The sequence below is a fragment of the Xanthomonas arboricola genome (genome assembly GCF_003353015.1).
In the GTDB taxonomy this organism is placed as follows: Bacteria; Pseudomonadota; Gammaproteobacteria; order Xanthomonadales; family Xanthomonadaceae; genus Xanthomonas; species Xanthomonas arboricola_E.
Map to the genome: position 1 here is coordinate 1,474,988 of NZ_QREM01000009.1, position 115,343 is coordinate 1,590,330.

The window sequence follows — 115,343 nt, forward strand, 5'->3', positions numbered from 1 at the left end:
GTGGGATCGTCAAGCCCGAGTTCCAGATACGCAGTGCCTTTCTGACGCATGGCCGCGCGGACCGGGATGCCGGCGGCAGCGATCAGGGACTGCAGCGTTTCGCGTGTGGGCGGGTGCTGCAGGTAGTGGACGATCTGCGGTTCGATACCGGTGTGACGGATCAGCGCAAGCGTGTTGCGGGAAGTCCCGCAGTCCGGGTTGTGATAGATGACGGCGTGCATGGGGACCTGGTGCGCGGAGTGGTCAAGACTGTAACGCGCTGCGTGCGTAGACCGGGCCCCTGGCCGGGCTGGACTACAGCCCCTCTCCCCTCGGGAGAGGGGTTGGGGTGAGGGTACGGAGCGAAGCCCATGCGTACCCGATCCCTGCTCTCAACCTCCACCAGGCTGCGCTCGTACCCTCATCCGCCCCTTCGGGGCACCTTCTCCCGAAGGGAGAAGGGATGCTTCCGGCCCGGTTGGTTCGTGTCAAAAATCTGGCCAATCCGGGTGCCGGCTGCCGCTGCAGCTCCCATGAATTCCCCCAACGCAAGTGCGGCGATGACTGTTTCAGGCTAGCGCTTCGCATTCAGCGGCTCGCATGTCAAAAGATTGACACACATCACGGATTCATGATTCAGTCATGAACAGACTGAAACGGAAGGATCCCCCGACGCTGGTGTCTGCACGGCGTCCCTTTTCCCTGTTGGACCCAAGGAAACCCCAACGATGATGAGCTTTCGCAAGCCCGGATGGATGCTGTCCGGCGTGTTGTGTGTGGTCTGCCTGCCGGCCCTGGCCGTCGCGCAGGAGGCCGCAACCAGCAGTTCCAAGGTCGGCATCGACCCCACCACCGGCAAGCTGCGCCCGCTGACCGACGCCGAGAGCGCGGCGCTGGATCAGCAGGCCACCTCGGCCGCCCGCAGCAGCGCCGCACGCACGAGCGTTCCGCAGACCGAAGCCGCTGCCCGTGCCACCGAGCGCCGCCTGCCCAACGGCACCGTGGCGCGCAAGTTGCCCGCCTCGCAAATGAGTTCGCTGACAGCGACCCGTCAGGCCGACGGTCGCGTCGTGATCGAGCACAGCGACGACGCCGACACCCAACCCGCCCACGCCGAGCACGGAGCGCTGCCGCATGAATAAGCCCTTGTTGCTGTTGTCCCTGGCCGTGGCCGCCGCCATCGCGCCGCTGCACGCGGGCGCCGCCAACGTCACGTTGATCAATGGCGATGCCGGCACCAACGTCGGCTTGAACGACCCCACCAGCGTGGCGCCACTGGGCGGCAACCCGGGGCGCTCGGTCGGCGAGCAGCGTCGCATCGCCTACCAGTACGCGATGGACCTGTGGGGCGCGGTGCTGCAGAGCGACGTCGAGATCAAGGTGTATGCCTCGTTCGCGCGGCTGACCTGTACCGCCACCGGCGGCACGCTGGGCCAGGCCGGGCCGAACTGGATCGTCAACAACTTCCCCGGCGCCAAGCCCAATACGCTGTATCCGTCGGCGCTGGGCGATGCGATTGCCGGCCAGGACCTGGTCCCGGATCCGGCCGATCCGGCCGACGTGTTCTCGCAATTCAACGGCGACCTGGGCAAGGACGACTGCCTGGCCGGTTCGGGCTGGTACCTGGGCCTGGACGGCAAGACCCCGGAAGGCCAGATCAACTTCCTCAACGTGGTGATGCACGAGATCGGCCACGGCCTGGGTGCGGCGGGCTTCCTCAACAAGACCACCGGCGTGCTCGGTTCGGGCAGCGGGCTGACCGACGTGTACACCTCGCAGGCCTTCGACAACGTGCAGAACAAGCGTTTCGACGACCCGGCCATGACCAACGCCTTGCGTGCCGAAGCGATGCGCACGCCCGGCCGTACGGTGTGGGCCGGCACGCGGGTCAACCGCGAGGCGGCCTTGATCCTGGATCCGCGCACCTTGCTGCGGGTGACCGCACCGGCCAGCGCAGCGGGCAAGTACGAGGTCGGCTTTGCCAGCTTCGGGCCGTTGGCCAGCGCTGCCAATTTCCCGGCCAAGGCGGTGGTGACGGTCGACGACGGCGTTGCCGCCGCGTCCGTCAGCGATGGCTGCGAAACACCGTTCGCCAACGCAGCGGCGGTGGCCGGCAAGGTGGCGCTGATCGACCGCGGCACCTGCGCGTTCGCGATCAAGGTCAAGAACGCCCAGCTCAACGGTGCGGTGGGCGTGATCGTGGCCAACAACGCCGCCGGCGTGCAGACCATGGGCAATGCCGCGCCGCCGATCACCGACATCACCATCCCCGCCATCATGGTGTCGCAGGCCGATGGCGCGCGGTTGAAGGGCAGCACCGCGGTGGTGGCAGCGTTGTACGAAGATCCCGAGCTGCTGCAGGGCACCGACAGCGCAGGCCGCACGCGGCTGTACGCGCCCAGCGTGGTGGCCGGCGGCTCGACGTTCTCGCACTTCGATACCGACCTGCAGCCGAACGCGTTGATGGAACCGTTCGATACGCCGGAAGTGCAGGCGCATCTGAACATCGACCTGACCCCGGCGATGTTTGCCGATATCGGTTGGACCTTGAACCGCGGGCTGGCCAAGCTGGGCAGCTGCAACACGCTGGTGCCGACGCTGGAGACCGGCGGGCTGATTCCCGGCGCGAACATCTCTGCCGAGAGCAGCCTGTGCAAGACCCAGAACGCGGGCAACCGTCTCGGCTACCTGACCTGCATGGACGAGCATGCGCGTGAGTTGCAGAACCAGGGTGCCATCAGCCGCGTGCAGCAGGCGTCGGTGTTCGTCTGCGCCACCAAGGTGCGCCCGTAAGCGACAGCCGCGGTCTGCAGTCAATCGATGGAATGCGAACGGCGCCGGGAGGCGCCGTTCGTCTATCCGCCATCGTGTTGTTTCAATCGGGCGACCAACCGCGCCAAATCAAGGCCACTGCATACGACATCGCAAGCAGCCGTGAGGTGGTGCGGGCGATGTGTCGGAGCCTGGCGGTACGCGCGGCACCGACCGACGCCGCATAGTGGCCAGACAGCGCGGTGGCTACGCAGTCGATTTGCTTACGCTCTCAACGATCGGCAGCATACGGCGAGGTCAGCACCTGCGGTGCGCGCCCCAAGGCGGCGCCCAGCCGATCCATCACGAAACGCAGATAGAGATTGCTGCTGAACTGGTTGTAGTCGCGCGCATTGTTGAAGGTCATGCGCCCGCCCAGGAACAGCTGCGGGGCCACCTGCCACTCGGCCGCACCACTGAGGTTGTAGGACACGCCGGTGCGGCTTTCGCCTGCATACACCGGGTCGGTATAGCGATTGACCAGGCCGAGCAAGGCCGACAGCGAGGCGGCATCGTAGGCGGCCTGCTGCAGGGTCGGGTTGGTCGGGAAATACGGCGAGGCCTCGGTGCTGAAGTGCTGCACGCCGATGCTGGCATCGACCTTCCAGTTGACCGTCTGACCGGCGCTGCGGCCGCTCCAGTGCACCGGGAAACCCAGGTCCACATAGTCCTGCGGGCTGAAGTAACCGCCATGGCCGTAGGTGAAGCCGCTGAGGTTCCTGTCGTACTGCATCGCGGTCAGGTTAACGCCGGCGGTAAGCGACTGGTGCCGGGTTTCCAGCGCATGCACGTAGAAGCCCAGGTCGACCTGGCGCTGGTCGTTGTCGGCGACGTTGTTGCCAAGCAAACGGTGCGCGGCAAGATTGGCATAACCGCCGAGCAGCCCATTGTCGGCCGTGGCCGACAGCGACACGCCCGTGCTGGTGACCCCGCCCCATTCGCGGCCGCTGCGTGCATCCTGCGCGCCGGCGAACGACAGCACGCTGTCGGTGACCGCACGTCGCGAGGCCTCGGCCGACCAGCTCACCGCATCGCCGAGCTCGCCGCGATAGCCGACGCCGCCGATGAGGTTCTGTTCCTGGAAGCCGATCGGGGTAGTGCCGATGTCGGCACTGAACCCGCCATTGCGATAGCGCACGCCGACGCCCACGCCGGTGTCGTCCTGGCTGAGCCGGCGCGCGCCGTTGCCGGTGGCGGCCATGGCGTTGAGGGTGGCGGCCAGCCCGGTCGGCGTCTGCTGTGCGGCGGCCGTGCTGGCGGCCAGCGCGCGCAACGCGGCCGCATCGCCGGCGGCCAGCTGTTCGCTGAGCGCGGCGTTGCCGAGGATGTCGCGGGCCAGCTGGGCGATCGGCGTGCTGGAGGCGTTGATGCCGAGCAGGTAGGCCGGCAACGGTTCGTTGGCCAGCGCCGCCACCGCGGCGGCATTGCTGTTGTTGTTTTCGACCAGCAGTTCGTTGAACAGGCCGGTGTTCAGGGCGTAGCGACGCAGGCGTTCGCGCGTGGCGGCAGTGTCGCCGGCGGTGGCGAGCAACTGGTACATCGACGAGCCGACCAGCGTATCGATCGGGCCGCGATCGGCCGCCAGCGCGTCGTTGACGGCGGTCTGCGGACCGCTGCCGAAGCGGCTGGCGGTGGCATAGTCGGTGGTCAGCGTGCCGGCATCCACGATGGTCGGTGTCAGGGTGACGCCAAGCTTGCCGTCGCCGACGGCGAACTCGGCCTGGACCGGCATTTCGATATCGTCCAGGCGGCCCAGGCCGTCTTCGCCGTCGCGCGCGCGGTACAGCGCGCCGCCGGCGAGGTGGTCGCTGTTTTCCGACTGCACCGCGCGCAGTTCGTCGAGCACGCCGTTGCCGCTGCCGAGCGGCGGCAATGCCTGGGCAGCGGGTTTGGTCAGGCGCGGACCGGCGTCCGCGGCGATCGGCGCGACCGCGCGCGCGGCAAGCAGCCGGTCGCCGCGCGACGACCCGCGCAGGCGGCCGCTGGAGACCGGCAACATGGCAGGCGCGGCGCTGGCAGTGACCGGCGGCGGCAACGCATCGCCGCCGATGTCGTCGTCGGCAGAGGCACCCACCGGCGCGGCAGCGGCGAACCGTGACCAAGCCGGCGGCGGCGCGAGCGGTACAGCCGCGACGGCGCCAAGCGCGCTCCCGCCATCCACGCGCTCGGACAGCACCGCCGGCGAGCGCGGCATGCCGCCGCTCATGCCGGAAAACGGATTGAGCGGGCGACCGGACGAGGCGACCGCGGACGGGCCGCGCGCCGACGGCAGGCCGTTGTCCAGTTGCCCGGCCTGGCGCTGCTGGGCCGCCAGCGAGGCACGGAAGTATTGCTCGGCCTTGCGGTTCTTGCCGGCGCTGCGATACACGCGGCCGGCGGCGGCCAGCACCTCCGGCGACTCCGGCGCCTGCGCCAGCGCGCGCTGCAGATAGCTCTCGGCATTGCGCAGGTCCGACTGCGCGGCCGCGCTGTTGGCAGCGGCAGTGAGCGTGTCCAGATCGTGGGGGTGGCGCTGCAGGATCTGCTGGTAGATCGCCAGTGCCTGCCGCTGATCGCCGGCGGCGGCATACAGGCGCGCCAGGGCGGCCTGGGTGTCGCGGCTGTCCGGTTGCTGGGCCAGGATCGGCGCCAGCGCATCGTAGGCGCCTTCCAGGTTGCCGAGCTCGCGCAGCGCATCCACCTGGCGCAGCGTATAGGCGCTGCGCAGGCGTTGATAACGACGCAGCTGGTCCGGCGTCAGGGTGGTGGCCTGTACCTGGCGCAGCACCGCCGACAGTTCGGCGTCCTGGTGCGCGCGCAGCAGCACGCCGGCGTATTGCAGGCGATCTTCGGTGCGTGGATTGGCGCCGGTGACCAGGCGCTGGGCCAGGGTCAGCGCGCGTGGCGCGTTGCCGGCGTCGGCATGCGCGCCGGCCAGCGCGGCCAGCAGCTGCGGGTCGTCGAGCTGATTGCCCAGCGCGGTTTCGGTACGGGCCAGCAATTGCTGCGCCTCGCCCGGCCTGCCCTGCTCCACCAACCCACGCGCCTGACGCGCCTGCAGTTCGATCCAGGCAGTGGTGCGCAGTTGGGTCATCTCCGGCGTGCGCGCGGCGAGCGGAATGCGGTCCAGGCTGTCGTAGGCGCCCTGCCAGTCGCCGCTTTCCTGCGCCAGCAAGGCGTTGGCCTGCAGCGCGTCGGGCTGGTCGCCATGCACGGCGAGCAGGCCATCCATCACGCTGCGGGCCTGATCGGGGCGGCCGGCCTGTTGGTACAGGCGGGCCAGGTCCAGGCGGATCCAGGCATCGCCCGGCCGCTCGACCATGGCCGCTTCCAGCTCGGCCTGCGCGCTGACCGCGTCACCGGCTTCCAGCGCCTGACGCGCGCGGGCGCGCTGTACGTTGGAGCGCAGCAAGGCTTGTCCGCCGGCCTTGGTCCGTTCTGCGGCAGGCAGGCGATTGAACAGGTCGCTGGCTTCCTGCATGCGGCCCTGGCGGCTGTACAGGCCGACCAGGCCCTGCAGCGCGCCGGCGTTGTCGGCATCGCGCGACAGCGCCTTGCGGTAGCTGGCTTCGGCCGCGACCGGGTCGCTGCCGGCCTGCAATCCGCCCAGCGCCACATGCGCGGCCGGTTCGTTGGGCAGCAGCTGCACCGACTGCTCCACCAGCTGGCGCGCCTGGGCCAGATCGCCGCGCGTGCGCGCAGCCTCGGCCTGCTGCAGGTGCTGCCAGTACCGCGCGCTATCGAGCGCGCCTTTCCACTTGCCGTTGCTGGCCGCGGCCGGACGCAGCAGCTCCTGCGCTTCGGCAAAGCGCTGCTGCCGCAGCCGCACCGAGCCCAGGCCGCCGAGTGCCTCCGGATCGCGCGTACGTGCGCGCAGCACCTGCGTGAAGCGTTGTTCGGCAGCGCCCAGATTGTTGGCGCCCAGCGCGCGGAAGCCTTCGCCCAGCAGCACGCCATTGGGGTCGGCCGGTGCGGCGGCGGCGGCGCTGCGTTGTTCGCGCAGCTGGGCGAGTCTGGCGGTGACTTCGGCATCGGTCGGGGTGCCGGCCAGAAATGCCTGGTACAGCGGCGCGTCGGCCACGCCGGCGTTGAGCCACAGCAGCGCCTGGCGCCAGCTGGTACGCGCCGGGCCGCCGACATCGGCGCGTTGCGCCAGCGTGCGCAGCTGCGCAATGCCGTCGCGGCGGGTGGGTTCGCGGTACGTCAGCACCTGCGCCAGCGCCAGTTGCACGGACGGGTTGCCCGGCTCGCTGGACTGCAGGCGCTGCAGGCCATCGCGCGCGCGCTCCCAACCGGTGGGAGTGCCGGCCAGCGATTGGTAGTACTCCAGCGCCAGCGCCGGCGGCGGTGGCTTGCCGGCGAACACCGCTTCGTAATTGCGCGCGGCCTCCACATAGCGCCCGGCGGATGCGGCACGGCGTGCGTTGCGCAGGTTCGGGTCTTCGCCGGCACTGCTGCCGCGCGCGCCGATCGCCACGCGCAGGCGCTGTGCCTGCGGCGATTGCGGATGGGCCGCTTCCAGCTGCTGCAGGCGCTTGCGCGCATCGGACTGGCGCCCCTGCGCCAGGTCGATCTGGGCCAGGCCGAGCAAGGCGTCGGGCTGATCCGGGTCGATGCCGAGCAGCTTCTTCCAGGTATCGGCGGCCAGATCGTCGCGGCCCTGGTCGTGCCAGTAGTTGCCCTGGCCGACCAGTTGCTGGGTGGCGCCGGTCTGCGCGTGCACCGGCGAGGCGAGCAGGCACAATTCGATCATGCCGGCGAGATAGAGCGGCGTCAGGTTCTTGTGGAGCATGCAGGGGTTCTCCAGGCAGGCAGCAGGCGCCCGTCTGCGGCGAAGCGATAGCGGTTCTCAAGCCAGCCCTGTCCGAACAGGGCCAGCATGCGTTCGTAGTACGGCAATGCGGTGGCCGCAGGCTGCGCGGCGGCGGGAATGCGCTGCGCCTGCGCCTTGAGCAGGGCGGGCTGCCCCAGGGCACTCAAGTACGGCAGCAGTGCGGCGGAAAATCCCACTGGCAGCATGCCGCTGCCGACGCCGCGCGTGGTGTCGATCTTTTCGGCAAACGGATGTTGCGCGGCGAGCAGGTCGGCCGGGCCGGACAGGTCCCGCAGCAAGCCGCTGCGCAGCGGCTCGCCGGCATCGAGCATGCCCGCCCACAAGTACACGCGGATGGCGTCGTAGCTGCCGACATTGCCGCGCTTGGGATCGGGGCTGAAGCGTGTGCCGTCCCACACCGTCCAGTCGGGCGCAAAGCCCACCGGCGCGCTGTCGCGCAACACCCGCGCGGCGTTGCTGGCAATCACCGCCCACGGGCCCTTGGGGTCGGCGTTTGCACAGCGGCGCAATACTTGAATCGGCAGATAGCTGGGATTGAGCGTCCAACGCTGGGTTTCGACAAATCCTGCGCGGCCGGGCAGCAGCATCGCGCCCAGGCCCGGCAGCGTGGCCACTTCCTGCTGGCGCATCAATTGCAGGATCTGCTGGCCGGCCTTGCCGTAACCGGGCCGGTTCCACAGCCGGCCGGCTTCCAGCAGCGCGTAGGCGATCCACAACTCGCCATCGCTGGCGGTGTTGGGATCGAGCACGCGCCAGCTGCCACTGCCATCGCGCCCCCACAGCCAGGCCGGAAGGTTGAGGTCCGGGCGGCCGCCGCACAGGTTGTGGCGGGTCCAGCCGAGCACCTTGTCGAACAGCACCTGGTCGTTGTTGACCAGGGCGAAGAACAGCGCATACGACTGGCCTTCGGAAGTCGAGCGCTGGTCGGCATTGAGGAAATCCACCACCCGCCCGTCGGGCTGGATGTGCTTGCCGACGAAGGCATTCCACAACGGCCAGGGGCCGCAGTGACTGGCCGCGGCCAGCGTGGCGTCCGGCAGCACCGCACCCAGGCCGGCCAGGGCGCCTGCGCACAGCAGCCGACGGCGCGTCATGGCAGCGGCAGGCGCGCGCGCGTTCATGCGCCGCGGCCTTCGTTGAGCCGCTCGGCGGTGTGCCGGCGCAGCACCACGCGCGCGGCCAGCGCCAGCAACAAGGCGAGCAGCACCACGGTGAGGGCCAGCCACACCGGGTGGTGCGAGAAGTACCAGCGCAACCAGGTCGGCAGCGGCAGATGGCCCACGTAATAGGTCTGGTTGCCGACCAGGCTGGTGACCTTCTTCTGCTGCAGCAACACCACGCTGCCCTGGAAGTCCTTGAGCAGGGTCGGGTCGAACCAGGCATCGAACAGCCGGTTCATGCTGGCCGGGTCTTCGGCCTGGAACGCAACCACGCTGCGGCCTGCGCGCAACGGCGATTCGAAGCCCATCAGCAGCACATCGTCCGGCTGCGGTTGCAGGGCGATGTCGGCGATGGTGGGCAAGTCGGTGCGGCGCGCATCGAAGGACAGCAGGCGCGGCAGTTTTTCCAGCACCCAGTCGGTCAGCGCAACGCGGGTCGCCTGCCCGTCCTGGCCAACCGGCAGCTGTGCGCGCCACTGCTTGAACAGCGGCTGCGACTGCGCACTGCCGAGCAGCAACAGGTCGCGGTCGGCGTGTTGCTGCACGGCGCCGGCACCGACGATCTGCGCATGCAACGCCGGATAGCCGGTGGAGGCGCCGAAGCGTCCGAGCAGGGTCAGCACATTGCCCAGGTCCTGGTCGCCGGGATTGTCGGGCAGCACGATGGTGGATTCGGACAGGTCGGCCAGGCGCGTGAACGGATACCCGGCATTGGCGAAGGCGGCCAGGTTCGGCATCGCCATGTAGTGGTGGAAACCGCTCAGGTCGATGCTGGAATCGGCATCGATGGCGCCGGACACGTCCGGAAAGGTGTTCCTGCACTCCTCGCCCTGCGGGCGGTCGAAGAAGAAGTGGAAGCGCAGCTGGCTGTTGGCCGAGAACGCGCCCACCGGCAGCTTTAGATCCTGGTGCACCGGCATGCTGCCGCGCGCGCCCAGGCTGTTCCACCAGCGCATCGGGGTGGATTCGGCGAACGGGCGGCCGGTCAGCGGCAGCGTGGTCACGAACGACGTGTTGATGCTGACATTCAACGCAGACTTGTTGTCCACCTCCGGCACCGTGTAGCGATATTTCAGCGCAACCGGGATACCGTCGCGCTCCCACACGAACAGGTCCGGCGGCAACTGCAGGCCGACCCGGATCAGGTCCGGGTGGTAGCCGCTGACATTGAGCTGGCCGGGCTGGGACACCAGGTCGCCGAAGCGCACCGGAAGGGCGCTGGACACCCAGTTGGGTGCGTCGTACGGCTGGCGCGGCGCCGGCGCGCTGAGCTCGCCGATGCGGGCGACCGCCCCGGTCAACGGCGCGCGCAAGGCCAGCGCGGTGGCCGCGCGTTGCAGGTCTTCGCTGTTGCGGCCGAGCACCAGCAGCAGCTTGCCGTTGGGATCGGTCGGGTTGACCACCACGGCCACGGTCGGGCCGCGGATGTCGGCCACGCCGCTGGCGGCGGTGGCGAACTGCTCCGGCAGCGTGGCGGTGGTGGCGAACACCACCGCGTTGCCGGTGCCCGGCAGTGCGGTGGTCGAGGTCGGGAACACGGCGCCGCGATAACCGGCCAGGCTGCCGAACCACGAGGCGACCACGCCGGCTGCCTGCAGCGTGGCGTGGTCCGGGCGCTGCGGGAAGTAGAACGGCAATTCCAGCCGGCGCGTGTCGCGCACATCGAAGAACGGCACCGGCAACAGCGCCAGGTTGTTGGCCAGCGCCAACGGCGTGGTGGTCAGCGACAGGCTGGTGGCCGCGTCCACATTCGCCCACAGGCTGCTGTGGTCAGGATCTTCGCACTCGCGCGTGTAGTGGCCGATCAACTGCAGGTTGAGCTGGTTGTAGTCGGTGACCAGGCGCGGGTCGATCGGCAACTCGGCCGAGAGCAGCTTGCCGGCATTGGCCTTGTCGGCAGGCAGGCTGCCCACGGTGACGCCGTTGATGGTGACCTTCAGATGCGACAGGTCCGGCAACAGCGCGGGCGAATAGCTGTACTTGAGGTTGAGCGTGGCGGAGGTGACGATCTCGTCGCTGCGCACGCTGAAGGGCACGCCGGCACTGCCCTGCACGCCGCGCAAGGTGATCTCGTAGTCGATACCGAGGTCGCGCAGGCTGGAAGTACGCGTGCTGCCGGCCGGCAGCGGCACCGGTGCCGGCGCAGCGCTCGCGGCGGTGCCGGACGGCTCGGTCGGCGTGCTCGTCGCGGTTGCTGGGCCGGCCTGCTGCGCCTGCGCCAGGCCGGCCAGGAGGGTGAGCGCACAGGTCAACACGGCCGGGAACATTCGCATCGGTTGCTTCTTGGCAGGGAAAGGGGAAACGGCAGGCGTCATGCTCACGATTCCAGATCCAGCGCGCGCGCCGGACGGAAGCCCTGGCGCGCACTGAGCGCGATATGCCCGCCCAGGCGGCCGAAGCCGCGCGCGCTGGCGGCCAACACCTGGCCCATCGAGCGCCAGAACGCATCGCGGTCGTGCCGGCCCCATTGCGACAGCCAGATGTCGGCGCGCGCAAAGGTCGAGGCCACCAGCCAGCGTTCCTGTTCCATCGACATCGCGCCGAACTGCACGCTGACCTGGCCGTCGCGGTCCTGTCGCACCACCGCCGGCAAGGTCTGCTCCACACCGCGGTGACTCAGGCCGATCCGGACCGGCAGGCCCGGCTCGACCGGCTGCGGCTGGGCCAGCCTGATCGCCATGCCGCCGGTGGAAAAATTCAGCGAGCGGCTGGGCAGCACGCTGCCATCGGGCAGATACAGATTGACCGGGACATCCAGCGGCACGCGGTGCGCGCTGCGCACCTGGCGGGTTTCGCTGGCCGTGGCGATCGTGGCACCCAGCAGCACCATGTTGTAGAGCGTCCAGGCCAGGTTGAACCAGATCGTCTGCTGCTCGCCGCTGCCGCCCACATAGATCAGCCGCAACACGCCGGCAGCCACGCCGGCCATGTTGAGCAACAGCAGGAACAGGTAGGGCTTTGCAATCTGCGCATCGAAATAACTGCGCGCCACCAGCCCGCCCTTGGGCGTGACATTGAACTTGCCGAGCCTGGGGTTGAGCAAGGCGACCAGGGTGGGACGGAAGATGTACCAGGCCAGCGTGGTCTCGTAGACCTCGTTCCACAGCAGATGGCGGAAGCGGCTCTGCACCCGCAGGTTGGTCAGGTTGGCCTGCAGCAGATGCGGCAACGCATAGGCCAGGATCATCAACGCCGAGGCCTGGATCACGTGCGCGCCGAAGAACAGGTAGGCCAGCGGCGCAGTGAGATAGATGATGCGCGGCAAGCCGTAGAAGAAGTGCAGCATCGCGTTGAGATAGCACAGCCGCTGCGAGAGCCTGAGCCCGCGCCCCAGCAGCGGATTGTCGATCCGCGCGATCTGCGCCATGCCGCGTGCCCAGCGGATGCGCTGCGCCACGTGGCCGGACAGGCTCTCGGTGGCCAGGCCTGCGGCCTGCGGCACCGCCAGGTAGGCGGTGCGATAGCCGCGGCGCTGCAGCTTGAGCGCGGTGTGCGCATCCTCGGTGACGGTTTCCACCGCCACCCCGCCCACCTCTTCCAGCGCGCTGCGCTTGATCACCGCGCAGGAACCGCAGAAGAAGGTCGCATTCCACTGGTCGTTGCCATCCTGCAACAGGCCGTAGAACAGTTCGCCTTCGTTGGGCACCTTGCCATGCGTGCCCAGGTTGCGTTCGAACGGGTCGGGCGAGAAGAAATAGTGCGGCATCTGCACCAGGGCCAGCCGGGTGTCGCGCAGGAACCAGCCCATCGCCACCTGCAGGAAACTGCGGGTAGGAATGTGGTCGCAATCGAAGATCGCCACGTACTCGCCGCTGCATTTCTTCAGCGCGGCGTTGATGTTGCCGGCCTTGGCGTGCGCGTTGTTGGTGCGGGTGACGTAGTTGATGCCGACCTCGGCACAGAACTCGCGGAATGCGTCGCGGCGGCCGTCATCGAGCAGATGGATGGTGATCTTGCCGGCCGGCCAATCGATCACGCTGGCCGCCAGCACGGTGGTGCGCACCACCGACAACGGCTCGTTGTAGGTGGGGATGAACACGTCCACGCTCGGCCACAAGGCCTGGTCGGCCGGCAACGGCACCGGCTTGCGATCGAGCGGCCACAGCACCTGGAAGTAGCCCAGCACCAGGATCACGAACGCATACAGCTCCGCGCCCAGCAGGCCCAAACCAAGAATGAAATCCACCGCGCTGCCCACGCCCATGGTCTGGGTCATGCGCCACCAGATGTAGCGGCACGACACCGCCAGCGACATGCCCATCATGGCCAGGATCACCACCCGCCCGCCGCGCTTGCGCACCGCCAGCGCAACGGCGAACAGCACCGCGGAGAACACCAGCTGCTGGGTGACATCCATCGGCACGGCAACCACGAACGCCAGCAGCAGGCCGCCCAGCAGCCACAACGCCCAGGTCGCCAGCGTGGGCAGCGGTGATCCGGAACGGAGACTGGCAGCGGTCATCGGAGAATCCTTCAAGTGTGGCGGCATGCGGCAGGACAAGGCGAAACAGGCGAGCGCACCGGCGCCTGCCGAAAACTCACAGGGTGGTTGCGATCAACGCGAGCGCAGTCGCTGCAGCGGGCTTTGCGTCGAGCTGGGCGCATCGGCCTGCAACAGCCGCTGGAACAAGTGCTCCAGCGGCGTCTGCGCCTGGCGCCCGCCCGGCTGCGGTGCAGCAGCTGCGGGCTCGTCGAGCTGGCGCAACTTGCGCAGCGGCGCGAGCGGGGGGCTTGCGGTCTGCTCGACCGGCACCGATGGCTGCGCCACCGGCGCTGCCTGCCCGGCAGGCGACACGCTGGGCGTCGCGGCGGCGGGCGCCGGCACCGCGTCCGCCGCAGCACCGGCCTGCCGGGGCGCTGCGGGGACCGAGGCCTGGGTCACGCCCGGCCTGCGCGGCGGCAGCTGGGTGTGGGCGAAATCCTGGTAACCCTCGCTCGCCTGCGTCCCCAGACGCGCGAACAGGCCGGACACATCGTCATGCCCGGATACAGCCTTGTTGTCCTTCGGTGCCATCACACTCCCCCTTGCCCGAATTCAGCCGTTCATGCCGTCCGCATCAACACGAAGTTGCGCAGATCGACGGTGTCGCCCGGCGCGTTCTGCACCGCCAGGCCTGCCAGCATTCCCAGTTGCTGGAACCACCCCTCGTACACGCCCTGCAGGAACCCATCGCTCCACGCGGCGCCATCCAGTGCCACGCCCAATGGCGCGCCGGCATGCCGAATCCGCACGTGGTCGGCGTGTTCGTGCAGCGCGCAGCGGCCCCAGTCGCAGCGCTCCCACACGGCGTTGGCGGCCTGCTGCATCTCGTCCAGGGTCGTGCAGTGCGCCAGCCGGTGCTCGCGCGCGAAGCGCCGGCCGATGCGCGCCATCAGCATGGCCAGGTCGTCCCCGGGCAACTCGGCGCCGAACTCGGCGGCCATCGCACGCACGAAGCCCAGCCACTGCCGGGAGCAGCTACGCGTGCGGTACAGCGACAACGGATCGGGTGCAGTCATTCGAACGTCGCGAAAGAAAAGGGCGTGCGTCAACATCGCTTGCATCAAAAGTGAAGCAAGCGTGATGCCAATGTTAACGAACCCATGCGGTAATTGAGCGCTGCATCGCATTTTTTCCGGCCATTCCCTGACAGGCCCGCCCTGGCCCCGGCATAACCTGCCGCTACACGTCAGTCACTGCCGCGCGTGGTCACCCGCTTCCGGCACCGGCGGCAGGCCGAACACATCGCGCAGATAGCGCAGGTACCCGGCGTCCTCGCACATGCTCTTGCCCGGCGAGTCGCTGAGCTTGGCCACCGGCTGCCCATTGCAGCGGACCATCTTGATGACGATCTGCAGCGGCGTCGGCCCCAGGTCGTTGGTGAGGCTGGTGCCCACCCCGAACGCCAGCCGGCAGCGGGTGTGGAAGTGCGCGTACAGCCGCATCACCTTGTCGATGTTGAGGCCATCACTGAACACCAGCACCTTGGTCGCAGGGTCGATGCGGTGCGCCTGCAGGTGGGCGATCACGCGCTCGCCCCATTCGAACGGGTCGCCCGAATCATGGCGCATGCCGTCGAACAGCTTGCAGAAATACAGGTCGAAGTCGCGCAGGAAGGCGTCCAGCCCCACCACATCGGACAGGGCGATGCCCAGGTCGCCGCGGTACTCGCGCGCCCACGACTCCAGCGCGGCCACCTGCGAGTCGCGCAGCCGCGGCCCCAGCGCCTGGAACGCCTGCAGGTACTCGTGCGCCATCGTGCCCAGCGGGGTCAGGCCGTACTGCTTGGCGAAATACACATTGCTGGTGCCGACGAACTGCGCGCCCAGGCCATCGCGCAGCAATGGCAGCAACTCGCCATGCCAGTGCCGCGAATAGCGCCGCCGGGTACCGTAATCGGCGATCTTGCAGCCGGCCGGCATGCTGCGCAGGCTGCTCACCTTCGCGCGCAGGCGACGACGGCCTTCCTCGAAATCCGGCGCGGAGGTATTGCGGAACCACACCTCGTTGACGATCGCCAGCAACGGTACTTCGAACAGGATGGTGTGCAGCCACGGGCCGCGGAGGGTCAGCTCGATCTCGCCCGGATGGGTGGTCGATGCCGACAGCTGCAGATACTTGCGGTCCAGATGGAACAGCGCCAGGAAGTCGGCAAAATCCGGCTTGATGAAGCGCAGGCCGCGCAGGTAGGCCACCTCGTCCTCGTGCAGCCGCAGCCGGCACAGCGCATCGATCTCGCGCGAGATCTCGTCGATGAACTGCGCAAGATCCACGCCGGGCGTGCGGCACTTGAAGCGGTACTCGACCTGCGCGGCCGGGTGCTGATGCAGCACCGCCTGCATCATGGTGAATTTGTACAGGTCGGTGTCGAGCAGCGAATGGATGATCATGCCGCCGGATTATGCCCGCAGCGGCGATCGCGCTGCGTGCAAGCCAGGCGATGCACCGGGCAGCGCAGCGGCGGCGTGCCGGGCGGGTTTACGCCGGCGCTTCACCTCGGCAATTCGCGTCGGCAACTCACCTCGGCGCCATACCGTGGCGACATACACCGGCGATGGCACCCGGCACTGCCACGGCAGGCTGCCGAGTCCATCGCTCAGCGCGCCAGCACCTGCTGCGCCGGTTTGCCCTGCACGGTGAAGTCGCTGTCGCCCGGCCCGCCGGCCTTGGGGTCGGTATACCAGCACCACAGCGCGATGCCCTCCACGCCGTGCGCCTGCAGCACCTTGCGCCACTGCTGCAACACCTGCAGCTGCAGGCGGGTGTCGACGGCGGCGGCGCGTTGTTCCGGGCTTTCCCAGGGCGCGGCCAGACTGCCGCGTGCAGAACGCAGGCCCAGCTCCGCCACCCACACCGGCTTGCCGACGCGTTGGCCCAGTTGCTGCAGGCGCTGCGCAGCGGCGTTCATCTCGGCCGTGCGCGTGGCAGCCGCTTCGGACAGGCGCGGATACAGGCTGGTGCCCACCGCATCGAACAACGACCAGTAGCGGAAGCTTTCGGCGTGCTCCATGCCGTCGGCCACGTACAGCAGCCTGCCGTGATAGACCTTGCGCACTTCCGCCACCAGGCCGGGCCACTGCGGCGCGTCCTGCAGCTTGCGCAGTTCGGTACCGATCACCAGTGCTTCGGCATGTTCGTCCTCGGCCAGCCTGGCCAGCGGCAACACCGCGTTCTGATATGCGGCAAACCAGGCTGCCTGGTCGGTGGGCGCGGTGTCGCCGGCCCAATGCCCGGGAATCCACACGTGCACCTTGAGCGTGGCCTGCAGGCCGGCGTGGTGGCTCTGCCGCAACGCGGCGCGCATGTCCTCCACGCTGCTGTCGCTGCCCAGTACAGGGTCGTTGGACTGCGGGTTGGCCTGCCACGCGAACGCCACCAGCAACGCCTTGCTGGCGCCGGTCCTGGCCAGCGCATCCAGCGACTGCGCCGCCGCCTCGCTTTGCCACGGCGCATTGGCCGAGACCTTGACGTTGGCGCCCATCCACGTCGACGCATCCGCGTTGCAGCCATTGATCAGCATGCACGCCCCGACCAGCAACGCCGTGCTCAGAACGCGTTTGAACATGCGGCAGATGCCTCGGTGGCGGATGCTGTCGTGGTACGCGCGCAATCCGTTGCACCGATGCCCGCGGTGGTCTTGCCCGGCTGCACGATGGCGGCAGCACCGGCGGGCGCGCCGGCGCCGGCGCCGGCAGCGACTTGCGTGGACACCGCCACGTCCGCGGCGGCGATGCCGGCAGCGGCCGGCTGCAACGGCATGGCGCCCGCTGCCGGCGTCGCCGGGCCACCGGCCGGCAAGGACACCGGTGCGGTCACGACCACCGCCTCGCCCTGCAGCAGGGACTGCGCGTCGGCAGGCGCCGCACGCATCCAGCTGCCCCAGCCCTGCGGCTGCACCCAGGCCGCACCGATCAGGCCCAGCAGCAGCAGGCCGGCGGCCTGGGTGCGCTGGTCGGCACGCAGTGCGCGCAGCAGCAACGCGGCCGGCACCCACAGCAGCAGCAAGGCGTCGAATCCGGCCCAGCCGAAGGCGAACGACAACGCCGCCGCACAGAGCACGGTGCCGGCACTGGCCACCACGCCACGCGTGAGCGCGCCGCTGCGGCTGCGCGCCAGCAGTGCCAGGACCGGGAAGCAGGCCACCGCCGCCACGCCCCAGCGCACTGCCAACGACCAGTCTTGCGCATGCTCGGCCAGCGGCAACGGCAACGGATGCGCGCCCTGCCCGATATCCGACAGCGTCGGCCACGGCGCGTTGAACACGGTCAGATTGACGTAGGCCCACATGCCGACCAGAAACGCGAACGGCAGGTAGCACACCAGGTAGAACGAGCCCGGCGCCTTGCGCAGCATCTGCGGCGGCATCACCAGCAGCAGCCACGGTGCCACCATCGTCGACAGCGCCAGGGTCTGCAGATCCAGGCACAGCAGGATGCACAACCAGCCGGCGATACGCAGATAGGTGAAGGCCTCCACCGGTGGCTGCAGGCGGCGCAGGGTACGGCACAGGCCGTAGAACGCCAGCAGACCCAGCGCCTGGCTTCCGCCTGCGGCGATCGGCAGCAGGAACAGCGGATTGCAGCCCACCAGCACCGTCAGCCCGCTGGCCCAGCCACGCCCGAACACGCCGGCCAGATCGCGCCACAGCAGCGACAGGAACAGCGCGTTGGCGGCGACCGCCAGGAACGGCCAGACCTGGAACGGCAGGTTCCAGCTGTCCAGCCCCAGATTGATCGCCCACGCCAGCACGCCGGTTGCCGGCAAGCCGGCCGCCGGCGCGATGGCCGGGACGCTGGAGCCGACCGACTGCAGCAGCAGCGGCTGGCTCAGCAGCGACAGCGCCACCACGGCAACCAGGAACGCCGGCAGCCCGCTGTGACGACGCGAAACCGCCGACTCACTCTTCGAGTGCGGCGCGGCGCTCGTTTTCCGAATGCTTGCTGATGCCATGAGTGGTCTTCTCCCAATAGAACGGATTGTGGATCAGCTGCCAGAGGCCCTTGTAGGCGGCGATCGACTGCAGCGCCCAATAGAACGGCACGGTCAGCGCGTAGGGCGCCAGCCGGAAGTAGTCGCGCTTGAAGGCGGCCATCAGCGTGGTGTAGATGAAGAACGCATTGGCCAGCAACAGATTGACCAACGACACCGCGGCCAGCCATGGCGGGAAGATCGCATCGAACACCCGCGCACCGCTCACGATGCTGATCAGGCACAACACCCACATCACCGGTACGCCCAGCGCGATGAAGAAATTGCCGCCGATGAAGAACTGAAAGCCCCAGAACCCCTTGAACCCGGTGCTGCGATACAGATGCACCGGGTCGCGCATGTGCACCAGCCAGGTCTGCATGTAGCCCTTGAGCCAGCGCGAGCGCTGCCGGATCCAGTTGGGAATGCTGACGTTGGCTTCCTCGAACGTGGTGGAGTTGACCACGTTGACGCGGTAGCCGTTCTGGATCAGCCGTACGCCCAGATCGGCGTCTTCGGTGACGTTGTACGGGTCCCACGCGCGCACCTGGCGCAACACATCCAGACGGAAATGATTGGAGGTGCCGCCCAACGGAATCGGGATGCGCAGGTATTCCAGCGCTGGCAGGTAGAAGTCGAACCAGAGCGTGTACTCCAGCGTGAACATCCGCGTCAGCCAGTTTTCGTCGGCGTTGTAGTAGTTCAGGCGCGCCTGGATGCACACCACATCCTTGTCGGCCTTGCGGAAGGCGGCCACCACGCGCTTGAGCTGATCCGGCTCGGGCTTGTCTTCGGCGTCGTAGATGGTGAGCAGTTCGCCGCGCGCAAAATGCAGCGCGTAGTTGCAGGCCTTGGGCTTGGTCTTGGGCTGCGACGGCGGCACCCGGATGATCTCGAAGAACGCTTCCAGGCCGAGTTTCTTGGCGGCCTCGATGGTGTCGACATCGTCCGCTTCCAGCACCAGCTTCACGTCGAGCTTGCTGATCGGGTAATCCAGCTTGCGCAGCGCGTTGGCCAGGATCGGCAGGACTTCCGGCTCCTTGTACATCGGCACCAGCACGGTATAGACCGGCAGGTCGTCATCGCGCAGTGCGGCCACTTCGTCCTCGGTGACCTTGATGTCGATGCGGTGGCGCGAGCCGAACCACACCAGCAGCAGCTTCAGGCCGAAGGTCGCCAGGAAGCCCAGCGCCACCAGCACGTTGACGGTGATCAGGGCCGGCACCGGGAACAGCACCACCGCGATCGCCAGCACCGCGGCGATCGCCCACAGCGTGAGCTTCTGTCCGCGCGTCACCACCTGGCGCGCCGAGTAGGTCGGCGCATGCGCTGCGAGCAGGTTCAGCGCATTGTCGGTGAGCTGCTCGTCGGCGTAGCGCTGCAGGCTCCAGATGATGTCGAACTTGGCGGTGCCGACGAACCGCACGTCTTCGCCGTAGTGCGCACGCGCCCAGGCGAACACCGCCGGGTCGGGATCGGCCACGGCCAGCACCAGCACGCCGTCTTCGCGACGCCACGGCAGCAGCAGGCGCTGCGCATAACTTTCCAGATCGCCGGGGGTGAGCAGTTCCGGATCCGGCGGCTGCTGCACCAGATCGACGAACTCCAGGCCGAAGTGCGCGGCGACGATGGCGTAGAACCGCTGCGCCGGCACGCCGCGCTGGGCCAGGACCACATCGCCCAGGCGCGAGTTCCAGCGTTGCTGCAACGCCAGCGCCGAGCGCAGTTGCTCGTCGGTGATGACGCCTGCCGTGACCAGCGCGCGACCCAACAGACCGCGTTCGCGGCCGATGTCCGGTGCCCGTCCCAGCGCTTCCATTTCGCAGGTGACCGTCATTGTCGTGGTGTCCCTAGAACCGCCACCAGGCGGCCACGAAGGGCCCGCCTGCGGCAGCGGTGTTGCGGCCCATCACGGGCTGCTGGTACCCCACCTGCCACTGACTGCCGCCCGCCGCGGTGTACAGCGTGGACAACTGCAGCTTGGTGAGGTCGTAGTTGGTGCCGGTGGCGACGAAGCCGACACCGCCCGCAGAGCCGGGAACGTCGAAGTTGTTGCGCCCGTTGCCCAGACCCTGGATCACGTTGACCTCGCCTAGCAGCATCCAGCTCGGGGTCAGGCTCAGGCCGGTGGACGCGTCCACCCGCACCTCGTCGGAGGCCGCACTGCCGCGCAGGCGCACTGCGCCACCCAGATCGACGTAGCCGTTGCGGCCGCCCAGCGTGTAACCCCGGCCGCGGCTGTAACGCAACTCCAGGCCGTAATCGCCCAGACCGAGTGCAGGATCGGAATTCGCGTCGGGATTGTTCGGATGGTAGGTCTTGCTGCGGCCATAGGCCGGGATGCTGACCAAGGCCTGCACCGAACTGCGCCAGACAGCGTCCGCGGCGCCTGGCAGCGCATAGCGCAAGCCGATTTCCTGGTCGGCAAAACCGGTCGTGCTGGTTTGCTGCCGGCCATCGCCGCCGTGATTGCTGAAGCCGACGTCGGTGAAATAGAAATTGCCGATGAAGCTCACGCTGTCGGTCAGGCCATGCTCGACGTAGACATTGAGCTGGTCCTGGCGGCTGCGCCCGTTGCCGTCGAACTGCTGGCCGTCACCGAACGTGGTGCGGTGATGGCTGTCGTCGAACCAGCCGCGTCCATCGCTATGCAGTGCCTTGACGATCACCAGGGTGTCGCCCTGCGGCTGGGTCCAGGCGCCGGCCACGGCCGTGCCCGGCAAGGCCGCCATCAGGCAGCTCAACGCGAGCGCGGAGCACCCAGCCAGCGGCACGCGGCGGGCGATGGCATCAGACGAAGGGGACGAGGCAACCGGGCTGGGCTGCAGCGCAGCAGCGCACGGCTGACGTACCCGCAATTGCGGGTCGTTCTGTAAGGACATTTGCACGATTCCTGATGGGGGACCCGGAAGGGACAGGAAGCTAGTGATCGATCACACTTCGAGGCGAAACGTATCACAGTTACGCCCTGTCACCCATCACTGATTTATCACAAATTTAACGCTAGCGAACTCATCTCTTTTGCAGCAAACGCGGCACCTGGGCGGCGGCATGGGTCCAGATCGCCAGCCATACGCCGAGCCGGGTAAGCAGCCCGCGCTGGCTCGCCTCGAACTTGCGGAAGTAGCGCCACAGCCCGCGGTGTTTATGCCACTCGACGAAGAACGGCCGCGACCGGCTGGACACGCCGCGCACGTGCACGACCTGCAGGTCGTTGGCCACCGCCACCAGCGCCCCGGCCTGGCGCGCCCGCCGGCACAGGTCCAGGTCCTCGGCATGCAGGCGGTAGGCGCCGTCCCAGCCGTCGAGCCGGTCGAACAGGCTGCGCTGCATCAGCATCAAGGCACCGGAGATGGCATCCACCGCCTGCAAGGTCGCGGATGGATCGGCCGGCACCGCCAGCTGGGCGGCCGCGCGCGGTGCGCGCAGCATCGCGGCAAAATCCGGATCGCGCCGGCGCACCGCCGCATCCGGCTGCCCCTGCTCGTCCACCTGCTCCACGCCCAGCAATACTGCCGCGTGCCCGGCCGCGCGTGCGCACAGCTGCACCAACGTGTCGCGCTCGACCATCAGGTCCGGATTGATGAACACCAGCCAGGGCGCCTGCGAGTCGCGCGCGCCCTGGTTGCAGGCCGTTGCAAAGCCGGGGTTGTCCGGGTTGGCGATGAAGTGCACGCGCGCATCGGCCAGCGCATGCCGCTGCACCACGTCCAGGGTGTCGTCGCTGGAGGAGTTGTCGACCACCCGGATCTCGCTGATGCCCGCGGCCACGCGCAGCCGCGACAGGCATGCATCGATGGTGCTGCTGCTCTGGTAGGTGACGACGACGGCGGCGATCTGGACGGGAGTCATCGGGCCATTATCCGGTGCCGAGGCCGCGCAACGCCATCATGCCGATGCCGGCCCGCACATGACGGCGGGCAGCACCTGCAGGCATACTGCGCGCCCGGAGCCGCCCCGCGGCCTCCTGCAGGCGCCGCCTACGGCGCACCCCACATTTTTCAGTGTCGAGATGACGGCCAGCGACCTTTCGGTGTTGCGCTGCCTTTTCATTCCCTGCAGCGCGAGCGCCTGATGGCGCGTGCGCCGCAACGACGGCCCGGCAGCGCCGTCCGTGTTGTCGCCGGTGCGCGCGCCGGGTCCTCCAGAACGGCACCGATCAACTGGTCTATACCACTCCCCTGCATGGCCTGGCCGGGGCTGCGCGCATGAGCACCGCGCATCAGGTGCACGGCATGAGCCTGGAGCTTGCGTTGCCGGACTGGCCGGTGCTGAGCGCCGAGGAAATCCATCGCGTGCTGCAGCACGTTTGCGCTGCCGGCGATGGCGCACGGATTCGCTGGCATAGCGCACGCCCGTTTTCCGCTGCCGCCTGCGTGGACACTGCCACCGGCACGCTCATCGTCAAGCGGCATCACCGCAGCGTGCGCAGCATCGCCGACTTGCGCCAAGAACATGGCTTCATGGCGCACCTGCGCTGGGCCGGCGCACCGGTGGTCGAGGTGCTGCACGATGCTGCGGGCGGCACCGCCCTGGCCGATGCGCACTGGGTCTATGAAGTACAGCGCGCAGGAAATGGCCAGGACCTGTATCGGGACGCCTTGTCGTGGACGCCCTTTACCAGCGCCGCGCATGCGTCGGCGGCAGGCGCCGCGCTGGCGCGCCTGCATCTGGCAGCGCAGGGATACGATGCGCCGCCACGCCGGAGCAGCGTCCTGGTGGCCAACCTGGCCCTGTTCACACAGGCCGACCCGCTCCGCGCGGTGGAACAGGCCTTGCTGTCGCGCCCCGGCCTGGCCGCCGATTTTCAGGGCCGGCCCTGGCGCCGCGACCTGGCCGACCACCTGCTGCCCTGGCACGCCCGGGCATGGCCGGTATTGTCGGCGCCCGGCGCCTTGCCGCCGCTGTGGACGCACGGCGACTGGCATGCCTCCAACCTGCTGTGGCGCACGCACGACGATGGCGACGTCGAGGTCAGCGCGGTGTTCGACTTCGGCCTGTGCGACCGCAGCTGTGCGATGTTCGACCTGGCCACGGCGATCGAACGCAACCTGATCCCATGGTTGAACCTGGACGCAGGGCAACGTGCGCAGCCGCAGCTGGAGCAACTCGACGCCTTGCTGGATGGCTACGGCCGGCACTGCGCGCTGGGCGCGGTGCAGCTGCGGCAGCTGGCCGCCTTGCTGCCGATCGTGCATGCCGACTTCGCCCTGAGCGAGATCGAGTACTTCGCCGGCATCACCCGCTCGGCCGACAACGCCGACATCGCCTATCACCGCTACCTGCTCGGCCACGCGGACTGGTTTGCCAGTGCCGATGGCCAGCGCCTGCTCGCCCACCTGCACGCGCGCGCGCGCCGGTTGCCATGAGCGCTCTTTCTTCTCGTTTTCGAGTCCTGCGCATGCACCTGCCCTCCCTGCCCCACCGCCGCCCGCTCGCGCTTGCACTCGCGCTGTGCGTGGCCCCCCCTGCACTCGCGCAGCAAGACCCCGGCGCCGAGGCGGTGGAACTGGATGCGGTCAACGTGCGTGGCGAACGCGCCGAGGCCAGCACCGCGTTGACCGGCTTCGGCGCCACGCGGCTGCTGGATGCGCCGGCCTCGATCGCGGTGATCGATCGCCAGCAACTGCTCGACCGCCAGGCACGCGTGCTCAGCGAGGTGCTGCGCGCCGATGCCTCCACCGGCGAGGCCTACGCACCGATCGGCTATTACGAGAACTTCGTGGTGCGCGGCTACTCGCTCAACGCCGCCAACAGCTACCGCATCAACGGCCTGAGCGCGGTGGGTGAGCAGTCGATTGCGCTGGAAAACAAGCAGCAGGTGCAACTCCTCAAGGGCCTGGCCGGGCTGCAATCGGGTGTCAACGAACCCGCCGGGCTGATCGACTACCGCACCAAGCGGCCCGAGCGTGTGCGCAGCGTGACCCTGGGGACCGACGAGCAGGGCTCGCGCTATGTCGCGGCCGATCTGGGCGACTGGTTCGGCGCCGAGCGCAGCCTGGGCCTGCGCGTCAATGCCGCACGCGAAGACATCGACAGCTATGTCGACCACGCCGACGGCTACCGCAATTTCCTCTCGCTGGCCGGCGACTGGAAGATCACCCCGCAATCGCTGCTGCAGCTGGATGTGGAATACCAGCATCGCCAGCAACGCTCGGTGCCGGGTTATCAACTGCTGGGCGGCACCCAGGTGCCGCGCGCCATCGATGTGCATCGCCTGCTCGGCTACCAGCCGTGGTCGCGGCCGGTGGAGATGGACTCGCTCAACGCGCAGCTGCGCTACGCCTATCAGTTCAACGACGACTGGCGCGCCACTGCCGAAGCGGCGCGCAGCCGCTCGGTGATCAACGACTTCTCCGCGTTCGCCTGGGGCTGTTACGGCGCGGCAAGCTGTGCCGACATCGCCACGCCCAACTTCTTCAGCGCGCAGGGCGAGTACGACGTCTACGACTATCGCAGCCCCGACGATACCCGCGTGCACGATCAACTGCGCGCCACGCTGGAAGGCCACGTGCTCACCGGTGCGCTGGATCACCGCCTGAGCATCGGCGGCGACTGGCTGCGCCGCACCATCGATCGTTTCGGTTCGGTCAACGAATTCGTCGGCAGCGGCAGCATCGACCGCGACCCGCAGGTGTTTGCACAAACCGACGTCGCCCTGGACCCGAAACAGCGCCGCCTGGACAGCCGTCAGCGCGCCCTGGTGGTCGCCGACCGGATCGGGTTGGGTCCGCAGTGGGAGCTGTCGCTGGGTGCGCGCTATGTGCGCCTGGACGAGCGCAGCTTCGATCGCGATGGCGTCCTGGAGCGCCGCACCCGCAAGGACACGCTGCTGCCGCAGGCCGCGCTGCTGTTCAAGCCGCAGCAGCAGGTGTCGCTGTACGCCAGCTACGCCAAGAGCCTGGCGGCCGGCGGCACCGCACCGTGGTTTGCCGACAATGCCGATGAAATCCTGCCGCCGACCAATGCCTATCAGCTGGAAACCGGCGCGAAATTCCAGCTCGATGGACTGCGCCTGGGCGCGGCACTGTTCGATATCCGGCAGGCGTATCAGTTCACCCAACCACAGGCCGATGGCGGCCTGCTGTTCGTGCAGCAGGGCCGCCTGCACAATCGCGGCCTGGAACTGTCGGCCGATGGCGCAGCCACCGAACAACTCCGCATCTTCGCCAGCGTCGCGGCGATACGCGCGCGTGCAGAAGACACCGACATTGCCGAATACGACGGCCATCAGGCGATCAATGTGCCCAAGCTGCGCGCCAGCGTGCAGGCCGATTACAGCGTGCCCGGCGTCGACGGCCTGGCAGTGCTGGCAGGCGTGCAATACAGCGGGCGCAAGTTCGCCGACCGGCTCGGCAATGCCAGCGTCCCGGCCTACACCGTGGCCAACCTGGGTGCGCGTTACGCCACTGCGCTGGGCGGGGTGGCGACCACCTGGCGTCTGAACGTGGACAACGTGTTCGACAAGCGCTACTGGCGCGATTCCGGCGAATACCAGGGCGATGCCTATCTGTTTCCGGGTGCGCCGCGCACGGCGCGGCTGACGGTGCAGGTGGATTTTTGAGGCCTGCTGCCCCCATCCGCCCTTCGGACACCTTCCCCCGCAGGCGGGAGAAGGACCTCGAAGCGAGTCAGCCGTGCTTGTGCGTGTTTCAGGCAATGGCTGAAAACAGCGGGCACCAGTTGAAGGCAGGGACTCAGCGGTGAGAGCGCCATCGCGTTTCCATCGCACGCAGATTCAGGGCATCGCGCAGCATCCACGTCCGACCGCACCGCTGTTTTGCACGGGGTTCCCCTCTCCCACCGTTGTCCCCTTTCCATCAGGCATTGCATGTCGTTGCTCGAATCCACCGCCGTCGTGATCAACCTGCTGGGCGTGTGGCTGACCGCGCGGCGCATCCGCTGGTGCTGGCCGGTGGGCATCGTGGCGGTGGCGTTGTACGCCTGGCTGTTCTATCAGTGGAAGCTGTATTCGGACATGCTGCTGCAAGGGGTCTACGTGCTGACCCAGCTCTACGGATGGTGGCACTGGCAGCGTGGCACCGCTGCAGAAACGCGGATTCGCCCGCTGCCGATGCCGGTTGCGGAACTGTGGCTGTCGCTGTGCATCGGCGCGGCGTTCGCCGCCGCACTCGGCGCCTACATGCATCACCGCACCGATGCCACGCTGCCGTGGCTGGATGCGGCGCTGGCCAGTTTCAGCCTGGTCGCCAGCGTGTGGGCCGCGCGCAAACGCATCGCCAACTGGGTGCTGTGGGTCGTGCTCGACTGCGTCTACGTGGGCGTATTCGTCAGCAAGGGGCTGTACCCCACCGCGCTGCTGTATGCCGGCTTCGTGCTGCTGGCGCTGTATGGATGGCGCAGCTGGAAAACCCAACGGCAGCAGAACCTGGCCGGTGTCGCCTGAGCGGCGTGCGGTTTGCGGGCGCGTTCTTCTTTACCATCGCCACATGTACCTTTCTCACCCGACTGCCTTCTACAGCCACTGCAGCCCCCATCGGCGGATCGCCGCATGAGCACGTCGCGCCAGCACGCCATCACCGAAATCGTCTCCGCGCAGATCGCCGCCGGCGAATGGGGTCCGGACCAGCGCCTGCCGGTAGAGCGCGCGCTTGCCGAACGCTTCGGCTGCACCCGCATCACCTTGCGTGAGGCCCTGCAGCAACTGGAAGCGCAGGGACGCATCTACCGCGAGAATCGTCGTGGCTGGTTCGTCAGCTCACCACGGGTGCGCTACGACCCCACCAGCATCGCCGGTTTCATGCAGTACGTGGCGGCGCAAGGGCGCAAGCCGCGCACCGAGCTGTTGAGCGCCACCCGCCAGGCGGCGGGCGCTGCCTACGCCGCGGCGCTGCGGCTGCAGACGCCGTACGACGAGGTGTTCGTGCTGCAGCGCCGGCGCTGGATCGACCGCCGCGCGGTCCTGCTGGAAACCAACGTGGTGCTGGCCGCCTGGGCGCCGGGCCTGCTGGAACACGACCTGGCCGGTTCGCTGTCGAGCGTGTTCAACCAGAAGCTCGGGGTGTTCCTGAGCCGCGCGCAACTGTCGATGCATCCGGCCGGGCTGGACGCCGCGCAAGCCCTGTTGCTGCAGTCCACTACCGGCACACCCTGCTTCCGGCTGCAGCGGATCAGCTACGCCGAAGACGGCCGCGCGGTGGAGCTGGATATCGAGTCCTGGCGCCACGATGCGCTGGACGTGGTGGTGCGGACCGAGGCGCCGATGCGGCCGGCTTCTTGAGCGACGAACAAGACTACGTCACGTCGGTCACCGCCCTGCGGCCTGGCTGCAGGGCCCTTGCCCACCCACCATCGCGGGACACGCTGCAAGTACGTCCATGTAAGCTCTTACACGGCATCCATGCCGTGTAAGGTCCCGCGACGGTGGGCGGGCAAGGACCAGTCAAGATGGTCGGTGTGCGTGTTTTCAACTAAGCAACCGACTCCCTCTGTGGTGCGGTGTCCTTGCCGATTGCCGGACCGTGTGGCGGCATGGATGCCGCCACCGAGTCCCCAGGGACGGGTTCACGGCGTGTCCCGCGAGCGGTGAGGGCGCCGCGCCCTCGACCCACTCGGCGTTTGACCTGGACTTCCGATAGCATCCACCAACATACGGCCGACAAAGCCACTGCACTCACCGTACGGAGAGCAGTCGTCAGGTTGAATAGGACAGCGCTCAAGAACTGCACTGTACGAGTCCACCGAACACCGGCTGCGCCCGCCTGACGGTGAGCATGCCGCTTTGGCAGCTGTTCTACGCGTCAAATAGCCTGCGTTGTGGATCCGGTGGCGGTAAATCGGCGAGCAGCTGCGCGAGTCGATCGCGCTGCGTACGTAGCGGGTCGTGCATCAGGAAGTTGGCCAGGCGTGCGTGCCAGGCCGGCCAGCGCGTGGCCAGGGCATCCATGTCGCCATCGGCCGGCCGGCCTTCGTGTGGCGAGGCGACAAAGGCGGTGTCGCACAGCACGTTGCGCCATCCCAGCCCCGCCATGCGCAGGCTCAGGTCCACCAGTGCCGCATACCAGGAGCCATAGCTGCTGGCATCCAGGCCGCCGGCCTTGCGCCGCGCGCTACCACGCAGCAGTACCGCGTGGCCGATCGCCGATGGCAGTTCCGGATGCAGCGGCGGCATCGCTGCACACGCAGCGGCCAGCCGCTCCGGCGCGGCAGGCATTGGATTGAGTTCGCCCAGGCGTGGCCAGCTGCAGGCTTCGCCCACATTGCTCCACGGGGTGGCGGTGGCAATCGCCGCATCGCGCGCAAAGCAGGCGTCGAGCTGATTCAACCAACCCGGCAGCGGGCAGGCATCCACACCCAGCACCACCACATCGGCATCGCCGCAGCCGCTGAGCATTTCGTCCAGATGCGCCACCTCGCCGAGCATGCGCTGGCGACGGGTGTGATGCGCCTGCAGCTGCGTGCGCGCCAGCCAGTGTTCGATGACGGCACGGCCGCGCGGGCCGGCCTGCGCGTCGTCGGCCAGCCACACCCGCGTGCCGGCGGGCGTGGCGGCATCCAGTGCACCCAGGCACGCATCCAGCGCCTCGTCGTCGGTGCCGACCGGCACCAGCACGACGGGCAGTGCCGCACTCATTGCGGCTTCTGGCTGGGCTTCAGCGGCTCCATGGCCTTGAACTTCTGGCCGTATTCGTCGGTGAGATTGCGCGCTTCCTGCGGGTTGCGCACGATCGACGGGGTGATCAGCACGATGACTTCGCGGCGGCGCGTATCGCGAGTCTTTCTGCCAAACAACGCGCCAACGACTGGAAGCTTACTCAACATAGGCACGCCTGAACTGCCATCGGTCGTGCTGTCATCAATCAAGCCTGCGAGCATGATGGTGTCACCACTCTGGACAGCTGCCTCGGTTTTGACACGTCGCGTATTGATGTCGACGTTACATGCCGCGCTGTTGACCGTGGTTGTGGTGGCCGCGGTACAGGCATCAGGGCGAGCACCCGGCGTGCTTATTTCCTGCACGATATCAAGGAACACCATACCGTCCTTGGTCACGCGCGGACGCACCTTGAGGATGACGCCGGTATCAATGTATTGGACAGACGAAAAGCTGCTGTCACTGCCCAAGCCAGTGTTGATCGAGGTGGAATTGATCGGGATGCGCGATCCGACGTTGAGTGTGGCCTCGGCATTGTTACGCACGAAAACGGATGGCGTCTGCAGCAACCGCAGGTTAGTGACCTGATCCAGGGCGCTGATGATGGCGGCTGCGTTCTTACCGAGGAATGTCCACCCCACCCCATTATTAGTGACGCTTCCAGCGATATCGCCCCAAATGTTGCGGCCGGCTGCCGATGGCAAATTTGCGCCGCCGGCAGTCGTCGCTGCGTTGACTGCATTCTCGAAGTACCAGTTCACACCGTACTGAAGCTGGCCGGTCAAATTCACCTCCGCCACCTGCGCCTCGATATGCACCTGCATCGGCATCACGTCGAGCTTTTCGATGACGTCGCGGATGGAGGTCCATGCCTGCGGGGTGGAGCGCACCAGCAAGGTATTGGTTTCGGCCACCGCCGACACGCCGACCTTGTCGCCTTCCACTTCCAGCGTCACCGCGCCATTGCCGTTGCTGCGCGGCGACAGCTGCAGGCTGCCGTTGCCCAGACCGCCGCTACTGCTGCCACTGCCGCCACCGAAGCTGCTGCCGGAGGCGCTGCCATCGCTGCTGTCGCCGACGCTGCCGCCGGTCATGCCGGAGCTGCCGCCCATGCTGCTGTCGCGATTGCCCAGCTGCCCACCCAGCACGCTGGTTTCCGCGCCCGGCGCCAGCGAAGCATTGGAGTCGCCGTTGTTGCCGCGGCCGCCGAACACTTCCGACAGGCGGTCGGCCAGGTCCTTGGCCTTGATGTACTTCAACTCGTACGAGAACAGCCGCACGCCGCCGCCGGCGCTGTCGATGCGGTCCAGCCACTGCTGGATCTGGTCCAGGTAGCGCGGCTGCGGGGTGATCACCAGCACCGCGTTGGCGTTCTCCAGCGGCATGAAGCGGAACATGCCGGCGCTGGGCGTCTTGCTCTGTTCGCCGAACACCTTCTCCAGATCGGCAGAAACCTTTTCGGCCTTGCCGGACTGGATCGGGAACACGCCCACCGACATGCCCGACAGCCAGTCCACGTCGAAGATCTGCACGGTGCGCAGGTAGTTTTCCAGCTCGGCGCGGGTGCCGCCCAGGGTGATCACGTTGCGCGAGGGATCGGTGCCGACGATGGCGTTGGGGCGCGCGTACGGCTCCAGCACCTTCTTCATTTCGCTGGCGGAGATGAACTTCAACGGCACCACGCGCACCTCGAAGCCGCGCGCGGCCGACGGCGATGCGGTGCTGGGCGCGACGGTGCCGGCCAGCGCCTGGTCGGCGGGCACGATGTTGTAGCGGCCGCCGCTGAACACCATGCGCGCGTTGTTCCAGCCCAGCACCATTTCCAGCAGGTTCAGGGCCTGCGCCGGCGAGACCGGATTGGGCGTGGCCAGGGTCACGGTGCCCTGCACGCCGGGGGCAATGACGTAGTTCTGCCCGAGCATGTCGCCCAGGATGGCCTTGACCACCGCCTGCACCGATTCGCCTTCGAAATTGAAGGTGGCGCTGCCGCTGCTGGCCATGCCCAGCGAGGGCGACGGCGCCGCGGCGGCGCCCTGGTTGATCATGGTGCCGCTGCCCCGCCGGATCACCGGGCTGGGCTTGGCGCTGGCATTGCCGTCGGCGCGTTGCTCGGCACTGGTCTGGGTGGCGCCGGCGGCGCCGACTTGCGGGTCCAGGCGCGCGTCGCGGCGCACCTCCGGCGGCGGAGTGCTGGCGCAACCGGCCAGCAGGCCGATCAGCAGGGACACGGGAAACAGGCGCTGCGTCATGCGTTCACTCATTGGGTCTGACCGGGGGTAGAGCCGCTCTGGCGCTGCTGTTGCAGCTGGCGGCGTCGGGCTTCGATACGTTCGCGGATGGCGCGCATCTGATCGTCGGAGGGGCGTGGGGCTTCCTGGGCACCATCGCTGCGTTGCGGCGGCACCGTCGGCGGTGCCTGCCCGCCGGGCTGCTGTGGCTGCGTGGCGGGCTGGGTCTGCGGCGGTTGCGTCGGTGCAACGGCGGCGGCATCGGGCGAGGGTAACGGCGGAGTGGCACCGGCGGCGGCGCGCGCGCCCGCATTGGCGGTGGGCGGTTGCCCGCCCAGGCCGTTGAACACGTGCAGCTCCAGTGTCTGGGTGCCGCCGGGGCCTTCGATGGTTGCGCTGCGCGGCTGCAGGGCGAGCAGGCGCCAGCCCTTGACCGCCTCGCCGCCCAGCTGCACACGCACCGAATCCTGCGGGTCCAGCGTCAGCGTGGCCATCTTGAAGTTGTCGGTCAGCAGCACGCCGGTCAGGCGCACCGTCGAGGCGGCGCCGCTGCCATCGTTGCCGGACAGGAAGAACGGATGCGGCAGGCGGTCTTCGGCGAAGGCCGGATGCGCGGCGATCTCCGAGTACTTTTCGAATGCGCCCAGCCGTTCCGGCGCCGGTGCCGGCAGCGTGGGCAGGCGCTGCACCAGGGCCGGGTCGTCCGGCAGCAACTCCACGCGCTTGCCCAGCCCGGCCACGGCCAGCACGCAGACCAGCAGCGCCCAGCCGACCACGGTGGCCAGCAGCCAGGTGCGCAGGCCGATCATGTCAAGGCGCATTGCCGGCCTCCGCAGCGTCGGGGGCGGCGGGCGCCGCGTCGGTGTTCAGCGGCGCGGCGCTGGCGCCGGGGCGCAGGTAGCCGGCCAGCTCGAAGGCGATATCCAGGCCGTTGCCGCTTTCGTTGGGCGAGAGTTGATAGCGCTGCGCCATCACGTTGAGATTGTCCACGAACAGGCGCGGGGTGCCGTTTTCCAGGCTGTACAGCACCGAGGCCAGCTCCGGCGTGCCGCAGCGCAGGCGCACCTGCACCGCGACGCGGGTGAAGCGGTCCTTGCTTTCCGGCTGCAGCGGCGAGCGATTGCTGATCGCGCAGCTGCGGTTGCCGGGGCTGGCTTCCACCACGGCGCGCTCCAGCCGCTGCACCAGGCCGGCCGAGGCCAGTTCGGCCGAGGTCTCCGGCAGGAAGCCGGGGCGGCTTTCCAGGGTCTGGCGCGCCTGGCGTAGCCGCTTGCTGACTTCCGGTGCCTGCTGCAGCTGCACGCGCACGCGCAGCTCGCGCTCGCGCAGCGCCTGCAGGTCGTCCTGCACGGCGATCATCGGCTGGGTGAACCAGGGGTGCACCAGCACCAGATAGGCCACGCCGATCACCAGCAGCAGCAGGCCCAAGGCGATCCAGCGATCGCGCTTAACGTTGCGTGGCATCGGCGGCCTCCTTGGCATCGGGGCCGGCCAGTTCGGCGGTGATGGTGAAGCGGTCGACGTTGCGACCGGCATCGCTCTGCAGCACGCCGGTCAGCGAGGGCGTGCGCCACAGCGGCGAACCTTCCAGGCGCCGCACCAGCGAGGAGGCTTCATTGCTCAGACCGATCAACTGCAATTGCCCGCCTTCGACCGAGAATTTTTCCAGATAGGTGCCGCCGGGAAGACGCCGGCTCAGCTCGTCCCAGATTTCCACCGAGGTCGGGCGGGTGGCGCGCTGCTGCTGGAAGAAGTTTGCACCTTCGACCAGATCCAGCAATTGCTGGCGTTCGGCGGCAACCTGGCGCGCACGCGCGGCGTTGGCCTGCACCTTGGCACGCAGGTCGTCGGCGGCCTGGCGGCGGTTGTCCAGCAGCAGCCAGCCGGCCACGGCCAGCAACACCAGTGCCGCGGCGGCGAGCAACAGGTTCCAGCGCTGCATCGGGTCGCTGCGCCGCAGCCGGCGCGCCGGCGGCAGCAGGTTCACCCCCAATGGCAGACCCCGTGCGTCGGCGACATCGATGCCGGACAAGGCGCTGGTCCATGCGTCGGGCACGCCGTCGGGGCCATCGATCATGCGTCGCGGCACCACCACCAGTTCGGCATCGAGCTGGCCGTCTTCGCGCACGTCCAGCACGCGCGCATCGAAGTACACCTGGTCGGCGGTGAACGGGGTTTGCCGGTCGATCTCGAAGCGCGCCACATCCTGCAGGCGCGCCGCTGCCGCAGCAGGCAGGCGCAACGGGCGACGCAAGGCATGCGCGGCCGGCAGCAGCCAATGCCGCGGCAGGCCTTCCAGCGCGGTCGGCAGCAAGGCGTGGACTTCCTGCGGCTGCACCGGCCATGGCAGGCTGGCGATGGCCTCGCTGCTGTGGTCGCGCTGACGCAGCAACTGCAACGCCTGCCCATCGGGCTGCAACAACAGCCGCGACGGCGACAGGCCCAACTGCCATTGCCAGCGCTGCGGCAGCCAGGCCAGCAGCGATTGCTGCCACCAACGCCAGAAGCCTCCGGCGCCCGGCATGGCGCGTACGCCGATACGACCCAAGGTATCCCGCCATGCGGTCATTGCACTGCTGCTCCCTCTTCCCAACGCAACACGGTATACGCCGACCCAGGTAATGCGGACGCACTGGTGGAGACCACCGCCCGCAACACGGCCTCGCGTCCCTGACTCAGTCGCGCCCGGCTCTCGATACTATAAGTGTCCGACCCACCGACCGTCGCCTCGCTGCCCGGCAAACCCGGCGGCGCGTCACGCTGGGCCAGCAGCTGCCGCGCATCCAGGCCCATCGCGGTCAGCACCGGGCCGGGCGCAAAGCGCGCCTCGGGACGCGAGCGGCCGCTGTACAGGGTGAGGTTGGGCAACAGCTTGCGATACAGCTCGCCATCCATGCCCAGCACCAGGCGCAACTCGCCCAGCGTTTCGAACGGGCCATCCTTGGCACCGTACGGCAATCCGGCATCGGCGTAATCGCGGTCTTCCGCGCCACCGCCGGGCTGGCTCAGCGAGTCGCCGTCGCGCCAGTCGACGATGGCGCCGGCAATGCGCGTATCGCGGCCCTGTTCGGCACCGACCGCGCGCACCAGGCCGGCCAGCAGCGCGGGCTCGGCCATGTTCAAGTCCACCTTGCCGCTCTCGTCGGTGATGCGGATCTCCACGGTGGCATCGTCCATCTGCCAACGATAGCGCCGCCCGTCTGCAAGCCAGCGTGCCTGCGTATCGGTGCTTTGCAAGCGCGAGAGTGCGTATTCCAGGCCAGCACGCGCATATTCCTGCGCCTGCGCGCCGTTGCGCAGCATGCTGCCCTGCAGGGCTTCCACCCGCGCGGTCAGCGCGAATGCACCGATCATCGCGGTGAGCAGGGCGATCAGCCACAACACCAACACCAGCGCGGCGCCGCGCATCGCGCTCATTGCCCCGCTCCCGGGTTGCTGGATTGCGGCAGGGCCACCACCAGCGGCGGCCAGGCGGCACCGCCGCTACGGATCTCGATGCGCACCAGCAACGGCAGGCGGTCGTGCCATTCCCACTGCGGCAACCACGCGCTCAGGCGGCCGCTCTGCGGATCCATGCCGCGATACCGGAAGCTCACCTGCTGCACGCCGTCGGCGAGTGGCTCCGGCGGCAGCGTGGTGCCCTCCTCGATCGACTTGCCCGATTGCAGCATGGTCAACGCGATCCGCAGGGTGCGCTGCTCGCCATCGCCGGCCACCGACAGATCGTGCAGGTACGGTCCGCCGCGGCCCAGGTAATCCGGCACGTCGGCGGCAAAACGCATGCGCTGCGCCTCGCCGATGAACAGCATCGGCTGCTGACTCTGCGGGTCGATGCCCATCGCGATCGGCAACGCCGCCGCCAGCCGCCGGCGCAGGAATTCCTCCACCGCCCGCACGCGCTCGCTGCGCTGGGCGATCGCCTCGCCGCGCTGGCTCACCGCACTGGCCGAGCGCAAGGTGGCAAACGCCAATGCCAGCCCGCCGACCAGCAACATCGTCGCCAGCAGCACTTCGATCAAGGTGAAGCCGGCGCTGCGCGACCGACTCATGGCGCGCTGCCCGGTTGCGCCGCCGCGACCAGCCGCAAGGTGCGCCACTGCAACACCTGGTTGGGTTGCTCGCCCCAGCGCACCACCAGGGTCAGTTGCAGCAGCGTGTGTGCGCCGGGAGACACCGGCGCCTGCGGATTGCGCCGCGGCTCGTCGTAGGGGCGTACATCCATCGACCAGCGGAAATGCCCGTCCTCGAACGTGCCTTGCTGCTGCTCGGGCACCAGCGGCTTGTCCATGCCCTGGGCGGCCAGCAAGGATTGCGCATGCAAGGTGGCACGCGTGCTGTCGTCGGCCGCGCGCACCTGACGGGCGGCGCCGGACAGCGATCCCAGCAACAGGCTCAACGCCAGCGCCAGCAACGCAAAGGCGACGATCACCTCGATCAGGGTGTACCCGCGCTGGCGCTTCATGGCACCGGCGTCCGCAACTGCCCGGACCGCACTTCGCCGGTGATCCAGCCCACGTCCACGCGCCAGGTCGCGTCCTTGACGCGCAGATCGATGCGCCCGCCGGTGGAGGCGCCATCGGGGAAGAACTGGATGGCGCCCTGGTCCTGCCGCGACTGCACCTGCCGCGCACCAGTGAAACGCACCTCCAGCGACGACGGCAGGTCGCCGTGATGCCCGCCGGGGGCTTCCCAGCGGCGCTGCTGCGGGTCGATCAGGAAGCGCTGCGGCGTGCCGGTGGCGATCGCCTGCGTGCGCGTATAGCGCAGCTGCGAGGCGATCGCCTTGCCGGCGGTGCGCAGGCGCATGCCGTCGATCCCGCCGTTGAGTGCTGCGGCGGCCAGCACGCCGGCCATCGCGATCAAGGCGATGACCAGCAGCATCTCCAGCAACGAACTGCCACGCGAGCGCGTACGACCAGGGCCGACCACTCCATGCGGATGACGCAACGGCTGACACGCAAGGCGCATGGCGAACGGCTTATTGGTACTTGATGTCCGCGTCGTAACTGCTGCCACCGGGACGGCCGTCCTTGCCCAGGCTGATCAGATCGAACGGCTGGCCATCGCCCGGCACGCGGTACTCGATGGTGTGGCCCCATGGGTCGTTCAATTCGACCGGCTTGGCGTACGGGCCGAGCCAGCCGCTGCTGCCGCCGGGCTGGGTGACCAGGTCATCGAGCTTGCTCGGCAACTTGCCGGTGTCGAGCTGGAAATTCTCGACCTTGCCGGCCAGCGTCTGGATCTGCGACTTGGCCAGGTTGGCCTTGCCGCGATCGGCACCACCGAGCACACGGCTGCCGACCAGGGTCAGCACCGCGCCGATCAGCACGATGACGATGATGATTTCCAGCAGGCTCATGCCGGCCTGGCCTGCACGCGATGGGCTACGGGTGATGGAACGCTTGATCATGAACGATTTCCTTGCACGTCGATGAAAGATGCTGCCGCCAGAAGATGACACGGCGGCCATTGCGATGGTTCCCGCATGGGTGTCGCGCGGTCGCCGAAACGTTGTTGTGACTCCACTACCACGTTATCCGATGGCATTGGTCAGGTCATACAGCGGTACCAGCACCGAGATGATGACAAGCCCCACCACCGAGGCCAGCACCAGCGTGATCAGCGGCACCAGCGCGGCCAGCGCGCGGTCGATGGCCTGCGCGGTTTCCAGCTCGAAGGTGTCGGCGGTCTTGAGCAGCATCGTATCCAGCGCGCCCGATTCCTCGCCCACCTGGATCATCTGCAGGGCCAGGCGCGGGAAGCGCTTGCCGCGTGCCAGCGACATCGCCAGGCCATGGCCGTTCTTGACGTCGTCGGCGGCGGCATCGACATCCTCGACCAAGGCCAGGTTGGACATCACGTTGCGCGCAATGCCGATCGCCGCCAGCAGCGGCACGCCGTTGCGCAACAAGGTGCCCAGGGTACGCGTCAGCCGTGCGGTTTCCAGGCGCGCGATCAGGCTGCCGACCACTTTCTGCCGCAGCAACCACTCATCCAGTGCGGCACGGAAGGCGGCATTGCGGCGTTTGCGATCCAGCCACAGCCCAAGCACGCCCGGCACCACGATCAACACCACCCACCAGTCGCGCACCAGCAGGCCCACGCTCAACACCGCCTGGGTGAACCACGGCAAGGCCACGTCCAGGCTTTCGTACATCTGCGCGAACTGCGGCACCACATAGCCGAGCAGGAACAGCAGCGCGCAGCCGACCACCGCCAGCAGGATCGCCGGATAGATCAGCGCGTTGATCACCTTGCCGCGCAGCGCGCGGCTGCGCTCCAGGTAGTCGGCCAGGCGTTGCAGCGTGTCCTGCATGCTGCCGCCGGCTTCGCCGGCGCGCACCATGTTGATGTAGAGCTTGGAAAACAGCCCGTGCTGGCGTTCCAGCGCCGAGGACAGCGGCGCGCCGCCACGCACGGTGTCGCGCACATCGCCGATCACGCGCCGGCTTTTGTCGTCTTCGGGCAGATCCATCAGGATCGACAACGCGCGATCCAAAGGCTGGCCGGCACCGATCAGCGTGGACAACTGCTGGGTGAACTGCACCAGCGCGGCGTTGTCGAACGGCTTCTTGCGCAACAGCATGCGCAGCGACGGCGAGTCGTTTTCGCCGGTGGCCAGCCGCGTTTCCACCGGCAGATGGCCCTGCTCCTGCAGGCGCAGCGCAACGTCCGCGTCGCTGGCCGCTTCCATCTGGCCATCGAGCATTTCGCCGTGGGCGTCGAGCGCCTTGTAGCGGTACAGGGGCATCAGGCTGGAAGGCCGGGAGTGGGGAATCGGGAATCGGGAATCGGGAAAAGCACGGTGCTGTGCTGTGTTGGCGCGACTGCGCGCATATGCGCGTGCGCGCACCGCAGTGCCAGGACGCTGCTTTGCTTATCTTCCGATCCCGAGCATCCGATGCTCGCTGTTGCCGCGTTGACTCTCACGCATCCTCCGTGACGCGCAGCACTTCTTCGATGGTGGTTTCGCCGCGCAGGGCCTTGGACAGGCCGTCCTCGTACATGGTGCGCATGCCGGCCTTGCGCGCCAGTTGTTCGATCTCGCCCATGCCGGCGCGGCGCATCACCGCGCGCCGCAATTCGTCGTTCATGACCAGGAATTCGACGATGGTGGTGCGGCCGAGGTAACCGGTCGGGGCGGCGGCCGAGGCACGCGGGCGGTACAGGTAGATCTCCCCGTCCGGCTGCAGCCGGCGCAGGTTGAAGCGTTCGATTTCCTCCGGCGATGCCGGATAGCGCTCGGCGTTGGCCAGGTCGAGCTTGCGCACCAGGCGCTGCGCCAGGATGCCGTTGATGGTGGAGGTGAGCAGATAGTCTTCCACGCCCATGTCGAGCAGGCGGGTGATGCCGCCGGCCGCATTGTTGGTGTGCAGCGTGGACAGCACCAGGTGGCCGGTAAGCGCGGACTGGATCGCGATGCGTGCGGTTTCCAGGTCGCGCATTTCGCCGATCATGATGATGTCCGGGTCCTGGCGCACGATGCTGCGCAGCGCGTTGGCAAAATCCAGCCCGATCTGCGGCTTGGCCTGGATCTGGTTGATGCCTTCGATCTGGTATTCCTCCGGGTCTTCGACGGTGATGATCTTCACGTCGGAGGTATTGAGCTGGCTCAAGGCGGTGTACAGCGTGGTGGTCTTGCCCGAGCCGGTCGGGCCGGTTACCNTGTGCAGCGTGGGCAGCACCAGATGCCCGGTCAGCGAGGCCTGCACCGCCATCTGCGCGGTTTCCAGGTCGCGGATTTCGCCGATCATGATGATGTCCGGGTCCTGGCGCACGATGCTGCGCAGCGCGTTGGCAAAATCCAGCCCGATCTGCGGCTTGGCCTGGATCTGGTTGATGCCTTCGATCTGGTATTCCACCGGGTCTTCGACGGTGATGATCTTCACGTCGGAGGTATTGAGCTGGCTCAAGGCGGTGTACAGCGTGGTGGTCTTGCCCGAGCCGGTCGGGCCGGTCACCAGCATGATGCCGTGCGGTTGCTCCAGCACCTTGCGGAACTGCGGCAGGAATTCTTCGGTGAAGCCGAGCTTGTAGAAGTCGAACACCACCGTCTCGCGATCGAGCAGACGCATCACCACGCTCTCGCCGTGCGCGGTGGGCACGGTGCTGACACGCAGGTCCAGCTCCTTGCCCTGCACGCGCAGCATGATGCGGCCGTCCTGCGGCAGCCGGCGCTCGGCGATGTTGAGCTTGGCCATGATCTTGATGCGGCTGATCACCGCGGCGGTGAGTTTGGCCGGCGGGCTTTCGCCTTCCACCAGCACACCGTCCACGCGGTAACGCACCTTGAGCCGGCTTTCGAACGGTTCGATATGGATGTCCGAGGCGCGCAGTTCCACCGCGTGCTGGATCACCAGGTTCACCAGGCGAATCACCGGCGCTTCGGACGCCAGGTCGCGCAGCGCTTCGATATCGTCGCTGCTGTTGGCATCGCCATCGGCGGTTTCCACGATGGTGCCCATCGCGCTGCGGCCCTGGCCATACCAGCGCTCGATCAGATCGTCGATTTCCGAACGCAGGCCGACCTGCAGGAACAGCGCACAGCCGGTGGCAAGCCGCACCGCGTCGATCGCGTAATCGTCGTAGGGATCGGCGATCCACAGCTCCAGCCGGCCATCGCGTTCGCCGACCGGGCACAGGTGGAATTGCTTGAGGAAGCGCAGCGACAGCCCCTGCACTTCCGGCAGCATCTCCGGCGGGGTATCGCCGAGCTGGCGGGCATCCACCAGCGGCAGACCCAGCACATCGGCGCAGGTCTCGGCATGATCGCGTTCGGACACCAGGCCCAGACGGCCGAGCAAGGCCAGCAGGCCCATGCCGGATTCGGTCTGCAACTGGCGCGCGCGCAGCAGATCGGTGTCTTTCAGGCGACGGCGTTCAAGCAGCGCCTCGACGATGCGCGTCTCCGCACTGCGATGCTCAATTGGATCGACGGCAACCGCGTTCACACTCGTCTCCACTGGTCCGGCGCCGACTGTAGCAGTTTGCCGCAACGATCAACCGCACGCATCTGAATCGCCCTGAAAAACGATGCCCCCGGTGATTGGCCGGGGGCATCGGTCACACTATCTGCCTACTTACTGTCGTGCAACGAGCGTCAGCTTCGCGTAGTCGCCAGCGCCCACCAGCTTGATGTAGTAGGTACCTGCCTTGGGGGCAGTGAACCGCACGGTTTCGCTGTTGCCCGGGCGGGTCGACTTGGCGTCGTAACTGGTCGCGCCGGGTTCGGCTTCATGGCTGACGTACACCGACACATCGCCGGTACCGCCGTAGGTCATGAAGCTGAGCACGGCCCCGGCCTTGGCTTCGAAGCTGTACAGCGTGGCGCTGCCCGCGGCACCGCTCAGGCCGGTCAGCGGGGCCTTGTTGGTCAAGGCAATGGCGGTCGGCGCGCAGCTTTCGGTGGCCGGATCGCAGGGCTCCACCAGCACCGCTTCCAGCGCGGCCTTGGCATCGACGATGCCGCTGCCGATCGGGGTGCTGGCCGGCGGGGTCACCGGGAAGCGGCGGCTGGTCTGCTTGAGCAGGGTTTCCACTGCGGCCGGGGTCAGCGGGCCATCGCCCAGGCCGATTGCCGCGCTCTGCACCAGCGCGACGACACCGGCCACGTGCGGCGATGCCATCGAGGTGCCGCCCAGCCCCATATAGGTATAGGTGCCCGAGGTCGGCGTGGTCGCACCGGTGTAGCCGGCCTGCCAGATGTAGCCGCCCGGATTGCCGTCCACGCTGCCACCGCCGCCCGGACCGGACAGGTCCACCTTGCTGCCGTAGTTGGAGTAGTAGGTGATGCCGCCGGTGATGCGGGTGGCACCCACGGTGATGGTGTTGTTGCAGCTGGCCGGCGAATGGTTGGCCGCATCCTCGCCGCTGTTGCCGGCCGCCACCACCACGGTGGTGCCGCGCGCGACCGCGCCGTTGATCGCCAGCTGGGTGGCCGAATCGCAGGGCTCGCCGCCGCCCAGGCTCATGTTGATCACCTCGGCCGGGTTGGGGTTGGCGGGCACGCCAGCAACCGTACCGCCGGAGGCCCAGACGATCGCATCGGCAATATCGGAGGTGTAGCCGCCGCAGCGGCCGAGCACGCGCACCGGCAGGATGGTCGCCTTCGGCGCCACGCCGGCCATGCCGACGCCGTTGTTGGTCGCTTCGGCCACGGTGCCCGAGACATGGGTGCCGTGCCAGGAGCTTTCCTGTGCCACCGAGCCGTCATAGCAGACGTTGTCGGCCTCTTCCCAGTCGCCGTAATCCAGCGCGCCCGGTACGCGGGCATCGGTGGGACGACGCGAGACTTCGGCATCGCTGATGAAGTCGTAACCCTGCAGCAGGTTGCCGGCAAAGTCCGGATGGCCGGGCAGGATGCCGGTATCCAGCACCGCCACCACCACGCCGGCGCCCTGCGACAGATCCCATGCGGCCGGCGCATTGATGCCGCCGTTGGGGTTGCTCAGATGCCACTGGTACTGCGCGTACAGCGGGTCATTGGGCACCAGCTGCGGGGTCACGTCGGTGGCGGCGACGCTCTTCTTGATCTCGACCGGGCGCAGCATGCGATCGATCTGCACGTCGGCCACGGACGGGTCGTTCCTGAGCTCGACCACGACCTTGTCCACCTGGGCGGTGGTCAGCGTGCTGGACAGCTTGATCAGGTCCGAGCCGATGCCGAGCTTGCGCACATACGTCGCCTTGGCGGCGGCTGCGCTGCTGCGTGCGCCGGTGCCCGCACCGACACGGCCGACCGCGGCCTGCACCGCGCTCAGCTTGCTGGCGCGATCGGTTGCTGCAGCGGTGTTGTCCTTGTAGCGCACGATCAGGCGGCTACTGAACGCGCCGCCGGCCGATGCTGCCTGGGTCGGTTCCTTGACCAGCAGCTGCGGCGCAGCAGCGAGCGTGCCCGATGCACCGAGCGCCATCATCAGGATGGCGCCGGTCAGCGGGGAGAGACGGAAATTCTTGTCGATCACGGTGAAATCCTCTTCGTGTTTTTCGTCGATCAGCTGGGAGCGGCTCTCGAAACTGCTGCGCAACTGCCGTGCAGCGCGCTGCGTTCGATCAGCCACTCCTGGTAAGGCCATCACTCCATCGAATCCGTTGGCCGGCCCAGCCACGGTCCTTGCCCGCCCCCTCGGGCCTTGCTCTGGCGCGGCGGCGCACACCGGCACCGCCGCGTGTCATGCACCCAGCGCGTTACCAGCCGAAGCCGGCGCCCACACCGATGGAACTGTCGTCACCGCTGAGCGCGCCGCCCACCGTCAGCGTGGCGCGCGGGCTGATCGCACGCTGGTAGCCCACCGACAACGCCGACTCGCCATTCTGGAAACCGACGCCGGCTCCGACTCGGTTCTGCGTGGCGATGCCGCCGACGCTGGCGGCCATGTTCAACATCGCCGAGCTCATCGCNGCCGCCGATCGCCGTGCCGGTCACGTGGTTGGCCACTGCCGCGGTGCCGACGGCGGTGGACGTTGCGGCCGGGGTGAGGCTGCCGACCACCGCGGCGGTCGGCGTGCCCTGCACGCCGGCGCCGGTATCGGCGACAGCGTTGCTCGATGCAGTCACTGCACTGGTGGCAACAGCCGGCACCGCTGCACTACGCAGCGACAGCGTGCGTGCCGCAGTGCTGGCCGTTGCAGTACCGCCACGTGCGTCCAGCTCGGTGACCTTGCTGTCCAACGCGGTCAATGCCGCACCGACGTTGTTGTAGCTGGCACCCTGGATCACGTAGGTCGGCGCGACGAACACGCCTTGCGCACCGATCGCCGCGCCACCGCCGAGGAAGCTGGCAGCGTTGCTGAGCGACTGGAACAGCTGGCCGCCGTTGATCGCATCGGTGCTGGCACCGGCAATGGCGCCGCTGCCGACATTGACGATGCGACGCGTGGCCGGGCCGCCGCGGCCATCGCCGCTACCGACCGAGACCACGTTGGCGTCATAGGTGCGCGAGCCCGAGCCCAACGCCACCGAGTCCGCACCGCTGGCACCGGCATTGGCACCCAGCGCCACCGCATTGGCACCGCTCTGGCGCACGAACGAGTTGTAGCCCAGCGCCACGCCGTTTTCGCCGATGGAATTGGTCTGCCGGCCCATCGCCGTGCTGTTCACGCCGCTGGCGCTGCTGTCCACGCCCATGGCGCTGGCGCCGGTGGCCGAAGCGCGGCTGCCGGAGGCGATCGCCACGCTGCGTGCGCCGCTGGCGGTTGCGCCGGCACCTGCAGCGGTGGCGCGATCGCCGGTTGCGGTGGCCACCCCGTCGCCGGTGGTCTGCACCATGCCGGTGGTGGTCTGCACATCGGCCGCCAGCGCATCCAGCTGGCCCTTGTTGACCGCATCGGTCGCCGCCTGGCCGTCGCTGACATTGACGATGCGCCGCGTGGCCGGGCCGCCACGGCCATTGCCGCTGCCGATCGACACCGTGTCGGCTTCGTAGGTACGCGAACCCGAACCCAGCGCCACCGAATCGGCACCGGTCGCACCGGCATTGGCACCCAGGGCCACACCGTTGACCGCGCTCTGGCGCACGAACGAGTTGTAGCCCACCGACACCGCGTTCTCGCCGATCACGTTGACCTGACGACCGACACCGGTGCTGTTGATGCCGGTCGCCGATGCATCCACGCCGACGACGCTGGCACCGACCGCATCGGCGCGGCTGCCGCCACCCACGGCCAGCGTGTTGTCGGCAAGTGCCGCCGCGCTTTGACCCAGTGCACTGGCATTGACGCCGTCGGCATAGGAGTTCCAGCCGATCGCGGTGGTGTAGTCGGCCGTGGCCCAGGCACCTGCACCGAAGGCCGCAGCGCCGGTGCCGGTGGCACGCGCCGGGACGAAGCCGAAGAACGTGCTGCCGCCCACCGCCACGCTTTCGTCGCCGGTGGCTTGGCTGAACTCGCCCACGGCGACTGCGCTCGCACCGGAGGCCAGCGATGCGGCACCGACCGCGGTGCTGTAGTCGCTCGAGGCCACCGCGCCATAACCCAGCGCCGACGACAGCCGGCCGCTGGACTCGCTGTAGCCACCGAAGGCAGAGCTGCCGACATTGGAGGCGGTGCTGCGGAAACCGGCCGCGGTGGCCTGGTTGTCCGATGCCACCGCTTCGCTGCCGAGCGCGGTGGTATAGGTGGAAATCGCCTGCGCGCCGGCACCGTTTGCGGTGGCGCCGACATCGCTGGCCAGCGCATTGCTGCCGACCGCGCTGCTGTTCTCGCCGGTGGCCTGGGCATTGTTGCCCACCGCCGCTGCGCCGCTGCCGCTGGCCAGTGCGCTCACGCCAACCGCCGTTGCGTTATCGACCACCGCCTGCGCGCCTGCGCCCAACGCCGTGGTGCCGGTGCCGGTGGCATTGGCGCCCTCGCCTGCGGCCAGGGCGTTATCGCCCTCGACGTAGGCGCCGGCATCGCTGTCGGCGCTGCCGCTGGCCTGGAAGTACTTGCTGGTGGATTGCGCGGTTTCGGCAACGGCGTTGAGCTGGTCCAGATTCACCGCATCGGTGCCCTGCGTACCGGCAGCCACGTTGGTGATCTGACGCTCGTTGCCGGCGCTGCCCACCGAGACCGCAAAATCGCGTTCGGCCACCGAATCGGCGCCCAGCGCCACGCTGCCCTCGCCGGTGGATTCGGCGAAATTGCCGAGCGCGGTGCTGTTGAGGCCCGGTGCCCATGCCGCGCCGCCGACAGCGGTGGAGAAGTCGCCGGAGGCTTCGGTCGGCAACAGGCCGATCAGGGCGCCACCGACCGACACGCTGTTGTAGCCGCTGGCCACGCTGCCCTGGCCGGCCGCAAGGCTGTAGTCGCCGGTTGCGCTGGCATCGCCGCCCACGGCCACGGTACCGGAGCCGCTGGCAGTGCTGAAATTGCCCAGTGCGGTGCTGTTGAACCCGGTCGCGCTGGAGTAGCCACCCAGGGCGGTGGAGTAGTTGGAGGTGGCCTCGGCGCCGAAGCCGAACGCGGCCGCGCTGGTGCCATCGGCCACGCTTTCTGCGCCGACCGCGGTCGCCGATTCGCCGCTGGCGCTGGCGAAGTAGCCCATCGCGGTGGACTCGCTGCCCTGTGCCTCGCTCAGCGCACCGACCGCCAGCGCGCCATCGCCGTATGCACCTGCGGCTGCGCCGAGTGCGGTGCTCTGCGCGCCGGCCGCTTCGCTCTCGCCGCCCACGGCCACCGCGTAATCGCCGCTGGCCTGGCTGAAGGCGCCATTGGATACGCTGCCGAAGCCGCTGGCCGCGGCGTTGTAGCCGGCGGCATTGGCATATTGCGCCGTGGCGCTGGCGCCGCTGCCGATGGCGACCGCACCGATCGCGGTGGCCTGGCTGCTGGAGCCGAACGCGCTGCTGTAATCGCCATCGGCGGTGGCGTTGGAACCGGCCGCGGTGGCGTCTTCGCCCTGTGCGACGGCGGTGCCGTCACCGGTGCCTGCATACAGGCGCGCGGTAGTTTCCGCAGCGCCGGCCACGGCGTTGAGCTGGTCGAGATTCACCGCATCGGTGCCCTCGGTACCTGCGGCAACGTTGGCGATCTGGCGCTCGCTGCCGGCCGCGCCCACCGACACCGTGTTGGCGCGATCGGCCACCGCGCCTGCACCCAGCGCGACGCTGTTGTCGGCTTGTGTATACGCACCGCTGCCGAGGCTGACGCTCTGCGCGCCAGAGGCGTTGGATTGCCAGCCCAGCGCGACGCTCTCGGTACCGCTCGCAAAGGATTGGCCGCCAAGCGAAGTAGCGCTTGTGCCCACCGCATTGGCGTAAGTGCCCAGGGCGGTCGACGAGTAGTTGCTTGCCTGCGCATTTGCGCCCAGCGCCGTGCTGTATTCGCCATCGGCCACACTTTCGGTACCGATCGCGGTGCCGCGATCACCCTGCGCGGCACTGTCAAAGCCCATCGCCGTTGCTCCGCGCCCACTTGCGGCACTGGAGCCGCCGACCGCCGTGCTGGAATATCCCGATGCAGCGCTGTCGCTACCCAGCGCGGTGGCGTTGTTATCAACGGCACGGCTGTTGTTCCCAACGGCCGTGGCAGAAGGGGCACTGGCGCTGGCGTAGCCGCCAATGGCCGTGGAGAACGCACCGGCTTGACTGCCGGCGCCGAGCGCAATGCTCTGTTCGCCTTCAGCCTGCGCTTCCCAACCCAGCGCCGCACTGTCCTCGCCAATCGCGCTCGAGCGGCTGCCTAATGCGGTCGCGCGAGCGCCATAGGCATTGGCGAAGGCACCCAGCGCGACTGTATCGGTGTCGGCGGCGAAGGCATTGGGGCCCACTGCGGTGCTGTCGTAGCCATAGGCCAGACTTTCGATGCCGATCGCGGTGCTGCCATCGCCCCAGGCCACGCTGGACATGCCCAGCGCAGTGGCCGAACCGCCGTTGGCGATGCTTTCATAGCCGATCGCTGTCGAGTAGCGTCCGTTGGAGATGCTGTTGCCGCCGACGGCGGTGCTGAAATATCCCGATGCATTGCTGTCGCCGCCGAGCGCAGTGGCGTAGTCGTCACCGGCGCTGCTGTTGAAGCCCACCGCCGTGGCATTGGCGATGCTGGCATTGGCATTGCTGCCGACCGCCGTCGTGCCCAGCGCGGAGGCCTGGCTGCCCGCACCGAGCGCAATGCTGTCGTCGCCCGACGCGTCACTGGCGCCACCCAGCGCAACGGTGCGCTCGCCGAAGGCACTGCTGTTTGCGCCGATCGCGGTGGATGCGCTACCGCCAGCGGCGGCATTGGCGCCGAAGGCGGCGCTGTCATTGCCGAACGCGACGCTGGCACCGCCCACGGCCGTACTGGTGTCGCCGAAGGCCACACTGCCCACCCCCAGCGCAGTGGAGTCGGCGCCGTTGGCGATGCTCTCGTAACCGAGTGCGGTCGCGCCGCTGGCGGTGGCCTGGCTTGCGCCGCCCACTGCGGTGCCGGACTGGCCCGACGCGCTGCTGGCCGCGCCAAGCGCAGTGGCGTTGTCGGCGACTGCATTGCTGTTGAAACCGAGCGCGCTTGCATTCTCGCCGGTGGCGATGGCGCCGCTGCCGAGCGCGGTGCTGCCCTGCGCGGATGCCTGGCTGGTCGACCCGAATGCAGCGCTGTAGTCACCCGTTGCCGATGCGTTGGAACCGGCTGCAACGCTGTCGATGCCTTCGGCAATCGCGGTGCCGTCGCCGGTGGCGACGAAGGAACGCGCGGTGGTGGATGCTACCTCGGACACGGCGGTGAGCTGATCGAGATTGACCGCATCGCTGCCTTCGGTACCGGCGGCGACGTTGGTGATCTGGCGCTCATCGCCGGCCGCGCCCACCGATACGGTGTTGGCGCGCGTGGCAATCGCGTTGGCGCCCAAGGCAACCGAGTTGGCGCCGCGTGCGGTGCTGTAGTACCCCAGCGCCGTGCTCAGCTCGCCGCTGGCCCAGGATTCCGGGCCGACTGCCGTGGCGCCTTCGCCGGGTGCATAAGCGAAGTACCCCACGGCGGTAGCTTCTGTGCCGGACGCTTGGCTGAGCGTGCCGACGGCGGTGGTGTAGCTGCCTGATGCGATCGCACCGGCGCCGAGCGCGGTGGCGGCGTCGCCGCTGGCCTGGGTCTGCACGAAGAACCCCAGCCCTGGGATGAGATCGGCCGGACCACCGACAGCGGTGCTGCTGGTGCCGCTGGCGCTGGTCTCGGTGCCTACGGCGGTGGCGTAATCGCCTGCCGCATTGGCCACCGCACCGAACGCGGACGACTGCGCACCGGCCGCATACGCACCGACGCCGAACGACGAGGCCGCGAAGCCATCGGCATTGGCACTGGCGCCGACCGCGGTCCCGCCGACGCCGGCACTGGTGGCGCCGGTGGCCACCGGCACGCCGCCGTTGGTGATCAACGGCTGGCCGTCTTCGTCCACCGCAGCGCCACCGACGGCCACGCTGCCGGGGCCGTTGGCCTGGGCGTTATGGCCGAATGCCGCGCTGTTCTGCCCGGAGGCGAGCGCATTGGCGCCGACCGCGGTGGCATTGTCGGCCACCGCGTTGGCACCGGTCCCCAACGCAGTGGTCGCCGTACCGACCGCATTGGCGGCATCGCCTGCAGCCAGCGCGCTGTCGCCGTCGACATAGGCGCCGACGCTGTCTTCGCCCGGGCTCGCCTTGAAGAACGTGGCGGTGTCTTCGGCCACATCGGCCACGTCGCGCAACTGCGCCAGGTTGACCGCGTCGGTGGCATTGACGCCGGCGCTGACGTTGGTGATGCGGCGCGTGGCCGGGCCGCCGCGGCCATTGCCGCTGCCGACCGACACCACGTCGTCTTCGTGGGTGCGCGAGCCTGCGCCCAGCGCCACCGAGTTGGCACCGGTCACGCCGGCGTTGGCGCCCAGCGCCACGCCGTTTTCGCCGCTCTGGCGCACGAAACTGTTGTAGCCGATGGCCACCGCGTTCTCGCCGATGGCATTGGTCTGGCGGCCGATCGCGCTGCTGTTGACGCCGCTGGCGCTGCTGTCGGTACCGGTGGCGAGCGCGCCGGTCGCGCTGGCGCGACTCCCGGCGCCGATGGCGGTGGCATTGGCGGCAGGTGCCGACGCGCCGCGGCCGACTTCGACCGATTGCGCCATTGCGGAAAGCGGGACGGCGATGCCGGCGCTACCCAGCGCCAGGGCGATCGCGGCAACCAGGCAACGGCTCTGGCGGCGGTCGATGAATGCGGCGGTGCCCACTGCGCCCGGGCGATCGCCGGTGGCCAACTCCGATGCCACCGCCCACACGCCTAACGATTTGTTCCAGACCTTGCGATAAATCCGATTCATCGACGCACTGCTCCTGAATGTTGGGACTGGTTTTTTGACGAACACCCACCGTCGCGAGGGCCTTCCAGCCGCTGCGATCCCCGCGGTGATTGGCGCCATGGGCCAAATGGCAGTGCGCGCGAGCTGCACCCTGGATAGTCAAAAAGTGAACGCTACCCAACCATAGAACTGAGCGAAGTGTTAACAGCGGTCAAATCAGGCGTCAAGTTTTTGACAGAAAGCGAAGTTGAGCGTGCGATTCGTCACACTTCTGCTTGCGTTTATTAGTTTTTTGATAATTCTTTGGAAAACAGCGCTCTAGATCGTGTCCCGTGAGACATTTGAAAGCTGAATACGCATGTCCGCAGCAGACAAAAAAGCCCGCTGGCAGGACGCCAGCAGGCTTGGTTGCGCAAAACCACACGCGGGAACAGGTCAGGCACCGGGCCAGCGCTCCCCACGCCGACGCCTTGGCCCATCGCACTGCATGCTGCGGCCGGTCACCCGCATTGCTGCGTCAGGAAACCGGCGCCAGCCCCTCCCTGGCGCGTCGCGTGTCAGATCACTGGCGCGCCAGCAGGCTCACTCCGTCGAAGCTGCTGCCATCGAGCCGGATGAAGTAGGTTCCGGCACGCGGTGCGGTGAAGCGCACCGTCTGGCTGGTGCCGCTGCGGCGGGACATGCCGTCGTTGTCGGTCGCGGTCGGCGCGCGGCCCAGCGCCACGTACAGCGCCGCCTGCCCGCTGCCGCCGAAGCTGATGAAGCTCAACACCGCCCCCGCGTTCGCTTCGAAAGCGAACACACCGGCATCGCCGGCCACATTCGACAGACCGCGCTCGGGCACGCTGTTGCGCAGCGTCTGTGCATCCAGCTGGCAACCCAGGTCGCCGCTGTCGCAGCGGCGCAGTGCGCGATCGATGGCCGCCCCGGCATCCACGATGCCGCTACCGGCCGGCGTGCTCGCCGGCACTGGCACCGGAAACGGTCGCGCACTGCGCTTGAGCACCCGTTCCAGCGCTGCAGGTGTCAGTGGCGGCTTGCCATCGGCGATCAGGGCGCTCTGCACCAGTGCGGCCGTGCCCGCCACATGCGGCGAGGCCATCGAGGTTCCGGCAAAACCAGGCCCGATGTAGGCGAATTGACCGGATGCGGGTGTGGTTTTGCCGGTGTAGCCGGTCTGCCAGATCCAGCTGCCGATCGGGCCGTCGTACAAGGTGTTGGTTTCCAGATTGCGTGCACCGCCGCCGGGTGCGGCCAGATCGACCAAGCTGCCGAAATTGCTGTAGTACGCCAACCCGCCGGTCAGGCGGGTGGCCGCCACCGACACCACATTGGCGCAGTTGGCCGGCGAGGTACTGGAGACATCCGAGCCGTTGTTGCCGGNCCCCGCCGGTCAGGCGGGTGGCCGCCACCGACACCACATTGGCGCAGTTGGCCGGCGAGGTACTGGAGACATCCGAGCCGTTGTTGCCGGCCGCCACCACTACGGTGGTGCCGCGCGACACCGCACCGTTGATCGCCACCTGCGTGGCCGAATCGCAGGAGCCAAAGCCGCCCAGGCTCATGTTGATGATTTCCGCCGGGTCGCGGTTATCCGGCACGCCATCCACATGGCCGCCGGATGCCCACACGATGGCATCGGCAATATCCGAGTTCATGCCGCCGCAATGACCCAGCACGCGTATCGGCAGCACCTTGGCCTTGTAGGCCACACCGGCGCCGCCGATGCCGTTGCCGGTGGCTTCGGCAATCGTTCCGGCCACGTGCGTGCCGTGCCAGGAGCTTTCGCGGGCGGCGGAAAAAAGCCCGCATTCGCCATCGGTTGCTTCCCAATCCCCGTAATCCAGCGCACCTGGCGCACGTGCATCGGTGGGACGTCGCGAGATGTCCGCGCTGGTGATGAAGTCGTAGCCCTGCAGCAGATTGCCGGCCAGGTCCGGATGCCCCGGCAGGATGCCGGTATCGATGACCGCCACGACCACGCCCTCGCCCTGGGCGGTGGCCCAGGCTGCCGGCGCATCGATGCCACCGACCGGATCGGTGAGATGCCATTGATTGCTCGCCAGCAACGGGTCGTCGGGCAAGCTGCCTCCGCTGCTCTGCAACGGATACATGCGCGCGTCGATCTGCGCATACTCCACTGCAGGATCCGCCTGCAGTGCGCGCACCAGGCGGTCGGCGTCGCTGCGGCTCAGTGGCATGGGCAGCCTGATCAACTCGCTGCCCACCGCCAGCGTACGCACATGCGTTGGCGTGCCTGGCACGCCGCTGCGCGCGGCCGGTACCAGCCGCACTGCCGCGCGCGCTGCCGCCGCAGCGACCGTGGCCGCCGACGCCGCGCCGACGCTGCGCGCAGTCACCCTGCCGCTGCGGTACTTGACGATGATGCCGTCGACCGGGGCATCGCGCATGGCCTGCTGACGTTGCGCAGCGCGCGCGTCGGCATCCGGTGTGGCGGCGCTGGCAATGCCGCTGGCGAGCGACAGGACCGTGCTGCAGGCGATGGCGAGCGTGCGGGAACGATGGGTCTGAATCACGATGACGTCCTCTTCAAGATGGAATGCAATGCGAATGAGAGAGCACGCAGCGGCCGCAGGCGCAGCCGCTGCGATGGCAAGGCCTGCGTTACCAGCCGAAACCGGCACCGAGGCCGATCGACCTGTCGTCACCGCTGAGCGCGCCGCCCACCGTCAGCGTGGCGCGCGGGCTGATCGCACGCTGGTAGCCCACCGACAACGCCGACTCGCCATTCTGGAAACCGACGCCGGCTACGACGCGGTTCTGCGTGGCGATGCCGCCGACGCTGGCGGCCATGTTCAACATCGCNCTGTCGTCACCGCTGAGCGCGCCGCCCACCGTCAGCGTGGCGCGCGGGCTGATCGCACGCTGGTAGCCCACCGACAACGCCGACTCGCCATTCTGGAAACCGACGCCGGCTCCGACGCGGTTCTGCGTGGCGATGCCGCCGACGCTGGCGGCCATGTTCAACATCGCCGAGCTCATCGCACCCTGCCGATCCAGGCGGCGGTTCTGCCGGCGCAGACGGTCCTCGATGTCGCCCTGGTAGGTCTCGAAGCTGTCGGCCATCGCGCTGTAGCGGCTGTCGGTATAGCTGTTGGCCGCGGCNGCCCCCTGCCGCTCGCCGCCGACGCTGCCCACCGACACCGTGTTGGCGCGATCGGCGACCGAGCCCTGGCCCACGGCCACCGCACCTTGTGCGCTGACCCGTGCGCCCTGGCCGATCGCCGTGCCCGAGGCCGCACTGACCTGCGCGCCTTCGCCCATCGCCACCGCATTGGTCGCCACCGCGGCAATCTGCGTATTGGCGCCGACCGCGGTGCTGCCGTCGGCATTGACGCGTGCGTTGCTGCCGATCGCGGTGTCGTTGGGACCATGCGCATAGGCGCTGCCGCCGATCGCCGTGCCGGTCACGTGGTTGGCCACTGCCGCGGTGCCGACGGCGGTGGACGTTGCGGCCGGGGTGAGGCTGCCGACCACCGCGGCGNATCTGCGTATTGGCGCCGACCGCGGTGCTGCCGTCGGCATTGACGCGTGCGTTGCTGCCGATCGCGGTGTCGTTGGGACCATGCGCATAGGCGCTGCCACCGATCGCCGTGCCGGTCACGTGGTTGGCCACTGCCGCGGTGCCGACGGCGGTGGACGTTGCGGCCGGGGTGAGGCTGCCGACCACCGCGGCGATCGGCGTGCCCTGCACCGCGCTGCCTGCGCCCAGTCCGCTCGCAGTTGCGATGGCCGAAGACTCCGCGTCGTCGGCCGTCCCATGGGTGGCCAGCGATGTCGCCTGCAGGTCATCGTCTGTCGCCGCCACTGCTGTGCCGGGCACGGCCGAGGCGTCTGCAGCAGCCGCTGGCGCCGTTGCCACGCGCGCAGCGGAGGACCGTGCGGCGATGCCCGGGGTCACGGTTGCCGCGCGCGCATCCAGCTCGCTGACCTTGCGGTCCAGCGCAGTCAGTGCCGCGCCCACATTGCGGTAGCTGCTGCCCTGGATCACGTAGGTCGGCGCCACGAACACCCCTTGCGCACCGATCGCCGCGCCACCGCCGAGGAAGCTGGCGGCGTTGCTGAGCGACTGGAACAACTGGCCGCCGTTGATCGCATCGGTGCTGGCACCGGCAATCGCACCGTTGCCGACGTTGACGATGCGGCGCGTGGCCGGACCACCGCGGCCATTGCCGTTGCCCACCGACACCACGTTGGCGTCGTAGCTGCGCGCACCGGACCCCAACGCCACCGAATCGGCACCGCTGGCACCGGCATTGGCACCCAGTGCAACGGCGTTGCTGCTGCCTTGTCGGGTAAAGGCGTTGTAGCCGGCCGCCAGGCTGTTGCTGCCCAGCGCGTTGGACTGCACGCCCAATGCCACCGCCGCGCTGCCGGCTTCGCCGACGAACACACCGACGCTGGCATTGCGTCCGATCGCGATCGCATCGGGTGCATCCGCCCTGGCGTTGGTTCCCAGGGCGATATTGTCGCCGTAGAGGATCGAGGTATTGGCGCCGCTGCCGATCGCGATGCTCCTGCCGGAGCTCGCACGCGCGTCATAGCCGATGCCGATCCCCTCCTCGCCCTCGGCAGACGCCGACGCCCCCAGCGACACCGTGCGTGGCGCAAACGACGCGGCGTCATGGCCGATCGCCACCGCATCGGCATTGTTGCCGTTGGAGAACACGTTGGCGTTGTAGCCCAGCGCAACGGCGTAATCGCCGTCGCTTCGCGCGCCGGCGCCGATGGCAACGCCACCGACCCGGAAGGCACCCGCCGACCTGAGCGTGGAGCTGATCAGCGACAGGCCGCCGAGCGTCACGCTGCGCTCGCCGGCGGCAACCGCCAGACTGCCCACGGCCACACTGCTCTCGCCGATGCCGGAGGCATTGAAGCCCACCGCCGTGGCCATGCTGGCGTTGGCCAGCGCACCAAAGCCGAACGCCGACGACGCCGCGCTGCGGGCGGTCGAGAAGGCGCCCACCGCCGTGGCGACATCATCCTGCGCACGTGCGCCGAATCCCGCCGCCATGGACTGCTCGCCACTGGCTGCGGCCCCGGTACCGACCGCAGTGGCGAAGCCGCGCTGGGCAATCGCCCCGCCGCCCAGCGCCACTGCGCCGCGCGCCTGGGCCGAAGCGGCCTGTTCCTGCTCACCGACGATGGTCCCTTCTGCATCGAACACCGGCACGGAAGCCACGCCCCCCACTGCAACGGCCGATGCCTCCGACGCGCTGGCGTTGCGGCCAACGGCCACGGCATCGCGCCCGAGCGCGACACTGCCCGAGCCCAGCGCATTGGCACCCTCGCCGATGGCGTTGCTTGCGCTGCCCAACGCCATTGCGTTGAGGCCGTCGACATAGGCGACCGGCTCGTCCGCATCGGTCTTGCCGACCGCCAGCGTGCCGTCGAGCCGGTTGGCGATTGCACGCACGCTGTCGAGCTGGGCGACATTGACCGCATCGTTGGCCTCGGTACCCGCCGCCACGCTGGTGATCTGCCGCGTCAGCCCGGCCTGCACATCGCCCACCGACACCGTGTTGCTGCGGTACGCGTAGGAATGTGCGCCCAGTGCGACGGCACTGGATGCCGAGCGATTCCAGGCGTCGTCGACAAAATCGCCCACGCGCGCGCCATAGCCGATGGCCAGCGCATCGATGCCATTGGTCTGGGAATCGGTACCGATCGCGGTGTTGTTGCCGTTGAACCACGAGGTGGCGGCGCGTGCGCCCACGGCGATGCTGTTTTCCATGTAGGCCGTGCTGTCGTGACCGATCGCGATGCCACCATCGCCCATCGTCAATGCGAAACCACCCAGCGATACCGTGTGTGGCGAGAACGAACCGGCGCTGTGGCCGATCGCCACGGAATCGGTATTGCCAGGCCGATTCGGAAAGATGTTGGAATCGTAGCCAATGGCAATCGCATAATCGGACTGGCTCTGCGCACCTGCACCGAGCGCGATGCCGCCTATGCCGGTGGCGGCGGTGATTCCGCCGAAGTTGCTGATGCCGCCAACCACCACGCTTTGCACGCCGCTGGCCAATGCGGTATCGCCCACTGCAATACTGCTGATGCCTTCGCTGCGCGCCCGGTAACCGAAGGCGGTGGACGTCTCCCCGCTGGCACGCGAACTGTAGCCGCCGGCAGTGGAGAGAAAGCCACTGGCCGTGGATAGACCGCCTACCGCGGTAGTGCCGTCGTTGCCGGTCTGCGCGCGATACCCCACGGCCGTGCTCTGCACGCCGGCGGCGCTGGCACCGCTGCCCATTGCGCTGGAAAACGGATCGCTGGCCAGCGCACCACCACCGATGGCGGTCGCTCCCACCCCGGACGCTTGCGTGGCCTGCTCGCGTTGCCCGATGACAAATCCAAATGCGTCGTAGTCGTAGACCGTTGCCACGCCGCCCAGGGCAGTTGCCGATTCCCCCACCGCCGACACGTTGTGTCCGATCGCGGCGGCATCGCGCCCCAATGCCAGGCTCCCGCTCCCGAGCGCACTGGCTCCATCGCCCAGGGCATTGCTGGCACTGCCCAACGCCAGCGCATCCTGCCCATCCGCAAATGCCGGTGCATCGGCGTCGGCCGCAGGTGTTGCGGTCACCTGCACGCGCGCGGTTGCGGGCACTGCGTTGTCGCCGGCCGCCGCAACGGCGTCGCAACGTTGCCGGCCCTCGACCACCGTGCAATGCGCAAGCGCATCGGCACGCGTGCCGGTGGCGTGGGCAGCTGCGGCCATGCCGGCCAGCGCCAGCAGCATCGCTGCCGCCAGCCTGCCGTGCGCATGCACCGGAGGCCGCTTCGGCCGCCGGGTTCCCGCAGCGCAGGCAAGCCTTACCGTTCGGCGTTGAGCACACTGCTCACCACCGGTTTCCAATTGAATCGGCTTCATTGACGACTTACTCCCCATTGGTCTGGCATGTAAAAACCGACCACCGCGCGATCGCGTCGCACGGTCCCCCTGAGGTTTATCGAAAACGCACCCGCCCCGCCTCTGCAACGGGAAATACCCGTGCAAAAGCCTCCACGTCCGAGACATAAAGTGCTGCAGAAACGCGATGAATCACTGATTCATAACGCGATCTGAATTTATTGAAAAAACAAAGGTTCAATTGAGATTGACATCACACAAGCAGCATCACCATATACCGCAAGTAAATAACTAGTAGTTTTTATAGTTACTCGAAGTAACCCATGTCCCGGCGTTGATGACGTGCTTTTGCAGGGTCGGCAACGACAACGGCCGTGTGCATCGCTGCACACGGCCGTTGGTTGGCACTGCTGGTACGGGCATCAGCTCATGCCGTCCCCCTTCACATCATCAACCGCACCAGACCCGCGCATTGCGGAACATGCGCAGCCACGGCGAGTCCTCGCCCCAGTCGGCCGGATGCCAGCTCAGGTTTGCCGTGCGCGGGGTGCGCTCCGGATGCGGCATCAGGATGGTGGCGCGGCCGTCGGTGCTGGTCAGCCCGGTGATGCCGTCCGGCGAGCCGTTCGGATTGAGCGGATACCGGGTAGCCACTGCGCCGTCGCCGTCGATGTAGCGCAAGGCCACGCGTGCTGCGGCCTGGTCCACCACGGTGTCGAACTCGGCGCGGCCTTCGCCATGCGCCACCGCCACCGGGATCCGCGAGCCGGCCATGCCGCGCAGCAAGATCGACGGCGACTCCACCACTTCCAGCAGGGCGGTGCGCGCTTCGAACTGTTCGCTGCGATTGCGCAGGAAACGCGGCCAATGCTCGGCACCGGGAATGATGTCCTTGAGCTGGCTGAGCATCTGGCAGCCGTTGCACACGCCCAGCGCAAAGGTGTCGCTGCGCGCGAAGAACGCGGCGAACGCATCGCGCAAGGCCGACCGTTCCAGGATCGAGGTGGCCCAACCACGGCCGGCACCCAGCACGTCGCCGTAGCTGAAGCCACCGCAGGCGGCAAACCCGGAGAATTGCGCCAGATCCACCCGGCCTTCGATCAGGTCGCTCATGTGCACGTCGAACGCACGGAAACCGGCGCGCTCGAAGTTGTAGGCCATCTCGATCTGCCCGTTGACGCCCTGCTCGCGCAGGATCGCCACCTTGGGCCGCGCACCGGTCGCCACGAAGGGCGCGGCCACGTCCTCGGACGGATCGAACACCAGCTTCGGACGCAGTCCCGGTGCCTGGAAGTCGCGCGCCTGTGCACGTTCTTCATCGGCGGTTTCCGGGTTGTCGCGCAACTTCTGCATGGCGTGGCTCACCGACCACCAGGCATCGAACAAGGCTTCCCAACGCCACTCGGCCAGCACGCGGCCCTGCGCGCTGACGCGGATGCGCGGCGTGCCGGTGGGACGTGCGATGCGCTGCGCGCATTCGGTCAAGGCATGCCGCTCGACCAGATCGGCGAACGCGGCGCGATCCTCGTTGGCGATCTGCACCACCGCGCCCAGTTCTTCGTTGAACAGGCTGCGGAAGGCATCCTCGCCCCAGGCATCGAGGGTGATGTCCAGGCCCTGGCGCGAGGCGAACGCCATTTCGCACAGCGCCGCAAACGCCCCGCCATCGCTGCGGTCGTGATACGCCAGCAACAGGCCGCTCTCGCGCGCGGCGCGGATCAGTTCAAAGAAACTGCGCAGGCGCTGCGCATCGTCCAGATCCGGCACCTCGCCGCCAAATGCCGGCAGCGCGGCAGCGTCGGCATACACCTGCGCCAGCACCGAGCCCCCCAGACGCTGCTTGCCGCCGCCCAATCCGATCAACCACAGCTCGCTCTCTTCGTCGCTACGCAACAACGGCGTCAACTGCGTACGGACATCGCCGACCGGTGCGAACGCACTGATGATCAGCGAGACGGGTGAAACGCTCTTGTGGACGATGGGATTGGGGATTGGGGATTGGGGATTTGCAACAGCGGACGGCTCTGGCGTTTCGCCAATCCCGAATGCCGAATCACCAATCCCAGCTTCCTGCCACTGCGCCTGCATCGACAGCGAGTCCTTGCCCACCGGGACGCTCAGTTCGAGCGCCGGGCACAGCTCCATGCCGATCGCGCGCACGGCGTCGTACAGCAGGGCGTCTTCGCCGGCATGACCGGCCGCGGCCATCCAGTTGGCCGACAGCTTGATGCTGTCCAGCGTCTGCACCGGGGCGGCGCAGAGGTTGGTGATCGCCTCGCCCACCGCCATGCGTGCCGACGCGGCAGCGTTCAACAACGCCAGCGGGGTGCGCTCGCCGATCGACATCGCCTCGCCGGCGAAGGTATCGAAGCCGGCCAGGGTGATCGCGCAATCGGCCAGCGGCAGCTGCCAGGGGCCGATCATCTGCTCGCGCGCGGTCAGGCCGCCCACGCTGCGGTCGCCGATGGTGACCAGAAAGCTCTTGGACGCCACCGTCGGATGCGCCAGCACGCGCAGACCGGCCTGCTGCAGATCCAGCGCGGCGGTCTGCAGCACCGGCCATTGCGGCGCCGGCGGATGCACCGCATCGCGATGCATCTTTGGTGCCTTGCCGAAGAGGACGTCCATCGGCAGATCGATCGGGAGCGGGGATTGGGGATTCGGAATTGGGGATTGGTTGAAAGCAACGGCGGACCCGGCAACTGACGAATCGCTTTTGCGAATCTCCAATCCCGACTCCCCAATCCCGTCCCCAAACACGCCATAGCCAACCACCAGCCGCTCCTCGGCCGTGGCCACGCCGACGGCGGCAAACGGGCAGCGCTCGCGCGCGCAGATCGCGGCGAATTCGTCCAGCCGCGCCTGCGGCACGCCCAGCACGTAGCGCTCCTGCGATTCGTTGCACCACAGTTCCAGCGGCGACAGCGAGGGGTCGTCGGTGAGCACGCGGCCCAGGTCGATGATGCCGCCCACGCCCGAATCGTGCAGCAGCTCGGGAATGGCGTTGGACAGGCCGCCGGCGCCCACGTCGTGGAACCAGCGGATCGGGTTGTCGGTGCCCAGCGCCACGCAGCGGTCGATGACCTCCTGGCAGCGGCGCTCCATCTCCGGGTTCTCGCGCTGCACGCTGGCGAAATCCAGCGCCTCGGCGCTGTCGCCGGCGGCCACCGAACTGGCCGCACCGCCGCCCAGGCCGATCAGCATCGCCGGGCCGCCCAGCACGATCACCGCATCGCCGGGCTGCAGGCGCAGCTTCTCGACCTGGTTGCGATCGATCGCGCCCAGGCCACCGGCCAGCATGATCGGCTTGTCGTAGGCGCGGGTCAGGCCCGGCCCTTCGGCAAGCTCGAAGCTGCGGAAATAGCCGAGCAGGTTCGGCCGGCCGAATTCGTTGTTGAACGCGGCGCCGCCGAGCGGGCCGTCGAGCATGATGTCCAGCGCCGGGGCCATGCGCGGGTTCAGCGCGCGCGGCGCCTCCCACGGCTGCGGCAGGGTCGGGATGCGCAGGTGCGAGACCGTGAACCCGGTCAGGCCGGCCTTGGGCTTGCCGCCGCGGCCGGTGGCGCCTTCGTCGCGGATCTCGCCGCCGGCACCGGTGGCGGCGCCGGGAAATGGCGCGATCGCAGTGGGGTGGTTATGCGTTTCCACCTTGATCGCAAACGCCGATGGCAGCACCGCCTCGGCGCGGTACTCGCCGCTGGCCGGATCCGGCCGATAGCGCGCGGCCGGCACGCCTTCCACCACCGCCGCGTTGTCGCTGTAGGCCGACAGGGTGTGCTGCGGGGTCTGCTGGTGGGTGTGCTTGATCATGCGGAACAGCGAGCGTTCCTGCGGCTTGCCGTCGATGGTCCAGCTGGCGTTGAAGATCTTGTGCCGGCAATGCTCGGAGTTGGCCTGGGCGAACATCATCAGCTCGACATCGGCCGGGTCGCGGCCGAGGGCAGCGAAGCGTTCGCGCAGGTAGTCGATCTCGTCCTGCGCCAGGGCCAGGCCGAGGTCGCGGTTGGCCTGCTCCAGCGCCGCCAGCGGCACGCGCTGCAACTGCCCGCGATCGGGCTCGTTGAACAGCGCCTCGGCGGCCGCAGCCGAGCCCAGCAGCGACTGCGTCATCGGGTCGTGCAGCAGCCTGGCCACGGCGGCCTGCGTCGCCTCGTCGGCCGGCCAGCCGGCCAGGTCGATGCGGGTGCCGCGCTCCACGCGCTGGATCGGCTGCCCGGCCCCGCGCACCAGTTCGGTGGCCTTGCTCGACCACGGCGACAGCGTGCCCAGGCGCGGCACCACGTAGCGCGAGGAAGCCTCCTCGGCCCGCGGCGCGGGAGCGGCGTCGGCCTGCAGGATCCGCTGCAAGGTGGCCTGGTCGGGCGCTTGCCCGGCCTCGGCGCGGATGAAATAGACGTGCCGGGCGCCAGTGATGCGCAGCGCGGGGACGAGGGTTTGCAGGCGGGTTTCGAGCCGAGCGCGGCGGAACGGCGAAAGGGCGGAAGCGCCCTCGAGGACCATCATGTCCGGGGAACCGTGTCAGAAACGGGGCTGCAGATTGTAACGGAGCTGATGCGTCGGCGCCGGACGCGGTATGCGCGGACCGCCGATCTGTCGGGCGATGATTCGCTCAGCCCTGCCCGGATCCAGCGCGTTCCGGCCAGATGCGGCAGCGGCGGATGGCGATGCCGCCCCGGATTCGCGCCGCACACCGGCCTTGGCCCGGATCTGCGCGCGGGGCGAGGTCCGCAGCGCCGGCCCATGCCGGTCCATCGCCGCTCTCACCCGACAAACCGTGCTGCCCGCCCAACCCCTGCGGCCAGCCCGCTCCTGAAACGCAACAGGCCGGAATGCATGCGCATCCCGGCCTGTTGATCGATCACGCCGACCGTCGCGGCGGCCAGCGTCAGCGCCGCATCACGGCGCTGCCGTCGGCGACGTCAGCGGCTGCCACCGGCGGTGGTGACCGCGCGCTTTTCCAGCGCCTCGCGCAACTGCGCCGGCGGCAGGTAACCACCGAGCTGGGTGCCGTCCGGCGCGAAGATCGCCGGGGTGCCGTTGACGCCCAGGCGCTGGCCCAGCGTGTATTCCATCGACACCGGGTTCTTGCAGTCCTTGGCAGTGACCGGCTGCCCGGACTTGGCCGCGGTCAGCGCCTGCTTGCGGTCGGCGGCGCACCACACCGCGATCATTTCCTTGTGGTCCTGGCTGCCCAGGCCCATGCGCGGAAACGCCAGGTATTCCACCGCGATGCCCTGCTTGTTGAGCTCGCCGATCTCGCTGTGCAGCTTGCGGCAGTAGCCGCATTCCACGTCGGTGAACACCGTCACGGTGTACTTGGGGTTGGCCGGCGCGAACACGATGCGGTCGGCCTTGGGCACGGTCTCCAGCTGCTTGCGGCGGTAGGCCAGCAGGCCCGGGCTGGCAGCAAACTGCTTGTTCTGGATGTCGAACGGCTGCGCCTGGATCAGGTAACGGCCGTCGTCGCTGACGTACAGCACCTGCCCGCCGACCACCACTTCGCGGAAACCGGGAAACGGCGCGGCGCCGATGTAGTCCGGCTTGAAATCCGGGTCCAGCGCCTTGAGCGCGACGCTCACACGCTGGTCCACGTTGCCCGCGGCGGCGGGGGCGGCAGCGGCGGCTGGCTTGGCGCCGGCGTTGCTTGCCGCAGGCTGCGAGGATTGCGCGCAGGCGGTAAGGCTGAGTGCGCCCAGCAGTGCGGCGATGGCAAGACGGTACATTCACGCATCCAGTGGAATGGGGTCAGCCGATTCTCGCACAGGGCAGATGAAGCCTGGCAGCGGCCGCGACAGTTTGATCGCGTGCGCGCCGGCAAGTGGCGACGTCCAGGACGTCACCATGTCGGAATGCACGCTGCACAGCCATTGGTGCGCTGGAACGACGGGGGGCGTCCACCGCACCCTTGTTCATCGGTCTGCGCTGGAACCTGATGCCCGCTGCTCCTGCCTGTCCTGGGCGGCCGGCTAGCCGCGCGGATGATGGGCGGCGTGCAGCTTCTGCAGGTGCTGACGCGCCACCAGCGTGTAGATCTGGGTGGTCGAAAGCGAACTGTGGCCCAGCAGCATCTGCAGCGCGCGCAGGTCCGCGCCATGGTTGAGCAGGTGGGTGGCGAAGCTGTGCCGAAGGCCGTGCGGGCTGACCGTGGCCGGGTCGATCCCGGCCACCGCCGCATAGCGCTTGACCAGCGCCCAGAACTGCTGGCGGCTGGGCGGCTGCCGCGCCGCATCGATGAACAACGGCACCTGCCCGTCCACCGCTGCCACCGCCTGGTGGCTGGCCAGCAGCGGGCGCGCCTGGCTCAGATAGCGCTCCAGCCAGTGCTGGGATTCCTCGCCCAGCGGCACCAGCCGCTCCTTGCTGCCCTTGCCGGTGACCCGCAGCACACCCTGGCGCAGGTTGACCCCCACCGCCGGCAGGTTGACCAGTTCGCTGACGCGCAGGCCGGCCGCATACATCAGCTCGAGCATCGCGCGGTCGCGCAGGCCCAGCGGCGTGGCGGTATCGGGCGCGGCCAGCAGCGCCTCGATCTGCGTCTCGGTCAGCGCCTTGGGCAGCGAGCGCGGCAGGCGTGGCGGGTCCAGCAATGCGGTGGGGTCGTCGCCGCGCACGCCATCGCGCAGACACAGGCCATAGAACGCACGCAGGGTCGACAGCAGCCGGGCATTGCTGCGCGGCGAATAGCGCGCCTCGGTGCGCCAGCGCAGATAGTCGAACAACACCGCCCGATCGACACCCAGCAAGCCACCGCCGGCACCGTCGCGCCAACGCGCCAGCCCTTCCAGGTCGCGTCGGTAACTGTCCAGGGTCTGCCGCGCCACGCCCTGCTCGGCCCATAACCGATCCAGGAAGCGTTCGATGGCGGCGGCATCGGCGGCCTGCACCGGCGGCAGGCGTTGCGCCAGTTGGCGACGTTCGGCAGGACTGCTGGCTGACATCGCAACAGCATAGAGCGTGGCATGGGGTTTGCGGCGCGCGGTGTCGGCACAGGCCTGGGATTGGCTGCGCGGCTGGCCCCGAGGTGCGGTTCGCCACGTGGCCCTCAGCCCGAAACGCAGGCATCGCCCGGCACGGGATTGCCGCAGCGCGAGGTTGCCCCATCGCCCGCGCCGGCTATGCTCGCGGCATGACCTCGCCCCCACCACCACGTAGCGCACGCCCCCCCGCCCTGGTGGCCTGGCGACTGCTGGCCCTGTGCTACGACGCCTGGCCGGTGCTTGCGCTGTGGATGCTGATTTCCGCTGGGTTCACGCTGGGATTCACGCTTGCCGGGCATCCGGCCCGCGAAAACATCGCGCCCTTCAGCGGCTGGCAATGGCTGTTGTGGCTGTGCTGCTGGATCGCTGCCGGGGTGTACGCCACCGTCAGCTGGCGGCGTGGCGGCCAGACCCTGGGCATGCGCCCGTGGCGGTTGTCGCTGGTCGGGCCGCAAGCCTCCTGGCGCGCATTGTGGATCCGCTATGCCATCGGCACGCTGTCGCTGGCCCTGGCTGGCGCGGGATTCTGGTGGGCCTGGCTGGACCGCGACCGCCTGGCCTGGCACGACCGCGCCAGCGGCACCCGGCTGCAGCGCACACCCAAACGCTGAACCCCTTAGACCGGGCTCCTGCCGATCTCGACGGCAGGCGACAACGGAATGCGGCCGTCATGCGAAGCACCCACCAGGCAACTGCTCGCGTGCAGGCAATTAGATGCGGCGAACCGAGACGGGTGCCGACTCAATGCCCGCGTGCCGAGGGGCGCTCAATCAGCCACTGCACGGCATAGCCAAACAGATACAGCGCCGCCAGAAATGGCGGAACCAATAGCAGATCGCCGGTCACCCAGGGCATATCGGTCAACCAGGCGTCAGCACCCATGGCATCAAGCACAGTCAGCTGTGGTGTCAGCGGCAACTGCAGCAACACAAAGTGGCCCTTGGGGTCGCCCCCGGCCGCGCTGGCCGCCCATACGCACAAGGCGGTAACGGCACCGTAGAGCAGGCAGAGTACGGCTCCGAACAGGCTGAACCGACGCATCGGCGTCAGCTGCTGCGCCGTCGGAACAACCACACCGACACGCCCAGCATCACCATCGGCGGCAGCGCGTAGGCGATGCGGTAATCCAGTTTCAGCGCGCCGGCCATGCGGCCGAAGAACAGCTGCAGCAGCCAGAACCCCAGCGCGAACAGGATGCCCAGGAACAGGCGCTTGCCCAGGCCGCCGCTACGCAGCGAACCGAACGAGAACGGGATCGCCGCCATGCACAGCGCCAGCACGTTGAGCGGATAGAACCAGCGGCTCCAGTACTGATCTTCGTAGTCGCGCGCATCCAGGCCGTTGCGGCGGCGGTATTCGATGCTCTGCTGCAGATCGCGCGCGGACAGGTTGCGCGGCTTGGCCAGCCCTGCCGCCAGCGCCGCCGGGCTGAGCTGCGACTGCCACGCCAGCTCGGGGAAGGTTTCGCGCTGCACCGAGCGCTCCTGGAAGGTATCGCGGCGTACCTGGCGCAGCGTCCAGGTCCCGTTGCGATTCTCGGCCAGCGCCGCGTAGGTCAGTTGCGCCAGACGGCCACTGGCATCGAGGTGATACAGCCGTACATCGTGCAGGTCCAACGCGGTGCCGCCGCCATCGAGCAGCTTCTCTTCGCCGCTCAGCGCATTGAGGAAGGTGTCGCCCTCGCGCGCCCACAGCCCGGAATAGCGCGCCATTGCCATGTCGCTGTTGTAGCGGGCGCTGGTTTTCAGGGTATCGGCCTGGTTCTGTGCCCACGGCCCCACGGTCTCGCCGCTGATCACCATGGTGGCGGTCAGCAGCGCCATGGCCGCCACCACCGAAGCCGACATGCGCTTGCGCGACACGCCGAGTGCGCGCAGCGCGGTGAGTTCGGACGTCGCTGCCAGCTGGCCCAGGCCCATCAAGGCGCCGATCACCGCAGCGGTCGGAAACAAGGTGTAGGCCCGGCGCGGCACCGTGTAGGCCACATAGGCGATCGCATGGCCAAAGGTGTAGGTCCCCTGGCCGATGCTCTTGGCCTCGCTGGCAAAGGCATTGACCAGGTCCAGGCCCAGCAGCACCGCCCAGGTGAGCAGCACGGTGAACAGCACCGCACGCCCGACGTACCAGTCATGCACCCGCGGCATCAGCCTCATGCGCGGATCCTCGGCCGACGCACGCGACCATCGCGTGCATACGCCCAGATCGCCACCGCCAGCAGCGGCAGGGTCAGCCACCACAGACCGAGCGCGGCCGGGGTCTTGCCGTTGGCGATCCACTGGGTGCCGACGATCATCAGATTGGTGCCCACCATGTAGGCCAGGAAGGCCAGCATGATCCGGCCATACCGCTGCTGTCGCGGCGCGCTGCGCGACAGCGGCAGGGTCAGCAGCGCGAAGGCCAGCGCGAGCAACGGCGGCGCCAGGCGTTCATGCAGCTGCGCGCGCGCCGCCGGGCGCTGGTCCGAGAGCAGTTGCGTGGTCCACATCACTTCCGGGTCGTTGGCATCGTGCACCTGGGCCCGATCGGGCAAGGCCACGTCGTTGCTGGCGAATTTCATCAGGCGGTAGTCCAGGGTATTGCCGGCGGCCGGGCCTTCGATGCGGTAGCCGTTCTCCAGCCGCAGGAAGCGGTCGGCCTTGCCTTCGAAGAACATCGCGCCGCGGTCGGCGGTGACCACATCGATACGGTCGTCCTTCTGGCGCTGCAGGAACACCTTGCCCAGGCCCTTGCCGTCGGCCGAGATCGTGGTCAGGTAGACCACCCCGCCGCCGGACAGCGGCGTGAACTTGCCCGACTCCAGGCCGGCCATCACGATGCTGCGGTTGGCGTCCTCCAGCATGGCCTCGGCGGTGCGGCTGGCCCAGGGGCCCAGCCACAGCGAGCACAACCCGATCACCACGACCACCGGCACCACCAGCATCAACATCGGCCGCAACATGCGCCGCGGACCCACGCCGATGGCGGTAATGACCGCCATTTCTGAATCGCGGTACAGCCGCGCCAGCGCCAGCAGCAGCCCCAGCATCAGCGCCAGCGGCAGGATGATCGGCAGGTACGCCACGAATTGCAGGCCTACCTGGGACAGCAGCAAGCGAGCAGGGATGCGGCCATCGGCGATATTGCCGAGGATATCCACCAGCACACCGCCCACGCTGACGACCAGCAGCACGATCAAGGTGGCCAGGAAGCTCTGGGTGAAATCGCTAAGCAGGTATCGATCGAGCTTCGGCATGGGGTGGGCTTGTTTTAAACTCTCGGATTCGTTCGCGGCGGCGCCAGCCTAGTCCGGTTGGCGTAAACAGCCCGCGATTGTACGGATTTGCCTACGGAATCTGATCAATGGCCCTGCAATTCACCCTGAACCAAGACGCGCCGGCAAGCGCCGCCGTCGACTGCATCGTGGTTGGCGTGTTCGCCGACAAGACCCTGTCGCCCGCCGCCCAGGCGCTGGACAGTGCCAGCCAGGGCCGTCTGACGGCCCTGGTGGCACGTGGCGACGTGGCGGCCAAGACCGGCAGCACCAGCCTGCTGCACGACCTGCCGGGCGTCGCCGCCCCGCGCGTGCTGGTGGTGGGCCTGGGCGAGGCCGGCAAGTTCGGCGTGGCGCCGTACCTCAAGGCGGTGGGCGATGCGACCCGCGCGCTGAAGACCGGCCCGGTCGGCACCGCCCTGCTCACCCTGACCGAATTGCCGGTCAAGGCGCGCGACAGCGCCTGGAACATCCGCCAGGCGATCATCGTCAGCGACCATGCCGCCTACCGCTACACCGCCACGCTGGGCAAGAAGAAGGTCGACGAGACCGGCCTGACCACGCTGGCGATCGCCGGCGACGACGCCCGTGCCCTGGCCGTGGGCGTGGCCACCGCCGAGGGCGTGGAATTCGCCCGCGAGCTGGGCAACCTGCCGCCGAACTATTGCACCCCGGCCTACCTGGCCGAGACCGCGGCCGCCTTCGCCGGCAAGTTCCCCGGTGCCGAGGCCGAGATCCTGGACGAGACGCAGATGGAGTCGCTGGGCATGGGCTCGCTGCTGTCGGTGGCGCGTGGCTCGGCCAACCGCCCGCGGCTGATCGTGCTGAAGTGGAACGGCGGCGGCGACGCGCGTCCCTACGTGCTGGTCGGCAAGGGCATCACCTTCGACACCGGCGGCGTCAACCTCAAGACGCAGGGCGGCATCGAGGAAATGAAGTACGACATGTGCGGCGGCGCCAACGTCATCGGCACCTTCGTGGCCACGGTCAAGGCCGAGCTGCCGATCAACCTGGTGGTGGTGGTGCCGGCGGTGGAAAACGCCATCGACGGCAATGCCTATCGTCCCTCCGACGTGATCACCAGCATGTCCGGCAAGACCATCGAGGTCGGCAACACCGACGCCGAAGGCCGCCTGATCCTGTGCGATGCACTGACTTACGCCGAGCGCTTCAACCCCGAAGCCCTGGTGGACGTGGCCACGCTGACCGGCGCCTGCATGGTGGCGCTGGGCCACCAGACCGCCGGCCTGATGAGCAAGCACGACGACCTGGCCAACGAACTGCTGGCCGCCGGCGAGCACGTGTTCGACCGCGCCTGGCGCCTGCCGCTGTGGGACGAATACCAGGGCCTGCTGGATTCCAGCTTCGCCGACGTCTACAACATCGGCGGCCGCTGGGGCGGCGCGATCACCGCCGGCTGCTTCCTGTCGCGCTTCACCGAGAACCAGCGCTGGGCGCATCTGGACATCGCCGGCGTCGCCAGCGACGAAGGCAAGCGCGGCATGGCCACCGGACGCCCGGTGGGGCTGCTGACGCAGTGGTTGCTGGACCGCGCCGCAGGTGGGAATTGAGAATCGGGAATAGGGAACCGTGAAACCCCTCTCCTCTCAGGCACCGCCGCGACCTTCGAGGTCGCGGCGGTGCCGTGACCATTCCCGATTCCCCTCTCCCGATTCCCTGCCCTGATGCCTCGTGCCGATTTCTACCTGATCGCCAAACCGCGCTTCCTCAACGAACCGCTGCGGCTGGTCTGCGAGCTGGCGCGCAAGGCCAACGACGCCAACCTGCCTACGCTGATCCTGGCGCGCGACGCCGCGCAGGCCGAGGCCTTGGACGACCTGCTGTGGGCATTCGACGACGAGGCCTACATCCCGCACCAGATTGCCGGCACCGACGAAGAGGACGAACTCGCCCCGGTGCTGATCGCCGCCCCGGAGTTCGCCGCGCCTTCTCGCCCGCTGGTGATCAACCTGCGCGACGATCCCTACCTGGGCGCCTGCGACCGCGTGCTGGAAGTGGTGCCCGCCGACCCGGCGGCCCGCGAACCACTGCGCGAACGCTGGAAGCAGTACAAGGCCCTGGGCCTGGAACTGACCAAATACGACATGTGAGAGGGGCGGGGATTGGGGAGTTGGGATTGGGGATTCGTAAAAGCAGATTTTTTGCGCGTCCCTAGGCTGCATCCAGCCACGCATTCCAAGTAGCCGATCTTCGCTCCACACCACCACTGCTGACGTTGATGAGTGGATTGCCAGTGCTTCTTGCCGGCCCCATGACGCAACCAATCCCGAATCCCGAACAACGAATCCCCGCCCCACTATGACCACCCTCGCCTCCAGCTACGACCCCTCTTCCTTCGAATCGCGCCTGTACGCGCAGTGGGAGGCTGCCGGGTATTTCGTGCCGTCCGGCCAGGGGGAGCCGTATACGGTGCTGCTGCCGCCGCCGAATGTGACCGGTACGCTGCACATGGGCCATGCGTTCCAGCAGACGCTGATGGATGCGTTGGTGCGCTATCACCGCATGCGCGGCTTCGACACGCTGTGGCAGGGGGGCACCGACCATGCCGGCATCGCCACCGAGATGGTGGTGTCGCGCAACCTGGCGCTGGAAGGCAAGGGCGAGACGCGCGACTCGCTGGGGCGCGAGGGCTTCATCGCCAAGGTGTGGGAGTGGAAGGCCGAATCCGGCGACACCATCGAGCGCCAGATGCGCCGCCTGGGCACCTCCAGCGACTGGTCGCGCAGCACCTTCACCATGGACCCGCAGCCGTCGGCCGCGGTCAACGAAGCGTTCGTGCGCTGGTACGAGCAAGGCCTGATCTATCGTGGCCAGCGCCTGGTCAACTGGGACCCGGTGCTGAAGACCGCGATCTCCGACCTGGAAGTGGAAAACGTCGAGGAAGACGGTTTCCTGTGGTCGATCCGCTATCCGCTGGCCGATGGCGTGACCTACGAGCACGTCGAGCACGATGCCGACGGCGTCGAGACGCTGCGCGAGACCCGCGATTACCTGGTGGTCGCCACCACGCGCCCGGAGACCATGCTCGGCGATACCGCGGTGATGGTGCATCCGGAAGACCCACGCTATGCCACGCTGCACGGCGCCCGCATCGTGCTGCCGCTGACCGGCCGGCACGTGCCGGTGATCACCGACGATTATGTCGACCGCGCCTTCGGCACCGGCGTGGTCAAGGTCACGCCTGCGCATGACTTCAACGATTACCAGGTGGGCGTGCGGCATGAGTTGCCGCTGATCAACCTGTTCACCGTCACTGCCACCATCAACGAGAATGCGCCGGAGCGCTATCGCGGCCTGGATCGCTACGACGCACGCAAGCTGGTGCTGTCGGAGCTGGAGGAGTTGGGCGTCTTGGTCGAAACCAAGCCGCACAAGCTGCAGGTGCCGCGCGGCGATCGTACCGGGCAGGTGATCGAGCCGTATCTCACCGACCAATGGTTCGTGAAGATGGACGCGCTGGCCAGGCGCGGCCTGGAGCTGGTCGAAAGCGGCAAGATCCAGTTCGTGCCGCCGAACTGGATCAACACCTATCGCCACTGGATGGAGAACATCCAGGACTGGTGCATCAGCCGTCAGCTGTGGTGGGGGCATCGCATTCCGGCGTGGTTCGACGAGGCCGGCAAGTGCTATGTCGGCCATGACGAAGCCGAGGTGCGCGCCACACACGGCCTGGATGCCGCGGTCGCGTTGCATCAGGACAGCGACGTGCTGGAAACCTGGTTCTCCTCGCAGCTGTGGCCGTTCTCCACGCTGGGCTGGCCGGATGCGAACGCGATGGCCGAGCGCGGTTTCGCGCGCTATCTGCCGTCGTCGGTGCTGGTCACCGGCTTCGACATCATCTTCTTCTGGGTGGCGCGCATGATCATGGCCACCGACAGCTTCACCGGCCAGGTGCCGTTCCGCGATGTCTACATCACCGGCCTGATCCGCGATGCGCAGGGCCAGAAGATGTCCAAGTCCAAGGGCAACGTGCTCGACCCGCTGGACATCATCGACGGCATCAGCATCGAAGACCTGGTTGCCAAGCGCACCACCGGGCTGATGAAGCCCAAGGACGCGCCAAAGATCGAAAAAGCCACGCGCAAGGAATTCCCGGACGGCATCATTGCCCACGGTGCCGACGCGCTGCGCTTCACCATCGCCGCACTCGCCACGCACGGCCGCGACATCAAGTTCGATCTTGGCCGTGCCGAGGGTTACAAGAACTTCTGCAACAAGCTGTGGAACGCCACGCGCTTCGTGCTGATGAACACCGAAGGCGCGCGCTTTATCGGCGTGCCGCAGCCGCGCACCGAGGCCGAGCAATGGATTCTGGCGCGCCTGGACAAGGTGACTGCAGAAACCCACGCGCACTACGCCAACTACCGCTTCGATCTGCTGACGCAATCGCTGTACGAGTTCGCCTGGAATGCGTTCTGCGACTGGTTCGTCGAACTGGCCAAGCCCGCGCTCAACGGCCAGGACAGCGAGGCTGCCGCCAGCACGCGTCACACCCTGCTATACGTACTCGAAGCGCTGCTGCGCCTGCTGCACCCGCTCACCCCGTTCGTCACCGAAGAACTGTGGCAGCAGGTCGCGCCGCGCCTGGGCATCACCGCCGCCACGATCTCGCTGCAGGCATTCCCGCAGGCCGGCGATATCGACACCGCGGGCTACGCCGGCGCAGAGGCCGATGTCGAATGGCTGCAGTCGATGGTGTCGGCGCTGCGCCGGGTGCGCAGCGAATTGAACGTGCCGCCGTCCAGGCAGGTGCGCCTGCTGCTGCAGGCAGGAACTAGCGACGATCGCGCCCGTGTCGGCCGCTTCGCCTCGCCGCTGTCGTTCCTGCTCAAGCTCGAAGCGATCGACTGGCTCGACGCCGGCCAGGACACCCCGCCGTCGGCCACGGCCATCGTCGGCGAGCTCACCCTGCTGGTGCCGCTGGAAGGCCTGGTCGACATGGATGCCGAACGCACGCGCCTGGACAAGGAAATCAAGCGCGTGGAAGCCGAGATCGGCAAGTGCAATGGCAAGCTGGGCAACGCCACCTTCGTGCAGAACGCACCGGCCGTGGTGGTCGAACAGGAACGCGCGCGCCTGAACGACTGGACCACGCAGCTGACCGGCCTGCGCGAGCAACGCGCCAAGCTCTAACGCCGCCCATCACTGCTGGCCGAGATTGGGGTCGACAGCTGGGTGCGTCGAGGGCGCGGTGCCCTCACCGCTTGCGGGACACGCCGTGAACCCACGGTGGCGGCATCCATGCCGCCACACGGTCCCGCAACCGNGTCGAGGGCGCGGTGCCCTCACCGCTTGCGGGACACGCCGTGAACCCACGGTGGCGGCATCCATGCCGCCACACGGTCCCGCAACCGGCAAGGACACCGCACCAGACAGTTGGTTGGCTGCTTTATTGAAAGCGTTTCGCTCGGCTTGCAGCGGCAGACGAGACATTTCCATGTTTCGTGTCGAAAGCCTGCCTGTTGCTCGGCTTNGGCTGCTTTATTGAAAGCGTTTCGCTCGGCTTGCAGCGGCAGACGAGACATTTCCATGTTTCGTGTCGAAAGCCTGCCTGTTGCTCGGCTTGCGCGAGGAACTGATCGGACGCAACGTGCTTCGAACAGCGAACGCCATGCCTTGCTTGTAACTGCGCATACAGACCCTCTCGACTGGTCCTTGCCCGCCCACCGTCGCGGGACCTTACGCGGCATGGATGCCGCGTTAGAGCTTACAGGGACGTACTTGCAGCGTGTCCCGCGATGGTGGGCGGGCAAGGGCCCTGCAGCAAACCTGCAGCATCGAGGGCGCGGTGCCCCAGCCACTCGCGGAACAGGCAGCAACTCCGCACTTGAAGACTCCCACATCTGCGGCCTGTCAACGGAACGCTCACCGCCGCTGCACTAACGTGCCGGCGTCATCCATCAGAGTCCTTGCACATGCCTGTCAGCTACTCGATCAGCCTGCCCGACCCCAAGCTCGCCCGTGGCGGCGATGCGAGCGTGAGCTTCACCGCCCATGGTGCCGAGGCGTTTGCCGAACAGCTGCAAGCCGCCTTGCGTGATCCGGCCTGGTTCGATCGCTGGCGCCTGCTGCAGGCCGACCCGGATGCGGTGGACCCCAGCCTGGGCGTCACCGATCCCTCGGCAACGGTGACCGGCAAGCAGGGCGACCTGCGGATCGACCTGGTCGCCACCACCAGCATCCCCGGCGACCTGCTCAAGCAGCGCATGCAGGCGCTGGCCGGGCACCACTGGGAACTGCGCGACGTGCGTTGAGTCACGCGGCCGCCGCGCACGCAGCGCGGCGGCAACGCCACTCAGCTCAGCGCGCTGCTCGCCGCGGCCAGCGCCATTTCAGATTCACCGCCAGCGTGCCGACCACGATCAGCGCCAGGCCCAACCACTGCACCGGCACCAATGCGTGGCCGTAGAGCAGGTAGTCCAGCAAGAGCGTCACCAGCGGATACACGAACGCCAGCACCGCGATCGTGGCCACATGCAGATGGCGATAGGACGAATAGAACAGCACATAGACGATGCCGCTGTGGATCACGCCCAGGCCCACCAGCCACAGCCAGTGCAGGCCCGGATGCAATGCGGCGCTGCTGGAAAACCCGGCCAGCAGGCACGTGCCGACCCAGCACTGCACGGTCACCACCGCCAGCGGTCGCTCACGGCTGATGCGACGCGACATCAGCAACGAGGCACCGCACAGCAACGCCGCCAGGAGCGTGAGCGCAATGCCGATCAGGTAGCCACGATCGGCCGCCTGCCACAAGCGTGCCGGATCTGCCGAGCAGGCCACGCCGACGAATGCCAGCAGCGTCCAGCCCAGATCGACACGCCGCGTGCGCTCGCCCTGCAACAATGCGGCCAGGAGCAGCATCACGAACGGGAACACGTGGTAGACCATGGTCGCCACGCCGATCGACGAGCGTGCCATCCCCGCGAACAATGCCACCCAGTTCAATACCAGCAGCACCCCGCTGATGGCGGCATCACGTAACAGCGCACGCTCGCGCCACAGGCCTTGCAGCTGTCCACCGATCACTCCGCACACGCTGAGAAACAGCGCGCCGAACAGGCAGCGATAGAACACTGCCGTCACCGGGTCCTGCCCGCTTTCATGCACGAATACGCCGACCGAGCCGATCAGCACCTCGGCGACCAGCAATTGCCAGATCGCGCGTCGTCCGGCGCCGGCGGGTGCCGCTTGCACAGACAAGGAGGCGCTCATGACGCAGGGGTTCCCTGCAGAGACCGGACAGCGCTGCCACGCGCGCAGATAGGCTGCGGTCGAACCCGGCACTGCAGGTCGCCGCCCCGCGCAAGGGCTCGCAGCGCAGTGAGCCGCGTCCTGGCCAGCCGTTGTGCCCAGCGTGGTGCACGCGCGGCATCGCACGATTGGAGGGTCCGACCCTCGCCAACGCCATCGGAAGGGCGCAAATAGCGGGCAACAGCAAACGCAGCAAGCAGCACGGCCAACCTCACGGAAGGGAATCCACACCCGGCGCACTCACCGGGCACGGCCAGTCTGCAACGTGCTAAACGACCATGACAGATTCAGATACGCTGCAAATCGACCAATACAGATGGGAGCGCCCGCAGATGCTGCTGTACGAAACGCTGGCCACGCAGCTGCGGCAGCAGATCGAGGGCGGCACCCTGCGTGCCGGCGAGCGCCTGCCCTCGATCCGGCAACTCGCCGCCAACCACGGCATCAGCACCGCCACCGCCGTGCAGGCCTGCCTGCAACTCGAGCGCGAAGGACGGGTGCAGGCGCGCCCCCGTTCGGGCTACTTCGTGCGCAGCACCACGCCTGCATTGCCAGCCGCAGCGCCCCTCCCACGTCGGCGCAAACCGGGCGTGGTCGACAACCCGGCCTTGCAGCGCGTACTCGATACCCTGGCGCGTACCGACCTGGTGCCGCTGCACACCGCCACGCCCGCGCCAGCGCTATTGCCCACCGCGCAACTGGCCGCGGCCCTGGCGCGGCAGCTGCGTCGCCAGCGCACCGCGGCGTTGGATTACGCACCGCCGCAAGGCCACGCCGCACTGCGCCGCCAGATCGCACAGCGGTATGCACACTGCGCAACCACCGTCGATGCCGAGGAGGTGGTGATCACTGCCGGCGCGATGGAAGCGATCAGCCTGGCGCTGCGCACGCTTACCGCAGCAGGCGATGTGGTGCTGATCGAAACACCCACCTATCACGGCATCCTGCAGGCGGTGGCTGCGTTGCGGCTCAAGGTGCTGGAGGTGCCCAACCGTCCCGGTCACGGCATCGATGTCGCGCGTATGGACGCGCTGCTGCAGCGCACTCCGGTACGTGCCGCAGTGCTGGTCCCCAACTTCAACAATCCCAGCGGCAGCCTCACTCCCGACAGCGCCAAGCGCGCATTGCTCGCCAGCTGCGCCCGCCATGGCACGGTGGTGATCGAAGACGATATCTACGGCGAACTGGATTGGTCGGGCCAACGTCCGCGCCCGCTGCGCCATTTCGACACCCATGCCAACGTGATCACCTGCGGCTCGTTTTCCAAGGTGCTGTCGCCCGGCTTGCGGGTGGGGTGGTTGCTCGGCGGCGACTGGACCGACGCGCTGGTGCGCGCCAAGTATTTTTCCACCGTCGGCAGCGCCAGCCTGCCACAACTGGCGCTGGCCGATTATCTGGCGCAACACGATCTGGAACGGCACCTGCGCAAGCTGCGCCGCACCCTGGCCGACAACGGGCAGCGGCTGCGCGATGCAATCGTGCGGCATTGGCCGCAAGGCACACGCGTGGGCGACCCGGCCGGTGGGCTATCGCTATGGCTGCAATTGCCCGACGCCGGCAGCGGCCAGGCCGTGTTCGAGGCCGCACTGGCCGAACGCATCGGCACCTCGCCCGGTCATCTGTACTCCAGCCGTGGCGACTACGCAGATCACCTGCGGCTGACCTGCGGGCAGCCGTGGAGCGACACGCTGGAGCGCGCGATGCGCCGACTGGGCAAGCTTGCGGCGCAGGTGGTGCGTTAGCCGCGCCTGGTTGGTGGCAATGGCGATCGCCGACAGGAGAATGAGGTGACGCAGCTGATCGACGCAGACTTCAGATGCGAAAAGGCTGCTTGCGCGCCTTATCAGCAAGTGTGCAGGGCGTTGTGTTGAAGCCTGCCTGTTGACTGCGCTGTAGTGAACCGCTGACAGCGGTGCCGTTATCCAAACAACGCACGTCGTGCCCTGCTTGCATCGTGCATGCCGACCAGCGCCGATGGTCCTTGCCTGCCCGCCGTCGCGGGACCTTGAGCGACATGGATGCCACGCCAGAGCCTTACAAGGACCTACCTGCGGTGTGTCCCGCGATGGTGGGCGGGCAATGGCCCTGCAGCCACACCGCAGATCGGTCGCTCTACCGGCCGACCTAGGCGCTCCACCAAGCTTCACCGTCCCCTCATCCGCCCCTGCGGGGCATCTTCTCCCGAAGGGAGAAGGGAGCCAGGCCGCACTTCAGCCGGCCTACCAGCTGGCCTCACCTCCGCCGGGCTTCGCCCCTCCCCTCATCCGCCCCTGCGGGGCACCTTCTCCCGAAGGGAGAAGGGAATTCAGTTCGGCACTTTCCTCATGTCACGGCCGATGCAACACGGAAGCGCGGCAGCGCCTCGCATTGCACTGCAATGCAATGCAATGCACTTCAATGCAATGCAATGCGGAGCAGTGCAATGCGGTGCGGTGCAACGCAGTGCGACGCACTGAGCACCACCAAGCGCCATCCCATGCCAAGCACTCACTCCGCGCTCGACCAAACGATCAACCACGCAACGCCGCGGCGTGGTGCGCGATATGCTCGCCGATGAAGCTGGCGATGAAGTAATAGCTGTGGTCGTAACCAGGCTGCAGCCGCACCGTGACCGGATAACCGGCTGCGGTAGCGGCCTCTTCGAACAGTGACGGTTTCAGCTGGTTCTCGAGAAATTCATCGCCGTCGCCCTGATCGATCAACAACGGCAGGCGTTCCTGTGCCTGTGCGATCAGCGCAGTGGCGTCGTACGCTTTCCACGCGGCACGGTCCGGCCCCAGATACTGGCCAAACGCCTTCTCGCCCCACGGTACCTGGCTCGGCGCGACGATCGGCGAGAATGCCGACACGCTGCGATAGCGGCCCGGATTCTTCAACGCGATGGTCAAGGCGCCATGGCCGCCCATCGAGTGGCCGCTGATCGCACGCGCACCGGTGGTGGCGAAGTGCGCCTCGATCAACGCCGGCAATTCGTTCACCACATAGTCGTACATGCGGTAATGCGCCGCCCACGGCTGCTCGGTGGCATCGACATAGAAACCGGCACCCTTGCCGATGTCGTAGCCATCCGCGTCGGCCACATCGTCGCCACGCGGGCTGGTGTCGGGGGCAACCAGGATCACGCCATGCTCGGCCGCGTAGCGCTGCGCGCCGGCCTTGCTGATGAAGTTCTGTTCGGTGCAGGTCAGGCCGCTGAGCCAGTACAGCACCGGTAGCGGGCCATCGGCGGCCTGCGGCGGCAGGTAGACACCCACCTGCATGCTGCAGTTCAAGCTCTGCGATTGATGCCGATAGACATCTTGCCAGCCGCCGAAGCAGGCACGGTGTTCGATACGTTCCATGAGATTCCTTCGATAAGAACCTGCGGCCGGCATGCGTGCCGGCCGCGGGGTTGGGCGATCAGTGCAGCAAGCCCTTCTTGCGTGCCACGTTGGCAGCCAGCGCATCCATCAATCCCGGCGACAGGCAGTCGTACGGGGTCAGGCCGAGCGCGTTGAGCCGGGCCCGCACGCCGTCCATCTCGGCCGGCGGGGTTCCGGTTTCGATGATGGAGGACACGAACGCCGCAAAGCCCGGCGGCGACCAGCCCGGCTGCTGCGACAACTCGGTGTGGATGAAGTCCAGACCGTAAAACGCGTGCTCCCTGTCTTCGATACGACCAATCATATGCACGCCGCAGCCGGTGCATGCATGCCGCTGGATCGCCGCGCTTGCGTCGACGACCTTGAGCTTTTCCGCATGCGCGGTCACCGTGACCTTGTCGCGCGGCGCCACTGCAATCACCGAAAATGTCGCGCCTTCCGGCTTCCAGCACTTGCTGCAGCCGCAGGCGTGGTTGTGCGCGGTCTGCGCTCCCACCTCCACGGTCACCTTGTCGCTGGCGCAGTGGCATTCAAGGGTTCCGCCCTGAAAACTTTCCGCACCGCCACGCGCTACACCACTGTCTACCGAAGGATGAATCGAGACGCTGGTCATCATGCCCCTCCCGGAGTATCGGGTACCACGTGCGCGGAAGCGGCCGCGCGCCGATCCTGACCGTCCGGTCAGAAATGAATCACGGTGCGGATCGACTTGCCTTCATGCATCAGGTGGAAGGCCTCGTTGATCTCTTCCAGCGGCATGGTGTGGGTGATGAACGGATCGAGATCGATCTCGCCCGTCATCGATTGCTCCACCATGCCCGGCAACTGGGTACGTCCCTTGACACCACCGAAGGCCGAACCGCGCCACACGCGGCCGGTCACCAGCTGGAATGGACGGGTGCTGATTTCCTGGCCGGCGCCAGCCACGCCGATGATGACGCTCTCGCCCCAGCCCTTGTGGCAACACTCCAGCGCCGAGCGCATCACGTTGACGTTGCCGATGCACTCGAAGCTGAAGTCCACGCCGCCATCGGTCAACTCGACGATGACCTCCTGGATCGGCTTGTCGTAGTCCTTGGGGTTGATGCAGTCGGTGGCGCCCATGCTGCGCGCCAGGTCGAACTTGCCCGGGTTGGTGTCGATGGCCAGGATGCGCCCGGCCTTGGCCTGCACCGCGCCCTGGATCACCGCCAGCCCGATGCCGCCCAGGCCGAATACCGCCACGCTCTCGCCCGGCTTCACCTTGGCGGTGTTGTGCACTGCACCGATGCCGGTGGTGACACCGCACCCGAGCAGGCACACCTTTTCCAGCGGCGCTTCCGGGTTCACCACCGCCAGCGAGATTTCCGGCACCACGGTGTATTCGCTGAAGGTGCTGCAGCCCATGTAGTGGTAGATCGGCTCGCCGTTGTAGGAGAAGCGCGTGGTGCCGTCGGGCATCAGGCCCTTGCCCTGGGTGGCGCGTACGGCCTGGCACAGGTTGGTCTTGCCGGACAGGCAGAATTTGCACTTGCGGCATTCGGCGGTGTACAGCGGGATTACGTGATCGCCGACCTTGACGCTGGTCACGCCCTCGCCCACTTGCTCGACGATGCCGCCACCCTCGTGGCCCAGCACGGACGGGAAGATGCCTTCCGGATCGTCGCCGGACAGCGTGAACGCGTCGGTGTGGCACACGCCGGTGTGGGTGATGCGGACCAGCACTTCGCCGGCCTTCGGCGGTGCGACGTCGATCTCGACGATTTCCAGCGGCTTGCCGGGGCCGAATGCAACTGCTGCACGGGATTTCATGTGGTGGTGCTCCTGACGATGAGATTCAAGGACGGGCACGGCGTGCGCCGACCCGGTGGGAGTTCATTTGAGATAGGACCGGACCAGCCCGAGCAGCTCCTGCACGCGCTCGGCGCGCTGCGCATCGGAGGCGGCGGCATGGCCGAAGTCTTCGCGGATATGCGCTTCGAGTACCTGCGACATCAAGCCGTTGACGGCACCCCGGATCGCGGCGATCTGCTGCAGCACAGGCGCACAGTCTGCGCCCGCTTCCAGCGCGCGCTCAAGTGCGTCGCATTGCCCGCGCAGGCGTCGCACGCGCGCCAGCGCCCGCTTTTTCTCCTCTGGCGAATGCGGCATGACGGCCTCCGGTCAAATACTGGGGGGTAGTATATGGATCCGGCCGGAAAAAGCCATGCCTGCGAACGGGCCGGCAGGAACAACGCCCGCCGGGCCGTGGCCCGGATCGCCCGCCAGCTGCGACGACAGCCGCGCCCGCCATGGCGCCGCAGGTCCTCGACGCGGTGCCCCGGGGCGCTGCGGAGCCGGCGCCTTCATCGCCGCTGGCGTCGCACTGCAGCACGCTCTCGGCGGCAGCACGCTTGTTTCGCGACAGCGCGGAAACATCAGCTGTCGTCGCCATTCCACCGCATGCTCTCCGACACCGGCAGCTCGATGGTGCAACGCACGCCGTCCGGCCCCAGCACGTAGGTCGTCTCGGCCTGCAACTGGTACGGCAGCGCGCGTTCGATCAATTCGCGGCCATAGCCGGACCCTTGCGCCGCTTCGCCGGGCACCGGCATGTGCACGCCGGTCTCGCTCCACTCGATGCGCAGGCGGGTGCCTCTGGCGGTCCCCAGCAGGCGCCAGCGCACCTGCAACTGGCCGCCGGCCTGTGCAAGCGCGCCGTACTTGTTGGCATTGGTCGCCAGCTCATGCAGGGCCAGCGCAAAGGTCTGCACGGTGCTGGAGCGCAGACGCACGCCGCCGGGGCCGTCCAGTCTCACGCGGTCGCCCTGGCCCTGCGCATCGATCGCGCCCATGGCCGACAACTCGACCCGGATCAATTCGTCGAACAGGATGCGATCGCCTTCGTTCAAGCGCGACAGCAGCCCCTGCACGCGCGCCAGGGCGTCCAGGCGGTCGTTGTAGATCAGCGCCAGTTCGGCGATGGTTCCGCTGCTGCGTTGCGTGCGGTTGAAGACCACACGCACCACGCCCATCAGGTTGCGCGTGCGGTGCTGCAGCTCGGCCAGCAATACCTGCTGGCGGTCTTCCCACTGCCGTCGCCGGGTCACGTCCTGGCCGATCTTGAGGTAGCCCAGCGGCTCGGCACCGCCATCGCGCAACGGCCGCGTCGCGCCTTCGATGAACACGCGGCGGCCGTCCTTGCATTGATGCCAGCGCACGTTCGGCGCGCCGCCGGTGTAGTGCGCCTGTTCGATCTCGCGCTGCGGCACGCCGGTCAGGCGGTCCTCGGCCACGAAGGTCATTGCGATGTGCTGGCCGATCGCCTCCTCGGCGGTCCAGCCGAACACCGCTTCGGCACCCGGCGGCCAGGTCTGGATATGTCCGCGCGTATCGGTGGTAAAGATTGCGTAGTCGAGCGCGCTCTCCAGGATCACCCGGTAGCGCTGCTCGCTTGCGAGCAGCGCGCCCTGGGCACGCGCACGCTCCAGCGCCGCCCAGGTGCGCTCGGCGGTTTCCTCTGCCAGGCGGATCTCGGCGGCACTCCAGTTGCGTGCGCCGCGTTGATTGACCACGAAGGTGGCCACCAGCTGGCCCCCCTTGACCAGCGGCACCACGATCAGCGCGCCGATCCGGTTGTCCAGGTAGGCTGCGCGCTGGTCGTCGGGCAATGCAGGATCGGTGGCGGCATTGCGTACCACCCAGGTCTGCGCATCGATCAGCCAGGGCATCGGCCAGTCCGTCAACGCAAAGCGCCGCGCCTGGCCGGTTTCGTCGGGGTGATGCCAGTCGCGCTCGACCACGGACTGGTTCGCCCCGGCATCCACTTCCACGTAATACGCGCGGCCGGCGTCCAGGTGCTCGCCCAGGACACGCGCGGCCTCGCCCTGGATCGCGGCCGGATCGGGCAGCGGCCGCAAGGCGTCGGAGAGTTTCAACAGGAAGGCATTGCGGTCCTGCACTTCGCGTAGCGCCGCCTCGGTGCGCTTGCGGTCGGTGATGTCGAGCACGAACTCGAAGCCGGTACCGTCCGGCAGGCGCTTGGAGGCAAACAGGGCCCAGCGCCGGGTTCCGTCCTTGCACAGGTATTGGCGCTCATAGGGCGTGGCACTGCCCCTGGTCCTGAGCTGCTCGAACGCCTGCTCGCACACGCCGCTGAATTCGGGCGGCGTCAGCGCCTGCCAGGTCAGCAGGCCCGCTTCCAGGTCGGCACGGCTGTAGCCGCTCATTTTGAGAAAGGTGTCGTTGGCATCGGTGAGGCGACCGTCCATGTCGAAGTACGTCGCACCGACGGTTTCGATCGTCAACGCGGTGCGGAAGCGTTCCTCGCTGGCACGCAACCGCTCGTCGGCGCGGCGCTTGTCGGAGATGTCGCGAAAGTACACCGAGATTCCGCCGTCTTCGGTGGGATAGATGCTGACGTCCACCCAGCACCCCAATGCCGGCGACAAGGTTTCCAGGCGGACCACCTGGCGCGTCTGCGAGGCCTGCACATGCGCCTGGTACGGAAGCGACCCGATCGAGTCGGGAAATTGTTCCCACAGCAAGGTCCCGAGCAATTGATCGCGCGCGCGTCCCCACAGCAACTCGGCCTTCTGATTGATGTAGGTGAAGCGCCCCTGCGCGTCGACGCCATAGAACGCGTCGGAAATGCTCTCCAGAATGTCGCGATTGCGCTCGGCAAGCGCCCCCACTTCCATCTGCACCTGGCGTTGCGCAGTGACCTCCTGCAGCACCGCAACGCCACCGGTGACGTGCCCGCCCTCGCGCAGCGCCACCGCGGTGATCCGCAACCAGCGCTGCGCGGCGTCACGAGGATCGAGGAAATCCACCGGCGCGATCGTGTCCTCGCCACGCAGCGCGCGGGCGCAGGGAAACTCCTGGATCGCGACCGCCTGCCCTTGCTGATCGACACCGGCCCGCGGCCGCTGCTGCGCCGGCGCGCGCGAGGGAACCCGCTCTGCCAGCTGGTCGCGCAGCTGTGGATTCCGGTAGGTGAAGCGGCCTTGCGTATCGAACAGACCGATCCCGATGGGGACCTGGTCGAGCACGCACGTCAGCCGCGCCTCGCTATCGCGCAGGCATTCCTCGGCCTGCTTGCGCGCCGTGACGTCGGCGCCGGCACCGAACCACTCGGTGATGCGTCCTTGCGCATCCAGGGCCGGGACCGCCTTGGTCGCCATCCACGCAATGCTGCCATCGGCGCGCCGCATCCGGTGCTCGAACACGATCGCGCTGCGCGAGCGGATCCCTGCATCGATCCTGCTGCGCACCAGCGCCTGGTCCTCTGCGGGAGTGTAATCCCTGATCCACGAGCGGCTGGTGGCCGGCGCATCGGCGGCGGGCGCACCGGCCGTCAGCTGGTGCATCTGGTCCCAGTCCGCGCTCATGCGGTAATGCACCTCGGAACTGGCCGCCGACAACGCCGCCAGCCGCGACTCGCTGCTGCGCAATGCCCGCTCGGCGCGATGGCGCTCGATGTAGTCGGCCGCCGTCCAGGCGAGCAGTTCGAGCAATCTGAGTTCGTGCTCCGCAGGCCGATACGGCACGGTGAACTGGGTCCCGAGCAATCCCAGCAGGTCGCCGGCACGGTTGAACAACGGGGTGAACTGGGCAGCCCGGATGCCGCTGCACAGTGCCGCCTCGTGATCGGGGGTTCCCTGCAACGGGGTGTAGGTTTCGATGTCCTCGATCACCAGCTGGCGGCGTGCGCGCCGCACGGCGTCGCAGGTGGCCTGGAAGCCGTCTTTCAGGAACTGCTGCACGAAGGCGCTGCGTTCGTCATGTCCGCGATAGACACGCAATTCCATCCCGCTGTTGTGCGCATTGACCAGTTGCACGCAGCCGCAGTCGGTGCGCGCGAAGGCGCAGGCCAGCGCGGTGATTTCCTGCAAGGCGCTGCGCGCATCGGCCTGTGCCGCCAGGCTGACCTGCAAGGCATGCAGGCGCTGCATGCCGGAGAGCTCGTCCTGCAGCGCCGCGTTGTCCTGCCTGGTGTCGTCGGGCACGGCACTCATCGTGTCCGGCTCCTGCCTGCGCGCATCGTCATCGATCAGCCGTACCGGGTGAGTCCCCACAGTGCGCAATCGATGGCGAAGAGCTTGTCAGTAGCGTGCTCGACACGGCAGGTCGCCGCCGCGCCCCGCGCGTGTGGATAAGCCCGGCCACCCGCGGCGTGGCGGCCCCTGTGGTGCGCCAGGCCCGTGCAGGCCATCGGGCCCCGGGCCGTCGCGCCGGAACCCACCGGGCAGCGGCATTGGCGACGTCATGCCGTTGCTGGCCGGACAGCGGCCCACTACCGCTGCGCACCGATCGCTGGCGTGTGTCGGCATCCGGCGACAAGGCCTGGAACCCCGCCAGCACCGTGTGCTGCTGCGTGCAGGACGTCCGGGCCGCGGCAAAGGCCCAAGCCGGGTCGATGCCTCAGTTCTCGACCACCACCGGGGCGACGCTCGCGGCGACATCGGCCGCATCTGCGGGCAACGACGCCAGCACCGCACTGCGAAAGCGCGCAGCGAACGCGGCATCGTTGGCCTGGTAGAACGCACGCGCGTTGGCCGACAACTGCTCCAGCTGCGCCTGCGGCAATGCCAACGCGGTTTCCACCGCCTGCGCAATGCCCGCCGCATCCACGTAGTAGTAGGACGCCAGGCGCCGTTGGCGCACCTCGGCCACCGGAATCAGCACGCCGTGCTCGGGCCTGACCAGCTCGTTCATCGGCTCACCGTCGGTGGCCAGGGTTACCGCGCCCACGCTCAGCGCTTCCATCAGGTAATGCCCGAAGCCCTCGGCCTCGGACGGGCACAGGTGGAACAGATGCGCGTTCTGCAGCCGCCGCAGTTCGGCGTCGTCGAGATAGCGCACGCGGTGGTCGATGTTCGGCGCCACCACCGGCTTGCCGGCGGTGCGCGGATTCTGCACCACCGTCAGCAACGGCCACTCCGGATGCCGTTGCCAGGTCTCCAGCAGCACACGGGTGCCCTTGGCGGTACTGCGCCCGGCCAGATGGAAGAACGCGCGCTGACGCCGGACCTGCGCGTCGTGGCGATCCGGGCTGGTGAAGCCGATGAAGCGCGTGGCGCAGCCCAGATTGCGAAAGATCCGCTCGGCGTGATGGGTCTTGCACAGCACTGCGTCGAACTGCGACAGCCGCGGCAGCCACTTGGGCAGCAGCCACTCCGGATTGGGCACCAGCAGGTTGGTCTGGCCCAGCGGCAGGCAGCGCGCATACACACGCTCGGAAAAGATCTGCACCGGCACCCGTCCGAACAGCGCGCGGCTGGCCCACAAACGGGCTTCGCGCGCGGTGTCGTGCAGCCGCTGACTGGTGAAGCCCACCTCCTGCACCGGGATGCCGCCGGCGCGCAGCGCCTGCGCCATCAGTTGCATGTCCCGGGTCAGGCCCACGCCGTTGTCGCGGCTGATCACCCGCATCATCGGAAACGCCTCCTCATGCGTACACTCGCCACTGTAGCGACACGGTGTCGATGGCCCGGTTTCCTGCGCGATATCCCGTTCTGTCATGTTGCGTCACACGTATGCCAAAAGTTGACAAATTCAATCATTATGATGCGCGCTCCAGCCCTGCGACTGCGAGCACCATGTATCCGGCAGCCACCACCCTGCGCGGGCCAAGCTCCGCAACACCGACGATGACCTCCATGGACATGCACCCCCCCTGCGTTCTCGTGGTCGACGACGACCCTGACCTGCGCAAGCTGATCGGTGAGTTCCTCAGCGCCCACGGCTACCAGGTGGACGTTGCCGAGAACGTGGCGGAGATGCGCCAGAGCATCGCGCAGCGTCGCCCGGACCTCATCGTACTCGACGTGATGATGCCTGGAGAAGACGGCCTGAGCGCGGCGCGGGCGCTGGCCAGCGAGCGCGGTTCACCTGCAGTCATCATGCTCAGCGCGCTGGGCAACGACACCGACCGCATCATCGGCCTGGAAGTGGGCGCCGACGATTACCTGGCCAAGCCCTGCAATCCGCGCGAACTGCTGGCACGGGTGCGCGCCCTGCTGCGCCGCAGCCAGGCCAGCGGCGAGCAGGCCGACCACCGCGGCAACGTCTACGAGTTCGCCGGCTGGCGGCTGGACGTGGTCCGCCGCGACCTGCGCGACCCCACCGGCATCTTCATCAACCTCTCCGATGGCGAGTTCGCGCTGCTGCGCACCTTCGTCGAGCATCCGCAGCGGGTGCTGAGCCGCGACCAGTTGCTGGACTACGCCCGCGGCCGCGACACCGACGTCTACGACCGCGCCATCGACAGCCAGATCAGCCGCCTGCGCCGCAAGATCAACGAGCGCGTGCATACCGAGTTGATCCGCACGGTGCGCAACGAGGGCTACATGCTGCTGCCGGGCGTCTCGCGCCTGTGAGCAAACCGGCACGGCCCGGGCTCTCGATCTTTGCCCGTACCTTCGTACTGCTGGCGGTGGCGCTGCTCACCGCCCAGGTCATCGGCATTGCCCTGCTGGTGATGCGCACCCCGGTCTACGAGCCGCCGGTGCATCCGCCCGAGGTGGTGGCGCTGCTGTCCACGCGGATGCCGGCCGGCACCCAGACCCTGACGGTGCACGAATCGGCCCAGCCTCCGCTGCCGCCGACAGGCCAGGTGCGCGATGGATTTGCCGAAATGCTGCTGGCCCATTGGCTGGACGTTCCCGAGCAGCGCGTGCGCTTCTACCGCAGCGCCGACGTTGGCCAGGGTCCGCAGATCGGCAGCGCCGCCGCGCCGCGCCCGCCTGGCCAGGCGCCGGTCGCCGGGGCCGATGGCGGCGATGGCGGCGATGCCGGTGGCGCCGGCACGCGCCGCGACGCCATGCAGCGCGCGCCGCCGGCACCAGGCGACTGGCCGCGCGACCTCCCCTCCGGCACCCTGCCAGTCGGCAACAGGCTGCCTGCGGACCACGCCCCGGACGCCTGGGAAAGCGAGCGGCTGACCCCGGGCGTGCCGTTGCTGGACGGCTTCACCGCCGCGCTGCAGCAGCCCGATGGCCGCTGGCGCACGGTCGAATCGCCGCCGCGGCGGCTGTCGGCCGAGTTCAAGACCCATGTGGTGCTGCTGTTCCTGGCCGGCCTGCTCGCCAACGTGCCGCTGGCGTGGTGGTTCTCGCGTGCGCTGTCGGCGCCGATCAAGCGCTTTGCCGAAGCCGCCGACCGGCTGGGCCGCAATCCGGAGGCGGCCGCCTTGCAACGCAGCGGCCCGCCGGAGATCGTGCGCGCGGCCGATTCGTTCAATGCGATGCAGGCGCGCCTGAACCGCCTGATCAACGAACGCACCCACATGGTGGCGGCAATCGCGCACGACCTGCGCACGCCGCTGGCACGTCTGTCGTTCCGCCTGGACGGCCTGCAGCCACCGTTGCGCGACAAGGCGCTAGCCGACATCGACGAGATGAAGGCGATGATTTCCGCCGCGCTGGATTTCATCCAGAACGATCGCCACCGCGGCAAGCGCGCGCCGCTGGATCTGCGCCTGCTGGTGGAAAGCGTGGTCGACAATGCCACCGACATCGGCGCCGATGCCGAACTGCTGCCCGGCCCGGAAATCACCCTGGATGGCGACCCGCTGGCATTGCGTCGGGCGGTGATGAATCTGCTGGAGAACGCGCTGAAGTACGGCAAGCGCGCGCGCCTGCAGCTGCAGCGCGATGGCGAGGACGGCGTGCTGTGGATCGACGACGACGGCCCCGGCATCGACCCGACCCAGCGCGACCAGTTGCTGCTGCCCTTCGTGCGCGGCGAGTCCTCGCGCAATCGCGACACCGGCGGCATCGGGCTGGGGTTGTCGGTGGCGCACAGCATCGTGCTGGCGCATGGCGGCGACCTGCGCCTGGACAACCGTGCAGCAGGTGGCGGCCTACGCGTGACGGTGCGGCTGCCGTGCGTGCCGGAACGGCGCTGAGCCGGAACGGGTCTGGCGCCCCTCCGGGCGCCGCATCCCGGTCAGGCGGGGCGTGGCGACCTGGCGATCAGCACCGCGCTTGCGCGCGGCCCGCAGCCCACCTCTGGCGTCCGGTCTGCCTGGGATTCGACGACGCGATCCGCGCCGTCCTGCGCCTCTTTCCCCACACAGAGCCGGCAAGACGCGCGCCGGCACCTGCCTGCTTCGACGCTCAGTAGGCGAACTCGCGGAACACCCGATCGATGTCGCCGTTCCAGGCACCGTGGTACAGCGCCAGCTTGCGCTCGGCGGCGGTCACGCCGCTCTCGGCGATCTCGGCGATCACATCCAGGAATCCGGTCTCGTCCTGCCCGTCGCGGTTCAGGCGCGCACGCCGGCGCAGCCCTTCGCGCGCGATATTGACCGCGTCCACCGCCAGGTCGCGCACGGTGCCATTGCGGAACGGCAGGCCCAGCGCATGCCTGGGCACGCCGTCGCGCAAGGCGTGGCGCTCGGCCGGGCTGAAATCCTTGACCAGGTCCCAGGCCGCATCCAGCGCGGTGTCGTCGTACAGCAGCCCCACCCAGAACGCCGACAGCGCGCACAGCCGGTCCCACGGGCCGGCATCGGCGCCGCGCATTTCCAGGTACTTCTTCAGGCGCACTTCCGGAAACGCGGTGGTCATGTGATCGGACCAGTCGCGCAGCGTCGGCAACGCGCCCGGCAGTGCCGGCAACCGGCCCTGCATGAAATCGCGGAAGCTCTGCCCGCTGGCATCGACATAGACGCCGTCGCGGTAGGAAAAATACATCGGCACATCGAGCAGGTAATCGACGTAGCGCTCGTAGCCGAAGCCGTCTTCGAACACGAAATCCAGCATGCCGGTGCGATCGGCGTCGGTGTCGGTCCAGATGTGCGAGCGGTAGCTCAGGTAGCCGTTGGGCTTGCCTTCGGTGAACGGCGAATCGGCGAACAACGCGGTGGCGATCGGCTGCAGCGCCAGCGACACGCGGAACTTCTTCACCATGTCCGCTTCGCTGGCGTAATCCAGGTTGACCTGCACGGTGCAGGTGCGCGTCATCATGTCCAGGCCGAGCGAGCCGACCTTGGGCATATAGTTCTTCATGATCTGGTAGCGGCCCTTGGGCATCCACGGCATCTGGTCGCGGCGCCACTTCGGCTGGAAGCCCATGCCCAGGAATCCCAGCTGCAACTCGCCGGCCACCTGGGCCACTTCGTCCAGATGGGTGCCGGTTTCCACGCAGGTGTGATGCAGGGTTTCCACCGCAGCGCCGGAGAGCTCCAGCTGGCCGGCCGGCTCCAGCGTCACCGAGGCGCCGTCGCGCAGCAGCGCGATGGTGTGGCCGTTTTCCTGCACCGGCGCCCAGCCGAAGCGGGTCAAGCCGGTCAGCAGCGCCTGGATGCCGCGCGCGCCTTCGAACGTGGGCGCGCGCAGGTCGTCGAGCTGGAAGCCGAACTTTTCGTGCTCGGTGCCGATCCGCCAGTCCGCACTGGGCTTCTCGCCGGAGGCCAGCACCTGGATCAGCTCCGCACGTTCGGTGATCGGCGTTTCGGCAACGTGGCTGGGACTCGACAAGGGCAGGCTCGCAAACGTGAAGGGGTGGGACGATGTGGGGATATTCCCCAGCCACCGCAAGGCCCGCACTATAACCGTAGGTCATGGAAGAATCGCGGTCATCGGCCAGGTCTGAGATTTCCATCCATGGGCACTACGCAGCCCGATGCGATGCAAGACGGTCACACCGATGGCGATGGCTTGGCATACGCTCCTGGTAGCCAACGGAGCCAGACATGCCTGCGCACCCCATCGAAACCCATCGCAGCGACCGCAGCGGTTGGCTGCGTGCAGCCGTGCTCGGTGCCAACGACGGCATCGTCTCGGTCGCCGGGCTGCTGGTCGGGGTGGCCAGCGCAGGCGCTTCCGCCTCGGTGGTGCTCGCGACCGGCGTTGCCGGAACCGTGGCCGGCGCGATGTCGATGGCGGCGGGAGAGTATGTCTCGGTGCAGTCGCAGGTCGACACAGAACATGCGGACCTGGAGACCGAGCGCCGCGAACTGAAGGACGTTCCCGAAAGCGAACTGGACGAGCTGGCTGCCATTTACTGCCAGCGCGGCCTCGACCCCACGCTGGCACGCCGCGTCGCAGAACAGCTCACCGCTCACGACGCCCTGCAAGCCCACGCACGCGACGAGCTGGGCATCACCGAAACGGCGCGCGCCCGCCCGCTGCAGGCCGCAGCAACGTCGGCGGCAGCATTCATTGCCGGCGCGGTGCTGCCGGTGGTTGCCGCCCTGCTTGCACCGGCCGGCGGGCAAATCTGGGCAACGGGCGCAGCGACACTGGCCGGACTGACAGTCACCGGCGCACTCGCGGCGCGCGCCGGTGGCGCCAGATTGTGGCGCGGCGCACTACGGGTGGTGTTCTGGGGTGCGGCCGCCATGCTTGCCACCGGTCTGGTCGGCAGCTTGTTCGGCGTGCAGGTCTAGAACGTGATGCGCGGCGGGGTGAGTCCGTAGCGGCCGACACCGCGACGGCGCCCGGCAAGTGGACCGATCGTCGCGCCGCACCAGGATCTGCCCGACTCCCCCAGCCTTCCGCCGGGCATCGCTGACCGCGACCGCCCGATGCAGACCGGCGTCGATCACGCCTGCGCGGACGGCTCCGTCTCCAGGCCCAGCCAGCCGCCGACGATGCCGCGCAATTCGTCCACGCCCTGGCGCGATTCGCCGGAGTAGGTCTGCACGGTCACGCTGTCGCCGAAGCGCGAGGTCACTTCCTTCTTGACCTTCTGCAGGGTCTGCATCTGCTGGCCGCGGCCGAGCTTGTCGGCCTTGGTCAGCAAGCCGTGCGCGGGCAGGCCGCGTTCGGCGGCATAGCCGAGCATCTGCAGGTCGTAATCCTTGAGCGGGTGGCGGATGTCCATCACCACCACCAGCCCGCGCAGTGCCTCGCGGGTGCGGAAATAGCGGTCGATGAAGGCCTGCCAGTGCGCCTGCAGGTCCTGCGGCACCTTGGCGTAGCCGTAACCGGGCAGATCCACCAGATAGCGCTCGGGCTGGATCTGGAAGAACACCAGCTGCTGGGTGCGGCCAGGGGTCTTGGACACGCGGGCAAGCGCATTCTGGCGGGTCAGCGCATTGAGTGCGCTGGATTTTCCGGCGTTGGAGCGGCCGGCGAAGGCCACCTCGTAGCCGCCATCGTCGGGCAGTTGCCGGGCGTTGTGGGCGGACAGGTGGTAGCGGGCTTGTTCGATAAGGAGCGACATCCCGCTAGGATCGCACGTTCGGGGCCTGACGGTTTTGCTGCACTGTTCGTTGACCCTGGCGCAAAGGCGTGTCGATAATCGAAGCACGCCTGCCACAGCCAGTACCCACCGCGCGCGGGCCGGATCCATACGGAGCTTCAGCTGATGCGCCATGCTCGTGTGCTAGTCCTCGCCGCCCTTGCCGTGCCGGTCATTGCCGCCGTGGCGTTTGCGCAGTCGGCGGTCACGCCGATCCCCGATCCGCCGCCGGTGCGCGTTGCGCCGCTGGAGGTGGACCTGTCCAAGACCACCTGGGGCGATGCCAAGGCCGGCCAGACCAAGGCCGCCGCCTGCGCGGCCTGCCATGGCCCGGACGGCAATCCGGCGGTGGCCATGTACCCGCGCATCGCCGGCCAGACCGAGCGCTACGTGGCGCACCAGGTCGCCCTGATCGCCAGCGGCGAGCGCAATACCGGCATGTCGGCGGTGATGGTGCCGTTCGTCAAGGACCTCACCGCGCAGGACATGCGCGACCTGGGCGCCTACTTTGCCACGCAGAAATCCGCCGCCGGGGTGGCCGACGACGCGGTGGTCAACGAGGGGCCCTACCAGGGCCTGAAGTTCTACGAGGTCGGCGAGAAGCTCTACCGCAGCGGCGATGTCGCGCGTGGCGTGCCGGCCTGCATGGCCTGCCACGGCCCGTCCGGCAGCGGCAATCCCGGCCCGGCGTATCCGCGCCTGGGCGGCCAGCATGCCGAGTACGTGGCGCGGCGCCTGAAGGACTACCAGGCCGGCACCACCCAGGAGCGCAACCCGGCGCTGTTCAATATCATGGCGCAGGTGGCGCAGCCGCTGACCGAGCAGGAAATCCAGGCGCTGGCCAGCTATCTGCAGGGCCTGCACGACCGCGCCGACGATGCGGCCGCCATGCAACCACCCGCAGCAACGCCCGCACGCTCATGAGCTGACGGCCGCAACCGCCACACCGTGTCACGACGCCGGTCCTGCGACCGGCGTCGTCGTTTCCCGCCCTCCCGCTTCCCACCCCCACGGAGCCCGCATGAACCTGCTTTCCCGTCTGTCCCTGCTGCTGTTGATGCTGATGCCACTTTCGGCCTGCGCCGCCGACAAGAACGCCCCGCCGGTGGAAGGCGACGACTACATCGTCATCGACGGCGGCCAGCCGTACGCGCCGCTGGCCGGCAAGGTCGAGGTGGTCGAAGTGTTCGGCTACACCTGCCCGCACTGCGCACACTTCGAGCCCACCCTGGAGGCCTGGGCGGCCAAGCAGCCGTCCTATGTGCGCTTCACCCCGGTGCCGGCGGCATTTGGCGGGTTCTGGGATGCGTTCGCGCGCGCCTACTTCGCCGCCGACCTCCTGGGCGTGGCCAAGCGCAGCCATCGCGCCATGTTCGAGGCGATCCACGAAAAGCAGACCGTGCCGACCCAGAACGTCGCCCCGGAGGAACTGGCCGCGTTCTATGCCGGCTACGGGGTGCCGCAGCAGCGCTTCGTCGAGACCTACAAGAGCCAGGCGGTGGAGGCCAGGCTCGAGGCGGCGCGCGAGTTCGTCAAGCGCAGCAAGCTGCCCGGCACCCCGGCCATCATCGTCAACGGGCACTATCTGATCGGCGCGCGCAACTACCCGGACATGCTGCGCGTGGTCGACTACCTGATCGCCCGCGAACACGCCGGCCCTGCCAAGCGCTGAACCGCGTAACCGCCACCGACGGCCGCCCATGGCATCATGCGCCCCGCGGCCGTCCGGCCCTTTCCTCGCCCCACGCTGGAGAACCAATCCGATGAAGACCCGCTTCGCCCTGACGCTGATGGCGCTGCTGCCGATCCTGGTCGCCTGCAAGGCCCAGGACGGCTCGTCCGACACCGCACCTGCCGCCACCACGCCGGCGACCGAAGCCGCGCCTGCGCCAGCCGCTGCCACGCCGGCCGCCGACCCCGCCGCGCCGCCTGCGGTCGACGAAAAGGCCAACACGCCGCCGGCCGCTGCCCCCAGCGCCGCACCGCGCGCACCGAACGGCCCCGAGCCGGTCGCCGGCACCGACTATCTGGATATCGAAGGCGGCCAGCCCTACCAGCAGGCCGCCGGCAAGATCGAAGTGGCCGAGGTCTTCGGCTATGTCTGCCCCGCCTGCAACGCGTTCCAGCCGCTGATCGGACCGTGGAAGGCCGGCCTGCCGTCGGACGTGCATTTCGTCTACGTGCCGGCGATGTTCGGCGGCCCGTGGGACGACTACGGCCGTGCGTTCTACGCCGCCGAGACCCTGGGCGTGCAGGAGAAGACCCACGAAGCGCTGTACAAGGCCATCCATACCGAGCAGACCCTCAAGGGCGAGCGCGGCAAGGATTCGGTGCAGGACATCGCTGCGTTCTACGCCAAGTATGGCGTGGACCAGAAGACCTTCATCGACACCATGAGCAGCTTCGGCGTGTCGGCCAAGACCAATCGCGCCAAGCAGTTCGCCACCCGCAGCAAGCTCACCGGCACCCCGTCGCTGATCGTCAACGGCAAGTACCTGGTCAAGGGCCAGAGCTTCCCGGACATGCTGCGTATCGCCGATCACCTGATCGCGCGCGAACGCGCCACGCTGGCCAAGTGATCCTGTCGATCGCCGCCCCGTGAACGCATCGGATTCGCGCACCCTGCGGGTGCTGACGGCCAATATCCAGGCCGGCTCCAGCACCCGCCGCTACAGCGACTACGTCACGCGCAGCTGGTCGCATGCGCTGCCGCTGGGCAGCAAACGCACCAGCCTGGACAGCATCGCCAAACTGGCCGGCGAGCGCGACATCGTCGGCCTGCAGGAGGCCGACCCGGGCAGCCTGCGCTCGGGCTTCACCAACCAGACCCACTACCTGGCCGAGCGCGCCGGCTTCCATTACTGGAGCCACCAGCCCAACCGCCGCATGGGCGGAGTCGCCTCCAGCGCCAACGGCCTGCTCAGCAAGCTGGAACCGCTGGAAGTGCAGGACCACGCCCTGCCCGGCCGGATCGGCGGGCGCGGCATCCTGCTGGCCAAGTTCGGCCAGGGCCGCGAAGGCCTGGCGGTGGCAGTGGCGCACCTGTCGCTGGGCGCCAATTCGCGCATGGCACAGCTGGCCTTCATCGCCGAGTTGTTGTCCGAGCATCCCAACGCGATGTTGATGGGCGATTTCAACTGCATGGCCGACCGGCCGGAAATGCAGGCGCTGTATCGGCACACGCGCTTGCAACCGCCCAGCTGCGAGGTGCATACGTTCCCGAGCTGGCGTCCGGACCGGGCGATCGACCACATCCTGGTCAGCGACAGCCTGACGATCGACCATATCGAAGCGATTCCCGCAGCGTTCTCCGATCATCTTGCCGTCGGCATGGATATCCGCGTGCCGCAGCACCTGCTGCGTTGACCATCGCGCAAAGTGGCTACGGGGTCGCACTGGCGACCTCGACCGATGACACCCCCTCGACGCCGCCTGTGCGATAACGCAGGCGGTTTTTCGTTGGGAGCACGGCACGTGATACGCGTCATATGAGTGTGTCGGCATGAGTGCAATAGCGCCGCAGCCGTCGCCGGTGCGCACCCTGCGGCCGGTATTCGTGCTGGCGGCGACCGTCGTCTGTACGTTTGCATTGTTGGTGTCGTTGTTTCCGTTGCAGGCCGGTCGCGTGCTGCTGGACGCGCAGACCTGGGCCTCGCGCAATGTCGGCTGGTACTACCTGCTGGCGATGACGGTGTACCTGGTGTTCGTGCTCGGCGTGGCCTTGTCCAGCTACGGCAACATCAAGCTCGGCGCCGATCACGACGAGCCGGAATTCAGCTATCTCTCCTGGGCCGGCATGTTGTTCGCTGCGGGCATCAGCATCACCCTGTTCTTCTTCTGCGTCTCCGAACCGCTCACCCATTACCTGCAGCCGCCGCAAGGCGGCACCGGCAACGGCGAAGCTTCCGCGCGCCAGGCCATGCAGTTGCTGTTCCTGCATTGGGGATTGCACGGCTGGGGCGTCTTCGCACTGGCAGCGATGGCGCTGGCGTATTTCGCGTTCCGCCACAATCTGCCGCTGGCCTTGCGCTCGGCGCTGTATCCGCTGATCGGCAAGCGCATCAACGGGCCGATCGGCTACACCGTGGACGCACTGGGCATCGTGGCCACCGTGTTCGGGCTGGGCGCGGACATGGGCTTTGGCGTGCTGCATCTCAACGCCGGCCTGAGCACCTTGATGGAGGTGCCGCATGCGCACTGGGTGCAGGTGGCGCTGATCGTGGCGATGATGGGCGCAGCGATCGTGGTGGCGGTGTCCGGCGTCGAGAAAGGCGTGCGCTGGATGTCGGACATCAACATGCTGCTGGCGATCGCGCTGCTGCTGTTCATGCTGTTTGCCGGCCCCACGCAGTATCTGCTCAACGCGCTGATACAGAACCTGGGCGACTACCTGGGCAGTGTGGTCAACAAGAGTTTCGACGTGTACGCCTACGGCGGGCGCAGCGACTGGCTCGGCAACTGGACGGTGTTCTACTGGGCGTGGTGGATCGGCTGGGCACCGTTCGTGGGCCTGTTCATCGCACGCATTTCGCGCGGCCGCACCATTCGCGAGTTCGTGCTGGGCGTGTTGCTGATCCCGCTCGGCTTCACCCTGGCGTGGCTGTCGATCTTCGGCAACAGCGCGCTGGACCAGTTGCTGCATCACGGCCAGGGTGCGCTGGCGCAACAGGCCATCGCTGCACCGGAGACGGTGTTGTACTCCCTGCTGCAAAGCTACCCGTGGAGCCGCACCGTGATCACGGTGACGGTGGCGATCAGCTTCGTGTTCTTCGTGACCTCTGCCGATTCGGGCACGGTGGTGTTGTCCACGCTGTCCTCCCACGGCGGCGAACCGCACGACGACGGCCCGCGCTGGCTGCGCGTGTTCTGGGGCGTGCTCACCGCAGTGGTAACCGGCGGCCTGTTGCTGGCTGGCAGCATGGACGCGCTGAAATCGGCCGTGGTGCTGGCCTCGCTGCCGTTCTCCGCGGTGTTGCTGCTGATGGCCTGGGGTTTGTCGCGCGCGCTCAGCCAGGAATCGCAGCGCAAGCGTGCGCAGCTCTACAGCCCCAGCCCGCTGATCGGGCAATCGCGGCATCACCGCGGCTGGCGTCAGCGCCTGGGCCAGGCGATGCACTTCCCCGCGCGCGACGAGGTCTATCGTTTCATGCACGACCAGGTGCGCCCGGCGATCGAAGCGGTCACCGCGCAGTTGCAGGAAGAAGGCTGGCAGGTCAGCAGCCGGCTCGACGACGACGACATGGAGATCAGCGTCGACCACGGCGAGCAGCAGGGCTTCCGCTACCAGGTGGTGATGCGCGGCTACCTGACACCGTCCTTCGCCGCGCAGCGCCTGCGCAACCAACGCTATTACCGCGCCGAAGTGTATCTGTACGAAGGCAGCCAGGATTACGACCTGGTCGGTTACAGCCGCGAACAGATCATCAACGACATCATCGATCAATACGAGCGTCACCTGCAGTTCCTGCATCTCACGCGCTGAGGTGCCGCCGCTGCGGCGTGCGCCCCACAGGAGGTTTGTCATGCCACGTTTCCCCGACCAGTTGCTGTATATCGGCGGCCGTTACGTCCCCGCCCGCGGCGGCCACACCTTCGAGGTGGTCAACCCCGCCACCGGCGAGGTGCTGGCCAATGTGCACAATGCCGGCGCCGATGACCTGGATGCTGCAGTCGACAGTGCCAAGGCCGGCCAACAGCAGTGGGCCGCGCTGACCACGGTGGAACGCTCGCGCATCCTGCTGCGTGCGGTGGCGCTGCTGCGCGAGCGCAACGATGCGTTGGCCGAGCTGGAAACGCTCAACACCGGCAAGCCACTGAGCGAAACCCGCAGCGTGGATATCGTCACCGGCGCGGACGTGCTGGAGTACTACGCCGGGGTGGCGCAGGCGCTGCAGGGCGCACAGGTGCCGCTGCGGGAAGGCAGCTTCTTCTATACGCGGCACGAGCCGCTCGGCGTGGTCGGCGCGATCGGCGCGTGGAATTACCCGATCCAGATCGCGCTGTGGAAGGCCGCGCCCGCGTTGGCAGCCGGCAACGCAATGATCTTCAAGCCCAGCGAAGTGACACCACTGACCGCACTCAAGCTGGCCGAACTCTTCACCGAGGCCGGCCTGCCCGATGGCGTGTTCAACGTGCTGCCCGGCGACGGCGCCAGCGTAGGCACCGCGCTCACCGAACACCCGCAGATCGAAAAGATCAGCTTCACCGGCGGCACCGCGACCGGGCGCAAGGTGATGGCCAGTGCCTCGAGTTCGTCGCTGAAAGACGTGACCATGGAACTGGGCGGCAAGTCGCCCTTGATCGTCTGCGCCGACGCCGACCTGGATCTGGCCGCCGACATCGCGATGATGGCCAACTTTTACAGCTCCGGGCAGGTCTGCACCAACGGTACGCGTGTGTTCGTGCCGCGCGCGCTGCGCACCGCCTTCGAGGCGCGGCTGCTGGCACGCGTGCAACGCATCCACATCGGCGACCCGCTGGACGCGCGCACCACCTTCGGCCCGATGGTCAGCGCCGCGCACATGCAGCGGGTGCTGGACTACATCGAACAGGGCAAGGCCGAGGGCGCACGCCTGCTGTGTGGGGGCGAACGTCTGCGCGACGGCGCACTGGCACAAGGCTGCTATGTCGCACCGACCATCTTCAGCGATTGCACCGACGTGATGACCATCGTGCGCGAGGAGATCTTCGGGCCGGTGCTGAGCCTGCTCACCTACGACGACGAAGACGAAGCGATCGCACGCGCCAATGCCACCACCTACGGCCTGGCCGCCGGCGTGGTCACGCCGGACCTGGCGCGCGCGCATCGCCTGATCCATCGCCTGCAAGCGGGCATCTGCTGGATCAATACCTGGGGCGAATCGCCGGCACCGATGCCGGTGGGCGGCTACAAGCAATCCGGCGTGGGCCGCGAAAACGGCCTGGCGACGCTGCAGGCCTATACCCGCACCAAGTCCATCCAGGTCGAACTGGAACGCTACGTGTCGGTGTTCTGACAGGCTGACGCTCCCTGACAGGCAGTCGCCCAGCGGCACCGGCAACACGCGCGAGCCGCGACCTGCCCATCGTGCTGTCGGATCGACGGCTGCCGTTTCGAACCAGACCGCCGGCCCACTGCGCAATCGTCCTGAAAGCCGCTTCAACCGGCACCGCACCAAGGAGAAGCTCATGCAACGCGAATACGACTACATCATCATCGGCGCCGGCTCGGCAGGCAACGTGCTGGCCGCGCGCCTGACCGAAGATCCGGGCGTCAGCGTGTTGCTGCTGGAAGCGGGCGGGCCGGATTACCGGCTGGACTTCCGCACCCAGATGCCGGCGGCGCTGGCCTTCCCGCTGCAGGGCCGCCGCTACAACTGGGCCTACGAAACCGAGCCGGAGCCGCATATGGACAACCGGCGCATGGAATGCGGGCGCGGCAAGGGGCTGGGTGGCTCGTCCCTGATCAACGGCATGTGCTACATCCGCGGCAACGCGCTGGACTTCGACCACTGGGCCAGGCGGCCGGGCCTGGAGGACTGGAGCTACCGCGATGTGTTGCCATACTTCCGCAAGGCCGAAACCCGCGACATCGGCGCCAACGAGTATCACGGCGGCGAAGGCCCGGTCAGCGTGGCCACGCCGAAGAACGACAACAACGTGCTGTTCCATGCCATGGTCGATGCCGGCGTGCAGGCCGGTTACCCGCGCACCGACGATCTCAATGGCTATCAGCAGGAAGGCTTCGGGCCGATGGACCGCACGGTGACGCCGCAGGGACGCCGTGCCAGTACGGCGCGCGGCTATCTGGACATGGCGCGCCCGCGCGATGGACTGCACATCGTCACCCATGCCACCACCGACCGCATCCTGTTTGCCGGCAAGCGCGCGATCGGCGTGCACTACCTGGTCGGCAACAGCAGCGAAGGCATCGACGCGCATGCGCGCCGCGAGGTGCTGGTGTGTGCAGGCGCGATCGCCTCGCCGCAGCTGCTGCAACGCTCAGGCGTCGGCGCGCCCGACCTGCTGCGCGCACTCGATGTGCAGCTGGTGCACGACCTGCCCGGCGTCGGCCAGAACCTGCAGGATCATCTGGAGGTCTATATCCAGTACGCCTGCACCAAGCCGGTATCGTTGTATCCGGCATTGCAATGGTGGAACCAGCCGGCCATCGGTGCGCAGTGGCTGTTCGCCGGCACCGGCACCGGTGCCAGCAATCAGTTCGAAGCCGGCGGTTTCATCCGCACGCGCGAAGAATTCGACTGGCCCAATATCCAGTACCACTTCCTCCCCGTTGCGATCAATTACAACGGCAGCAATGCGGTGAAGGAACACGGTTTCCAGGCGCATGTAGGCTCGATGCGCACCCCCAGCCGCGGGCGCGTGCATGCCAAGTCGCGCGACCCGCGCCAGCATCCGTCGATCCTGTTCAACTACCAATCCACCGATCAGGACTGGCAGGAATTCCGCGATGCGATCCGCATCACCCGCGAGATCATCGCCCAGCCCGCACTGGACGCCTACCGCGGCCGCGAAATCAGCCCGAGCGCAGACTGCAGGACCGATGCCGAGCTGGACGCCTTCGTGCGCGCGCGCGCAGAGACGGCGTATCACCCGTCCTGCTCCTGTGCGATGGGCAGCGACGACATGGCGGTGGTCGATGGACAGGGCCGCGTGCACGGCATTGAAGGCCTGCGCGTGATCGATGCGTCGATCATGCCGCGCATCATCACCGGCAACCTCAACGCCACCACCATCATGATCGCCGAGAAGATCGCCGACCGCATGCGTGGCCGCACGCCACTGCCGCGCAGCACGGCCGACTACTACGTGGCCGGCGATGCGCCCGTGCGCGGGTAACGCTAGAAAACGCGGTGCGCCACCCTGGGTCGAGTGCGCGGTGCCCTCACCGGTTGCGGGACACGCCGTAAACCCGTACCTGGGGCTCGGTGGCGGCATCCATGCCGCCACATGGTCCCGCAAGCGGCGAGGACACCGCACCAGACAGTTGGTCGGCGCTCATTTGAAAAGCTGTCTGTCGTGCGATCTGCATCAAACGGAGAACCGATGCTTCATGATCGAACGAAGGCATCGAGCACTGCTCTTCCATGCGCACCGACCCTCTCGACGGGTCCTTGCCCGCTCACCGNCTTCATGATCGAACGAAGGCATCGAGCACTGCTCTTCCATGCGCACCGACCCTCTCGACGGGTCCTTGCCCGCTCACCGTCGCGGGACCTTAGGCGGCATGGATGCCGCGTAAAAGACTCCATCGACGGATTCACGGCGTGTCCTGCGAGGGTGGGCGGGCAAGGGCCCTGCAGCAAATCCGCAGATCAGCCGCTCTCCGCTTTACGGCGGCCCAGACAGACTAAAACTTCAAGTCGACCCGCGCATACCAGAAGCGCCCACCGGGAATGTCGTAGGTGGAGGCGTCGTAGCCATTGAGGGAGCACGACAGGCACAGCGGCGGATCCTTGTCGAAGACGTTGTTCAAGCCGGCCGTCAGTTGCAGACCCTTGAGCCAATCGACGCGATAGCCCAGCTGTGCATCGTGATAGGTGATCGCATCCAGGCGATTGGTGCCTACTGCAGGATTGGAACACACCGCAAATTCCACCGCATCGCCGCATTGCTCGGTGAGCTTGGAAATGTGGCGCGCGGTCCATGACGCAGTCCAGTGACCCAGCGACCAGTCCAGCACCGCGTTGCTGGTCCATTCCGGGATCGCGCTGTCCACGACTTCGATGCCCGGACCCTGCGGCTGCCGTTGCCCCGCCGCACCGAGCGCCTCGTAACGGCCCACGAAGGTGTTCTGCCAGGACAACTTGAAACGGCCAAACGCCGTCTCCGGCAACGTCCAGAACAGATCCACATCCCAACCGTCGGTCTTGATCGAGCCCAGATTGGTCAAGCGATTGTTGAACGCGTTGATGCCACCGGTGGAGGCGCGCCCGATGCCGTTGCAATACAGCGCGTCCAGGGTATCCACACACAGGTCCAGCTGGGTTTGCGCATTGATCGCCTGGATCGCGCCGTCGACATGGTGCCGATAGAACGTCATCTCCAGATCGAGGCGATCGGACCAGCTGGCATTGCTGGCGAAGCCCGGGCTGAACACGAAACCGGCACTGAAGCTGCGCGAACGCTCCGGATCCAGCTGCTCGTTGCCGCCGGTGGTGACCGAGATCTGCTGGTTGGCCTGCTGGTAGCCGGCCGGTACGCCGAGCGATGCGCAGTTCGCGGCGCTGCCGCGCGGTGCGGTGCCGCCCAACCCGATCGAGCATGGATCGGACAACTGCAGATCGGCGCGCGCGGCCGAACCGAACAACTCGCCGATGGTCGGCGCACGGAAGCCCTCCGCGTAACTGGTGCGCAACACCAACTCATCGGTGACCTGCCAACGCAAGCCGTATTTTGGTGTGAACTCACCGCCGAAGGTGGAGTAATCCGAATAACGGCCAGCGATGTTCAAGTCGAGTTTGTCGCCCAGCGACGAATTGGCGAAGATCGGGATATTGAGTTCGAGATAGGCCTCGTTGACGTCGTAGCTGCCCGAGGTCGGCAATGACGGTACACCGTTGTAGCGCCCCGCCACGGTGAGCGGATCGGGTTGGTAGGACCCTTCGTACTTGCGGTACTCGTAGCCGGTGGCGAACGACACCGCGCCACCGGGCAGCTGGAACAGCTCGCTGCTGAGGTTGGCGGTGAACAGGCTCAACTCGTTCTGGCTGCGGTCGCGCACCACCGGCTGGATCCAACGCAACATCTCCGGCGTGATGCTGCCGGCGCCGCCGAAGATATCCAGCGGCACGCAGCCGGCCACCGCCGCACATGCGGCCGGATCGCCCAGGCCCAGATTGATGTTGTAGAGGTTGTAGCTGCCGTAGTTGGTCTGTTCGGCCTTGTTCTTGCTGTACATGCCGTTGACGTCCCAGTACCAGGTCCGCGCCGCGCCTTCGAAAGTGCCCACCAGGCCGGTGCCGAAATACTGCGTGTCGACCTGCTGCTCGAACCGGCGCGCACCGCCTTCGACCGGGCGGCGGCCAATCTGGATCAGGTTGGTGGCCGAATCCAACGCGAAGCCGAATGGATTGAACGGATTGAGCGCGGAAATCACGATGTTGTCGGCCAGCGGATTGCCGGTGCCGGCATCGGGGCCGAGAAAGATCGGCTCGGGCGCGGCCTGGTTGGTCGACTCGCGCCGGTTGCCCAGCGCCTTGACGTACCACTGCACGTCGTCGTTGAAGTAATAGCGGAACTGCGCGAACACGCCCTTGCGCTCGGACGGCGTCAGCAGCAGATTCTGTTCGGCAAAGTTGTAGCGGTCTGCAGTCCCAAAGCAGTGGTAATCGTCGCTGCGTGTACACCCCGCACTGCCATCGTATTGCGGCGTGCCGACACCGGCGTTGGGCGTGAGGTTCTGACGCACGCCGGTGTTGGGATCGACGAACTGGAAGCGCCCATCCGGCGTTGCCGAACTGGCAAACGTCAGCCCGGTGCCCGGAATCGGAAAGCGCGCCTGCGCGCGATCGCGTGCATAGATCGGATCCTGCTTGACGTAGCTGGCACCCAGAAACAGGCTGAAGTCCTCGCCGCTGGTGCCCCAGGCCAGGTCCATGCCCTGGTTGGCGCCGTCGCCCTTGCCGTATTGCCCGTAGTTGAGCGTGACCTGCGCACCGTCGAAGCTGCGCCGGGTGATGATGTTGACCACGCCGGCAATCGCGTCCGAGCCGTACAGCGACGAGGCGCCATCTTCGAGCACCTCGATGCGCTCCACGATCGCCAGCGGAATGGTATTGAGGTCGGTCGACGAACCCACGCCCGAGGCCGAGGATTCGTTGACCCAGCGGATGCCATCGACCAGGACCAGCACGCGCTTGGAACCGAGATGACGCAGATCCACCTGCGCCGAGCCGGCGCCCACGCCACCGCCATCGGGCGGAAAACCGAAGTTGCCCGACGAGTTGAACTTGGCGTTGAGCGCCGACCCCGACGCGGTAAGTTCCTGCAGCACCTCGCCGATGGAGGTCAGGCCGGTGCGTTCGATATCGGCGCGGTTGAGCGTCTGGATCGGCACCTGGCCCTGCAATTCGGCGGTCTTGATGCGCGTACCGGTGACCTGCACGCTGTCGAGCGTGCGCGTGCTCGGGGCGGCCTCGGGCTGTTGCGCCCAGGCGAGTGTGGGAACCAGACACAAGGACAACGGCACAGCCAGGCGTGACCGACGGGGGCCAATCAGACGCTTCATCCTTTCTCTCTCCAGAAGGATTCTTGAGTGTCCGCACGCCCCCGTGCCCTGCGGTCCGCCCCCACTTTTAAACGAAACCTTAACGCCCCGCAAGCCGACCGTGCCGCAGTGGAAAGGGGTCTGCATTGCTCAACCGCATCGGGCCACGGGTACGCATGCGCGGTACGCAGCTGCATCGCACTGCACGCCCATCACTGCCGGCAGCGCCAGTCGGCACAGACCCAGTGCGCATTCACTCAGGCGCGCAGGCGTGCTTCGGTATCATCGCGCAATGACTTATCCCCCCCGTCTTGCCACTGTTTTCGTCGGCCTGCTGTGCCTTGGCAGCACTGCGCTGCATGCCCAGAGCCTGGACCCGCAACTGACCGCCATGCGCGATGCCATCGCTGCTGCAGAGCGCGGCCAGTCCGATGCCGGTCAGCTGGGCGCGTTGAACCGCCACCCGCTGTATGGCTGGCTGGAATTTGCCACGCTCAAGCGCAACATCGACAAGGTGTCCAATGCGCAGGCGCAGGGATTCCTGCAGCGTTATGCGGGCCAGCCGGTGGCCGAAAGCTTCCGCGGCACCTGGTTGCCGGCGGTGGCGCGCCGCCAGGACTGGAACACCTTGCTGGCCAACTGGAAGCCCACCGACAACCTGGGCCTGCGCTGCGCGCAGCTGACCGCACGCCAGGCGACCGGCAAGCTGGATGCACAGTGGAGCCGCGACGCGTTGACCTTGTGGCGCTCGGGCAAGGGCCTGCCCGATGCCTGCGATCCGGTGGTTGCCGGGCTGGAAGCGCGAGGCGAGCTCACTGCCGCGCTGCGCTGGGAACGCGTGGAAGCGGCTGCCGATGCACAGCAGCCGGCGGTGATGCGCACCGCCGCGCGCGGCTTGCCGGCGGCCGATCTGGCATTGGCGAACGATTACGCCGCGTTTCTGGACAAGGTGCACCCGCGTGCACTTGGTTGGCCAAAGACCGAGCGCAGCCGTCGCATCGCCGTCGACGGCCTGGCCAAACTCGCCAAGAGCGATCCGGACGCGGCCGAGCAGCAGCTGCCACAGCTGGCGACCGCACTCGGCTTCAGCGAGGCGCAGCGCGGCCAGGTGCTGTACCAGATCGCGCTGTGGACGGTGGCGTCCTACCTGCCCGATTCGGCACGGCGCCTCAATGCAGTCCCCGATGCCTCCTACGACGAGCGCCTGCACGAATGGCGCGCGCGCGAGGCGATGTCGCGTGGCGATTGGCCGGCGGCCCTGGCGGCGATCCGCAAGATGCCGGCGACCCAGCGCAGCGATTCGCGCTGGCAGTACTTCGAAGCGCGCCTGGCCGAGAAGACCGGCGCGGCCGCAGCCGCACAGCCGCTGTATCGCGCCGCCGCGCAATCGCCGACCTTCCACGGCTTCCTGGCCGCCGATCGCCTGCAGCAGCCGTATCGGCTGTGTCCGTGGGAGCCCAAGGACAATCCGCAAACAAAGGCCGCCGTCGCGCGCGATCCGGCGTTGAACCGCGCGATCGCCCTGTTCCAGATCGACCGCCCCGGTTGGGCGGTGGCCGAGTGGAACGACGCCGCCAGCCGCTTCGACGACACCCAGCGCCGGCTAGCGGTGCAGGTGGCCAACGAAAACGGCTGGTTTGATCGCGCGGTGTTCGCGCTAGGCAAGCAGCCGGACGAACAACGGCTATATGCGTTGCGCTTTCCGCTACATCACGACGACAGCATTCGCCGCGAAGCGGCCAAGAACGCGATCGACCCGGCCTGGGTGGCAGCAGAGATCCGTGCCGAAAGCATCTTCAATCCACGCGCGCGTTCGCCTGCCAACGCGATGGGCCTGATGCAGGTCTTGCCGGGCACCGGCGCGGCCGTGGCAAAGGGCATCGCCCTGCCCGGCTACGCAGGCGCCACCAGCCTGTACGAGCCGGACACCAACATCGCCATCGGCACCGCCTATCTACGCCAGTTGCTCAACACCTACGGCCTGCCCTACCTCACCATCGCCGCCTACAACGCCGGCCCGGGGCCGACCGGGCGCTGGCAATCGCAACGCCCCAGCTTCGAGCCGGATTTCTGGATCGAGACCATCAGCTACAAGGAAACCCGCGAGTACGTTGCGCGCGTATTGGCCTTCAGCGTGATCTACGACTGGCAACTCAACGGCGACATGCTGCCGCTGAGCGATCGCCTGATGGGCAAGCTGGTGGACAAGCGCCTGAAGCCGGTATGCACGCCGGGCCAGGCGACCACCAACGCGGCGCAGGACTGAGCGGCGAGCCAACCAACGAGCACCGCCACCGACTGAGGGGGCGTGCTTGCGCGGTGAGGGTGGTTGTCTCGGCCAGGGGCGCAAAGCATGCGATACCCCGCTGATACGCATCGCTCGGCACTCATCGGGGATTGGAGCTTTGAGGCTTTGAGGCTTTGAGGCTTTGAGGCTTTGAGGCTTTGAGGCTTTGAGGCCAACCAGCATTTCAGGTCATTGCGTCGTTCGGGTGCAAATCGAAAGCCCGGTGCGTCGAGGGCGCGGCGCCCTCACCGCTTGCAGGACACGCCGTGAACCCGTCCCTGGGAGCTCGGTGGCGGCATTCATGCCGCCACACGGTCCCGCAACCGGCGAGGACACCGCACCAGACAGTTGGTTGGCGCTCATTTGAAAAGCTGTTTGTACTGCGGAGTGCATCAGAGATGGAGCGGATGCTTCATCGTCGAACAAGGCGCACCCAGCACTGCTCTTACCTTGCGCACCGACCCTCTCGACTGGTCCTTGCCCGCCCACCGTCGCGGGACCTTACGCGGCATGGATGCCGCGTTAGAGCTTACAGGGACGTACTTGCAGCGTGTCCCGCGATGGTGGGCGGGCAAGGGCCCTGCAGCCAAGTCGCAGCCCATCCGCTCTACAGCTGACCTACACAGGCCAGTCGCAAGTCGCGTTGGCTTGCTGTTGACGGCCGCAAAGCCACGTAAGCGCTACAAGGATGTATTTGCAGCGTGTCCCGCGGTGGTGGGCGGGCAAGGGCCCCGCAGCCAGGCCGTAGTTCACTGGCCCTGCCTTGCAGCGTGTCCTCCGATGCCAGGCGGGCGAGGGCCCTACAGCCAGGCCGCAGATCCGCCACTCTCAGCGCTACGACTGGATGACCCGCATTGACCGATCGGCGCCAGCTGCTGAGAGCATGTTGGCGTCGCCTGGCATTCCAAAACGTTGCCCAAAAGTCCCACGGCAATCGATGCGTGGTGTTTCGACCCGCGCCCTGCATCGGGCATCATGTCGCGATGAAGATCTATCTCGTTGGCGGCGCAGTCCGCGATGCCCTGCTTGGCCAGCCCGCTGGCGACCGCGACTGGGTCGTGGTCGGTGCCGATCAGGCGCAGATGGAACGCCTGGGCTTCAAACCGGTGGGCAAGGATTTCCCGGTGTTCCTGCATCCGCGTAGCGGCGAGGAATATGCGTTGGCGCGCACCGAGCGCAAGTCCGGGCGCGGCTATCGCGGGTTTGTGGTGGATGCCGATCCGTCGGTGACCCTGGAAGAAGACCTGCTGCGCCGCGACTTCACCATCAACGCGATTGCGCGCGACGAGGACACCGGCGAGTTGTTCGACCCGTATGGCGGCGCGCGCGATCTGCAAGCGCGCGTGTTGCGCCACGTGGGGCCGGCGTTTGTCGAAGATCCCGTGCGCGTGTTGCGCGCTGCCCGCTTCATGGCGCGGCTGGCGCCGCTTGGTTTCACCATCGCGCCCGAAACCGCCGCCTTGGTGCGCGAGATGGCCGCCAGCGGCGAACTGGACAGCCTGGTGCCCGAACGGGTGTGGCAGGAATTACGTCGCGTGCTGGAGAGTGCGCAGCCGTCGGCCTTCCTGCGCACGCTGCACGACACCGAAGCGCTGCGCATCATCCTGCCCGAAATCGATGCCCTGTATGGCGTGCCGCAACGTGCCGAATTTCATCCGGAGGTGGATACCGGCACTCACCAGGAAATGGTCAGCGACATGGCTGCGCGGCTGGCGCCCGGCGATGCGCTGGTGGGCTTTGCCGCACTGACTCACGACCTGGGCAAGGCGCTCACCCCGCCGGAGGAGTGGCCGCGCCACATCATGCACGAACAGCGCGGCCTCGCCCCGCTGCAGACATTATGCGAGCGCCTCAAGGTGCCGCAGGATTATCGCCAGCTCGCCGTCACTGCCTGCCGCGAGCACTTGAATGTGCACCGCCTGTCCGAACTGCGCGACCGCACCGTGCACGAGCTGCTGGTGCGCTGCGACGGGTTCCGCCGCCCCGAGCGCATCGCACAACTCGCCCTGGTCTGCGAAGCCGATAAACGTGGCCGGCTAGGCAGTGAAGAGGCCGCGTATCCACAGGGCGACCAACTCAAACGCCTGCATGCTGCTGCACTGGCCATCAATGCGCGCGACCTGGCCGCAGAAGGCCTGCAAGGCCCGCAGATCGGCGAGGCATTGGCGACGGCACGGATTGCGGCGATTGCGGCGGCGCGCAGGGCCAGCGCATAGCCAATGCATCGCGCATGCCGTTGCAGCGACGCAACGCTGATGTGGGAGCGCCAGGCAGGATGTGACTGCACCGCTCCGGGCTGGCGACCACCCAACCCGGTCGACGTCAGGGATGCAGCGCACACGCGGGGTATCACTATTCAACCGGGCGGCTGCACGACAGCCGCCCGGCGATGCGTCACAGCTTGAAGTTCAGGCTCAGCATGAAGGAGCGGCCGTTCTTGTAGAGGTAGTACGGCTGGTTCTTGTTGCCGATGTAGCTGAAGTAGGTTTCATCCAGCAGATTGGTGGCTTCCAGCGCCACGCGCAGCCGCTCGGTGGCCTGGTAGCCGAACGAGGCATCGACCTGGGTGAACGCATCGGTCATCTGCTGCCCGTTGAGGCGGCCGATCTGGGTGAAATATTCCGAGCGCCAGCCCAGGTTCACCCGCGCACTCCATTTGCCCTGCTCGTAGTACGGGCTGAGGTTGTAGGCGTTGCGCGAGTTGTACGGCAGGCTGTAATCGCCATCGGTTTTCGAATCGGAATAGGTGTAATTGGCCACCACGCCGAACCCGTTGCCGAAGTTGTGCTGCAGGTTGAGCGCCACGCCCTGCACCTTGGCATCGCCGGCATTGGTCGGCACGGACGTCTGGTAGGTGCTTGAGCCGCCGGTGGCGTTGTTGAAGAACACCCGGTCTTCCACCGTGGTCAGGATGTAGTTGGAGATGTCGCGCGAGAAGAACTCGCCGCTGAGCAGGCTGCTGTCGGAGAAATACCACTCCAGCGAAGCGCCCAGGTTGGTCGACTCGTACGGGCTCAGGCCGGGATTGCCCGTGGACGCGGTGAGCGTGGTGTCGTCAGTGGCCACGTACGGGGTCATGTTGGTGTAGCGCGGCCGCGCGATGACCTTGGAGGCAGCCAGGCGCAGCATCAGGTCGTCGCGCAGGTCGTAGGCGATGTTGAAGGACGGCAGCCACTTGCCATAGCTGCTGAGGAAGTTGACCGGCGTATAGCCGCCACCGGGCGCGTAGCTGAAACCGTCGGTGGAATCGCGCGTGTGCACGTAGCGTACGCCGATGTTGCCGCGATAGCGCTCGCCGGAAAAATTGCCCTGCAGGAACCAGGCGCGGTTCTGCTCCTCGATGCTGTAGTTGCCGGCGTAGCTGATCGGCAGGCCGGCATCGCCTTCCAGGCCACCGATGTAGCGACCGATCGCGCCGCGGCCGATGGTGGACCAGCGTTGCATGTCGGCGCTGGTGGACAGGCCGTCCAGGTAGCCGGACGGCGTGGTGCCTGGCGAGAAATCCGCGAGCGTGCTGCCGTCGTTCGGCGTCCAGGTGCGGCTGTAGGACGACTGCCCGGTGGCATGATTGGTGAGCTTGATGCCGGTCAGGATCTGCGTGAACGGGCCCCACTCCACCGCATGGTCGAAGTCCAGCTGCAGGTAGCGCTCCTTGTCGTACTGCGGGCTGTGGCTGGCGGAGGCATTGTTGAGCTGCATTGCCGCCGCATTGGTGGGATCGGTGCTGTAGTCCATCGCGGTGCGGCGCCCGTCGATGTTGTAGCTGTAACCGGCGAGATTGCGGAACTGGATGCCGTAGATGCGCTCGGCACCGCCTTGGGAACTGGTGTAACCGACCTGGCTGGAGGCATTCCAGCCGTCGCCATGCCAGTCGGCGCGCAGATGGATGCTGCCGGTGCTGACATCGCTGCTGCGCAGGTAGCCATCCAGGAAGGTGGTGGACTGATCGCCGAAGGTGCCCGAGGTCGCCACGCCGTTCTCGAAGCCCAGCGCCTGCGCATCGCCGGGGTTAGAGCCCCAGTACCCGTAGCGGCTCTGGTTGTAGTTGTCGAAATTCTCGGTGACGTACAGGCCGGTCAGGTTGAGCTCGAAGTCGGCATCGGGCTTCCATTGCAGGGCGGCGCTGACGCCATCGCGCTTGCGCGTCTGCTGGAACAGCGCGGTATTGATCGAGGTCGGGAACACGCCGGTGTTGTTGCCGACCACCGCCGGCGGAAACGCCGCGTCGGCGACATCGTCGTAGCCGAAGATCTCCACACCCTCGCGGCGCAGGACACGCTGGGAATGCATCACCGAAGCCAACACGCCGAACGTTTCGTCCTGGTTCTTCCAGCTGTACAGGGCCGAGGCGTTCGGCTTGCCTTCGTCGGAGCGATCGTTGTAGCCATAGCTCACCGTGCCGGTCAGCGTATTGCGCTCCAGTTCGAGCGGTTTGCGCGTGTGCACGATCACGGTGCCGCCGATCGACCCTTCGTCGATGCGCGCTTCCGGCGTCTTGTAGACCTCCATCAGGCCGACCACTTCCGGCGCCAGCGTGCTGTAGTTGAACGAGCGGCTGTCCGGGTCGTTGGGGTCGCCGCCCCAGCTGGTGGAGGCAATGGTCTGGCCGTTGAGCAGCACGCGGTTGAGCGCCGGATCGGTGCCGAGGATGCTGACCTTCTCGCCTTCGCCGAACTGCCGGTCCACGGTGATGCCGGACAGCCGCGACAGCGACTCGGCGACGTTGGTATCGGGGAATTTGCCGATGTCTTCGGCGCTGATCGCATCGACGATCGCATCGGCATTGCGCTTGACGTTGAGTGCCTTGCCGAGGCTGGCCTGATAGCCGACCACCTTGACCTCGTCCAGCGTGGACACCGATGGGTTGGTCTGCGCGGACGGCTGTTGCCGGGCGGGTTCCGCCTCCTGCGCAAACGCGGGAAGCATGCTGGCACCGGCGAGGGCAGCGCCACCCAGCAGCAGGCGACGGACGGCAACACTCAGTCGCGAGCGACATGGCGCACGCTCGGCAGCGTTGGCGCAATCACGGGACAACTCACACACACGGGCTTGCAGCATTGCGTGGACCTCTTGGCTGATGCGTCGGGTCGCAACCGTCCGGTTGCTTGAGAACGCGCAGAAAGCGCGCGCCACACCCGCGATCCGTCCCCCTGTACACCGGACGGCGAGCAGCGTCTTCCCGCAGGCCGGTGACGGCATGCGGGGCAAGGTGCCAGGCCGATGCATGACCGGCCGGCAACGTCTTTCATGAAGTCGGAGCACGCTCCTGATCGCTGACAACGTTATCAGCGAAGGTGCCTTCCGATAGCGGCACTGTCAACCTGGCGTCAGAATTGCCCTGTTTTATGCGGAATGCGCCGTCTTGAATGGCGATAATGGAACGGCAGCGTGACCCAGATCGCAATCGGGCGAACCGCCTGTGCAGACCATTGCGCCGGCAACCTCACCCGGCAAGGCTGCGCAGCAAAATGTTGCGATGCAAAGCGTCGCACTGGCACGCGTCGAAGGAGCGACACCATCCGGCGCTGCGCTGCAGGTGCTCGCCCCTGGTCAGGTTGGCGGCGTCACGCGCAATGCAGGCAATGGATGCCATTGGACGATGCGCTTGACCGTCTCAAGCCTGTACCGTGCCATCGCTCGCCGACATCGCGGCCTGAACAATGCGTCCGCCGCCTGCCTCCTGCATTTGCCTGATGCCGGTTCAATGCACTCCGCGTGTGCCTTGCGTGCGTCACTGCGCCAGTGCGCACCGCTGCGTTCGCAGCCATCGCGCCGCCGTATCGATGGCATCGGCCTGCGGGTCCAGCACCACGTCCGGTTGCAATGCCCCATCCAGACGCTGTGCATTGCGATCCTGCGTCGCGGTGCTGGCAACCGCAAGGACGGCACAACCAGGCAGGTCGACCGAACGATTGCCGGTGGTCTGCCCCGCACTCGGCTGACCGAAACTGCGCGTTGCCGGTCGCCCACGGAACGCGATGGCGACCATCTCGCCGGCGCTTGCCGTCCTTGGCCCGATCAGGACGGCCACCGGGCGATCGGTTTGCGCGGCGCGCGCGCCGGAAGTCGGCGGCACGGCTCTCGCCCGCCACGGCGTGGGTTCGCCATCCGCGTTGACGAAGTAACCGAGCACGTGCTCACCCAGCAACGGCTGCAAGCCGTTGACCATCGGCCACATCGTGCCCCCGCTGTTTTGCCGCAGATCGACGACCCAGCCGCAGCGTGCCTGCGATGCCATGCCATCCAGCGCAGTGGCAAGCGCGCGTTGATAGGCACCCCTGACGTCGCCGGACGAGGTCATCAGGCCAGGCACCGCGACATAGCCAACATCGGGCTGCAGCAACCGTGCCTGCACTGTGGCTTGCGCGGCGGCACGTGCCTCCATATGGCGCAGGGTGCTAGGCCGTAACAATAGGCGATGGCCGTCATCGAGCTCGGCAATCAGCGCCTCGATGGCGGTATAGGCGTCGGCTTCGCGCATGCTTGCGGCCTGTGCGCGCAACTGGGGCTCGCGGGTGGCCCAATCGATACGGCTGCGCTGCAGCGCATGCTCCCTGATTGCAGGAATCGCAATGTCGAGAATCCCGGCCGCGGATGCAGCATCCACGACAGGTTGAGCCATCAGCCGCAAGCGAGTGACGTCGACGGCACCATCCCCAGCCAGCACGACACCAACTGCCAGCCGATTTGCTTGCTCGGGAACCTGCATTTCGATGCCACGGTGTGCCCGAGAGCTGCCACTCACCCGCTCGGCTTGCGAGGTTTCGAATGCCACGACCTTGCCCTTCGCATCGACTGCGCGCATCCACAGGTTTGCACCCGGTAGGGCGCTGGAGGTTTGCAGAAGGCCATCCAAGGCCAGCGACTGTCCACGCAGCGCGACGGCATCGAGCTGCACGGCGGCCGCACCAAACGCAGCCGTGCGGCTGGGACCGGCGCTCAGCCGCAGCCGTGCCCCCTCGGCTGTCTGCACATCGCCCTGCGCCATCTTCAATTGGTAGTCCGTCCCGCCGGCAACCAGCCGCCAGGGGGCCACAGCTGCAGCGGTCGCGTGCAGGCAGCACAGCAACCACCCCACCAGCCACCAGCGCATCCATGCGTTGCTCATCGGTACTGCCTTGTCCTTGAGTTGATCGCAACTCTAGCAGCCACGGCGTGCCACGAGTGGACGGCAACGCCACCACGCGCAGCGACCATGCTTCAGCCATTGATCTGCACGCAGCGACAAAAGCGCCGCACCCCGTCTTGACGGGTGCCTGACAGGCATATCGCCGCTGTTGTAACTACGGCAATGCCTGAACAACCATGCCGGCGAGCAACGACGCTCCAACCCAAGCACTGCGCCCGGACACGCCAGACGCCATTGCCACCTGCAGGTGCCGCCCATGGGATGCACCTGCCCGAAAGCAGGCGCAACCACCATGCGCGCCCTCAGTCGCGCTGTCCGGCCACCCAGGTGCCGAGCACCTGCACATCGGCATCCACCAGCACCAGGTCGGCCTGGTAGCCCGGTGCGATGCGCCCCAGCCGCTCGCCCAGGCCGATGCATTGCGCCGGATACGTGGACGCCATGCGTGCGGCTTCGGCCAGGTCCACGCCCAGCCACTGCACGCTGTTGCGCACCGCGGTGGCCATGTCCAGCGCCGAGCCGGCCAGGGCGCCGTCGGCATTGCGCACCACGCCGTCCACCGCAGTGATGGTTTCGCCGTACAGGTCGAAGCTGGGGCTGTCGGCACCGACCATCGGCATGGCGTCGGTGACCAGCACCAGCTTGCCGCGCGGCTTGGCGGCCAGCGCCAGGCGCAGGCTGGCCGGATGCACGTGCACGCCGTCGACGATGATGCCGCACCACACAGCCGGGTCTTCCAGTGCGGCGCCCACCGCGCTGGGCTCGCGCCCGGTCAGTTGCGACATCGCGTTGTACAGATGGGTAAACCCGCTGACGCCGGCGGCAATGCCAGCGTGCGCCTGCTCGTACGTCGCTGCGGTGTGGCCGGCGAACACGATCGCGCCACCGGCGACGAAGGCGCGGATGTCGTCCAGCGGCACGCGCTCGGGCGCGAGCGTGATCAGGGTGACGCCGTTGTCCAGCGAGGTATCGACCGCAATCTCGTGTGCGTCGGGCAGGCGGAACTTGTGTGCATCGTGGGTGCCCTTGCGCGCCGGGCTGAGGTACGGGCCTTCCAGATGGATGCCGAGCACGCCGGGCACGCCTTGCGCGATGGCCTGGCGCGTGGCGTCGATCGCCTCGGCCATGACCTCGGCGGTGTCGCTGATCAGCGTCGGCAGCATGCCGGTGGTGCCGTAGCGGCGATGCGCTGCGGCAATGGTGGCCAGCGCCTGCGGGTCGCGCGCGTTGTTGAACAACACGCCGCCACCGCCATTGACCTGGATGTCGATAAAGCCGGGCAGCAAGGTGCCGCCGCCCAGATCCACGCGCGTGTGCGCCTGCGCAACGCGTACATCGTCGGCCGCCACGATCGCCTGGATCTGCGTGCCGGCCAGCAATACGGCCAGCCCATCCTGCAGGCCGTCGTCGGTGAGCACGCGTGCATTGCACAGCGCCTGAATCGGGAGAGCATCCATGTTCAAACGGTTTCCGTGACCTTGTTCAAGTGCGGCGGCAGATCGGGATTATGGCCACGTTGCAGCGCCAGCGCGTTGATCGCGCGGTAGAAGCTCTGCACGGTCAGCAGCGGCGCGCTGGCCGGATGCACGGCATCGACGAGCGGCAGGTCGCCATCGGGCGCGGCCAGCCACACCTGCGCGCCGCGGGCGCGGAACTCTTCGGCCAGCGCGCGCGTGCCCGCGCCGGTTTCATCCGGCTGCGCAAACACCAGCACCGGGAAGCCCGGCCCCACCAGCGCCATCGGGCCGTGCTTGACCTCGGCCGAGCTGTACGCTTCGGCATGCAGGCCGCAGGTTTCCTTGAACTTCAGCGCCGCTTCCTGCGCCGCGCCCAGGCCCAGGCCACGGCCGAGCACGAACAGGTTGTGCGCGGGCACCAGGCCGGCGGTGAGTGCAGACCAGTCGGCCTGCCAGGCGCTGCGCAACTGCTGCGGCAATGCATCCACCGCTGCGAGCAGGGCCGGGTCGTTCTTCCACACCGCGCCCAGGTGCAGCACGGCGGCCAGCGAGGCGAGATAGCTCTTGGTGGCGGCGACGCTTTTTTCCGGGCCGGCACCGAGCGGAATCACCACCTCGGCCAGCTGCGCCAGCGGCGAATCCTCCACATTGACCAGGGCGACCACGCGCGCGCCGGCCGCCTTGGCGGCCTCGGCATTGCGCAGCAGGTCCGGGCTCTTGCCCGATTGCGAAATCACGATGTACAGCGCGCCGCGCAACTGCAGCGGCGATGCGTAGACCGAGCCCACCGACGGCGATGCAGAGGCGGTCACGATGCCCAGTTGTGTTTCGAACAGATACTTGGCGTAGGTCGCTGCGTGATCGGAACTGCCGCGCGCACAGGTCACCACGAACGGCGGCGGCGTGTCGCGCAGCGACTGCGCGAGTACGGCAACGGTGTCGGCATTACGGGCGAACTGTGCGGCGACCACGTCGGCAGTCTGCGCCGCCTCGCGGAACATCAAGGTCTCGGTTTCGGTGGGAAGGCTCATCAGGCTCAGGCGGATTCGGGGGGAAAGGATTTGCCGGCCGGCGTCTGCGCCGGTGCGGTGGAACCGCGCACCACCAGCTGCGGCACGAAGCCGCGGTTCTGCAGTTGCGCGGGCTGGTCGTCGTAGGCATCGCTGCGCAACTGGCTGATCAACAGGCGCGCGGCATGCCGCGCGATGTCGTCGGTGGCCTGCTTGGCGGTGGTCAGTGCCGGCCAGGACTGGCGCGAGAACGGGCTGTCCTCGAAGCCGGCGATCGACAATTGGTACGGCACGTTCATGCCGGTGGACTTGGCCGCGGCCAGCACGCCGGCAGCGATTTCATCGTTGCTGCCGAAGATGGCGGTCGGCGGCTCGCGCAACGACAGCAGCCGGCGCGCGCCACGGAAGCCGTCGTCGAAGGTGTAATCGCCGGGAATCACCAGGTGCTTGTCCAGGGTGATGCCGTAGTCCTTCAACGCGGCTTCGTAGCCGGCATGGCGCTCGCCGCTGGAGCGGTGCTGCGGGCCGCCCCACAAAAAGCCGATGCGCTGGTGACCGAGCTGGATCAGGTGTTCGGTGATTTCATAGGCGGCGGCGCGGTCGTCGATATGCACGCAGGGGCCATCGCCCGGATCGTCGGTGGCGGCGATGATGCGCACGCTCTTGATGCCGCGCGCAGCCAGGCCGGCCATCAGCTCGGGGCGTTCGGACATCGGGGCGGTCAGCACCACGCCGGCCAGCCGCGAGCGCTGCACCCATTCGGCCAGTTCCTCGGCCAGCAGTGGCGAGGTGGAATCGCAGGGATGGATCTGCAGGCCGAAGCCGGTTTCGCGGCAGGCGGCCAGCACGCCGTTCTGGATGCCGATGATGTGATACGGGTTGGGATTGTCGTAGACCAGGCCGATCACGAACGGCGTGCCGCTGCGCAGGTTGCGCGCGGACGGATCGGGCTCGTAGTCCAGATCGGCGATGGCGCGCAGCACGCGCGCGCGCGTGGCCTGCATCACCGACGGTTCGTTGTTGATCACGCGCGACACGGTCTTCAACGAGACCTTGGCGCGCTCGGCGACATCTTTGATGGTGGGCCTGCGCATGGGTGTGCCTTGTTCGTCGGAACGCATCATGCCGCCCGGTTCACTTGGCCTGGGCCGGCAGGCCCACACGGTAACCGCGCAGCGAATAGAACAGGATGTACAGATAGCACGGCACCATCAGCGCAGCGAACACGACCTGGAAGTCGTAGTGCTGTTTCAGAATGGCAAACAGCTGCGGAATGATCGCGCCGCCGGCAATGCCCATGACCAGCAGTGCCGAGCCGATCTCGGTAAAGCGGCCAAGCCCGCGAATGGCCAGCGGAAAGATCGCCGGCCACATCATCGCGTTGGCGAAGCCGAGCGCGGCCACGAAGCCCACCGACACATAGCCGTGGGTCAGCAGCGCGCCCAGCGAGAACAGCACGCCCAGCACCGCCGACACGCTCAGGTAGCGCGCCTGCGAGATCACGCCCGGAATCAACGCCAGGCCGACGATGTAGCCAACCAGCATTGCGCCCAGCGTGTAGGAGGTGAAGATCTTGGTGCTGTCCA

73 protein-coding genes and 6 pseudogenes (2 of these 79 running past the window's edge) are annotated in these 115,343 nt (G+C 67.7%); 24 read left to right on the forward strand and 55 right to left on the reverse strand.

The features are described from left to right. Positions 1–221, reverse strand: the 5' portion of a protein-coding gene (gene arsC, locus C0541_RS16850; protein WP_115050078.1) for an arsenate reductase (glutaredoxin). It extends 202 nt beyond the left edge of the window; 221 of the gene's 423 nt are visible here — the first part of the coding sequence; the start codon lies at positions 219–221; its stop codon lies beyond the left edge, outside the window. A gap of 486 nt (positions 222–707) precedes the next feature. Here arsC and C0541_RS16855 point away from each other — a divergent pair, with 486 nt between their 5' ends. Both C0541_RS16855 and C0541_RS16860 read left to right on the forward strand, forming a co-directional pair. Next, positions 708–1,121, forward strand: coding sequence for a post-PEP-CTERM-1 domain-containing protein (locus C0541_RS16855; RefSeq protein WP_161960110.1), 414 nt, complete (start codon positions 708–710; stop codon positions 1,119–1,121). After that, positions 1,114–2,772, forward strand: a complete 1,659-nt coding sequence (locus C0541_RS16860; RefSeq protein ID WP_115050080.1) for a PA domain-containing protein — start codon at positions 1,114–1,116, stop codon at positions 2,770–2,772. Before C0541_RS16855 ends, C0541_RS16860 begins: the two co-directional genes overlap by 8 nt. 250 nt (positions 2,773–3,022) lie before the next feature. On the opposite strand, the gene C0541_RS16865 is transcribed toward C0541_RS16860, so the two are convergent. From C0541_RS16865 to C0541_RS16920, 12 genes are all read right to left on the reverse strand, one after another. Further along, on the reverse strand, positions 3,023–7,561 hold the full coding sequence (locus C0541_RS16865) for a cellulose synthase subunit BcsC-related outer membrane protein (RefSeq protein ID WP_115050082.1): 4,539 nt from the start codon (positions 7,559–7,561) through the stop codon (positions 3,023–3,025). Further along, a complete protein-coding gene (gene bcsZ, locus C0541_RS16870) occupies positions 7,543–8,724 on the reverse strand; it encodes a cellulose synthase complex periplasmic endoglucanase BcsZ (protein WP_115050084.1) in 1,182 nt (393 codons plus the stop codon). The genes C0541_RS16865 and bcsZ overlap by 19 nt, the downstream gene beginning before the upstream one ends. Further along, positions 8,721–11,036 carry a cellulose biosynthesis cyclic di-GMP-binding regulatory protein BcsB gene (gene bcsB / locus C0541_RS16875; protein ID WP_115050086.1) on the reverse strand — a complete coding sequence of 772 codons (2,316 nt, stop codon included), beginning with the start codon at positions 11,034–11,036 and terminating at the stop codon, positions 8,721–8,723. Before bcsB ends, bcsZ begins: the two co-directional genes overlap by 4 nt. Positions 11,037–11,080: 44 nt before the next feature. Then, entirely contained in the window at positions 11,081–13,225 is a 2,145-nt protein-coding gene (gene bcsA / locus C0541_RS16880; protein WP_115050088.1) for a UDP-forming cellulose synthase catalytic subunit, read from the reverse strand. A 93-nt stretch (positions 13,226–13,318) separates the two neighbouring features. Continuing rightward, positions 13,319–13,777, reverse strand: coding sequence for a hypothetical protein (locus tag C0541_RS16885; RefSeq protein ID WP_115050090.1), 459 nt, complete (start codon positions 13,775–13,777; stop codon positions 13,319–13,321). Positions 13,778–13,806: 29 nt separating this feature from the next. Further along, positions 13,807–14,262: a cellulose biosynthesis protein BcsD gene (gene bcsD / locus C0541_RS16890; protein ID WP_115050092.1), complete on the reverse strand. Its 456-nt coding sequence runs from the start codon at positions 14,260–14,262 to the stop codon at positions 13,807–13,809. A 174-nt stretch (positions 14,263–14,436) separates the two neighbouring features. Continuing rightward, positions 14,437–15,633, reverse strand: a complete 1,197-nt coding sequence (pncB, locus tag C0541_RS16895) for a nicotinate phosphoribosyltransferase (protein WP_115050094.1) — start codon at positions 15,631–15,633, stop codon at positions 14,437–14,439. 206 nt (positions 15,634–15,839) lie between these two features. Beyond that, positions 15,840–16,808 (reverse strand): glycoside hydrolase family 113, encoded by a 969-nt coding sequence (locus C0541_RS16900; RefSeq protein WP_115050096.1) that lies wholly within the window; start codon positions 16,806–16,808, stop codon positions 15,840–15,842. Continuing rightward, positions 16,790–18,091 carry a hypothetical protein gene (locus C0541_RS16905; protein WP_161960140.1) on the reverse strand — a complete coding sequence of 434 codons (1,302 nt, stop codon included), beginning with the start codon at positions 18,089–18,091 and terminating at the stop codon, positions 16,790–16,792. The genes C0541_RS16900 and C0541_RS16905 overlap by 19 nt, the downstream gene beginning before the upstream one ends. 49 nt (positions 18,092–18,140) lie before the next feature. After that, positions 18,141–20,048, reverse strand: coding sequence for a glycosyltransferase family 2 protein (locus C0541_RS16910; protein WP_115050099.1), 1,908 nt, complete (start codon positions 20,046–20,048; stop codon positions 18,141–18,143). A 13-nt stretch (positions 20,049–20,061) separates the two neighbouring features. Beyond that, positions 20,062–21,093 carry a hypothetical protein gene (locus C0541_RS16915; protein ID WP_161960111.1) on the reverse strand — a complete coding sequence of 344 codons (1,032 nt, stop codon included), beginning with the start codon at positions 21,091–21,093 and terminating at the stop codon, positions 20,062–20,064. Between the two features lie 130 nt (positions 21,094–21,223). Further along, a complete protein-coding gene (locus tag C0541_RS16920) occupies positions 21,224–22,063 on the reverse strand; it encodes a glycosyltransferase family 2 protein (protein WP_115050103.1) in 840 nt (279 codons plus the stop codon). 356 nt (positions 22,064–22,419) lie between these two features. Between C0541_RS16920 and C0541_RS16925 the strand changes: the two genes are divergently transcribed. The 4 genes from C0541_RS16925 (at position 22,420) to C0541_RS16940 (ending at position 27,452) form a co-directional block, all read left to right on the forward strand. Next, positions 22,420–23,580, forward strand: coding sequence for a phosphotransferase enzyme family protein (locus C0541_RS16925; protein WP_115050105.1), 1,161 nt, complete (start codon positions 22,420–22,422; stop codon positions 23,578–23,580). A gap of 32 nt (positions 23,581–23,612) precedes the next feature. Beyond that, positions 23,613–25,775, forward strand: a complete 2,163-nt coding sequence (locus tag C0541_RS16930; RefSeq protein ID WP_115050107.1) for a TonB-dependent receptor — start codon at positions 23,613–23,615, stop codon at positions 25,773–25,775. 267 nt (positions 25,776–26,042) lie between these two features. Next, positions 26,043–26,618, forward strand: a complete 576-nt coding sequence (pnuC, locus tag C0541_RS16935; RefSeq protein WP_115050109.1) for a nicotinamide riboside transporter PnuC — start codon at positions 26,043–26,045, stop codon at positions 26,616–26,618. A gap of 105 nt (positions 26,619–26,723) precedes the next feature. Further along, the gene (locus tag C0541_RS16940; protein ID WP_115050111.1) at positions 26,724–27,452 is read left to right on the forward strand and encodes a UTRA domain-containing protein; all 729 of its coding nucleotides are present in this window, start codon (positions 26,724–26,726) and stop codon (positions 27,450–27,452) included. A 513-nt stretch (positions 27,453–27,965) separates the two neighbouring features. On the opposite strand, the gene C0541_RS16950 is transcribed toward C0541_RS16940, so the two are convergent. The 23 genes and pseudogenes from C0541_RS16950 to xerD form a co-directional block, all read right to left on the reverse strand. Continuing rightward, on the reverse strand, positions 27,966–28,805 hold the full coding sequence (locus tag C0541_RS16950) for a glycosyltransferase family 2 protein (protein WP_115050113.1): 840 nt from the start codon (positions 28,803–28,805) through the stop codon (positions 27,966–27,968). Then, positions 28,802–31,087, reverse strand: a complete 2,286-nt coding sequence (gene gspD / locus C0541_RS16955; RefSeq protein ID WP_115050115.1) for a type II secretion system secretin GspD — start codon at positions 31,085–31,087, stop codon at positions 28,802–28,804. The genes C0541_RS16950 and gspD overlap by 4 nt, the downstream gene beginning before the upstream one ends. Beyond that, complete coding sequence (gene xpsN, locus C0541_RS16960; protein ID WP_115050117.1) at positions 31,084–31,875, reverse strand: type II secretion system protein XpsN; 792 nt, start codon at positions 31,873–31,875, stop codon at positions 31,084–31,086. The genes gspD and xpsN overlap by 4 nt, the downstream gene beginning before the upstream one ends. Then, positions 31,865–32,518, reverse strand: a complete 654-nt coding sequence (gspM, locus tag C0541_RS16965) for a type II secretion system protein GspM (protein ID WP_115050119.1) — start codon at positions 32,516–32,518, stop codon at positions 31,865–31,867. The genes xpsN and gspM overlap by 11 nt, the downstream gene beginning before the upstream one ends. Beyond that, positions 32,502–33,623 (reverse strand): PilN domain-containing protein, encoded by a 1,122-nt coding sequence (locus C0541_RS16970; protein ID WP_115050121.1) that lies wholly within the window; start codon positions 33,621–33,623, stop codon positions 32,502–32,504. Before C0541_RS16970 ends, gspM begins: the two co-directional genes overlap by 17 nt. Next, the gene (locus C0541_RS16975; protein WP_115050123.1) at positions 33,620–34,471 is read right to left on the reverse strand and encodes a general secretion pathway protein GspK; all 852 of its coding nucleotides are present in this window, start codon (positions 34,469–34,471) and stop codon (positions 33,620–33,622) included. Before C0541_RS16975 ends, C0541_RS16970 begins: the two co-directional genes overlap by 4 nt. Next, positions 34,468–35,103 carry a type II secretion system protein J gene (locus C0541_RS16980; RefSeq protein WP_115050125.1) on the reverse strand — a complete coding sequence of 212 codons (636 nt, stop codon included), beginning with the start codon at positions 35,101–35,103 and terminating at the stop codon, positions 34,468–34,470. Before C0541_RS16980 ends, C0541_RS16975 begins: the two co-directional genes overlap by 4 nt. Then, complete coding sequence (xpsI, locus tag C0541_RS16985) at positions 35,100–35,516, reverse strand: type II secretion system protein XpsI (protein ID WP_115050127.1); 417 nt, start codon at positions 35,514–35,516, stop codon at positions 35,100–35,102. Before xpsI ends, C0541_RS16980 begins: the two co-directional genes overlap by 4 nt. Continuing rightward, entirely contained in the window at positions 35,513–36,022 is a 510-nt protein-coding gene (xpsH, locus tag C0541_RS16990; protein WP_115050129.1) for a type II secretion system protein XpsH, read from the reverse strand. Before xpsH ends, xpsI begins: the two co-directional genes overlap by 4 nt. A 10-nt stretch (positions 36,023–36,032) precedes the next feature. Beyond that, complete coding sequence (gspG, locus tag C0541_RS16995) at positions 36,033–36,464, reverse strand: type II secretion system major pseudopilin GspG (RefSeq protein ID WP_115050131.1); 432 nt, start codon at positions 36,462–36,464, stop codon at positions 36,033–36,035. Between the two features lie 123 nt (positions 36,465–36,587). Next, a complete protein-coding gene (gene xpsF, locus C0541_RS17000; RefSeq protein WP_047129329.1) occupies positions 36,588–37,805 on the reverse strand; it encodes a type II secretion system protein XpsF in 1,218 nt (405 codons plus the stop codon). Between the two features lie 175 nt (positions 37,806–37,980). Beyond that, positions 37,981–38,718: pseudogene (locus tag C0541_RS21770) on the reverse strand (GspE/PulE family protein); the annotation flags it as partial. Between the two features lie 15 nt (positions 38,719–38,733). Beyond that, positions 38,734–40,005 (reverse strand): annotated as a pseudogene (locus tag C0541_RS21775) (GspE/PulE family protein); the annotation flags it as partial. Positions 40,006–40,134: 129 nt separating this feature from the next. After that, on the reverse strand, positions 40,135–42,018 hold the full coding sequence (locus C0541_RS17010) for a S8 family serine peptidase (RefSeq protein WP_115050442.1): 1,884 nt from the start codon (positions 42,016–42,018) through the stop codon (positions 40,135–40,137). Between the two features lie 223 nt (positions 42,019–42,241). Then, positions 42,242–42,451: a YadA-like family protein gene (locus C0541_RS21780; protein ID WP_039525431.1), complete on the reverse strand. Its 210-nt coding sequence runs from the start codon at positions 42,449–42,451 to the stop codon at positions 42,242–42,244. A gap of 4 nt (positions 42,452–42,455) precedes the next feature. Then, positions 42,456–48,797, reverse strand: a pseudogene (locus C0541_RS17015) (ESPR-type extended signal peptide-containing protein); the annotation flags it as partial. Positions 48,798–49,338: 541 nt separating this feature from the next. Then, positions 49,339–51,313: pseudogene (locus tag C0541_RS17020) on the reverse strand (S8 family peptidase). A gap of 88 nt (positions 51,314–51,401) precedes the next feature. Beyond that, positions 51,402–51,590: a YadA-like family protein gene (locus C0541_RS20925; protein ID WP_429001353.1), complete on the reverse strand. Its 189-nt coding sequence runs from the start codon at positions 51,588–51,590 to the stop codon at positions 51,402–51,404. Next, positions 51,570–53,541, reverse strand: a pseudogene (locus tag C0541_RS21785) (YadA family autotransporter adhesin); the annotation flags it as partial. The gene C0541_RS20925 and the pseudogene C0541_RS21785, both read right to left, overlap by 21 nt. 219 nt (positions 53,542–53,760) lie before the next feature. Next, positions 53,761–55,818 (reverse strand): annotated as a pseudogene (locus tag C0541_RS21430) (hypothetical protein); the annotation flags it as partial. Between the two features lie 282 nt (positions 55,819–56,100). Next, on the reverse strand, positions 56,101–60,153 hold the full coding sequence (gene purL / locus C0541_RS17035; protein WP_115050137.1) for a phosphoribosylformylglycinamidine synthase: 4,053 nt from the start codon (positions 60,151–60,153) through the stop codon (positions 56,101–56,103). A 416-nt stretch (positions 60,154–60,569) separates the two neighbouring features. After that, positions 60,570–61,373, reverse strand: a complete 804-nt coding sequence (locus tag C0541_RS17040) for a DsbC family protein (RefSeq protein ID WP_115050139.1) — start codon at positions 61,371–61,373, stop codon at positions 60,570–60,572. A gap of 243 nt (positions 61,374–61,616) precedes the next feature. Continuing rightward, positions 61,617–62,588 carry a site-specific tyrosine recombinase XerD gene (xerD, locus tag C0541_RS17045; RefSeq protein ID WP_115050141.1) on the reverse strand — a complete coding sequence of 324 codons (972 nt, stop codon included), beginning with the start codon at positions 62,586–62,588 and terminating at the stop codon, positions 61,617–61,619. 188 nt (positions 62,589–62,776) lie between these two features. Here xerD and C0541_RS17050 point away from each other — a divergent pair, with 188 nt between their 5' ends. Continuing rightward, positions 62,777–63,238, forward strand: coding sequence for an RDD family protein (locus C0541_RS17050; RefSeq protein WP_115050143.1), 462 nt, complete (start codon positions 62,777–62,779; stop codon positions 63,236–63,238). A gap of 130 nt (positions 63,239–63,368) precedes the next feature. Here C0541_RS17050 and C0541_RS17055 read toward each other — a convergent pair whose 3' ends face one another. Genes C0541_RS17055 through lptF form a run of 3 tightly spaced genes read right to left on the reverse strand, consistent with a single transcriptional unit; the run spans position 63,369 to position 65,859 of the window. After that, the gene (locus tag C0541_RS17055; RefSeq protein WP_115050145.1) at positions 63,369–63,668 is read right to left on the reverse strand and encodes a hypothetical protein; all 300 of its coding nucleotides are present in this window, start codon (positions 63,666–63,668) and stop codon (positions 63,369–63,371) included. A 5-nt stretch (positions 63,669–63,673) separates the two neighbouring features. After that, a complete protein-coding gene (lptG, locus tag C0541_RS17060) occupies positions 63,674–64,780 on the reverse strand; it encodes an LPS export ABC transporter permease LptG (protein WP_115050147.1) in 1,107 nt (368 codons plus the stop codon). Continuing rightward, positions 64,777–65,859, reverse strand: coding sequence for an LPS export ABC transporter permease LptF (lptF, locus tag C0541_RS17065; protein WP_115050149.1), 1,083 nt, complete (start codon positions 65,857–65,859; stop codon positions 64,777–64,779). Before lptF ends, lptG begins: the two co-directional genes overlap by 4 nt. Positions 65,860–65,966: 107 nt before the next feature. Here lptF and C0541_RS17070 point away from each other — a divergent pair, with 107 nt between their 5' ends. The 4 genes from C0541_RS17070 (at position 65,967) to C0541_RS17090 (ending at position 72,152) form a co-directional block, all read left to right on the forward strand. After that, positions 65,967–67,448, forward strand: a complete 1,482-nt coding sequence (locus C0541_RS17070; protein ID WP_115050151.1) for a leucyl aminopeptidase — start codon at positions 65,967–65,969, stop codon at positions 67,446–67,448. 114 nt (positions 67,449–67,562) lie between these two features. Continuing rightward, positions 67,563–67,988, forward strand: coding sequence for a DNA polymerase III subunit chi (locus C0541_RS17075; RefSeq protein WP_115050153.1), 426 nt, complete (start codon positions 67,563–67,565; stop codon positions 67,986–67,988). 208 nt (positions 67,989–68,196) lie between these two features. After that, on the forward strand, positions 68,197–71,031 hold the full coding sequence (locus C0541_RS17080) for a valine--tRNA ligase (RefSeq protein ID WP_115050154.1): 2,835 nt from the start codon (positions 68,197–68,199) through the stop codon (positions 71,029–71,031). A 782-nt stretch (positions 71,032–71,813) separates the two neighbouring features. Beyond that, complete coding sequence (locus C0541_RS17090; RefSeq protein ID WP_161960113.1) at positions 71,814–72,152, forward strand: hypothetical protein; 339 nt, start codon at positions 71,814–71,816, stop codon at positions 72,150–72,152. Positions 72,153–72,198: 46 nt separating this feature from the next. On the opposite strand, the gene C0541_RS17095 is transcribed toward C0541_RS17090, so the two are convergent. Beyond that, on the reverse strand, positions 72,199–73,113 hold the full coding sequence (locus tag C0541_RS17095) for a DMT family transporter (protein WP_193725935.1): 915 nt from the start codon (positions 73,111–73,113) through the stop codon (positions 72,199–72,201). Between the two features lie 371 nt (positions 73,114–73,484). Between C0541_RS17095 and C0541_RS17100 the strand changes: the two genes are divergently transcribed. Then, on the forward strand, positions 73,485–74,894 hold the full coding sequence (locus C0541_RS17100) for a PLP-dependent aminotransferase family protein (RefSeq protein WP_115050158.1): 1,410 nt from the start codon (positions 73,485–73,487) through the stop codon (positions 74,892–74,894). A 768-nt stretch (positions 74,895–75,662) separates the two neighbouring features. On the opposite strand, the gene fghA is transcribed toward C0541_RS17100, so the two are convergent. From fghA to C0541_RS17130, 6 genes are all read right to left on the reverse strand, one after another. After that, positions 75,663–76,493 (reverse strand): S-formylglutathione hydrolase, encoded by an 831-nt coding sequence (fghA, locus tag C0541_RS17105; RefSeq protein WP_115050160.1) that lies wholly within the window; start codon positions 76,491–76,493, stop codon positions 75,663–75,665. A gap of 58 nt (positions 76,494–76,551) precedes the next feature. Further along, positions 76,552–77,127: an S-(hydroxymethyl)glutathione synthase gene (gene gfa / locus C0541_RS17110; protein WP_115050447.1), complete on the reverse strand. Its 576-nt coding sequence runs from the start codon at positions 77,125–77,127 to the stop codon at positions 76,552–76,554. A gap of 68 nt (positions 77,128–77,195) precedes the next feature. Next, positions 77,196–78,305 carry an S-(hydroxymethyl)glutathione dehydrogenase/class III alcohol dehydrogenase gene (locus C0541_RS17115; RefSeq protein WP_104649702.1) on the reverse strand — a complete coding sequence of 370 codons (1,110 nt, stop codon included), beginning with the start codon at positions 78,303–78,305 and terminating at the stop codon, positions 77,196–77,198. A 63-nt stretch (positions 78,306–78,368) separates the two neighbouring features. Then, positions 78,369–78,644, reverse strand: coding sequence for a formaldehyde-responsive transcriptional repressor FrmR (gene frmR / locus C0541_RS17120; protein ID WP_115050162.1), 276 nt, complete (start codon positions 78,642–78,644; stop codon positions 78,369–78,371). A 266-nt stretch (positions 78,645–78,910) separates the two neighbouring features. Next, the gene (locus tag C0541_RS17125; RefSeq protein ID WP_238601350.1) at positions 78,911–82,489 is read right to left on the reverse strand and encodes a PAS domain-containing sensor histidine kinase; all 3,579 of its coding nucleotides are present in this window, start codon (positions 82,487–82,489) and stop codon (positions 78,911–78,913) included. A gap of 406 nt (positions 82,490–82,895) precedes the next feature. Then, positions 82,896–83,996, reverse strand: a complete 1,101-nt coding sequence (locus C0541_RS17130; RefSeq protein ID WP_115050164.1) for a glycosyltransferase — start codon at positions 83,994–83,996, stop codon at positions 82,896–82,898. A gap of 137 nt (positions 83,997–84,133) precedes the next feature. Here C0541_RS17130 and C0541_RS17135 point away from each other — a divergent pair, with 137 nt between their 5' ends. Then, positions 84,134–84,853, forward strand: a complete 720-nt coding sequence (locus C0541_RS17135) for a response regulator (protein WP_115050165.1) — start codon at positions 84,134–84,136, stop codon at positions 84,851–84,853. Continuing rightward, entirely contained in the window at positions 84,850–86,382 is a 1,533-nt protein-coding gene (locus tag C0541_RS17140; RefSeq protein ID WP_115050168.1) for an ATP-binding protein, read from the forward strand. Before C0541_RS17135 ends, C0541_RS17140 begins: the two co-directional genes overlap by 4 nt. Positions 86,383–86,593: 211 nt before the next feature. Here C0541_RS17140 and C0541_RS17145 read toward each other — a convergent pair whose 3' ends face one another. Then, complete coding sequence (locus tag C0541_RS17145; protein WP_115050170.1) at positions 86,594–87,958, reverse strand: glutamate--cysteine ligase; 1,365 nt, start codon at positions 87,956–87,958, stop codon at positions 86,594–86,596. Between the two features lie 215 nt (positions 87,959–88,173). Between C0541_RS17145 and C0541_RS17150 the strand changes: the two genes are divergently transcribed. Continuing rightward, on the forward strand, positions 88,174–88,869 hold the full coding sequence (locus C0541_RS17150) for a VIT1/CCC1 transporter family protein (RefSeq protein WP_115050172.1): 696 nt from the start codon (positions 88,174–88,176) through the stop codon (positions 88,867–88,869). Between the two features lie 155 nt (positions 88,870–89,024). On the opposite strand, the gene yihA is transcribed toward C0541_RS17150, so the two are convergent. Further along, entirely contained in the window at positions 89,025–89,648 is a 624-nt protein-coding gene (gene yihA / locus C0541_RS17155; RefSeq protein WP_115050174.1) for a ribosome biogenesis GTP-binding protein YihA/YsxC, read from the reverse strand. Positions 89,649–89,792: 144 nt separating this feature from the next. Here yihA and C0541_RS17160 point away from each other — a divergent pair, with 144 nt between their 5' ends. The 7 genes from C0541_RS17160 (at position 89,793) to betA (ending at position 98,504) form a co-directional block, all read left to right on the forward strand. Continuing rightward, the gene (locus tag C0541_RS17160; protein ID WP_161960115.1) at positions 89,793–90,590 is read left to right on the forward strand and encodes a c-type cytochrome; all 798 of its coding nucleotides are present in this window, start codon (positions 89,793–89,795) and stop codon (positions 90,588–90,590) included. Positions 90,591–90,687: 97 nt separating this feature from the next. Continuing rightward, on the forward strand, positions 90,688–91,338 hold the full coding sequence (locus tag C0541_RS17165) for a thiol:disulfide interchange protein DsbA/DsbL (RefSeq protein WP_115050176.1): 651 nt from the start codon (positions 90,688–90,690) through the stop codon (positions 91,336–91,338). A 91-nt stretch (positions 91,339–91,429) separates the two neighbouring features. Continuing rightward, positions 91,430–92,245, forward strand: a complete 816-nt coding sequence (locus tag C0541_RS17170; protein WP_115050178.1) for a thiol:disulfide interchange protein DsbA/DsbL — start codon at positions 91,430–91,432, stop codon at positions 92,243–92,245. Positions 92,246–92,294: 49 nt separating this feature from the next. Next, entirely contained in the window at positions 92,295–93,032 is a 738-nt protein-coding gene (locus C0541_RS17175) for an endonuclease/exonuclease/phosphatase family protein (RefSeq protein ID WP_115050453.1), read from the forward strand. Between the two features lie 136 nt (positions 93,033–93,168). After that, positions 93,169–95,148: a choline BCCT transporter BetT gene (gene betT, locus C0541_RS17180; protein ID WP_115050180.1), complete on the forward strand. Its 1,980-nt coding sequence runs from the start codon at positions 93,169–93,171 to the stop codon at positions 95,146–95,148. Between the two features lie 40 nt (positions 95,149–95,188). Beyond that, the gene (betB, locus tag C0541_RS17185) at positions 95,189–96,661 is read left to right on the forward strand and encodes a betaine-aldehyde dehydrogenase (protein ID WP_115050182.1); all 1,473 of its coding nucleotides are present in this window, start codon (positions 95,189–95,191) and stop codon (positions 96,659–96,661) included. Between the two features lie 172 nt (positions 96,662–96,833). After that, positions 96,834–98,504 carry a choline dehydrogenase gene (gene betA, locus C0541_RS17190; RefSeq protein ID WP_115050184.1) on the forward strand — a complete coding sequence of 557 codons (1,671 nt, stop codon included), beginning with the start codon at positions 96,834–96,836 and terminating at the stop codon, positions 98,502–98,504. 511 nt (positions 98,505–99,015) lie between these two features. Here betA and C0541_RS17205 read toward each other — a convergent pair. Beyond that, complete coding sequence (locus C0541_RS17205; RefSeq protein WP_115050186.1) at positions 99,016–101,895, reverse strand: TonB-dependent receptor; 2,880 nt, start codon at positions 101,893–101,895, stop codon at positions 99,016–99,018. A gap of 271 nt (positions 101,896–102,166) precedes the next feature. Between C0541_RS17205 and C0541_RS17210 the strand changes: the two genes are divergently transcribed. Further along, positions 102,167–104,140 carry a transglycosylase SLT domain-containing protein gene (locus tag C0541_RS17210; protein ID WP_193725936.1) on the forward strand — a complete coding sequence of 658 codons (1,974 nt, stop codon included), beginning with the start codon at positions 102,167–102,169 and terminating at the stop codon, positions 104,138–104,140. Positions 104,141–105,144: 1,004 nt separating this feature from the next. Further along, positions 105,145–106,377: a multifunctional CCA addition/repair protein gene (locus tag C0541_RS17220; RefSeq protein WP_115050188.1), complete on the forward strand. Its 1,233-nt coding sequence runs from the start codon at positions 105,145–105,147 to the stop codon at positions 106,375–106,377. A gap of 178 nt (positions 106,378–106,555) precedes the next feature. On the opposite strand, the gene C0541_RS17225 is transcribed toward C0541_RS17220, so the two are convergent. The 6 genes from C0541_RS17225 to C0541_RS17250 all read right to left on the reverse strand — a co-directional run. Next, positions 106,556–109,087 (reverse strand): TonB-dependent receptor, encoded by a 2,532-nt coding sequence (locus C0541_RS17225; RefSeq protein WP_115050189.1) that lies wholly within the window; start codon positions 109,085–109,087, stop codon positions 106,556–106,558. A gap of 805 nt (positions 109,088–109,892) precedes the next feature. Next, complete coding sequence (locus C0541_RS17230) at positions 109,893–111,269, reverse strand: S41 family peptidase (RefSeq protein ID WP_193725937.1); 1,377 nt, start codon at positions 111,267–111,269, stop codon at positions 109,893–109,895. 323 nt (positions 111,270–111,592) lie between these two features. After that, on the reverse strand, positions 111,593–112,747 hold the full coding sequence (nagA, locus tag C0541_RS17235; protein ID WP_115050191.1) for an N-acetylglucosamine-6-phosphate deacetylase: 1,155 nt from the start codon (positions 112,745–112,747) through the stop codon (positions 111,593–111,595). Positions 112,748–112,749: 2 nt separating this feature from the next. Continuing rightward, positions 112,750–113,778, reverse strand: coding sequence for an SIS domain-containing protein (locus C0541_RS17240; protein ID WP_115050196.1), 1,029 nt, complete (start codon positions 113,776–113,778; stop codon positions 112,750–112,752). Positions 113,779–113,783: 5 nt separating this feature from the next. After that, positions 113,784–114,851 (reverse strand): LacI family DNA-binding transcriptional regulator, encoded by a 1,068-nt coding sequence (locus C0541_RS17245; RefSeq protein ID WP_115050459.1) that lies wholly within the window; start codon positions 114,849–114,851, stop codon positions 113,784–113,786. A 40-nt stretch (positions 114,852–114,891) separates the two neighbouring features. Beyond that, on the reverse strand, positions 114,892–115,343 hold the 3' end of the coding sequence (locus C0541_RS17250; protein ID WP_115050198.1) for a sugar MFS transporter. The gene runs 826 nt beyond the window's last position; the window shows 452 of its 1,278 coding nt (coding positions 827–1,278); its start codon lies beyond the right edge, outside the window — the gene reads right to left on this strand; its stop codon occupies positions 114,892–114,894.

Coding starts and splice junctions, on each gene's coding strand:
- C0541_RS16855 (WP_161960110.1), top strand. CDS start 708: ATGATGAGCTTTCGCAAGCCCGGATGGATGCTGTCCGGCGTGTTGTGT.
- C0541_RS16860 (WP_115050080.1), top strand. CDS start 1,114: ATGAATAAGCCCTTGTTGCTGTTGTCCCTGGCCGTGGCCGCCGCCATC.
- C0541_RS16865 (WP_115050082.1), bottom strand. CDS start 7,561: ATGCTCCACAAGAACCTGACGCCGCTCTATCTCGCCGGCATGATCGAA.
- bcsZ (WP_115050084.1), bottom strand. CDS start 8,724: ATGAACGCGCGCGCGCCTGCCGCTGCCATGACGCGCCGTCGGCTGCTG.
- bcsB (WP_115050086.1), bottom strand. CDS start 11,036: ATGCGAATGTTCCCGGCCGTGTTGACCTGTGCGCTCACCCTCCTGGCC.
- bcsA (WP_115050088.1), bottom strand. CDS start 13,225: ATGACCGCTGCCAGTCTCCGTTCCGGATCACCGCTGCCCACGCTGGCG.
- C0541_RS16885 (WP_115050090.1), bottom strand. CDS start 13,777: ATGGCACCGAAGGACAACAAGGCTGTATCCGGGCATGACGATGTGTCC.
- bcsD (WP_115050092.1), bottom strand. CDS start 14,262: ATGACTGCACCCGATCCGTTGTCGCTGTACCGCACGCGTAGCTGCTCC.
- pncB (WP_115050094.1), bottom strand. CDS start 15,633: ATGATCATCCATTCGCTGCTCGACACCGACCTGTACAAATTCACCATG.
- C0541_RS16900 (WP_115050096.1), bottom strand. CDS start 16,808: ATGTTCAAACGCGTTCTGAGCACGGCGTTGCTGGTCGGGGCGTGCATG.
- C0541_RS16910 (WP_115050099.1), bottom strand. CDS start 20,048: ATGACGGTCACCTGCGAAATGGAAGCGCTGGGACGGGCACCGGACATC.
- C0541_RS16915 (WP_161960111.1), bottom strand. CDS start 21,093: ATGTCCTTACAGAACGACCCGCAATTGCGGGTACGTCAGCCGTGCGCT.
- C0541_RS16920 (WP_115050103.1), bottom strand. CDS start 22,063: ATGACTCCCGTCCAGATCGCCGCCGTCGTCGTCACCTACCAGAGCAGC.
- C0541_RS16925 (WP_115050105.1), top strand. CDS start 22,420: ATGAGCACCGCGCATCAGGTGCACGGCATGAGCCTGGAGCTTGCGTTG.
- C0541_RS16930 (WP_115050107.1), top strand. CDS start 23,613: ATGCACCTGCCCTCCCTGCCCCACCGCCGCCCGCTCGCGCTTGCACTC.
- pnuC (WP_115050109.1), top strand. CDS start 26,043: ATGTCGTTGCTCGAATCCACCGCCGTCGTGATCAACCTGCTGGGCGTG.
- C0541_RS16940 (WP_115050111.1), top strand. CDS start 26,724: ATGAGCACGTCGCGCCAGCACGCCATCACCGAAATCGTCTCCGCGCAG.
- C0541_RS16950 (WP_115050113.1), bottom strand. CDS start 28,805: ATGAGTGCGGCACTGCCCGTCGTGCTGGTGCCGGTCGGCACCGACGAC.
- gspD (WP_115050115.1), bottom strand. CDS start 31,087: ATGAGTGAACGCATGACGCAGCGCCTGTTTCCCGTGTCCCTGCTGATC.
- xpsN (WP_115050117.1), bottom strand. CDS start 31,875: ATGCGCCTTGACATGATCGGCCTGCGCACCTGGCTGCTGGCCACCGTG.
- gspM (WP_115050119.1), bottom strand. CDS start 32,518: ATGCCACGCAACGTTAAGCGCGATCGCTGGATCGCCTTGGGCCTGCTG.
- C0541_RS16970 (WP_115050121.1), bottom strand. CDS start 33,623: ATGACCGCATGGCGGGATACCTTGGGTCGTATCGGCGTACGCGCCATG.
- C0541_RS16975 (WP_115050123.1), bottom strand. CDS start 34,471: ATGAGCGCGATGCGCGGCGCCGCGCTGGTGTTGGTGTTGTGGCTGATC.
- C0541_RS16980 (WP_115050125.1), bottom strand. CDS start 35,103: ATGAGTCGGTCGCGCAGCGCCGGCTTCACCTTGATCGAAGTGCTGCTG.
- xpsI (WP_115050127.1), bottom strand. CDS start 35,516: ATGAAGCGCCAGCGCGGGTACACCCTGATCGAGGTGATCGTCGCCTTT.
- xpsH (WP_115050129.1), bottom strand. CDS start 36,022: ATGCGCCTTGCGTGTCAGCCGTTGCGTCATCCGCATGGAGTGGTCGGC.
- gspG (WP_115050131.1), bottom strand. CDS start 36,464: ATGATCAAGCGTTCCATCACCCGTAGCCCATCGCGTGCAGGCCAGGCC.
- xpsF (WP_047129329.1), bottom strand. CDS start 37,805: ATGCCCCTGTACCGCTACAAGGCGCTCGACGCCCACGGCGAAATGCTC.
- C0541_RS21780 (WP_039525431.1), bottom strand. CDS start 42,451: ATGAGCTCGGCGATGTTGAACATGGCCGCCAGCGTCGGCGGCATCGCC.
- C0541_RS20925 (WP_429001353.1), bottom strand. CDS start 51,590: ATGGCCGCCAGCGTCGGCGGCATCGCCACGCAGAACCGCGTCGTAGCC.
- purL (WP_115050137.1), bottom strand. CDS start 60,153: ATGATGGTCCTCGAGGGCGCTTCCGCCCTTTCGCCGTTCCGCCGCGCT.
- C0541_RS17040 (WP_115050139.1), bottom strand. CDS start 61,373: ATGTACCGTCTTGCCATCGCCGCACTGCTGGGCGCACTCAGCCTTACC.
- xerD (WP_115050141.1), bottom strand. CDS start 62,588: ATGTCAGCCAGCAGTCCTGCCGAACGTCGCCAACTGGCGCAACGCCTG.
- C0541_RS17050 (WP_115050143.1), top strand. CDS start 62,777: ATGACCTCGCCCCCACCACCACGTAGCGCACGCCCCCCCGCCCTGGTG.
- C0541_RS17055 (WP_115050145.1), bottom strand. CDS start 63,668: ATGCGTCGGTTCAGCCTGTTCGGAGCCGTACTCTGCCTGCTCTACGGT.
- lptG (WP_115050147.1), bottom strand. CDS start 64,780: ATGAGGCTGATGCCGCGGGTGCATGACTGGTACGTCGGGCGTGCGGTG.
- lptF (WP_115050149.1), bottom strand. CDS start 65,859: ATGCCGAAGCTCGATCGATACCTGCTTAGCGATTTCACCCAGAGCTTC.
- C0541_RS17070 (WP_115050151.1), top strand. CDS start 65,967: ATGGCCCTGCAATTCACCCTGAACCAAGACGCGCCGGCAAGCGCCGCC.
- C0541_RS17075 (WP_115050153.1), top strand. CDS start 67,563: ATGCCTCGTGCCGATTTCTACCTGATCGCCAAACCGCGCTTCCTCAAC.
- C0541_RS17080 (WP_115050154.1), top strand. CDS start 68,197: ATGACCACCCTCGCCTCCAGCTACGACCCCTCTTCCTTCGAATCGCGC.
- C0541_RS17090 (WP_161960113.1), top strand. CDS start 71,814: ATGCCTGTCAGCTACTCGATCAGCCTGCCCGACCCCAAGCTCGCCCGT.
- C0541_RS17095 (WP_193725935.1), bottom strand. CDS start 73,113: ATGAGCGCCTCCTTGTCTGTGCAAGCGGCACCCGCCGGCGCCGGACGA.
- C0541_RS17100 (WP_115050158.1), top strand. CDS start 73,485: ATGCTGCTGTACGAAACGCTGGCCACGCAGCTGCGGCAGCAGATCGAG.
- fghA (WP_115050160.1), bottom strand. CDS start 76,493: ATGGAACGTATCGAACACCGTGCCTGCTTCGGCGGCTGGCAAGATGTC.
- gfa (WP_115050447.1), bottom strand. CDS start 77,127: ATGACCAGCGTCTCGATTCATCCTTCGGTAGACAGTGGTGTAGCGCGT.
- C0541_RS17115 (WP_104649702.1), bottom strand. CDS start 78,305: ATGAAATCCCGTGCAGCAGTTGCATTCGGCCCCGGCAAGCCGCTGGAA.
- frmR (WP_115050162.1), bottom strand. CDS start 78,644: ATGCCGCATTCGCCAGAGGAGAAAAAGCGGGCGCTGGCGCGCGTGCGA.
- C0541_RS17125 (WP_238601350.1), bottom strand. CDS start 82,489: ATGAGTGCCGTGCCCGACGACACCAGGCAGGACAACGCGGCGCTGCAG.
- C0541_RS17130 (WP_115050164.1), bottom strand. CDS start 83,996: ATGACAGAACGGGATATCGCGCAGGAAACCGGGCCATCGACACCGTGT.
- C0541_RS17135 (WP_115050165.1), top strand. CDS start 84,134: ATGGACATGCACCCCCCCTGCGTTCTCGTGGTCGACGACGACCCTGAC.
- C0541_RS17150 (WP_115050172.1), top strand. CDS start 88,174: ATGCCTGCGCACCCCATCGAAACCCATCGCAGCGACCGCAGCGGTTGG.
- yihA (WP_115050174.1), bottom strand. CDS start 89,648: ATGTCGCTCCTTATCGAACAAGCCCGCTACCACCTGTCCGCCCACAAC.
- C0541_RS17160 (WP_161960115.1), top strand. CDS start 89,793: ATGCGCCATGCTCGTGTGCTAGTCCTCGCCGCCCTTGCCGTGCCGGTC.
- C0541_RS17165 (WP_115050176.1), top strand. CDS start 90,688: ATGAACCTGCTTTCCCGTCTGTCCCTGCTGCTGTTGATGCTGATGCCA.
- C0541_RS17170 (WP_115050178.1), top strand. CDS start 91,430: ATGAAGACCCGCTTCGCCCTGACGCTGATGGCGCTGCTGCCGATCCTG.
- betT (WP_115050180.1), top strand. CDS start 93,169: ATGAGTGCAATAGCGCCGCAGCCGTCGCCGGTGCGCACCCTGCGGCCG.
- betB (WP_115050182.1), top strand. CDS start 95,189: ATGCCACGTTTCCCCGACCAGTTGCTGTATATCGGCGGCCGTTACGTC.
- betA (WP_115050184.1), top strand. CDS start 96,834: ATGCAACGCGAATACGACTACATCATCATCGGCGCCGGCTCGGCAGGC.
- C0541_RS17205 (WP_115050186.1), bottom strand. CDS start 101,895: ATGAAGCGTCTGATTGGCCCCCGTCGGTCACGCCTGGCTGTGCCGTTG.
- C0541_RS17210 (WP_193725936.1), top strand. CDS start 102,167: ATGACTTATCCCCCCCGTCTTGCCACTGTTTTCGTCGGCCTGCTGTGC.
- C0541_RS17220 (WP_115050188.1), top strand. CDS start 105,145: ATGAAGATCTATCTCGTTGGCGGCGCAGTCCGCGATGCCCTGCTTGGC.
- C0541_RS17225 (WP_115050189.1), bottom strand. CDS start 109,087: ATGCTTCCCGCGTTTGCGCAGGAGGCGGAACCCGCCCGGCAACAGCCG.
- C0541_RS17230 (WP_193725937.1), bottom strand. CDS start 111,269: ATGAGCAACGCATGGATGCGCTGGTGGCTGGTGGGGTGGTTGCTGTGC.
- nagA (WP_115050191.1), bottom strand. CDS start 112,747: ATGGATGCTCTCCCGATTCAGGCGCTGTGCAATGCACGCGTGCTCACC.
- C0541_RS17240 (WP_115050196.1), bottom strand. CDS start 113,778: ATGAGCCTTCCCACCGAAACCGAGACCTTGATGTTCCGCGAGGCGGCG.
- C0541_RS17245 (WP_115050459.1), bottom strand. CDS start 114,851: ATGCGCAGGCCCACCATCAAAGATGTCGCCGAGCGCGCCAAGGTCTCG.